Origin of the sequence: Blautia sp. MCC270, assembly GCF_018785605.1 — a bacterium.
Classification (GTDB): Bacteria; Bacillota; Clostridia; order Lachnospirales; family Lachnospiraceae; genus Blautia_A; species Blautia_A fusiformis.
Genome location: NZ_WQQD01000038.1, coordinates 1 through 88,426 on the forward strand (window position 1 = coordinate 1; position 88,426 = coordinate 88,426).

The following is an 88,426-nucleotide window of genomic DNA, read 5'->3' on the forward strand; positions in this document are numbered from 1 at the left end:
GAGCCGGATATCTCAGTGATTTGCGATCCACATAAACTTGATGACAGAGGATGTAATGGTGCACCTGACTGGATTATAGAAATTGTGTCACCATCCAGTAAAAAAATGGATTATCTGTTAAAACTTCTGAAATACCGTTCCTGTGGTGTAAAAGAATACTGGATTGTTGATCCTGAGAAAGATCGTGTTATTGTATACAATTTTACAGGTGACGAAAGTATTAATGAGTATACTTTGGAGGATTCTGTTAAAGCAGGGATCTATGAAGAACTTGTGATTGATTTCGGAAGTATGGAATTGTAGGGGCCAATGAGCTGCCATTACTTAAAGAAGATTATATAAAACAAAGACTGCCGCAGGTTTCACACCTGCGGCATTTTGCAGTTTGTACAAAAAACACAGAAAATATATTGGAAAAAGAGCGGGAAAAGGGTATAATGTCAGAGAAAGTGTGATTGATAAAATACAGACGTTTTTTTCTGCTTTGTCAGGTCATAAATAAGTGAGGCGGAGGATGTAACAATGGAACAGCAGCATATGTTTACCAACCGGATGATCCGTAATCTTCTGGTGCCGGTAGTGCTGGAACAGATTTTGAATTCGATAATGGGAACCGCAGATACCATGATGGTCAGCAATGTAGGATCTGCGGCTCTTTCTGCGGTATCGCTGGTGGATTCCATCAATGTGCTTCTAATCCAGGCTTTTTCGGCGCTGGCAGCGGGAGGCGCCATTGTCTGCGCACAGTATATCGGACAGAGGAATTATGAGAAGGCGAATATGTCTGCCAGGCAGGTGCTTTTTATCATCACAGCGATCTCTGTAGTGGTGTCTGCAGTCTGTCTGATCTTTCAGAAGCCGCTTTTGAGGCTGATCTTCGGTGCGGTGGATGCGGATGTTATGCGTGCATCGGAAACCTATTTCTTTTTCACGGCACTGTCATTCCCCTTTATTGCGGCTTATGATTCTGCGGCTTCGATCTTTCGTGCCCAGGAGAATACCAAGGGGCCTATGACCATCTCCATGATCTCCAATATCATGAACATTGGCGGAAATGCGGTTCTGATCTGGGTTTTCCACCTTGGTGTTGCAGGAGCGGCGATCTCCACACTGGTTTCCCGTATTTTCTGTGCAGTGGTTGTTCTCTGGCAGCTGCGTAAGGATCGTCAGCCTGTCGTTGTGAAGGATTATCTGAAGATCCGACCGGACTGGAGCATGATCGGACGTATCCTGGGACTTGGGATCCCTTCGGGAATTGAGAACAGTATGTTTCAGCTTGGAAAGCTTGCCATCCAGTCTACGGTTTCCACACTGGGCACAGCAGCCATCGCAGCGCAGGCAATGACCAATATCCTTGAGAACCTGAATGGTATCGCGGCCATCGGAGTAGGTGTGGGCCTGATGACCATCGTAGGCCAGTGTCTTGGTGCCGGCCGCAAGGATGAGGCGGTCTATTACATAAAAAAACTCTGCGTCATTGCAGAGGCAATTATTATCGTAAGCTGTCTGATCGTGTATATTTTGGTCAGACCGGTGACGATCCTTGGCGGAATGGAGAGTACCAGTGCGGAAATGTGCATCCACATGATCACATGGATCACCATCATAAAGCCTGTGGTATGGACAATGGCGTTCGTGCCGGGGTATGGTCTTCGTGCAGCCGGTGATGTGAAGTTTTCCATGATCACCTCCTGCTGTACCATGTGGGCATGCAGGTTCTGTCTCTGTGTTTTCCTGATCCGTGTCCTGGGCTTCGGGCCTATGGGTGTCTGGATCGGAATGTTTGCAGACTGGACTGTCCGTGGGATCATTTTTACTTGGCGTTTCCACAGCCGCAAATGGCTGGAGCACAAGGTAATCTGAAAAGGAGGGCATCGTATATATGAAGAATGGACTGGAAGACCAGTATGTCATAAAAAACAACAAGCGCCTCCGTTATGGCTACACAACAGGCTCCTGTGCAGCCGGGGCAGCCAGGGGTGCAGTCCGGATGCTGCTCTCGGGAGAGACTCTTTCTGAGGTAGAGCTTGATACCCCAAAGGGGATCACCCTTACATTACAGCTTCACGATATTACCCGGGGCGAAACCTATGTCTCCTGTGCGGTACAGAAGGATGCAGGGGATGATCCGGATACCACCAACGGGATCCTGGTCTATGTAAAAGCGGAGAAGTTTTCTATCTCAGCGTCAGAACAGGCCGGGCAGAAGCAGAAAACAGAGAGATCCCGGCCTCAGATTATCCTGGACGGAGGGATCGGTGTGGGGCGTGTCACCAAGCCGGGACTTTCCCAGAACGTGGGCGAGGCGGCGATCAATCCGGTTCCCAGAGCCATGATCCTGCGGGAAGCCGAAGAGGCGGCCCAGGAATATGACTACGAGGGCGGCCTGAAGCTTACCGTATCCGTCCCTCAGGGAGAGGAGATCGCGAAGAAAACCTTTAATCCCCGTCTTGGCATTCTTGGCGGGATCTCCATACTTGGAACCAGCGGGATCGTAGAGCCCATGAGTGAGAAGGCTCTGATCGAAAGCATCCATGTGGAGATGAAGCAGCATTTCTGCCAGGGAGAAAACTATATCCTGGTGACACCGGGGAATTACGGTGCGGATTATCTCAGGGAGCATATGTCCATTCCCTTTGAGAACAATATCAAGTGCAGCAATTATGTAGGGGAGACCATTGACATGGCTATTGATATGGGCGTAAAGGGCATTCTTTTTGTGGCTCATATCGGTAAGTTTGTAAAGGTTGCCGCCGGGATCATGAATACGCATTCCCACTGTGCTGACGGAAGGATGGAGGTTCTCTGTGCAAGTGTCATCCGTGCAGGGGGCTCTCTGGAATGTGCCAGAGAGATCCTGGAGGCGGGGACTACCGATGAGGCGCTGGCTGTTCTTGACAGCTATGGTATCCTGAAAGAGACTATGGCTGTGGTCATGGAGAAGATCCAGTTTTATCTGGACCACAGATCCTATGAGCAGATCCTTCTGGGTGCTGTGGTGTTTTCCAATGTATACGGACTGCTGGGGCAGACCCGGGATGCAGAGGAGCTGATCCATAAGATACAGGAGCAGGCAGTCGGGGTGGATGATATTTCATGCGTGAAACCCTGATCCGGATGGAGATTTTTGATCCGGGGACAAAATTTGATATAAATAACAGACAGGTTTTATCCTGTCTGGAAAATATAGTTAGGAGGAAAGAAATATGGCAGGTAAATTATATGGTGTAGGTGTAGGACCGGGAGATCCGGAGCTTCTTACCTTAAAAGCACTTCGTCTTGTAAAGGAGGCAGAGGTGATCGCACTTCCGGGACAGGTTCCGGAGGATACGGTAGCGTTTAAGATCGTAGAGGGGGCTTATCCGGAGCTTGGAAAGAAGGAGCTTCTTGCAGTTCCTTTTCCAATGTCCAAGGATCCTGAGGTGCTGAAAAGCTATCACGATGCAGGAGCAGAAAAAGTCAAGGCTGTCCTGGACCAGGGGAAAGATGTGGTATTTCTCACACTGGGAGATCCTACCGTGTATTCCACATATCTCTATATCCATCACAGACTTGTGGCTCAGGGCTATGAGACGGAGATCGTCTGTGGCATCACATCCTTCTGTGCAGTTTCCGCCCGTCTGAACACCGGACTTGTGGAGAAGGCAGAGCCTCTTCACGTGATCCCGGCTTCCTATCAGATCGAGGATGCGCTGAAGCTTTCCGGTACCAAGGTCCTTATGAAGGCCGGAAAGAAGATGAAGGATGTGAAGGCGGAGCTTCTTTCCCAGGGGGCAGAGGCCATGATGATCGAAAACTGCGGAATGCCGGATGAAAAGATCTACCGGACCGTGGAGGAGATCCCTGAGGATGCAGGATATTATTCCCTGATCATTATCAAAGAAAACAAAGACAGAAGAGAGGAATAGATTATGGTACATTTTGTAGGAGCAGGTCCGGGAGCACCGGATCTTATCACAGTAAGAGGTAAACAGTATCTGGAAGAGGCAGATGTGATCATCTATGCGGGATCTCTTGTAAATCCCCAGCTTCTGGAGTATTCCAAGGATGTGTGCACCATCCATAACAGTGCAAAGATGACCCTTGAGGAAGTGATCTCTGTTATGGAGAGAGCAGAGGCTGAAGGTAAGATGACCGTTCGTCTCCACACCGGCGATCCATGTATCTATGGTGCGATCCGTGAGCAGATGGATATCCTGGATGAAAAGGGAATCCCCTATGATTCCTGCCCGGGTGTCAGTGCCTTCTGCGGAGCTGCATCTGCACTGAACCTGGAGTATACACTTCCGGATATTTCCCAGAGTGTGATCATCACAAGAATGGAAGGAAGGACACCGGTGCCGGCAAAAGAGAGCATTCAGTCCTTTGCCGCTCATAATGCCACTATGGTTATTTTCCTCAGTACAGGTATGCTGGAGGAGCTGAGCCGCAGACTGGTGGAGGGCGGATACCGTGAGGATACACCGGCTGCCATCGTCTACAAGGCAACCTGGCCCGATGAGAAGAAGTTTATCTGTACAGTGGGTACTCTGGCCCAGACAGCAAAAGAGAACAAGATCACAAAAACAGCGCTTATGCTGGTAGGTGATGCGGTCAATGCTGCAAGCTATGACAGATCCAAGCTGTATGATCCGGGCTTTACCACAGAGTTCCGTGAGGCTACGAAATAAAATATGAACATTTCCATCATTTGCTTCAGTATGACAGGGCTGGAGACAGGGGAAAGGCTTCAGAGGGCTCTGGAAAAAGAGGGTGAGAGTGTCACCCTTGCAAAAAAGAGCCGGTACCTTCCGGATCCGATCTCTGTTTCCACCTCCCAGTGGGCAGGGGAACAGTTCCGGACAGGAAAAGAGGGCGTGATCTTTGTTGGTGCCTGCGGGATCGCAGTGCGCAGTATCGCACCTTACATTGTCGGAAAAAAGACGGATCCGGCTGTGCTGGTGATCGATGAATGCGGAAAATTTGTCATTGCTCTTCTTTCCGGACATCTGGGCGGAGCCAATGAGCTGGCTCTTCGCTGTGCCGGATATCTTAAGGCTGTGCCGGTTGTGACAACAGCCACAGATCTTCACAGCCGTTTTGCAGTGGATGTTTTTGCAAAAAAGAATGGCTGTGCTATTTTTCATATGAAGGCTGCAAAGGAGGCTTCTGCAGCCCTTCTTGCAGGAGAGAGCGTTGGCTTTTACAGTGAGTTTCCATGGGACGGAGAGCTGCCGGAGGGTCTGGTGCTTTGCGGAAAAGACGGAAGGCCCTCAGCTGCAGTGGATCCGGATAAGGGTGAGAAAGCCGGTGAGGCACCGGAAACAGGTATTGCGGTGACGATCCACAGAGGCTGCCTGCCCTTTAAAAATACAGTCCATGTGGTGCCGCCCGCTGCAGTTCTGGGAATGGGCTGCCGCAGGGGAAAGGATGCAGCCTCCATCCGGAAGGCGGCAGAGGAATGTCTGAAGGAATCGGATGTTTACAGAGAAGCGCTGAGCGCTATTGCCAGTATCGATCTGAAGAAGGAAGAGGTGGGACTTCTTTCTCTGGCAGAAGCCTGGCAGCTTCCGTTTCTGACCTTTACAGAGGAAGAGCTGAAGGCAGTGCAGGGTGAATTTACCCCGTCACAATTTGTAAAAAAGATAACAGGTGTAGAGAATGTCTGTGAGAGAAGTGCGGTTCTGGGTTGCGGACAGGGTACACTGATCAGAAAAAAAACAGGCCGGGACGGTGTGACTACCGCCCTTGCAGCCGGAAATCGGAGGATACGTTTTGAGTAAGATTTATGTTGTAGGAATTGGCCCGGGTGCGTATGACCAGATGACTGGAAGAGCGATCCGTGCATTAAATGAAAGTGATGTGATCATCGGTTACACGGTGTATGTGGATCTTGTAAAGGAGTATTTTGCAGGCAAAGAGTTCATGACCACACCGATGAAAAAAGAGGTAGACCGCTGTGTACTTGCTTTTGACGAGGCAAAAAAAGGAAAAACCGTTTCCATGATCTGCAGTGGTGACGCCGGTGTCTATGGTATGGCAGGTCTGATGTATGAGGTGGGAGAAAACTATCCGGATGTGGAGCTGACCATTATCCCGGGTGTGACAGCAGCCACAGGCGGCGCCGCAGTGCTGGGTGCACCGCTGATCCATGATTTCTGCCTGATCAGCTTAAGTGATCTTCTGACTCCGTGGGAGAAGATCGAGGCAAGGCTTCTGGCAGCAGCACAGGCGGATTTTGTGGTATGCCTTTACAATCCGTCCAGCAGAAAACGTAAGGATTATCTTCAGAAGGCCTGTGATCTGATGATGAAATACAAGTCCCCGGATACTGTCTGCGGCACGGTTGCCCAGATTGCACGTGACGGCGAGACTGCACAGGTTATGACACTGAAGGAGCTCCGTGATACAGAAGTGGATATGTTTACTACCGTATTTGTGGGAAATTCACAGACTAAGAATGTAAACGGCAAGATGGTAACACCAAGGGGATATAAGAATGTATAAAGCCATTGTTTTTGCAGGAACCACCGAGGGCTATGCACTCTGTGAGTTCCTTGCGGAAAATCATGTTTCGGTCTATGCCTGTGCAGCCACGGAATATGGCGGCTCTCTTCTGAAGGAAAATGAATTTCTCCATGTCAGCGCCGGAAGGCTGAAAACCGAAGATATGGAGGAGCTTTTCCGGAGGGAAGCGCCGGAGATCGTTCTGGACGCCACTCATCCCTATGCAGCAGAGGTGACAAAAAATATCCGGACTGCCTGTGAGAACGGAAGCATTCGCTATCAGCGTGTCCTTCGCCCGGAGGGGGAGAAGAACAGGGAAGCCATCTATGTGGAAAGCACGGAGAAGGCGGCAGAGCTTCTTTCCGGTACAGAGGGGAACATTTTTCTTACCACAGGAAGCAAGGAGCTGTCTAAATTTACAGTGATCCCGGATTACCAGGAGAGGCTTTTTGCCCGGGTGCTGTCCATCCCTTCCGTGATCAGCTCCTGCGCGGAGCTGGGGATCGAAGGAAAGCATCTCATCGGTATGCAGGGGCCATTTTCTACAGAGATCAACGAAGCCATGCTTCGACAGTTTCAGTGCAGCTATCTGGTCACCAAGGATACCGGTCTGGCAGGTGGATTCCCGGAAAAGATGGAGGCCTGTCAGCGTTGCGGCGTCACACCTGTGATCATCGGAAGACCATTGCAGGAGGAGGGGCTGTCCCTGCCGGAAGCAAGGGTATTTCTGGCAAAGCTGTTCGGCCTTACCCTGTCACAGAGGGTTTCTCTTGTAGGCATCGGCATGGGTGCGGAAAAAACCCTGACTCTGGAAGGAAAGAAGGCCTTTGATGAGGCGGAGCTTCTGATCGGTGCAAAGCGTATGACAGATGCCGTGCAGAGGCCGGGGCAGATGGTTCTCCATGAGTACCGCAGTGATAAGATCGTGGAGTATATCAAGACACATCCACAGTACCGTACCGTTGCCATTGCCCTTTCCGGCGATGTGGGCTTCTACAGCGGCGCAAGGAAGCTGATCGATCTTCTGGATGGCGATGTCCAAGTGATCTGCGGGATTTCTTCCGTTGTTTATTTTATGGCGAAGATCGGTCTTTCCTGGGATGATGCCAGGATCGTCAGCGCTCATGGAAGAGACTGCAATCTGATTGCCCTGATCCGGCATAACCCCAAGGTTTTTTCCATTCTGGGAACAGAGGATGGGGTAGCTCGTCTGGCTTCTCGTCTGGTTGCGTATGGAATGGGTGATGTGACCCTTTATGTGGGTGAAAATCTTTCCTACGAAAATGAAAAGATCTTTCATGCCAGTGCGGCAGAGCTTACAGAATACCGGGGAGATGCGTTAAGCGTGGTAACTGCGTGCAATGAAAAGGCAGTACCTTTGCCCGCAGTTCACGGGATCTGTGATGAGGAATTTCTTCGTGGGAAGGCGCCTATGACAAAGGAAGAGGTGCGTACGGTTTCTCTGTCCAAGCTTCGTCTTCAGGAGGATTCTGTCTGCTATGATGTGGGAGCGGGCACAGGCTCGGTTTCTGTTGAGATGGCGCTTCGTGCCTGGAAGGGGCAGGTCTATGCCATCGAGAAAAAGGAGGATGCCCTTGCTCTTCTGAAGGAGAACAGGCGGAAATTTGCCACAGACAATCTGGAGATCGTGCCGGGTACTGCACCGGAAGCGATGGTGGAACTGCCTGTTCCGACACATGCCTTTATCGGCGGGTCTTCCGGAAATATGAATGAGATCATCCGGCTTCTTCTGGACAAAAATCCGGGAGTACGGATCGTGATCAACTGCATCACCCTGGAGACTGTGACGGAAGCCATGAATGCCATACGAGATTTCAGCCTGACGGATGTGGATATCGTACAGCTGTCTGCGGCAAGATCCAAATCTATCGGAAGGTATCATATGATGATGGGTGAGAATCCGATCTATATCATTTCCTGCAGCGGAAGAGGGGAGGAGATTTAGGTGAAGATCCCGAGAATACTTCTTGCGGCAGGTGCCAGCGGAAGCGGAAAAACCCTGATCACCTGCGGGCTGCTTCAGGCGCTGGTGAACCGTGGCCTTAAGGTGGCTTCTTTTAAATGCGGCCCGGATTACATAGATCCTATGTTCCACAGCCGTGTGATCGGTACAAGATCCCGAAACCTGGATACGTTTTTTACAGATGGAGACAGAACTCGGTATCTTCTGGCAAAGAACGCATCGGACTGTGAGATCGCAGTGATGGAGGGAGTCATGGGGTATTATGATGGTGTAGGAGGGATCACCTCCAGAGCCAGCGCCTATGATCTGGCCTCCACCACAGATACACCGGCGATCCTGATCGTAAACAGCCGTGGCATGAGTGTTTCCCTGGCTGCCTATGTAAAGGGCTTTCTGGAATACAAAAAGGACAGTCATATCTGCGGCGTGATCTTTAACCAGATGTCTCCCATGCTGTATCCCAGGATGAAGAAGCTTCTGGAAGAGGAGCTTTCCGTAAAGGTGCTGGGATATGTTCCGAAGGTGGAGGACTGTGTGATCGAAAGCCGTCATCTGGGGCTGGTGCTTCCGGAGGAGATCCCGGAGCTGAAAAGCCGTCTACAGAAGCTTTCCGAGGTACTGGAGAAAACCCTGGATATCGATGGGATCCTGGAGCTTGCAGGGGAAGCACCGGAGCTTGCGGCACCGGAGACGGAAATGCTGATACAGAAGGATACTGCCTTCGGATACCGTACAGAGGAAAAGGTGCGGATCGGTGTGGCGGATGATGAAGCCTTCTGCTTTTTCTATGCGGATAATTTAAATCTTCTGGAGCAGATGGGAGCGGAGCTGGTACGTTTTTCACCCATTCATGACAGAGAGCTTCCGGAGGATCTGGACGGGCTTCTTTTAAGCGGCGGTTACCCGGAATTAAACGGGGAGGCGCTGGAAGAAAATCAGGAAATGTGCACCCGGATCCGGGAAGTTATCCTGGACGGAATGCCCTGTCTGGCAGAATGTGGCGGATTCATGTATCTTCATCAGGAGATGGAGGATATGGAAGGAAAGCAGCGCAGAGTCTGCGGGGTGATCCCTGGAAGGGCTTACCGCACACCGAAGCTGAACCGGTTCGGCTATATCACCCTTACGGAAAAACAGGATACCGGACTTGGTGAGATCCCGGCTCATGAATTCCATTATTTTGATTCCACAGATTGCGGAGAGGATTTTCATGCGGCAAAGCCGGCATCCAAAAGAGGATGGGATTGTATCCATGACCGGGGCAGGCTGATGGCAGGATTTCCGCATCTTTATTATTACGGAAATCCCAGGGTTCCGGCACGCTTTCTGAAGAACGCACTGGAATATAAGAAAGAACGGAGGCAGAAAAAAGATGCTGAAATATAGTCTTCCTGCACTGGTCATAGGATTTGTGCTGGATCTTCTGATCGGAGATCCCAGATGGCTTTATCATCCGATCTGTGTCATCGGCAATCTGATCTCAGTGCTGGAAAAGGTGATCCGGAAGATTTTTCCGAAAAATCACGGCGGTGAGCTGACAGGAGGCTTTCTGATCGTAGTGCTTGTCTGTCTGTTCAGCGGCGGGGTGCCGCTTCTGGTGCTTTATTATCTTTACCGGTATCTGCCGGTGGCCGGATTTGTGCTGGAGGTTTTCTGGTGCTATCAGCTTCTTGCCACCCGTTCCCTGAAGGATGAGAGTATGAAGGTTTATGACCGGCTGAAAAACGGAACTCTGGACGAGGCACGCTATGCGGTGTCCATGATCGTAGGCCGTGATACCAGAGAGCTTACGGAAACTGGCGTGACAAAGGCTGCTGTGGAAACCGTTGCGGAAAATGCATCCGACGGCGTGATCGCCCCCATGCTTTATATGGCTATCGGCGGGGTGCCGCTGATGTTTTTGTACAAGGGTATCAATACCATGGATTCCATGCTTGGATATAAAAATGACAAATATCTTTATTTCGGCCGTATTGCGGCAAAGCTGGATGATGTGGCCAATTATATCCCTGCCAGGATTTCTGGATGGCTGATGGTGGCAGGAACTGTTTTTACAGGAATGGATACAAAAAATGCGTCAAAGATCTACAAACGTGACCGGAGAAATCATGCAAGCCCCAACTCTGCTCAGACAGAGGCTGCCATGGCCGGAGCGCTGGATGTACAGCTTGCGGGAAATGCATATTATTTCGGGAAATTATATGAAAAACCCACGATTGGGGATCCGATCCGCCCGGTGGAGCCGGAGGATATCAAAAGAGCTAACCGGCTGATGTATGCGGCATCCATACTGGGAGTGGTTGTATTTGGACTGCTCAGTGCGGGGATCCGGTTCGGGTTATTAAGGTAACAATAAATACAGACAGGAGAATGACCAATGACAAAACACATACATGGAGGAGACGTATATAAACATAAAGACTGCCTGGATTTTTCGGCAAATCTGAATCCTTTGGGAACACCGGAAAGTGTGAAGCAGGCCATTATCCACAGTCTGGATCATATTGCACAGTATCCCCAGGTGGGATGCGGCGTTCTCAGGGAAAGGATCGCAGAATCGGAAGGGGTAAAAGCGGAAGAGGTAATATGTGGTAACGGAGCAGCAGAAGTGATCTTTACGCTCTGTCATGCAGTAAAGCCAAAGCGGGCTCTGATCCCGGCGCCTACTTTTGCGGAATACGGACAGGCTCTGGCCAGCACTGGCTGTGAGCTGGAATATTACATGCTGACGGAAAATGACGGTTTTGTGCTCAGTGAAGCATATCTGGATATCCTCCATAAGGGACTGGATATGGCTTTCTTATGTAACCCCAACAATCCTACCGGCATGCTGATTCCCCACAGGCTTCTGAAAAGGATCCTGGAAAAATGCAGAAAGCTGGATATCCTGCTGGTGGTAGATGAGTGTTTCCTTGATTTTGTAAAGGAACCGGAAGAGTATTCTCTGAAGCGTTCTCTTTCCGGGTTCAATAATCTTTTTATCCTGAAGGCATTTACAAAAAGATATGCCATGGCCGGTGTGCGGCTGGGCTATGGCCTCTGTTCTGACAGAAAGCTGCTGGAAAGGATGGAGCTCTGCGTTCAGCCATGGAATGTTTCCACCATGGCCCAGGCAGCCGGGCTCCAGGCACTTACAGAGACGGAATATGTAGAGGAGGGAAGACAGCTTGTTTTTCGGGAGGCACAGTGGCTGAAGGATGAGCTGGCCCGCATTGGGTATAAAGTATTTCCGTCGGAAGCAAATTATATTTTCTTTAAAGGACCGGAGGAGCTCTTTGACTTCTGTCTGCGCAAGCGGATCCTGATCCGTGACTGCAGCAATTATCCGGGTCTTACAAAGGGGTATTACCGGATCGCGGTAAAGCGCCATGAAGAAAATGTAAAACTGATCGAAGTACTTGAGGGAGGTATATTATGGCAAAAGCAATAATGGTACAGGGAACCATGTCCAATGCCGGAAAAAGCCTGCTGGCTGCGGGACTTTGCAGAATCTTTAAGCAGGATGGATATCGTGTGGCTCCTTTTAAATCACAAAATATGGCACTGAATTCCTTTATCACAGAGGATGGTCTTGAGATGGGACGGGCCCAGGTCATGCAGGCAGAGGCAGCCGGGATCCGGCCGTCTGTCCTGATGAATCCCATCCTTCTGAAGCCTACCAATGATGTAGGCTCCCAGGTGATCGTAAACGGAGAGGTTCTTGGAACCATGAGTGCCAGGGATTATTTCAAATATAAGAAGACCCTGGTTCCGGATGTGATGAAGGCGTACAACGCTCTTGCAGCGGAAAACGATATCATTGTCATCGAAGGTGCGGGAAGTCCTGCCGAGATCAATCTCAAGGATGAGGATATTGTAAATATGGGTATGGCAAAGATGGCCAAGGCACCGGTCCTTCTTGTGGGAGATATTGACCGTGGAGGTGTTTTTGCCCAGCTGATCGGTACGGTAGAGCTTCTGGAGGACGATGAGAAGGCTATGGTAAAGGGGCTGATCATCAACAAATTCCGCGGAGATAAGACTATTTTGGACCCTGGTGTTGTCATGCTTGAGGAAAGAAGCGGGATCCCGGTGGTGGGTGTGGCGCCTTATCTGGATATCCAGGTGGAGGATGAGGACAGCCTGACGGAGCGTTTTGACCGGAAGCAGGAAGCCGGTGTCATTGATATCGCAGTGGTCCGTACACCAAGGATCTCCAACTTTACGGATTTTAATCCTTTTGAGAGCATTCCCGGAGTTTCTCTCCGCTATGTAAAACACCCGAGAGATCTTCACTCTCCGGACATGATCATCCTTCCTGGAACCAAGAACACTATGGGTGATCTGATCTGGATGCGGGAAAGCGGAATGGAGGCAGCAGTTCTTAAGGAAGCCTCCAGAGGCAAGCTGCTCTTTGGTGTCTGCGGCGGCTATCAGATGCTGGGTGAAACCTTAAGCGATCCTCATGGCGTTGAAAATGGCGGTTCCATGAAAGGAATGGGACTTCTTCCCATGGAAACGGTATTTGCCGAAAAGAAAACCAGGACCAGGGTGCAGGGGCATTTCGGTCAGCTGTCCGGTGTGTTTGCTCCTCTTTCCGGTGCGGAGATCGAGGGCTATGAGATCCATATGGGCGAAAGCATCCTGAAGGACAATGCAGGAACAGCCACGAAGATCACAGACAGCGTCAGCGGTAAGAAAAAAGAAGAGGGTGCTTTTGCGGGAAATGTGTGCGGAACCTATATCCACGGCGTTTTCGATAAGGAAGCATCTGCAGAGGCGATCATCCGCGTGATCGGCGAGAAAAAAGGTATTGATGTGGAAAATATGACAGGCGTGGATTTTGCAGCATTTAAGGAACAGCAGTATGATATCCTGGCTGCAGAGCTGCGGAAGCATCTGGATATGAAAAAAATCTATGAGATACTGGAAAACGGGATTACGGAGGAAGAATAGAAATGAAAGTTGAGCTTGAAAATGTAAAACCCATGGAGATCGAAAAAAGAAGCTTTGAGATCATCACAGAAGAGCTGGGGGATACTCCCCTGATCCCGGGAACAGAGCTGATCGTAAAACGCTGCATCCACACAAGTGCAGATTTTGATTATGCAAAAAATCTCTGCTTCTCGGAGGGGGCAGTGGAGATGGCCATGGACGCCATCCGCAACGGTGCCTGTATCGTCACAGATACTCAAATGGCAAAGGCCGGGATCAACAAGCGTGCACTTGCCCGCTACGGCGGTGAGGCTTACTGCTTCATGTCCGATGAGGATGTGGCTGCCCTTGCAAAAAAGAACGGGACTACCAGAGCCACAGCCAGCATGGACAAGGCAGCAGAGATGGATAAAAAGCTGATCTTTGCCATTGGAAACGCACCTACCGCACTGGTACGTCTTTATGAGCTTATTGAGAACGGAAAGCTTTCTCCTGAGCTGATCATCGGTGTGCCGGTAGGCTTTGTGAATGTTGTGCAGTCCAAGGAGCTGATCATGCACGCAGATGTGCCTTATATTGTGGCAAAAGGACGCAAGGGTGGAAGTAACATTGCTGCGTGCATTGTAAATGCCCTGCTCTACATGATCGATAACCGGAGAGATTAGGAGCCGGTAACCTCCTTCAGAAGCTGACAGGCAGGCAGAAAATCCTTGGATGGAATGGAGGAGCAGGAGAGGACCAGGGTGACCTCGGCTCCGTTTTCTCTGAGAACCTCCAGTCCCAGACCACGGTTCCGGGCTCTGTCTGTCAGTTCACTGCCTGTGAGAGAACAGGGAAGAGTAAGGGCAAGGCTGGTTCCTGCGGCTCCTGTTTGGATCTGGCAGTCCTGGCCGAAGGTTTCCCGGACAGCCTGGGAAAGAGCCTTCAGCTTCTGGGAATAAAGGCGGCGGAGCTTTCTAGTCTGAGAAGCCAGATGCCCGTCGCGGATAAACTGGCAGAGCGCGATCTGTTCTGCCTTGGAAGCAGTCTGATTATAAAAGGCTGCTTTTTTTGTATATTTTTCCCGGAGAGAGCGTGGCAGTACCATGAAGCTGACACGGATGGAGGGCAGCAGCAGCCTGGAAAAGGAACCGATATAGACAACGTTTTCACCACCTGCAAGACCGAAAAGTGAAGGCGTCGGCTTCTGGAAATAAACAAATTCGTTTTCGAAATCATCCTCAATGATCAGATGGTCATTGATCTCCGCATGACGGATCAGCTCCAGGCGTCGTTTTACCGGCATGATCTCGCCCCATTTCGTCATGTGAGCAGGAGAAACATAGATCACATCGCAGCTTTTGTCCCGGTAATGGACATCAAAGCCGTAATCCTGAAAGATGGTGCTGCATGTGGTGAAGGACGGTGTGGGGAACGAAACGGTTTTCCGTTCATGGATCAGAGGACAGAGGATCTGGAGAAGGGGCTGGAGACCGGCCCCTACTACAATGTCATCCGGGGAGCAGATCACATTTCTGCGTTCCCGGATATAGTCTGCGAGAACCTCCCGGAAATCGCTTTCGCCCTGTGGTTCGCCATAAGAAAGCATACGGTCGCCCTGGCGGAGGGCGCTTTTGATGTAACGCTGCCACAGATCAAAACGGAAGCTTTCCCGGTCAACACCGGAAGAGGCAAAATCATAAAGGCAGGGCGTGATATCCTTATCCTGTTTTTCGGGGGTAAGCAGATGCTGCTTGGAAGCAATGCCGGTGACATAATAGCCGCTCTGTGCCCTGGCGATGATGTAGCCGTCTGCTGCAAGCAGAAGATAGGCATTTTCGATGGTGGTACGGCTCAGCTTCAGCTCCTGGGCGCATTTGCGGAGGGAGGGCATTTTGCTTCCGGGAAGGAGACGGCCTTCCAGGATCAGCTTCCGGTAATAGTGATAAACCTCCAGATAAAGGTGTTCTTTTTTGTGTTCAGCGGATATATTTAACATAAGTATGATGATTTCCTTCCAAAAATGATTGCGTAAACCTGACAGTTCATTCTATAATATTACAGAAAAAAACTCAAGACTGGAGAATTACCATGAAAAAAATAGCAGTGATCAATGATCTTTCCGGGCTGGGGAAATGTTCACTGACAGCAGCGATCCCGGTGATCTCGGTGATGGGAGTCCAGGCGTGTCCACTTCCTACCGCTGTTTTAAGCAACCAGACCGGTTATGAAAGTTATTTCTGTGAGGATTTCACAGAGCATATGGAACCATATATGGAGCAGTGGAAAAAAAGAGGGTTTTTCCCGGATGGGATCTATACAGGATTTCTTTCTGACGATAAGCAGGCAGACAGGATCCTGAAATTTATGGATGCGTTTGCAGGGAAGGATACTCTGATCCTTACAGATCCGGTGATGGGGGATGACGGCGTGGTTTATCCGATCTATACAGAAGAGCTCCGCAGCCGGTTCTGCGAACTGACACGTCGTTCCTATGTGATTACACCGAACCTTACGGAAGCCCTCCTTCTTCTCTACGGAAAAGAAAAAATGGAGGAGATCTGGAATAAACTGCAAAAGGCATCAGAGGCCCGGCGGATGGAAGAGATCCGGGAGATCGGGTGCGGACTTGCCCGGAAATTTTCCCTTCCTGCCGTTGTGATCACCGGAGTGGATCACAGGGAGGAGGGGCAGCCTCTGAAAATGGGGAATCTTGTCCTGGAAAACGGAAACAGCTCCTGGGTATTTGCAGAGAAATCCGGCGGAAGCTATTCCGGGACAGGAGATCTTTTTGCATCCGTGCTCAGTGCAGGGCTGGTAAAAAGATATTCCATGAAAACCTGTGCAGAGCTGGCCGTGGATTTTATCTCGGCATCGATCCGGGATGCGGTGGAGGAAGGAACAGACCGTAACGATGGTGTATGCTTTGAACAGCATCTCGGCATGCTGCTTCCGTAAAAACATAAGGGGATAAAAAAGAGCTGACCGTCAGGCCAGCTCTTCCCATTTTTCATAAAGCTCTTCCAGTTCTTCAGCGATGGCTGCTTTTTCGCGGCTCAGCTTTGTACATTCCGCTACATTGGTGCAGACATCCGGAAGGACCATGGTTTCGTCGATCTCGCTGTCTCTTGTTTCCAGCTCTTCGATACGGGCTTCGACTTTTTTCAGCTCGGCTTCCCGTTTTCGTTTCTTTGCCTGTTCTTCCTTCATCTGCTGCCAGGAAAGCTTGTTCTCGGAAACCGATTTTTCTTCGGCAGGTGCCTCCGGAGAAGTGCTTCCCGGTGCATAAGTACTGGTCAGCTCCTCCTTCTTTTCCAGATAGTAATCATAATCACCGATGTAATTTACCACTGCCTGGTTTGTCAGCTCCATGATCCTGGTCGCAGTCTGATTGATAAAGTAACGGTCATGGGATACATAAAGGACTGTACCGGTGTAGCTGACCAGTGCTTCCTCCAGGATCTCCTTGGAGGCAATATCCAGATGGTTGGTAGGCTCGTCAAGGATCAGGAAGTTGGCTTCGGAAAGCATCAGCTTTGCAAGGGAAACACGGCCTCTTTCTCCACCGGAAAGTGCGGAGATCTCCTTGAAAACATCATCTCCGGTAAAGAGAAATGCGGCAAGCATATTTCGGATCTCAGTCTCTGTGAGAGTCGGATAAGTATCGGAGATTTCCTGGAAAATCGTTTTGTCCATATGCAGAACATGATGTTCCTGATCGTAATAACCGATCTGCACCTTGGAACCAAGGGAAAACTTGCCGGCATCTGCCTCAATAAGACCGTTGATGATCTTCAGCATGGTGGTCTTTCCGGTTCCGTTGTTTCCGATCAGTGCCACACGCTCGCCGCGTTTGATATCAAAGGAGATATCGGAGAACAGGGTCTGTCCCGGAAAGGCCTTGGAAAGCGCTTCCACGTGGAGCACATCGTTTCCGCTTAACACCCGTGGTTCCAGCGAGATACGCATCCGGTCCTGGAGCTCAAGAGGCTTTTCGATTCTCTGTACACGGTCCAGCATTTTTTCACGGCTTTCCGCACGCTTGATGGATTTTTCACGGTTAAAGGATTTCAGCTTGGCGATAACGGCTTCCTGATGCTTGATATCCCGCTGCTGATTTAAGTATGCCTTGTACTGTGCGTCACGAAGCTGAGCCTTCTTGAGAGCATAGGCAGAATAGTTGCCGCTGTATACGCGGGTCTGTCCGGCTTCAATCTCAATGACCTTGGTGACCACCTTATCCAGAAAATAACGGTCATGGGAGACGATAAAAACAGCTCCCGGATAATTCAGAAGATAAGTTTCCAGCCAGGAGATGCTTTCCATATCCAGGTGATTGGTTGGCTCATCCAGAAGCAGGATATCCGGCTTGGAAAGAAGCATCTTGCCCAGCGCCACACGGGTTTTCTGACCGCCGGAAAGAGTTTCGATCTGCTTGTCATAATCTTCCTCCGTGAAGCCGAGACCCTTTAAGACACCGGTCAGCTCACTTTTGTAAGCGTATCCGTTCTCCAGCTCAAACTGATGGGTCAGGCGGGTATAGGTTTCCATCAGACGGTTCAGCTCATCACCGGTCACGGTGTTCATTTCCTGTTCCATATTGCGGATACGGCGTTCCATATCGATGATGTGCTGCTTGGTGGTAAGAAGCTCCTCGTAGATGGTATGATGTCCGTGGATATCCTGGTACTGGGCAAGATAGCCGATATTTTTATCCCGGGCAAGCACCACGGTACCGGAATCAGCAGAAAGCTCCTGCATGATGATCCGCAGCAGTGTGGTCTTTCCTGCACCGTTGCAGCCGATCAGAGCAGCCTTTTCACGGTCTTCAATGTGAAAGGATGCATCATTTAAAATTACTTTTTCGCCAAAGGCCTTGCATATATTCTGACATGATAAAATCATAAAAACTGTCCTCCTGTATAAAGAATCACCCCTGTTTATGTCTGAACAGGGAAAAATCCTCCACCTATTATAACGGAAACTGCCGGGATTTCAAAGAAAAAATCAATTATTAGAAAAAATATAAAGAAATTTGTACAGAATAGACAACTTTAATTGACAGGAAAATGTCAATTCGTTATAATTAACCTAGTGTAAGGTAAGGAGGAAAACTATCGTGGAGACAAAACAAATCTCGAAAGCGGTGATTAAGCGTCTGCCACGCTATTACCGCTACTTAGGAGAGCTGATGGAAGATAATGTAGAACGTATTTCTTCCAATGAATTAAGTAAAAAGATGCATACCACAGCTTCTCAGATCCGTCAGGATCTTAATAATTTTGGCGGTTTTGGGCAGCAGGGGTATGGCTATAATGTACACTATCTTTATACAGAGATCGGTAAGATCCTGGGACTGGATACCGTTCATCCGATGATCATCCTGGGTGCCGGTAATCTGGGACAGGCACTTGCCAATTATGTGGATTTTGAGAAGCGCGGGTTCAGGCTGGTTGGTATCTTTGACGTAAATCCTGTGCTTGAGGGCATCGCAGTCCGTGGACTTGAGATCCAAATGCTCAGTGAGCTTCCGTTTTTCCTGAGAGAGAATAACGTGGAGATCGCGATTCTGACACTTCCCAAGAATAAAGCCAAGGAAATGGCGGATATTCTGGTGGAGAACGGGATCAAGGCAATCTGGAATTTTGCACATCTCGATCTTGAGACACCGGATGATGTGATCGTAGAGAACGTTCATCTTTCCGAGAGTCTGATGACACTGTCTTATAATCTCAGTAAATACAGGCAGGAACATGTGGATAAGTAAGAATTGTTAAGCTGCCGGAAACGGCAGCTTTCTCTATGACAGAGGGGAGGCAGAAGACAGAATGAAGAAGCTTGTTACCTGCAAAGAAATGAAGGATCTGGACTCCACAACGATCCGTGAGATCGGAGTTCTCTCCGAGGTTCTGATGGAGCGGGCGGCACTGAAGGTGGTAGAGGAAACAGAAAAGTATCTCCAGAAGGACGAAAGGATCCTGGTAGTCTGCGGAAGCGGAAATAATGGCGGTGACGGTATCGCTGTTGCCAGATTGTTCCATCTGAAGGGGATCCGGGTAGAGTTTTATATGGTCGGAAACAAAGATAAAATGACCAGAGAGACCGCTCTTCAGTATAAGATCGCTTCCGGTTATCGTGTCCCGGAGGTGAATAACCCGCAGTGGAGTGAATATACTACTATAGTAGATGCCGTGTTTGGGGTAGGCCTGACGCGTCCGATCGAGGGGCATTATGCTGATATCATCCATGAGATGAACAGTGCGAGGGCCAAAAAGATCGCAGTTGACATCCCGTCAGGAGTGAACGGAGATACTGGCCTGGAAATGGGAATTGCCTTCAGCGCCGATCTGACTGTCACATTTGCCTACCGGAAAAGAGGTCTTTGCTTTTATCCGGGAAGACTGTATGCAGGAAGGATCGTTACCGCCGATATCGGGATCTATGAGCAGGAAGCTGTGACTGCATCTGCCGCCTGTCTGGAAAATAAAGATCTGAAGCTGTTTCCGGAACGTGATCCCGGCGGAAACAAGGGTACCTTCGGAAAAGTGCTCTTTGTGACCGGAAGTGAGGGAATGTGCGGAGCCGCTTATTTAAGCGCCTGTGCAGCACTTCGTGCCGGTGCGGGAATGGTAAAGATCCAGACTGTGGAAGCCAACAGGATCCCACTGCAGATACTCCTTCCGGAGGCTATGGTCTGCAGCCGCTTTGATCAGGAATCCAATGAACAGCTTCTATCCTGGTGTGATGTGATCGTGATCGGACCGGGACTTGGAACATCAGTGGCCAGCCGTGAGAGAGAACAGTGGTTTCTCACGGCGGCTGCCCGGGAGAAAAAGCCGCTGATCCTGGATGCGGACGGCCTGAACCTTCTGGCTGCACATCCACAGTGGTATCAGTATCTGGGAGAGCATGTAGTCCTGACACCGCATATCGGAGAAATGAGCCGGCTCAGTGGCAGAACGATCCAGGAGATCCAGCATGAGATCGCAGATACTGCACTGAAATGTGCTGCGGAAACAGGCTCTGTGTGCGTATTGAAGGATGCATGTACGGTGATCGCAGATGAAAAAGGCCAGATGTATCTGAATCTTTCCGGTAATTCCGGAATGGCAACTGCAGGAAGCGGAGATGTGCTTTCCGGGATCCTGGCAGCAGTGTTATGTATGTATCTGAAAACGGAGGAACAGCCTCCCATGGTTTTAAAGGCCGCGTTAGGTGTTTATCTTCACGGACTTTGCGGTGATCTTGCAGCCGCTGAAAAAGGAAAGCGCAGTATGCTGGCAGGAGATATCATAGAATATCTGCCCAAGGCATTAGCTATAGGTGAAGAGGAGTCGGGATTATGAAAAAATACGAGAGAGTAAAAGCACTGGTATCACTGGATGCCATTGCCCACAATTTTGAGGAAATGCATAAAAATGTCAAAGAAGGGACAAAGATCATCGCTGTGATCAAGGCAGACGGTTATGGCCATGGTGCCAGAGCTATTGCCCGTCTGATCCAGGACTATGACTATATCTGGGGATTTGCAACAGCTACTGCAGAGGAGGCACTGGAGCTTCGGCATGCAGGGATCACCAAGCCTGTCCTGATCCTTGGCCTTGTATTTGAGGAATATTATGAGGAGCTTGCAGCCAATGATATTCGGATCACCATATCGGATCTTAATACAGCGGCAGAATATGCAAAAGCAGGTGCACGCATTGGAAAAAATGTACATATTCATCTGGCTCTGGATACGGGAATGACAAGGATCGGATATGCGGATATTCCGGAAAATGCAGTAAAGATCGAAAAAATCTCAAAAATCCCGAATCTGGTGATCGAGGGAATGTTTACCCATTTTGCCAGGGCGGATGAGACCGACCGTTCTCCTGCACTGGTGCAGCTGGACCGTTATCTCCGTTTTGCAGAGCTTCTGGAAAAAAGAGGCGTTCATATTCCGGTACGTCACTGCTCCAACAGTGCAGGTATCATCCGTGTTCCGGAAGCAAATCTCAATGTCGTTCGTGCCGGCATCACCATTTACGGTATTTATCCGTCAGAGGAGGTAGAACGTGATATTGTGAAGCTGACACCTGCAATGGAGCTGAAAAGTCATGTATCCTATGTGAAAAATGTGGAACGTGGAACAGCGGTAAGCTATGGAGGAACGTTTGTTACAGAACGCTTTACCAGAATGGCAACGATCCCCGTAGGTTATGCAGATGGCTATCCGAGACAGCTTTCCAATAAGGGCTGGGTCCTGATCCGGGGCAAAAAAGCTCCGATCCTCGGACGTGTCTGCATGGATCAGTTTATGGTTGATGTCACAGATATCCCGGAGGTGAAGGCCGGGGACGAGGTCACCCTGATGGGAAGAGATGGAGAGGAATTTATCAGTGTGGAGACACTGGGAGATCTTTCCGGAAGATTTTCCTATGAATTTGTCTGCGGGATCAGTAAACGTGTTCCGCGGGTTTATATCAAAGACGGTAAGGAATGCGGAGAAGAGGAGAGCTTTTTCCAGTAGATCCGTAAATACCCGGATCCGGAAAACGACGGGTCAGACATAAGGCCGGTAAAAAAGTACCACGCATGGTATACACAAAGAAATTGTGGAAATACTTATCTGTAAAAAGGAATACGGCTTGCAAATAAGCCGGACCAGAATCGGAGTGTGAATTGTGTGGTTATAAAAAGAGGGGATATTTTTTACGCGGACTTAAGACCTGTAGTGGGCAGTGAACAGGGCGGCATCCGTCCGGTGCTGATCATTCAGAACGATGTGGGTAACCGTCACAGTCCCACAGTGATCTGTGCGGCAATTACATCAAAAATGAATAAGGCAAAGCTGCCGACACATATTGAGATCGATGCATCCGCCTACGGAATTGAAAAGGATTCCGTGATTCTTCTGGAACAGCTCCGCACCATCGACAAGCGGCGTCTGAAGGATAAGGTGTGTCATCTGGACAGTGCTATGCTTGATAAGGTGAATCATGCGCTTGAGATCAGTCTGGAATTGACTTTTTAGGGAAACATGAGGAATTTTGACCGGTTTGTTTTCTGATTCTTGACGAAATCTTTCATAAGTGCTATATTAAACCGAGTTGCAATTATGTAAAACGGTACCCAAAATGAGCAGGGCACGAAAGAAAATATACGGTAACAAGGAGAGGAAGATACCATGTCAGGACATTCAAAATTTGCCAACATCAAACATAAGAAAGAGAAAAATGATGCCAAGAAGGGTAAGATCTTCACAGTCATCGGCCGTGAGATCGTTATGGCAGTAAAGGCCGGCGGCCCGGATCCTGCAAACAACAGCAAGCTTCGTGATGTCATCGCAAAAGCAAAAGCGAATAACATGCCGAACGATACGATCGATCGTGGAATCAAGAAGGCAGCAGGTGCGGATTCTGCAGACAGCTACGAGAAGGCTGTATATGAGGGATATGGTCCGAACGGTGTTGCTATTATCGTAGAGACTCTTACAGATAACAAGAACCGTACTGCAGGTAATGTACGTAACGCGTTTACCAAGGGTAACGGAAGCATCGGAACACAGGGATGCGTATCCTTTATGTTCGACCAGAAGGGCCAGATCATCATCGACAAGGAAGAGCTTGAGGATGAGTGCGGCGAGATGGATGCGGACGAGCTGATGATGACAGCTCTGGATGCAGGTGCTGAGGACTTCAACGAGGAAGAGGACAGCTTTGAGATCATCACAGCACCGGACGATTTCAGTGCTGTACGTGAGGCTCTTGAGAAAGCCGGAATCCCGCTTGTAGAAGCACAGATCGCCATGATCCCGCAGACCTATGTGGAGCTGACGGATGATCAGGCTATCAAAGATCTTCACAGAACACTGGATCTTCTTGATGATGACGACGACGTTACTGACGTATGGACAAACTGGGATGAATGATCTCTGAATAGAAAGTAATATTTTGCATATAATACCTCCAGAATTTCAGATTCCGGAGGTATTTTTTTATGGAAAAACAGAGCGAAGAGGGAAAACAGAAGGAACTGGACCGGGAAGCGAGCCAGAACGAACAGATCCGGGAAACCGGGCAGGCAGTGCTCGATGGAAATTCCCGGAAGCATAAAGTGGAGCTTCTGACGGTGATCGGGGAAATCGAAGGTCATGAATCCGCGCCGTCTCACAGCAAAACAACCAAGTATGAGCATGTACTGCCAAAGCTGGCTCTCATTGAGGACGATGAGGAGATCAAGGGACTTCTGATCCTTTTAAATACGGTAGGAGGAGATGTGGAGGCAGGGCTTGCTATTGCGGAGATGATCGCGTCTCTGAGTATCCCTACGGTTTCCCTGGTGCTGGGCGGGGGACATTCCATAGGTGTACCCATGGCGGTATCAGCAGATTATTCCTTTATCGTGCCAAGTGCTACCATGGTGGTCCATCCGGTACGCCAGAACGGAATGTTCATCGGCGTGGCGCAGTCCTACCGCAATATGGAAAAGATCCAGGACCGGATCATTGCCTTTGTATCCGGACATTCACATATCACGGCAGAACGGATGGAGGAGCTGATGCTGGATACCTCCCAGCTTGTAAAAGATGTGGGGACTATGCTGGAGGGTGAGGAAGCGGTAAAGGAAGGACTCATCGATGAAGTAGGAGGGATCCGGGAGGCACTGGACCGATTGTATACCCTTATCGAAAGGAAAAAAACACAGAAATAACCAGTTTTGTATGTGGCTTTTGATGATGTTAGTTGTATAAGACTAACATGGTTGCGCTGTGCTGTGGTAAAGAATTTTGACAGAAATTGTAAATCTACTCTTGTCATATGCTGATTTTTAGCGTATTATTAATAAAGGTTTATAATTTGCGCGAGGAGGAAGACCATGTATAAGGTTTTAAAAGCTGAAACGCTGGCAGCTAAGATCCATCTTATGGTTGTGCATGCACCACGTGTGGCAAGCCACTGTCTGCCAGGACAATTTATCATTGTGAAACTTGACGAAAAGGGAGAGAGGATCCCGCTTACCATCTGCGATTACGATCGCGAGGCCGGTACAGTTACCATCGTATTCCAGGAGATCGGAGCATCTACCATTAAGATGTCCGCACTGAAGGCGGGAGATTCATTCCGTGATTTCGTAGGACCTCTGGGATGTCCGTCTGAGTTCGTCCATGAGGATATCGAAGAACTTAAGAAGAAAAAAATGGTATTCGTAGCCGGTGGTGTCGGTACCGCACCTGTTTATCCGCAGGTTAAATGGCTCCATGAGCACGGCATCACAGCGGATGTTATCCTTGGTTCCAAGACTAAGGATATGGTTATCCTTGAGAAAGAGCTTGGCGCTGTTTCCAATCTTTATGTTACAACAGATGACGGTTCCTATGGCCGTTCCGGTATGGTAACAAAGACTCTTGAGGATCTTGTAACAAACGAGGGCAAGCATTATGACGTCTGTGTAGCGATCGGACCGATGATCATGATGAAATTTGTCTGTCTTCTTACCAAGAAGCTTGGTATCCACACAATTGTCAGCATGAACCCGATCATGGTTGACGGAACCGGTATGTGCGGCGCTTGTCGTCTCCAGGTCGGTGATGAGATCAAATTTGCCTGCGTAGACGGACCGGAGTTCGACGGACATCTCGTTGATTTCGATCAGGCTATGAAGAGAAGCCAGATGTATAAGACCCAGGAGGGCCGTGCATTACTGAAGCTTCAGGAAGGCGATACCCACCACGGTGGATGCGGACATTGCGGAGGTGACAACTAATGGCAGATGCAAAAATGTTAAAAAAAGTTCCTGTAAGAGAGCAGGATCCGAAGGTACGTGCGACAAACTTCGAGGAAGTATGTCTTGGATATAATCAGGAAGAAGCAATGGAAGAGGCACAGAGATGCCTTGGCTGTAAAAAACCGAAATGTGTAGAGGGATGTCCGGTATCCATCAATATTCCGGGATTTATCGAGCACATCAAAGAAGGCAACATGGAAGAGGCTTACAAGGTGATCGGTTTATCTTCCGCACTTCCGGCTATCTGTGGTCGTGTATGTCCGCAGGAATCCCAGTGTGAGGGACAGTGTATCCGCGGTAAGAAGGGCGAGGCTGTTTCTATCGGTAAGCTGGAGAGATTCGTTGCAGACTATGCTCTGGAGCATGATATCAAACCTGCAGGAGCAGAGGTTAAGAACGGACATAAGGTTGCAGTGATCGGTTCCGGTCCATCCGGACTTACCTGTGCAGGTGACCTTGCAAAGGCAGGATACGATGTAACTGTATTCGAGGCTCTTCATGAGCTTGGCGGTGTTCTTGTTTACGGTATTCCGGAGTTCCGTCTTCCGAAGCAGAAGGTTGTTAAGAAAGAGATTGAGAAGGTCAAAGAGCTTGGCGTTAAATTCGAGACAAACGTTGTCATCGGTAAATCCACTACCATCGATCAGCTGATCGAGGATGAGGGATTTGAGGCTGTATTCATCGGTTCCGGTGCAGGACTTCCGATGTTCATGGGTATCCCGGGTGAGAATGCAAGCGGTGTATTCTCTGCAAACGAGTACCTGACAAGAAGCAACCTCATGAAAGCATTCGATGATTCCTATGATACACCGATCGCAGCAGGCAAAAAGGTTGCAGTTGTCGGCGGTGGTAACGTTGCCATGGATGCTGCAAGAACAGCGCTGAGACTTGGTGCTGAGGTACATATCGTATACAGAAGAAGTGAGGCAGAGCTTCCTGCACGAGCAGAGGAAGTTCATCACGCTAAGGAAGAGGGCATCATCTTTGATCTTCTTACAAATCCGAAGGAGATCCTCGTTGATGAGAACGGCCACGTAAACGGTATGAAGGTTGTCAAGATGGAGCTTGGTGAGCCGGATGCATCCGGAAGAAGACGTCCGGTAGAGATTCCTGGTTCCGAGTATGATATGGATGTAGATACTGTCATCATGTCTCTTGGTACTTCACCGAACCCGCTGATCTCTTCCACAACTAAGGGCCTTGACATCAACAAGAGAAGATGTATCGTTGCCGAGGAAGAAACCGGTAAGACATCCAAGGACGGCGTATATGCCGGTGGTGATGCCGTTACAGGTGCAGCTACCGTAATCCTTGCCATGGGTGCAGGTAAAGCTGGTGCAAAAGGTATCGACGAATATCTGAAAAATAAATAAGCAGAAAGTCTGTTTATAAACAGATCCTCCGACTGTGTTTTCTGATGCAGCCGGAGGATTTTTTTTCTTGCAGATCAAAAAAGAACATTTGTTTGAAACTTTCGCCAAGTGAAGATTGTAAGTTTTACTCAGTTATGCTATAATGTGTTGGAAAAAATTTAAGAAAAGGAAATATCATTATGTCAGTGATACATGCGATTATATGGGGAATCATTCAGGGAATCACCGAATTTCTGCCGGTGAGCAGCTTCGGACATCTCTGTGGAGTGCAGGATCTTTTGGGCGGTACCAGAGGCTCCGGTGTGCTTTTTGAAGTGATGCTCCATCTGGGAACTATGATAGCTCTGATCCTTGTTTTTCTGAAGGACATCAAGAAGATCGGGATCGAGCTGATCGGAATGATACTGGATCTGATCGGAAATGCCAATATTTTTCTCTATAACCGTAGGACTGGGAAAGAGCTTACCTACGCAAAGATCATAAGCGGAACTTACCGGAAGCTTACTGCCCTGATCATGGTATCCACCATTCCTACAGTCCTGATCGGATATCAGTGCAAACGACTTGTTGTGCGAAGCGCATCCTCACACATGTTTTCCGGGATCGGAATCCTTCTTACAGGTGTGATCCTCCTTGTTGTGGACTACAGTAATGTCAATGGCAGCAAGGGAACAAAAGAAACCAGCTTCGGAGATGCTATGTGGATGGGTATCTGCCAGGGTCTTTCTGTGTTTCCGGGACTTTCCAGGCTTGGACTTACCATGAGCGCAGGACTTTTCTGCGGCCTCGGACGGAAGTTTGCAGTGAAATATTCGCTGCTGATGAGCATTCCGGCCGTGGTGGGAGCTTTTTTTGTGGAGATGGGAGAGTTCACTTCTGTTCATATGACTGTTGGCCAGGGATTTACTTATGTTCTTGGAATGATCGTGGCCGGGATCACAGGCTATCTGGTGATCCGTTTTATGCTTAAGCTTTCGAATCAGGTCAGACTGCGTTATTTTGCATTTTATTCTTTTGCAGCCGGAATCCTTATTCTGGCAGCGAATTATATTTGATATCAACTGGGAGGAGTCTGACAATGGCAGCTTCAAAAACGACAAAAAAAAGAAAAAGAAAACCTGCGGCGAAGCAGCAGCCTGTCGGTAACCGCTTTCAGACAGAGATCCTGATCCTTGTGATGTTTGCGGCCTGCCTGATCTTGATGATCAGTGCATTTGGTATGGGAGGGATCGTAGGAAATGCCATCAGTGCCGTATGCTTTGGCATCATGGGACTTTGTGCATATATTTTCCCGATCCTGCTTTTTGCCGGAGTTACGTTCCTGATCGTGAACAATACCAACCGCCTTGCCTACAAAAAGGTACTGGCGGGCGTGGTATTTTTTGTGTTCCTCTGCGGCTTTCTTCAGCTGATCACAGAGGGCTATACGCCAAGTACCACGTTTTCGGATTATTATTCACTGAGTTCGGAATACCGTACCGGCGGTGGAGTATTCGGTGGTGCAGTATGTATTTCCACAGCATCCGCTTTTGGCGTTGTGGGCGGAACTGTGATCATCGTTCTGGTGCTTCTTGTGTCTCTCATCATCATAACACAGAGATCCTTCTTCGGATTTATGAATAAGATCCTGGACTTTTTTACAGATGCAGCAAGAGAGGGCAGAGAAGCTTATCTTGAGGGACAGCCGGACAGAGAAAAGCAGAAGGAGCTTCGCAGAAAGATCCGTGCGGAAAAAAGAGCGGAGAAGATCCGCCGGCTGGAAGAAGAGCTGGAGGAAGAAGAACTTGCCCTTACAGAGAAAGATCCGGAAAATATCTCAAAAAAACAAAAGAAAAAAACAAGAAGATCGCAGAAAGAAAGACAGGCTGCGGTGAAGGCGAACCGGGAGGGAGAATTTAATCTTCCTTCTTTCCTCGATGAACAAAAGGCTGTACTTCCGGCAGATACAGATCTGACAGAAGAGGATCCAGGGCCTGATGAGAAGCCGGAGGAGCATGCTCAGCCGCTGGAATTCCAGATCCATCGTTCACAGCCGCAGCCGGCCCGGGAAGAGTCGGAGGAGCCGGATTTCGAAAGAGAAATGCAGGAAGCCGAAGAGGAGGATGCTTATGCCGGCTACGAGGATGTAGATATTCCCGAGATGCAGCAGATCCTGCCGGCAAAGACAGCTGCAGCAGCAAAAGCTTCCCGGGAAACAGGAAATGTAGCCGTTCCCGCTGAGATAAAGGAGGATCCTCAGCCGGAAGCTGAACAGAAGGCATCCCATCAGCCCTCCAGAAACCCGAAGTCATCTCAGACAGAGATCGAGCATGGAATCAGAAATATCCAGCATGAGATCAGCCAGGGGGAAGCTCCGGAGAAGAAACCATATCAGTATCCGCCGCTGAAGCTTCTGAAGCGCGGAGATGGCAGATCTCAGGGAGATTCCGATGCACATCTGCGTAAAACGGCACAGAAGCTTCAGGAAACCCTGCATAATTTCGGTGTTAATGTAACCATTACCAATGTGAGTTGCGGACCTACCGTTACCCGCTATGAGCTGCAGCCGGAAATGGGTGTGAAGGTCAGCAAGATCGTTGGTCTTTCCGATGATATCAAGCTGAATCTTGCTACACCGGATATCCGCATCGAAGCACCGATACCGGGAAAGGCAGCCGTGGGGATCGAGGTTCCGAACAAGGAGAACAGCCCGGTCATGCTGCGGGATCTTCTTCAGTCAGAGGAGTTTAAAAATGCAAAATCCAAGCTGTCCTTTGCAGCAGGTAAGGATATTGCCGGAAAACCGGTAGTGGCAGATATTGCCAAGATGCCGCATCTTCTTATCGCCGGAGCAACCGGCTCCGGAAAATCCGTCTGCATCAATACGCTAATCATCAGCATCCTTTATAAGGCTACACCGGATGAGGTGCGTCTGATCATGATCGATCCGAAGGTGGTGGAGCTCAGTGTATATAACGGGATCCCGCACCTGTTCATTCCGGTGGTCACAGATCCGAAGAAAGCGGCCGGTGCGCTGAACTGGGCTGTTTCCGAGATGACCAGCCGTTACAATGCCTTTGCGGAATATGGGGTACGTAATCTTGGAGAATATAACAAAAAGGTTGCCAATATGCGGGTCCCGGAGGGAGAAAAGGCACCTGAGAAGATGCCGCAGATCGTGATCATCGTGGACGAGCTTGCGGATCTTATGATGGTTGCACCGGGAGAAGTTGAGGATGCGATCTGCCGTCTGGCCCAGTTGGCACGTGCAGCAGGTATCCATCTGATCATTGCTACCCAGAGGCCATCGGTCAATGTCATCACAGGTCTGATCAAGGCCAATATGCCGTCCAGGATCGCATTTTCCGTATCCTCCGGTGTGGATTCCAGGACGATCCTGGATATGAACGGTGCTGAGAAGCTTCTTGGCAAGGGCGATATGCTGTTTTATCCTCAGGGGTATCAGAAGCCGGCCAGACTGCAGGGCGCTTTTGTTTCAGATGAGGAGGTCAGTGCAGTCGTAGAATATGTTTCTGACAAAAATCAGGGTGCTGTTTATGATACCTCCATTGAGAAGCAGGTCAATACAGCCGGTGTCCCGGGAGGAGCCGGCGGCGGTGACAGAGATGTCTATTTTACAGAAGCCGGTAAATTTATCATTGAGAAGGAAAAGGCCTCCATCGGTATGCTTCAGCGTATGTTCAAGATCGGATTTAACCGTGCGGCAAGGATCATGGATCAGCTTTGTGACGCAGGAGTGGTAGGTCCGGAGGAAGGAACCAAGCCAAGGAAGGTTTTGATGTCAGCAGAAGAATTTGAGAATTATCTGGAGGAGAACGGCGGATGAAAATAAGTATCCTGACAGTAGGGAAGATCAAGGAAAAATATCTGCGGGATGCCATTGCGGAGTATTCCAAGCGCCTTGGGCGTTACTGCAAGCTGGAGATCATAGAAGTGTCCGACGAAAAAACACCGGATAATGCCAGCGAAACAGTAGAAGATGCCATTCGGAACAAGGAAGGGGAGCGTCTTCTTAAATATATCCGGGATGATGCGTTTGTGATCACTCTGGAGATCGGAGGCGAACAGCTGACCTCTGAGAACTTCGCACGGAAGATCAACGAGCTGGGAATACGTGGGACCAGCCATATCCAGTTTGTGATCGGCGGCTCTATTGGTCTTGGAAAAGAAGTACTGAAGAGATCAGACTATGCTTTAAGCTTTTCGAAGATGACATTTCCTCATCAGCTGATGCGTGTGATCCTTCTGGAACAGATCTACCGCAGCTATCGTATCATCAGCGGAGAGCCCTATCATAAATAATATCATACTACATATCTGCAAATATCTTGACAATTTTCGGATATGTAGTATGATAAAAAAAGAGTAGCACTCGAAGCTCAAGAGTGCTAATAATCACAGAAAGAAGGAAATGAATATGGCATTAAAACCAGTTGCAGACAGAGTTATCGTAAAATATTTTGAGACAGAAGACAAAACCGCATCCGGCATCGTACTTCCGGACAGCTCCAAGGAGAAAACCCAGCAGGCAGAGGTTATCGCAGTAGGTGGCGGTAAGGTCGTAGACGGTAAAGAAGTACCGGTACAGGTAAAGCCGGGCGACCGTGTGATCTACGGAAAATACACAGGAACCGAGATCAAATATGAGGGTGAGAAATATCTGGTGATCAACGCAGATGATATCATTGCCATCGTAAAAGACTGATGAAGAATTTTTATCGTAATTTTCTGAAATTATGCTCCATGCTGGTGCTGCAGAATGTAGTGACCTTAAGTGTCAATCTTGCTGATAACATTATGCTTGGAGCCTTCAGCGAAACTGCATTATCCGGTGTGACCACCGTAAACCAGGTACAGTTCGTCTTTCAGCAGCTGCTTATGGCGCTGGGAGACGGACTTGTCATATTCGGAAGTCAGTACTGGGGAAAGAAAGAGACAGAGCCGGTAAGGAAGATCGGTGCCTGGGCCATGCGCACAGGCTTTTTTATTGCCCTTATGCTGTTTATCCTGGCCAGCCTTTTTCCAACACAGCTGCTGGGGCTTTTTACAACAGACCAGACGATTATCGAAGCCGGTCTTTCCTATCTGGCGATCATCCGGTTTACTTACTTTTTCTTTGCAGTGACGCAGATCCTGCTTGCTACACTGCGCTGTGTGGAAATTGCAGGGGTTGCCTTCGGGCTTTCGGTAATGACTTAAGTGTAGTAATGGTAGGAATGTCCTATCAGATGCCAACAAATGGTGGTATCATCCGGGGAAGCGGAAGCATCGCTTATTCCATGAAGGTGGACCTGATCAGTATCTGGGGGATCGTGATCCCTCTGTCCATGTTTATGGCATTTGTGGGCAAGGCATCTCCGGCAGTGGTGGTATGCTGCCTAAATGCAGATCAGATCTTTAAATGCGTGCCTGCATTTTTGAAGTGCAATTACGGACACTGGATCAAAAATATGACGAATTAAGGAAATATATATATAGCAGAGGCAAGATACAGAAAATTTATCTTGACGCCTGTGTGATCTGTATGTAGAATAAATACAAGCTTTAACGAAATGCAGTAAAAAAATCTCTGAAGAGCCAGGGACAGCTTGACAAAGGTAATATGGTATAGTATTATCTTGCCTATATCATATTAAACTGGTGGGAAAAGAGGTATACTCACTGAAACACAGGAGGAACAGGAAATGAGAAAAAAAGTACTGGCAGCGCTTCTGGCAGCTGCAGTGGCAGGAACAACTGTTATGTCAGGAATGACTGTTTTTGCAGCAGAAACAGAAGGAACCAAGGCGGAAGGCGGAAATATTACCATTGCAGAAACAGCAGATCCGCAGAACATCAATCCGCTTTATGTTGTGGATCAGACAAGCTTCGATATGATGCAGGCACTGTACAGCCCGTTTTTTGAGATCGTGAACGGAGAGATGTATTATGAAAACGGACTTTGCGAAAGTGTAACAGCCAATGATGATGCTAGCGAATTCACACTGAAGCTCAAAGACGGACTGAAATGGCATGACGGTCAGCCGATCACAGCCGATGATGTGGTATTCACCATGCAGGTGCTGGTAGATGAGAAGCAGAATGTTCCGTATTCTTCTTACGGATACGTTAATGACAAGGCAGTAGAGGCAGAGAAGGTTGATGACCTTACAGTCAAGATTTCCCTTGGATCATCTTCCGCAGGATTTCTTGGCGGACTGAGCCAGGTTTACTGTATTCCGAAGCATATTTATGACGGCGTGGAGAATATCGGAGAAAGTGATCTCAACAATGAACCGGTGGGAAGTGGTCCTTTTAAGTTCGAGGAATACAAATCCGGAGAGTATTATAAAGTAACAAAATTCGATGACTATTTTGATGATGTAAATCTGGATTCCATCACCTTCAAGATCGTAAAGGATTCCAGCTCCGCCAATGCGGCACTTGCAAGCGGAGATCTGGATGCACGTCTGATCAGCGCAGATGATTACGATATCGTCAGTGCTTACGATAACGTAAACATCAATACCTATAATTCCGGACGTGTCAACGCCATGTTCATGAATGAGCTGAACGAAGATCTTCAGGATGTAAAGGTACGTCAGGCGATCGCATACGCACTGAATAAAGAGGAGTTCTGTCAGTTTGCTTTCCATTCCGAGGATTATGCAGAGCCTGCAGATTCTATTTTTACACCGGATACACTCTACTATACAAAACCGGACAATACCTACGACAATGATCCGGCTAAAGCACAGGAGCTCCTTTCCGAAGCAGGAAAGACAAGTCTTTCTCTGAACCTGATGTATATCTCCACAGATAAGACAATGGAGAGTGAAGCTCTGTATGTACAGTCTGCCCTTGCCAATGTAGGAATCACCATCAATCTTCTTCCTACAGATGAGTCTACCTTCAAGAATAAGACAAAGGATACGGAGTGCACAGATTATGATCTGGTACTGAGCTTCTACACTCTGGGAGAAGAGCCGAGCCTTTATGCAGACATGAGTTCTTCCGTCAGCCGTTCCAACTATTCCAGGATCAAGGATACAGATCTGGATGCATTGTGGGAAGAGGGCAACAGCACTGCAGATGAGACAAAACGTGGCGAGATTTATAAGGAGATCCAGAATACGATCAATGATAACATGTATATCTATCCGATCGCTTATTCCAATGGTTTCTATGCGGTAAGTAAAGATTTCGGAGGCTTTGATGAATGTCTGTTAAAAACTATTTATTATGATTATTCCAAGATCTACACATTGGAGAAATAAATAATTTTATAGCGGATGAATACCGGAAACAGAAAGAGGCTGACGCGTTTTTGCGCCAGCCGATTTCCTGTTTCGGGGAAAATAAAGGAGGTACATTTTGAAGAAGATCGTAAACCGTCTGATACAGTGTATTCTGACACTGTTTATTGTTTCTGTTCTCTGCTTTGCACTGACAAAAGCAGCGCCCGGAGATCCTGTCCTGACTTATGTGGAACCAAATATGAGTGAAGAATATATCCAGAACCTGAGAGAAAGCCTGGGACTTACAAAGCCTGTCTATGAGCAATACTTTCTGTGGCTGGGAAGGATCCTTCACGGGAATTTCGGAAATTCCCTGATGAATAACCGACCGGTCCTGACACAGATGCTGGAGAGGCTTCCCGCAACCGTGATCCTCATGGGAATCAGTATGCTGCTTGGTTTTCTCATTGCCATTGTACTGGGCCTGTATTCCGGAAAGAATAAAAATGGTATTCTGGATAAGATCACCAGCATGTTCTGTTATGTAGGTATCTCCATTCCTACGTTCTGGTTCGGTATTATGCTGATCTATCTCTTCAGTGTGCATCTCCATATCCTGCCAAGTATCGGTATGCATTCAGACGGCAACCGTTCCTTAGGAGATCTGATCCTTCATATGGTCATGCCCTGCGCAGTTCTGACCTTTGCAAATGCGTCACAGTACATACGGTATTTAAGAAGCAGTACCATTACGGAAATGTCCTCTGATTATGTTATGGTGCAGAAGGCTTATGGAATGAAAGAGTCTGGAATCCTTTTCCGGCATGTACTGAAAAATGCCATGCTTCCTATGATCACGGTTCTTGGAATGAGCCTGCAGTCTCTGGTTTCCGGTGCCATTATCACCGAGCAGGTTTTTGCATGGCCGGGAATCGGTCAGCTGGCAGTGACCGCTGTTATGCAGTATGATTATCCCCTGATCATGGGAATCACCATGTTTACCGCGCTTCTCGTGGTGCTCGGAAATCTTCTGGCAGATATCCTGTATGCTGTCTTTGATCCGAGGATCCGCAAAGCAGGATGTTAGGAGGTAAAGGGACATGAGAGAAAATATCTGGAAAAATATCAAACTTGGTTTTAAGACAAATAAACTTGCAGTGGCAGGTGCAGCAGCGATCATCCTGCTGGCACTGATCTCCATTTTTGCCTTTTTGTATCCGGTAGATCCCAATGCCATCAGCGCCACAGAGAGACTGAATGCTCCTTCAATGGCGCATCTTTTCGGTACGGATGATATGGGACGGGATTATCTGGCCCGCTGTATTTACGGAGGAAGAGCATCCCTTCTGGTGGGCTTCCTTTCCATGGTGCTTTCGACAGCCCTTGGTGTGATCATCGGTTCCATCAGCGGTTTTGTGGGAGGAACGGTGGATGCAGTGCTGATGCGTCTGGTGGATGCGCTGATGAGCCTTCCGACATTCCTGATCATGATCGTTATGAATGCCTTCCTGAAACCGGGACTTCAGAACATTGTCCTGATCATCGGCTTTCTGACCTGGATGAACATTGCCAGGATCGTCCGTGGCGAGACCATTTCCCTGAACGAGAGAGAGTATGTCATCTATGCAAGGATCTCCGGACAGAAGAAATTCTCCACCATTGTACATCATATCCTGCCTAACATCATGCCTACCATTATCGTGGCTGCAACCATGAACATTGCCAATGCCATCCTGATGGAATCTGCACTGAGCTTTTTCGGCCTGGGTATCCAGCCGCCTACGGCTTCCTGGGGAAGTATGCTGAGCAATGCACAGCGCTATATCCAGCAGGCACCGTATCTGGCTATTTTCCCCGGAATCCTGATCCTGATCACGGTCGTCAGCTTCAATTATCTGGGAGAAGTATTAAGAAAAGTATTCGAGCCCAAGTAAGGAGGACATTTACATATGGAAAAATTACTGGAAGTAAAAGATCTGAAGGTGTCTTTCTTTACAGACCTTGGAGAGACACAGGCAGTAAAAGGTGCAGGCTTTGCCATCGGTGAGGGGGATTTTTTCGGGATCGTAGGAGAGTCCGGAAGCGGAAAAAGTGTGACCACCAAATCCATTCTCCGTCTCGGACCATCCAACTGTAAGATCCTGGGTGGTGAGATCCTGTTCCGGGGAGAAGATATCCTGAAGAAAAATGAAGCAGAGCTCCGTGAGATCCGCGGTGGTGAGATCGCCATGATCTTTCAGGATTCTCTTTCCGCACTGAATCCGGTTTACACTGTTGGCAATAAGATGGTAGAGCTGATCCGGCGCCATACCAATATGAACAAAAAAGAAGCAAAGGCCCGGGTGCTGGAGCTTCTCACAGCCGTTGGCATCACAGACCCGGAAAAGGCTATGAACAGCTATCCCCACGAGCTTTCCGGCGGTATGCGCCAGCGTGTGATGATCGCCATGGCCATGAGCAGTGATCCGAAGATCCTGATCGCAGATGAGCCCACCACAGCCCTGGATGTTACGATCCAGGCGCAGATCCTTCATCTGCTTCTGGAACTTCAGAAAAAAAACAATATGAGCATCATCCTGATCACCCATGATCTGGGCGTTGTAGCGCAGACCTGTAAACGGGTAGCTGTCATGTGTGGTGGCTACGTGGTGGAAGAGGGAACGGTAGAAGAGATCTTTCTTCATCCGGGACATCCCTATACACAGGCACTGATCGCAAGCATGCCGCGGGTGGGAGGTACCTTTGAACAGTTTCTGGAGAGAGATCTTTCGGACGGAAACGGTGATCTGTGTCCCTTCCTGAATCGCTGTAAATATGCGGACAAAACCTGTGAAGCCTGTCTTCCGAAATATTATGAGGCTTCAGAGGGACACAGGATATTCTGTCACAGAAGGGAGGAGAAGAGATGAGCAAGCCCTTAATTGAAGTAAAAGATCTGAAAGTATATTTTAAACAGAAATCTCCGAAGCTTCTGTCCTTTAAGCCGGGCATACTGAAGGCTGTGGATCAGGTAAGCTTTTCGATTGAAAAGGGGAAAACTTTCGGTCTGGTAGGAGAATCCGGAAGCGGAAAATCTACCATCGGAAAGGCAATCCTACGTTATCATAAACCCACAGGCGGTGAGATTTTTTATGAAGGAACAGAGATCGGAGCCATGGGGGAAAAAGAACTGCTTCCATACCGCAAAAAAATGCAGTCCGTTTTTCAGGATCCCTATTCCTCTCTGGACCCAAGCCATACAGTGCAGGATATCATCTGTGAGCCTATGGCGATCCATAAAATGTACACTCCAAAGGAACGTAAGGAGCGTGCAAAAGAACTGATCCGCGTGGTTGGCCTCAAAGAACAGGATCTTCTGAAGTATCCTCATGAGTTCTCCGGCGGACAGCGTCAGAGGATTTCCATTGCAAGAGCACTTTCCGTACAGCCGGAATTTGTAGTCTGCGATGAGCCCATTTCTGCGCTGGATGTTTCCCTGCAGGCCCAGATCGTCCAGATGCTTCAGGATCTTCAGGAAAAATACGGGCTGACCTATCTGTTCATCAGCCATCAGCTGCAGGTGGTCCAGAAGATCTGTGATGAGATCGGGGTGCTTTATCTTGGAAATCTCATGGAGATCGCAGATGCAGATAAGCTCTATTCCAATCCGCTGCATCCTTATACAAAAATGCTGATCTCCTCGATTCCGATTCCGGACCCGAGAGTCAAAACTCTGGATCAGATCGTTACGGATACCGGAGTACAGTCCAGATCTATCGGGGGCTGTCGCTTCCATAACCGCTGTCCGTGGTGTGAGGAACGCTGCAGACAGGAAACCCCGGCACTTCGTCAGGTGGAGCCGGGACATATGGTAGCATGTCATAAATATCAGGAAAAGAAATAATCATAAAATACGGGAAGGTAAATAAAAAAGTGGACAAAAATATATATAAAAACTATCTGGCGATCCTCCGTGAGGAGATGATCCCGGCTATGGGATGTACAGAACCGATCGCTCTGGCCTATGGTGCGGCAAGAGCAAGAGAGATCCTTGGGAAAGAGCCGGAGCGTATCGTAGCAAAATGTTCCGGAAATATCATCAAAAATGTGCGTTGTGTGATCATTCCCAATTCAGGAGGCTTAAAGGGGATTCCTGCAGGTGTGATCCTTGGGGCGGTGGCAGGAGATGCCTCACTGAATATGGAAGTTCTTTCCAAAGTCGATGAAAAGGGCAGGGCACGCTGCCGGGAACTTCTGGAGGCAGATATCTGTAAGGTGGAGCTTCTGGACACGCCGGTAGTCCTTCACATTATCATCGAAATGTATGCCGGTGAAGATGCCGTCAGCCTGGAGATCAAATACGACCATATCAACGTGACCAGGATCAGCAAAAACGGAGAGATCCTCCTTGATGCAGATAAAGCAGTGGAAGAAAAGGAAGAGACGGACCGCGGCCTGTTAAATCTGGAGGATATTCGGGAATTTGCAGATACCGTAGAGCTTTCCGATGTAAAGGAGCTTCTGGATGCGCAGATCAGAAGCAACATGGCCATTGCTCATGAGGGAATGACCGGAAAATACGGCCTGGGTATCGGGCGCGTGATCCGTGAAAATTATTCACATGATATGCTCACCAGAATGAGAAGTCTTACTGCAGCGGCTTCTGAGGCACGTATGGGTGGCTGTGATATGCCGGTTGTCATCAATTCCGGAAGCGGAAATCAGGGAATTGCATGCTCTGTTCCGCTGATCGTTTATGCAAGAGAGATGGAGCTGCCGGATTACAGCCTCTACAGGGCTCTGGTGTTTTCCAATCTCCTCACAGTTTATCAGAAGCAATATATAGGGAAGCTGTCTGCCTTCTGCGGTGCGGTATCGGCCTCCTGTGCAGCCGGAGCTGCCATTACCTATATGGTAGGCGGAGATATTTCCCTGATCAAAAAAACGATCGAGAATACCCTCGCCAATATTCCGGGAATCATCTGTGATGGGGCCAAGATCTCCTGTGCTGCCAAGATCGCAGCCTGTCTTGACGCAGCCTTTCTGGCGCATCATCTTGCCATGAACGGGCAGTCTTATGCACCTTATACAGGAATTCTCCAGGAAGAAACCGCAGAGACCATCAGCTGTGTGGGACAGATCGGAAAAGACGGTATGAAGGAAACAGACAGAGAGATCCTCAAGATCATGCTGGAGCATTGATCCGCATCGGAGACGGCACAGATTAAACAGAAAAGGTTGGATTTATGGACAACGAATTAAGAATTGCAATACTGATCGATGCAGATAATGTATCAGACAAATACATCAAGATCATCGTGGATGAAGTGGCAAACATCGGCATAGCCACCTACAAACGGATCTATGGAGACTGGACCAGTGCACGGCTTTCCTCCTGGAAAAAGGTTCTTCTGGAGGATTCCATCATTCCTATCCAGCAGTACAGCTATACCACCGGAAAAAACGCCACCGATTCGGCGATGATCATTGATGCCATGGATATTCTGTATTCCGGAAATGTGGATGGATATTGTATTGTTTCTTCGGACAGTGATTTCACCCGTCTGGCAGCAAGGCTCCGGGAATCCGGAATGCTGGTCCTGGGTATGGGAGAGGAGAAGACGCCGAAGCCGTTTATTTCCGCATGCAACCAGTTTAAATATCTGGATCTTCTCTACCGCAACCAACAGGAGGAAGAGAAGAAGGAAGATCTGGCTACTGCAGCAGAAGCTAAAAAATCCGGAAACAATAGTAAACAGAGCAGCTCCGGCTCCAGGAAGAACAAAGATCTCAAGCGGGTGCGCAAGGCCATTAATGCCATCATCGAGAAATTTTCTGACGAAGAGGGATGGCTTTCCTCCGGACAGCTGGGCGACCAGCTTGGGAAACGACTTCCGGATTTTGATGTGCGTAATTACGGATATTCCAAGCTGACCCCCTTTATCAAATCTCTGGGAAATTATGAGACAGGCAGGATCCCCACAGGAAGCGGAGGGAGAAAGCAGATCTATTTCCGGATGAAGGAGGATAAACAATGAAGAATTATCTGGCACCTATGGAGGGCGTAACCAACTGGGTTTACCGGAATGCATATCATGACTGTTTTTATCCCATGGATAAATACTTTACACCCTTCATCACTGCCAAGCCCAATAAACGTCTCAGCAGCAAGGAGATCAAAGAGGTATCACCGGAAACCAACGGAGATCTTCCGGTGATCCCCCAGATCCTGACCAACAATGCGGAGGATTTTGTGAAAACAGCCCATATCTTCCGGGATGAATACGGACACAGGGAAGTAAATCTCAATCTGGGATGCCCCTCGGGAACTGTCACAGCCAAGGGAAAGGGTGCCGGTTTCCTGGGCGAGCCGGATAAGCTGGAACGTTTTCTGGATGAGATCTTCGAAAAAACCGGGATGGAGATCTCCATAAAAACGAGAGTGGGAACGGATTATGAGGAAGACTGGGAACGGCTTCTTGAGATCTACGGCAGATATCCGCTGAAGGAGCTGATCATCCATCCACGCCTTCTGAAGGATCATTATAAGGGGATTCCCAGATATGAACTGTATGAGGAGGCAAGGGAAAAGCTGAAGGTTCCCCTGGGATATAACGGGGATATTTTTTCAGTGGAGGCTTATCAGGAAATCCGGGAGAAATTTCCGGATGCAGACAGCGTCATGTACGGAAGAGGCCTGATCGCAAGGCCCTATCTTCTGGATGCCATTATGCAAAAAGAAGACGGAGAGGATCACCGGGAAGAATACCGGAAAAAGCTGCGGCAGTTCCATGACCGTCTTTACCGGGATTATCAGGAATATCTTTCAGGAGAACGAAATGTACTTTTCCGCATGAAGGAATTGTGGAGTTATATGGCACCGGGCTTTACCAATTATGCCAGATATCTGAAAAAGATCAAAAAATCCCAGCATTTTGGTGACTATGAGGCAGCAGTTATGAGCCTTTTTGGAGAACAGGAGATCTTAAAGGTATGAACAGTATAAAAGAAAAATTTGATGAGTTTATTTCCCAGTATCCCATTTTTGAGTATCGTGTGCTGGATACCGGGGATATTAAAGTACAGTCACGTGTGCGTACGATCTGTAAACAGGAATGTGAACGTTATGGGAGCACATGGGCCTGTCCTCCGGCAGTGGGAGAGCTGTCAGAATGCGAAAAGAAGATCCGGAGCTATCCGAAAGCAGTTTTCTTTTCCAGCGTTGCGGAGGTATCGGATATCATGAACATGAAGGAGATGCTTTCCACAAGAATGGAACACGAAGCGCTTACAGAGAAGGTACGTGATTTTCTGGAGGGAGAGGGCTATGAGACCTTTACGCTTTCCACGGAATCCTGTGACTTCTGTGAACGCTGTGCCTATCTGGACGGAAAACCATGCCGTTTTCCGGAGCATATGCATCCATGTCTGGAAAGCTATGGCGTGGTAGTCAGTGAGATCGTAGAAAAGGAAGCTATGGAATACAATCTGGGTGGAAATACCATCCTCTGGTTTTCCATGGTGCTGATCCGCAGATAAAAGACAAAAAGCAGATACAGCGAAAGATACATAAGAAGAAATCCTCCGGCATAAATTAATGATAAAAGCCGGAGGATTTTTTTAATGAGAAAAATGTCAGCTTTTCTGGAGCTTCCCGGGGAACCGGCATTTCGGGAGGTGCAGGTGATACTTACGGGAAAACGCCGGGCAGTGATCGAAAATTACCGGAATATCCAGAGCTATACAAGGGAGGAGATCCTGATACTGACACCTTCCGGCAGACTTGTGATCCGTGGGAAAAACCTTGTGATTCCCTGCTACACAACCCTTGAACTATGTATCCGCGGGCAGATCGAAAGCATTACGCTGGAGGAGGGAAATAAGTAATGATCCCAGGTTTTGTGCGGGTTTCTGTTAAGGGGCAGCAGTGCCAGCGGTTTGTGAATCTGTGCAGAGGCAGGGAAATGGATCTGAAAAGGATCATCCGCACCGGTGCGACGGAACTTCAGCTGACCATGAAGGTAGCGGATTTTCTGCAGATCTCGCCACTGCGGAGAAAAACAGGGGTACATATCCACATCCTGAAAAAAAGAGGACCTTTGTTTTTTCTGCTTTTCTGTAAAAGAAGAAAAATGATCCCCGTGGGGTTTCTGGCAGTTTGCTGCCTCCTTTTTTTTCTGTCAGGCAGAGTGTGGAACGTTGAAATTCGGGGAAATATTTTAAATCCCACACCCCAGCTGATGAGCTTTCTGAAAGAGCAGGGGGTCTGTTTCGGAGTATCCAGAAAAAAGATCAGTTGCAGTGCACTTGCAGCTTCCCTGCGAAGAGAATTTCCGGAGATCACCTGGGTGTCTGCCGGATTTTCGGGAACGGGCCTGCGTTTTGAAATCCGGGAGGGAACTGCCGGAGAAAAAGCAGAGCCGGAAGAAAGCTCATGCAGTCTGTTTTCAACCCTGGACGGTGTGATCGATTCCATGGTCACACGGCAGGGAACTCCTCTTGTCAGGGCCGGGGATGAAATAAAAAAAGGCCAGGAACTGGTTTCCGGGATCGTGGACATCACCGATGACAGTCAGGAGGTTATCCGCTATGCATATGTTCAGGCAGATGCGGATATTTACATCCGACATACCATTGCCTATTACGATACCTTTCCGTTGGACATAGAGAAAAAGGTATGGTCCGGTAAAAAGAAAACAAGGCTTTTTTTTCAGCTGGGAAACTGGTTTCTGGACTTTTCCTCTCCTCTGAAACAAAATGAGGAACGCCTCGTCAGCCGGGAACCTCTTTTCAGTATCGGGATTTTTCGTTCTCCTGTTATCCTGGGGATTGCTGCGATCAGGAAGTACGAAGTACAGAAAGAGCAGCTGACAGAGGATGCCGCAAAAAAACAGGCTATACAAAGGCTTTATGCCTATGAAGAAAAATTAATAGAAAAAGGGGTTCAAATATCTGAAAATAATGTTAAAATAGAAATAAATCACCAGGACTGCGTCAGCAGAGGCACTCTTACCGTCATTGAACGGACCGGAAGAGAAGCCCCCACAGAAAAAAAGACGCAGCCAAAAGAAAGGACACCAGAGGATGGCTAGCAGCATTATCGAATTATATGTGGATGTGCCGGCAGACCGCCAGGCGAATATTTTCGGACAGTTTGACGAGCATCTGAAGCTGATCGAACGTACTCTGAACGTAACCATGATCTTCCGTGACGGTTCTCTTAAGATCCTGGGAAGCCAGGAGGGAGCCACACAGGCCAGGGCGATCGTGGAGGAACTGAACACACTTGCGGGCAGAGGCAATACCATCACACAGCAGAATGTGAATTACGCACTTTCCCTTGCCATGGAGAAGATCGGCTCCGTGATGGAGGAGATCGACAAGGATTTTATCTGTAATACCATACAGGGCAGACCCATCAAGCCCAAGACTCTCGGACAGAAGGACTATGTGGAACAGATCCGTAAGAAGATGATCGTGTTCGGCGTGGGACCTGCCGGAACCGGCAAAACCTATCTTGCCATGGCTATGGCAGTAACTGCTTTTCGCAATGAGGAGGTTTCCAGGATCATTCTTACCAGACCGGCCATTGAGGCAGGCGAGAAGCTGGGATTCCTTCCTGGCGATCTCCAGAGCAAGGTCGATCCCTATCTGCGTCCTCTTTATGACGCATTGTATCAGATCATGGGCGCAGACAGCTTTGCCAAAAACATGGAGAAGGGGCTCATCGAGGTTGCCCCTCTTGCCTATATGAGGGGACGTACACTGGATAATGCCTTCATCATCCTGGATGAGGCACAGAATACCACACCTGCCCAGATGAAGATGTTCCTGACCAGGATCGGCTTCGGTTCCAAGGTGATCATCACAGGAGATGCATCCCAGAAGGACCTTCCCAGGGATGCCACATCTGGTCTGGATGTGGCGATGAAGGTGCTGAAGAAGATCGATGACATCGGATTCTGTCAGCTGACCAGCAAGGATGTTGTACGTCATCCACTTGTACAGCAGATCGTACAGGCCTATGACGATTATGAAAAAAAACAGAAGCCTGTCAAATCCAGGAAGGATGACAGGTATGCTGTAAAAAATAAGGAGTACAGAAGATGACCATAAATATCGAATATGAGACAGATCAGGATCTGGGCATTGACTATGCTGCCCTTGCATCCCAGGTTGCGGACAAGGTTCTTGAAATGGAAAAATGTCCCTATGACGGACAGGTCAATCTTGTCCTGACAGACAACGAGGAGATCAAGAGGGTAAATACGGAATTCCGGAATATCCAGGCTCCTACGGATGTGCTGTCATTTCCTATGATCCCCTTTGAGACACCGGCGGATTATTCCGTTGTGGAAGAAGATGAGTCCTATTTTGATCTGGACAGTGATGAACTCCTTCTTGGAGATATCATGATCTCTGTACCTAAGGTTTTTGCCCAGGCAGAGGAATACGGACATAGTGTGACAAGGGAATTCTGTTTCCTGGTGGCACACAGTATGCTGCATCTTCTGGGCTATGATCATATGACAGAGGATGAGGCAAAGGTCATGGAAGCCAAGCAGGCAGCGGCACTGAAGGAGCTGGGGATCAACCGCTAGACGGGCTGTCCCACGGAAAAGCTAAGCGGAAAACTCTTCCGCTTTAAGAAAAGGAGGTAATATATGAGAATGAAAAAGACAGGTATCCTGGCAGGTATCACAGCTGCATGCATCTGCATTGCCCAGACTGTTCCCGCTTTTGGAGCAGGGCAAGATCTGGTAGGCTTTGTCCCCAATGAGGAAAAGCAGGAAGAAACCCAGGTAAAGAGCTATCTTACCGGCGAAAATGTTCCGGAGAGCATTGGACGGAGAAGACCGGTTGCCGTGATGATGGGTAACAACAGTGTCGGAGCTCCGCAGAGTGGGATCGGACATGCCGGTGTTGTCTACGAAGCGCCGGTGGAAGGTAATATTACCCGTCTTATGGGCATTCTCGAAGATTACGATGAGCTGGAACGGATCGGTTCCGTTCGCAGCTGCCGTGACTATTATCTCTTTTATGCCAACGAATTTAATGCGATCTATGCCCACTACGGACAGGCTGCCTATGCACTGCCTTATCTGGAGCAGCATGTGATCGATAACCTTAACGGGATCCAGATCGGCAAGCTGGCTTTTTTCCGCACAACAGACAGGAAGGCACCTCACAATGCCTATACAGATGCCAGCCACCTTCAGGCAGGCATAGATGCTATGGGATACAGCCAGGAATATAAAGAAGAATATACCGGACATTATCTTTTTGCAGAAGATGGTACAGAGACTGTACCGGATGGGATCACAGCCAGCCTTGTGAAGCTGGATAATTTTACTGACAATCATCCTTGGTATGAATACGATGAGGAGACAAAGGAATATAAGAGATTCCAGTTTGGCAAGGAACATGTGGATCAGCTGGATAATGAACCGCTTACCTGCGACAATATCATCCTTCAGTATTCATCCTGCCCGGCCTACGATGGAAACGGCTATCTGAATATTGATGCCATTTCCGGCGGAGAGGGCAAGTTTATTACCAGAGGCAGAGCCATTGATATCCGCTGGGAGAAGGATTCTCCATGGGGGATCACGCATTATTACGATGGAAATGAACAGGAGATCCGCCTGAATCCGGGTACTACCTGGGTGGAGATCGTACAGAATGACCGGATTGATTCCGTTACTTATCAGTAAGACTAATATACAGGTATCAGGAGAAACAAAAAACATGAACGCAAATTACAGGGAACGACTGAAAGACAAGAAACGCATTGTTATCAAGATCGGATCATCATCACTGATCCACGCAGAAACAGGAAGACTGGATTTCCGTAAGCTGGAGATCCTGGCCAGAGAGCTCAGTGACCTTCACAATCAGGGGAAAGACGTAGTGTTGGTATCCTCCGGAGCCATTGCGGTAGGTGCAGCTGCACTGGGTATGAAGGGAAAGCCGGCAGAGCTTGAGAAAAAGCAGGCCTGTGCAGCTGTGGGACAGGCCAGGCTGATGACCATTTATCAGAAGCTTTTCGGGGAATACAATCAGATGGTGGCACAGATCCTGATGACCAAGAATACCATGGTCAACAATACCAACCGCAGGAATGCCCAGAATACCTTCCAGCAGCTTCTGGCAGAAAAGGTGATCCCCATTGTAAATGAGAACGACTCGGTATCCTCCTACGAATTCCAGAACCTGGTAAAATTCGGAGACAATGATACCCTTTCCTCTGTGGTTGCTGCACTGATCGATGCGGATCTTCTGATCCTCATGTCCGATATTGACGGTCTTTTTACAGACGATCCCAATTCCAATCCGGATGCACAGTTTATCGACATTGTAGAAAATATGGATGACAATATGCGTAAGCTTGGCAAATCCTCTACAGGAAGCAATGTCGGTACCGGGGGAATGGCAACCAAGCTTACCGCTGCGATCATCGCAACTGCGGCAGGGGCGGACATGGTCATTGCCAACGGAAACGACTTCCACAACATCCACAGGATCGTGGAAGGCAGGAGCTGCGGAACATTATTTGTAGGAAACAAGAAGGAAGAATTCTTCCTCATTGATTATATCGAAAAACTGCTTTAAGGAGAGGATCATTATGATGGACAATATCAAGATCGACAGGATCAACGCACTGGCACATAAACAGAAAAGTGTAGGTCTTACCGAGGAAGAAAAGGTGGAACAGGCGAAGCTTCGGAGAGAATATCTGGATGCAGTGAAGGGGAACCTCCGTGCGCATCTGAATAATATCGATATCAAAGAAAAGGATGGCAGCGTTACCAATCTTGGAGAAAAATATGGAAGAAAAAAAGGAAATTAGAAAAAAGATCTTCAAAGCCAGAAAAGAACATACCGATGCCTGGATCCGGGAAAACAGTCTCCGGATCACAGAGGCCCTGACACAGCTTCCGGAATACCGGAATGCAGAACGGATCATGGCATACGCAGATTATAACCATGAAGTGATCACACGCTATATCATCGAGCAGGCCTGGAAAGACGGCAAGGAAGTGGCAGTGCCAAAGGTTTTCGGAAAGGATATGGTATTTTACAGACTGACCGATTTCAGTCAGCTAGAATCCGGCTACTTCGGGATCCCTGAGCCAAAGGAAGACGGAGAAACGGTTTCCTGGGAAAAAGCCATGATGGTCATGCCCGGGGTGGCTTTTGACGTGAATTGCAACCGGGTAGGCTATGGCGGCGGTTTTTATGACCGCTTTCTGGAAAAACATCCGGAGGTCTGCCGCGTTGCAGTAGGATTTTCCTTCCAGATTCTTCCGGAAGTTCCCACAGAGCCTACGGATATCCGTCCGCAGGTCATTGTGACGGAAGAGAATATATACCGCGATACACAATAAGATATTGCTGTAAAGACAGAAAGAAAGGCAGGAATATTTGGAAATGAATGAAATGCTTGAAAAATTGGGACAGAATGCGAAAGATGCGGAGACAGTCCTTCGAAATCTTTCCACAAATGACAAAAATAAAACCCTAGAAGCTGTGGCAAAGGCTCTTGTCGCTCATACCGATGAGATCCTGAAGGCCAATGCCCTGGATGTGGAAAACGGCAAAAAGAATCAGATGCCGGAAGGACTGATCGACCGTCTGATGCTGACACCGGAGAGGATCGAAGGAATGGCAGACGGACTTCGTCAGCTTACCGGTCTTGAAGATCCCATCGGGGAAGTTACCGGTATGAAAAAACGTCCCAACGGACTTCTGATCGGACAGAAACGTGTTCCATTAGGTGTGATCGGCATCATTTACGAAGCGCGTCCCAATGTTACCTCAGATGCATTCGGTCTTTGTTTCAAAACCGGAAATGTCGTGATCCTGAAGGGGGGAAGCGACGCAATTCATTCCAATACTGCCATTGTCAACTGTATCCGTGAGGCATTGAAGGCCTGCGGCATTATCGAGGATGCTATCCAGCTGATCCAGGATACCTCCAGAGAAACGGCTGCGGAATTTATGAAGCTGAACCGGTATGTGGATGTACTGATCCCACGTGGCGGAAGAGGACTGATCAAAGCAGTGGTAAACCAGAGTACGATCCCTGTCATCGAGACCGGAACCGGAAACTGCCATATCTATGTGGACGAAACTGCAGATCTTCAGATGGCAGCGGATATTGTGATCAATGCAAAGACCCAGCGTGTGGGCGTATGCAATGCATGCGAGTCCCTTCTTGTAAACCGTAAGGTGAAGGACGATTTCCTGCCGGTGCTGGCCGGACGCCTTAAGGAGAAGCATGTGGAGGTCCGTGCAGATGAAGCGGCAAAGGCTCTGATGCCGGGAGCAGTTCCTGCAACAGAAGAAGACTGGGGAACCGAATATCTTGACTATATTCTTTCTGTAAAGGTAGTGGATTCCGTGGAGGAAGCCATTGCACATATCAATAAATATAATACAAAGCATTCGGAGGCCATCATTACCAATGATTATACCCATGCCCAGAAATTCCTGGATGAGGTAGATGCAGCGGCAGTTTATGTGAACGCTTCTACCAGATTCACCGATGGAAACGAATTTGGATTCGGTGCGGAGATCGGGATCAGCACCCAGAAGCTCCATGCCAGAGGCCCAATGGGACTCCTTGCACTGACCACCACCAAGTATATCATTTATGGTAATGGACAGGTACGTCCGTAAAACAGATAAAGTAAAGCGGATTCTTTGGTCCGCTTTACTTTTTTGAAGCGTTGTGCTATACTTTTTTGTAATTGGATTTAAACAGACTAACTCATAACAGGAGGACTTATAAATGAAAAAAAAGCAGCTTTTTGCAGTCCTGCTTGCAGGTTCCATGACTGTTGGAATGGCACCTGCCACAGCGTTTGCCGCTGAAGATACCGGAGCGGTAACAGAGGCAGAAGCACCGACTGCAGACGAGAATACAGAAACACCAGATGACGGAGCGGCTGTGGATGACCAGTCACAGAGTGAAGCCGACGCCCAGGCAGAGGCAGAAGCCCAGGCAGCGGCTCAGGCAGAGGCAGAAGCCCAGGCCCAGGCGGAGGCCGAAGCACAGGCAGCAGCCCAGGCCCAGGCGGAAGCAGAGGCCCAGGTAGCAGCCCAGGCACAGGCGGAAGAGGCGCAGCAGGAGCAGACGGAAACAACTGCAGAAGCAGCAAATGCCGTTGTAAAGACAGCAGAAGATCTTAAGAATGCGATTAAAGGGGCTCCGGATTTTACAGGTTCTATTGATGATACGGAAGAGAATCTTTATGCTTCGTCTTATAAGATCCTGATCAGTGAATCCTTTGCTCTTACAGAGCCGATTACGGTTCCTGAGAATAAGAATATTGCAATTTTCAGTGTGCAGGGAAGTGAAACCACAGTCAGTCGTGGAGCAGTAACCGGTGATATGTTTAAAGTAAGCCCTGGTAGTATTTTGTCCATGACCAAGAATGACGGAGATGGCACCACAACAATTGGTAAACTTCTTATCGATGGAGCTAAAGCTGATGGAACACAGGCAGAGGGTTCTATTATTTCTGTAGATGCAAATGCAAAATTTGTAATGACTACAGGTGTTACTCTTGCTAATAATTCATCCACATCTGCAGGTGCGGCAATAAAGAACAGTGGTAAACTTATCATTACCGGTGGAGAGATCAAAGACAACGTATCTGCAGGTGGAGCTGTTTACAGCACAGGTACAGTTTCACTTAAAAAAGGTGAGGGTGCGTCTGATGACGAACCAAAGATCATCGAGAACTATACAAGCGCAGAAAAGAGCGTAAAATCCAATATCGTATTAGGACGGCAGGATCAGAGTGCTGGAAGTATCATCATTGCTGGTGCATTTGAGAACCAGAATGTTGGATATTCCGTAGAGAATCCGGCAGTTGACTATACAGTTTTCCAGAAACCTGAATCTTTAGATGCAACTGCATTTGAAAAAGCAGTTAATGCAATGAGCTATGAGGGCGACCAGAGTTATGCAGTAGATACCACCTCAGGCAAGCTTGTTTCCAAGATACCGGTTGTTAGGGTTACAGATCAGAAGAGCGAGAAAGAGAATACAGTTTCTGTAAAAATCGAATCTGATAAGGCCGGTACATATTTTTATGAATATGTTAAGAAAGATGCAGATGCTCCTAAATTTGATAAATCCGCTGTTAAACGTGGTGTTGAAATTGAAGCAAATCAGGAAACTTCTTTTGATATTTCAGGCATTACAGATAAGTCCATTGATCTCTATGTCTGGGTAGAGACAAAAGACGGATTTGTAGGTGCAGCTGAGAAACAGACTTTTAATGTAAAACAGGCAGAAGATCCGAAACCGGTAGCAGCTGCACCAACGATTACAAAAGCTTCCTTCAAAAAATGGAACAGCATTTCAGAGGCAGTTGTAACGATCACTTCTGACAAAGAAGGTCAGTACTATTATAAACTGGTGAAACACGGAACAAAGGTTTCCAAATCTGATATTGATACAAGCAAAGCGGGCAAAAAGATTGCTGCTAAAACAGAAACACAGATCAAGCTTTCCAAACTTAATGCAAAGACAAGCTACGATGTATATGTAGTTGTAAAAAACAGTGCAGGAGTCAGCAATATGAAACAGATTGCACTGGATCAGTCCAAGCGTCCGACCCCGACCCCAACTCCGTCAAACCAGACTAAAGCCTCTCTTCGTTGGACTGGCTTCAGCTGGCGCGATCATTTTTCTGCAACCGTTACCTGTGTCATTGGTGCAGATGGTATCTGTAATTATACCTGGAAGGTCAAGGGATCCAGCGAAAACGGTGGAAGTGGTAAAGTTAATATCAAAGCAGATAAAGCATTTAATATCGAATTAAATAACCTTCCGGACAAAGAGATAGAAGTATATATTACAGCAAAAGATTCCAAAGGAAAAGCTATGCTGCTGCAACCAACAATCAATGGTCATGTAAAAACAAAAGATACATTTAAGATTTCTTTACCGGAGAAAAGCCGTCCGAAAGTTGCAGATCCAACTCCGACTGACACACCGAATGCATACATCCCGGATGTAAAAGAGAGTATAGTACAGGGACTGGATGAGGCAATTCAGTTCTATCCGAATCAGTTCTATCCATTTACTGTAATCGGTGCAGGAACAACCAATCAGGATCCAAATGAGGGTGATGTGAAGTGGGTTCCGGTTTACTGGAGTACCGTTGCCAATCCAAATACAGACCCGAATAAAGGTAAGGTTCAGATTCGTACAGCATGGAAGATTGGTTCCACCACGGGAATCAACAAAGACGCTACATACAACCTGTATGTATTCTTTCAGAAATACATTTACACCGGTGGTCAGTGGCAGGTGACAGACGCCATTGAATCCGCAGTATATCAGTTCAAATCTGCAAAACTGACCGGAACTCCAGGAGCAGACGGTACATACGGTACCGGCGGCCAGACAGGTTCTGATCCGGATGCAACCATAACAGGAGAGGCATCTGCAACATCCTCCAACGGAGGCAACGGAACCAGATCTAAGAATGCAGTATCAACAGCCGATAACTCACCGATCGGAACTATGTCCGCACTGGCAGTGGCATCCCTTCTTGCAGGTGGATATGTGATCGTGAGAAGAAGAAAAAAGAACATCTAAACGCACAATAGCCAAAATAGCATAACAAATAAAAAAATCACCGGTTTTCCGAAAGAACAGGAAAGCCGGTGATTTTTTTGTAAAGATAAATTTACAGATTTTTTTTCTTATAGATAAACCAGGAAGCTGCAATGCTGAATGCAATTAGATAGACTGTCAGGATCAGGACACTGAGGTAATTGACTCCACCGCCGGAAGCAATGGTACGGATCAGATGACTGGTCTGTGACAGTGGAAGAGCAGCTACAAAATTCCCAAGAAAGCCCGGGATCTTCTCTGTAGAGAAGAAGGTGTTGCACAAAAAAGCCATTGGCATAATGATATAATTGGAAAAACGAGGTACATCCGCATGGTTTTTGGCAAGGAAAGAAACCACAACACCGATGGCTGAAAATACAGCACCGTTGAGGAACATCACCAGCAATGACCATCCGTTGAACACAAGACCGGTTCCGATCGGCATGGTCAGAAGAAGGATGATCCCTCCTGCATAAAGCCCGCGGAGACTGCCTCCGATGATCTGTCCGGCAATAAACTGCCACAGAGGTGTCGGAGATATCATAACCTGGTCAAAGGCTTTCTCGTAAAGACGCTGTACATTCAGATTCTGTGCGATAGCATTAAAGCTTCCGTTCATTGTAGTCAGTGAAACTACACCAGGGATCAGGAAATTCAGATAAGGCTCTCCGTGTGAGGAGGTCTGAATCCCCATTCCAAAAACAATCAGATACATCAGCGGCGCGATCATGGCCGCCAGCGTGATCTTATAGAAATCCCTTCGGAACTCCACCCATTTTTCCCATAAAATAGTAAGTATTCCCATGATAATTCATCGTCCATTCTATTAAATTATAAGATAACTGTGGCTGACGCCGGCTTATCGCTGCATCAGATGCCTGCCTGCGCGCTCCACAAAAACATCCTCCAGAGTTGTCTCGCGAAGGGTGCACTGTCCGTCCAGAGAGGACAGAAAAGAGATGGCTTCTTCCCGACTGTGGAAGTAGTGGCTTTTTGCCCCTTCCGGTGTTTCCTGATCTACGGTGTATTTGCCCAGTCCGTCGATCAGGCCCGATGGAGTATTGATCTCCTCTAGTTTTCCGTGATCCATAAGTGCTACCCGGTTGCAGAGAGACTGTGCCTCTTCCATATAGTGGGTTGTCAGAAGAATGGTCAGATTTTTTCCGTTCAGCTGACGGAGAAGATTCCACATTTGTCGTCTGGATAGCGCGTCCATGCCTGCAGTGGGCTCGTCCAGAAGAAGGATCTCCGGACTTGTGAGAAGTGCCCGGCATACCATAAGCTTTCGTTTCATACCACCGGAAAGCTTCCTTACAGTCCGCTTGCGGAAGGGAAGAAGTCCACAGAAATCCAGAAGCTCTTCAGTTTTCCGTTTGATCTCTTTTCGTGGCATGAAATAAAGACGGCCCTGATATTCCATGATCTCGTCCATGTTCATATCCTGGCGCATGGAATATTCCTGCGTGATCACGCTAATCTTGCGCTTCAGATCCGGTCGGTTGCGTCCAAGTGTCTGCCCGTCAATGAGGATTTCGCCCTCTGTGGGCAGGAGCAGAGTGGAAAGCAGACTGATCGTGGTGGTCTTTCCGGCACCGTTGGGTCCCAGCAGACCGAAAAATTCGCCGGTTTCTATGCGAAGATCCAGAGAATCCACAGCAGTAAAACTGTCAAATTTTTTTGTGAGATTTTTTGTTTCGATCATCTCTGTTCATTTCCTTTCGTTTGTATGCAAATTTCACTCTATTATACTGGAAAAGAAGAGACATTTCAACAATTCTGAGATGTTCTTTACAGAAAAGGGGCATTGTGCTATAGTGATACGAAGGAAAAACAGAAAACGGAGAGAAAACCATGAAACACAGGATGAGAACAATAATGCTGCTTCTTCTGACTATGCTGTTGCTATGCCCGATACAGGTTCTGGCTGCAGGTGGAGAGAACGCAGTGAAGACAGATCTGGAGGACGGAGAATATTCCATACAGGTGGAGCTGGAAGGCGGAAGTGGAAAGGCCAGTGTTTCTTCCCCCACATTGATGCTGGTAAAAGAGGGGAAGATGTATGCACGGCTCCAGTGGAGCAGCTCCAACTATGATTATATGATCGTAGATGGGGAAAAATATCTCAATGAGAGCGAGGAAGGCAGAAATTCTGTTTTTACTGTCCCGGTAACTGCCCTGGATGATAAGATGGAAGTGATCGCAGATACACTGGCCATGGGCGCCCCGCATGAGATCGATTATACGCTGACCTTTTATGAGGCTTCTATTGGCTCCAAGGGCCAGCTTCCTCAGGAGGCAGCGAAAAGAGTGGTTACAGTTGCGCTGGTGATCATCATCGGCGGCGGTATCCTGAATTATTTTGTAAACAAAAGGAATCGGTGTTAAACCGGTTCTTTTTTTATGCTCTTTCGCATAATATATATAATAATGAACATGTATAAAGACGGAAGGAAGGGAACATCATGGATACAGTACAGGATAAAACCTACGAAGCAATTTATTATTCACTGTGGGAGGCAGCCAGGCGTTACAGCAGCTTTACGCAGTTTCGGGTGATCGGAAAAAGCCACGATGACCGGATGATCCCTATGCTGGAGATCGGACAGGGAGATGCCTGTATTTTCTGTGTGGCCGGTTTTTCCGGAACGGATGGACAGATGACGGACAGGCTTACCAGGGTGGCACTGGAGCTTTGCAGAATATATGAATGCAACTGGACCGTGGACGAGCTTTATGAGGTAAAAAAGCTCCTGGATCAGACCAGGCTTTGTATCATACCGGTGGTCAATCCGGATGGATATGAGATCTGCCGGAAGGGCTACAATACTGTGCGAAATCCCATTTTCCGTCAAATGCTGAAAATGCAGGATGTTCCCTGCGATGAATTCGAGGGGAATGCAAGAGGAATGGATACTGCACGGAATTTTCCTACTACCTTCTGCAGCAGAAAAAAGATTCATCAGCAGCCTGCCAGTGAAAATGAGACACGTGCACTGATCCGGATCTTTCAGGAATACGGAGGACGTGGCCTGCTGGTTTTCTGCGGATATGGAAAAAAGGTGGTTTATTATCGGCGGGATCAGAATTTTTCCACTGGTCAGAGATGCTACCGTCTTGCACGCCACCTGAAAAAATGTACCAGGGGAAAGCTGGAGCAGCTGGCAATAGAACGAGAAGCGCAGAACGGGCGAAGGAGCACAGGTAGGGCGGAACAGTATTACGGAGAAATGATCCGCCAGCCGGCTTTCCGGATCGAATTGCCGGTAAATTCCGGAAATAAAGAAGAGGAAGAACGGGAAATCCGTGATCTGATGCTGCTTCCATTGGAATATATTTACTCTCTGGTACAGCTGTAAAAAAATCTGGCGTTGCACGGATGCAGGGTCTGTCAGCTTATGAAAAATAGGGTGACAGACATACCCGCTGAGAAACCAGTGTCGAATCCTGTCGGACGAATTTGATTGACTTCCGGATCTGCGGACCCTATAATAACATCATCTGAAACAAATCTTTTTTAACAAATGTCGCAGGAATCCTTCACCTCTGTAAGTAATGAGAGGAACTGCACATCTGAGCATATCTGCTCGAATAATTTCCATTCAGTATTTTTGCTGTATTATTATTTTGATCATGCTTGTCCTCGCTTCAAAATCTGTGAGTTTAAGTGATGGGAGCATGTTGCGAATTGCCATATTGACTGCTATACAGGGAGGACTTTTTTATGGCTCAATTTATGTGGGGCAGGTCTCCGCCGGAATTTTCCTGGTATCCGAACACTGTTTCTTTCCCTGCAGAGGGAAGTGATCATCAAATATCGTATGTAGAACAGAATACAGGAATGAAAATATTTTTTCGATGTATCGGCAACACAGTTCTGGGACTGATGCTGGTGATGGCATTGGTGCTTCTTATTCCTGGACTTTTCGGGATCCGGCCCTATGTGGTCTATTCCGGATCCATGGAACCTGAGATCCCAACCGGAGCTGTGGTTTTTACAAAGGAAGGAGAGTTTTCTCCGAAAAAGGGAGATATCATTACTTTTCATAACGGAGATACCGTTGTTACCCACAGAGTGGTTAAAAAAGAAAAGGATATCTTTATTACAAAAGGTGACGCCAACAAGACAGAAGATCCTGTTCCTGCAGAGGCGTCACAGATCATCGGGCGGGTAGTCTTTCACCTGCCTTATCTGGGCTACGTGATCCATTTTCTGAAAGCCCGGATCCCTTTTGCCGCAGTTTGCATAGCGGCATGTCTGTCAGTACTCTTTGATCTGGCATATACCCCAAAAAAGAAAAAAATACAGGGAGGAATTTAATCATGATGAAAAACAGAAAACTGGTAAAAGGAATTGCACTTGCTGCTGTGATCACTGCACTGGCAGCCGGAGGAACAGCTGCATATCTCACGGATTTTGAAACGGCAACCAATAGCTTTACCGTAGGAAAAGTGGATATCGACCTGGATGAGCCTAACTGGAAACCGGAGGACAATACAGATCTGGTTCCTACTCAGGTGATCCGGAAGGACCCCTATGTAGCAAATAAAGGAGTAAATGAAGCATTTGTCTATCTGGAAGTTTCTGTTCCGGTCCGAAATGTGATCACGGTAGCCAAGGATGGTACCAGGAATGCGCTTGCAAAAACAGAGCTGTTCAGCTTCACCAAAAACAAGGACTGGACACAGCTGGAGCGGACCGAAGTGGGGCAGAATATGGTCTACACCTATGCATATAACCACATCCTGAAGCCGGGAACAAAGACTACAACTCTTTTTGATACAGTAACCTTTGCCAATATCATCGAAGGTCAGCTGGATACACAGCAGATTGATATGCCGGTACGGGCTTATGCGATCCAGGCTACCAATACCGGGGATGACAAGACTACGGTTCTGGAGCAGGCAACTGCTGCTTACCAGAAATATGTAAATCAGAATAAAGGACAGGCCGGTGGTGTCACGAAATGAATAAATTAAAAAGACCCGTTTTCCTTCTCCTGACAACAGGGCTCCTGTGCGCAACAGGGACTGCGGCGTATTTTTCAGACTTCGAAAAAAAGATAAATTCTGCTGCAGTGGGGTATGTGACAACGGAGATCGAGGAAGATTTTCCGGATCCTACACCTACGCCTATGGAGAATGGTCCGTCCTACAGAAAAGAGATCCGGATCGGAAATTTTTCCGGCAGTGTGAAAGGGTTCCAGGCAGACTGCTATGTGAGGATGTCCCTTTCCTACTCCAATGACGATATAGGCAGAGGCGTGAAATTAACAGGTCTGGATACGGCAAACTGGGTGTATAACAGTCAGGACGGCTATTATTACTACCGGAAAAAAATATCCGAGGGTGAAAAAACAACTCCTCTGTGTACCGGATTTCAGATCGATCCCCAAAAGATCGATGATACTTATAGGGACAGCATTAAGGATTTTGAGATCAATGTTTATGAGGAAGCTGTACAGGCAGAAGGATTTTCAGATTATGAAAGTGCGTGGAGGTATTTTTCAGATCCGGTTTCTGCTCAGGCAGAAAGGAGGGGGAATGCTTGAAAAAACATCTTAAAGCCCTGCTGGCAGGTGCTGTTGTAGCAGGCAGTATCCTGGCGTGCACGGCTGCTTATGCCAGATTTTCAGATTCCGTGACAGTGACCAATCACATATCAGTGGGAGATATCAATATTTCTCTTCGGGAACTGGAAAAAAAGGACGGCCGAGAAATGAAATATCAAGATCGCCGGATCGTTCTTCCGGGAGATGAGATATCCAAGATCCCCAGGATCACCAATCACTCAGAGCCATGCTGGGTAAGGGTGAAGATCTCTTATACAGATGATCTGGAAGGGTTGGATGGTCTGGATGACAGGAATCTTACAGGAATGTCACCGAGATGGATCCGGAAGGGAGAGTATTTTTATTATACCAGGAAGCTGGAACAGGGAGACAGCGTGGATATTTTTACCGGTGTGACTGTACCATCCCAATGGGATGAATCCTACCAGGATAAGAAGCTGGGGATCACCATCGTGGCGGATGCTGTCCAGGCGGCAAATTTTGCACCGGATTTCCGTGCCATGTCACCCTGGGGAAATCAGAAGATCTTAAGATGTATCCACGATACCGATGGTCTTGTGGTTCAGAAAAAAAGTCCGGTGGATCTGAAGGTGGAGTTTGAAGGAAATGCGCACAAACTGATCGCGGCTCCGGAAGACTTTTTTTCCGGATTTTCCACGGCAATGCCGGGAGATGTTTTTTATGATTCTGTAGAGATTCGTAATACAACGGAGCATGCAGCAGAGATCTTCTTCCGCACATCACCGGAATGTAAATCGGTAAAAGATCAGGAATTTCTGAAAAAGCTGAAGCTGGTGATCACCATGAATGATAAAAAGCTGTATTCCGGGGATCTTCTGGCTGTGTCTCTCAATAAGGCCGTGTCCCTGGGGGAATTTTCCAGCGGAGAAAAAGGAAACATGAGATTTGAGGTTACGGTTCCGGCAGAGCTGGATAATTTATATGCTCTTCGGGCAGCAGATGTGAAATGGATCTTTTCCGTGGAAGAGGATCAGGAGACGGCGGAAACCAGTTCCGTCCCACGCCGGAATGACAGGAAAGAAGCCACAGAAAGAGCTTCCGGAAATAACAGTTCTTCGGTAAGGACAACACCAGTGAAGACCGGAGATGAATCTCCTGTGATCCTGTTTGCACTGATGGCTGGTATGGCGCTGCTTACCTGCAGTCTGACGCTATGGAAAGGAGGACGAAAAAATTGAAAAGAAGAATGATCGGTGCATGGATGGCATTGATGATCACAGCTTCTTCTCTTGTGGTTTCGGCCAGTCCTGCAGCAGATATGAGTTCGGTATCAGCAGATCCGCAGCAGGAACAGACAGAACCGGAGGAAGAAGAGGAGGCCCCGGATATTCCGGTAACAGATCAGCCCGGGGAGGCTGAGATGCCGGTTCCGACAGCCTTGCCTGAACCGGAAACGGTGGAGGAAGCTTTTGAAGAAGGTAAAGATAATACTGAAAATACGGACAGTGATGAGCTAATCGAACCGGAAGCTGTTTCAAAAGAAGGAGAAAATATAGCTCTGACAGAGATACCGGAGCAGACAGAGGATCCGGGATTTACTGTATTCACGGAAGAAAACGCGGAAATCCTTACAGGAGAAAGTGAAGAGGATCAGGAACTGATCCAGGATATCGAAAACGGAGAGATCATTGCTCTTTCTGCAGCACTTCCCGGGGAGTTCCGGGAAGCTGGCAGTGCGGAAGTAATCTCAGAAGGAGAGGATGCTATCGTAGCTACAGCACTTTCCCCGTCCCAGTATTATCTGGACAGCTGGACCAGGGTTTACTGCGATGAGATCTGGACAGCTGCCAATGATTTTCTTGGTTCCGGAAATAAAACCCGTATGGGATGTACGTATCGTTCTGTACATTATATCGATGATACAGGAGAGGAAAAGGTTTCACCTCTGTATTGCCTGAAAGCAACTCAGGATGGACTAGACAGTATGACGCTGAAGAATGAGGCAGTAAAAGCACTGACTAATTCTGTGATCCAGAAGCTTTTGTACTTTGGTTACGGAGGACCGGGGGATCTGGGGACCGGATATGACCCCTCCTGCAGTCACATAGACTGGTCAAAATGGCAGAACCGTTATGTATTTACTCATATTGCGCTGTCAAAGGTATATTTTAATGACTGTGGATATGCCACAGCAGCAGAAGTAGAACATACAGGAATAAACCGTCTGATCGATAAGATCCAGACATTGACGATCCCTGCAAGAAACAAAGCTGCCGTTTATGTTTCCGAAGACGGTTCCTGGGCAGCAGCATCCGGAAAGACGATCCCGTTAAGTGTATTCCGAAGCAGACCTGCAGGTTTTCCCTTTGTTCCTGACAGTATGAAGGACGGATTTCAGATGAGTACTCTTATGAAAGTAACAGATGGAGCAAAAGCAGGGAACGGGATCACCATAACAAGAGGAGCCACAGAAAAATGGCAGCTGGCCTACTGGACGAGCGCAGCGGATTATAATTCACAGAAAACTAATCCCAAAATGATGTCGGGGACAAGCCTGAGCCTTAAGGATGGGGCATATTTTTTTCTGATCTTTCCGTTAAATGCATCTGCAACAAAGAAGTTTTCCTGCAAAATGCTACTTCAGCCGGTTTCCTATATCCTGGTTGACGGAAGTGCCCAGGCAGGAAAAGATGGAGTACAGGATTTTGGCGCTTACGTATACCAGGGAACAAGAGGAAGCTTTTCCTTTTCAGTAAAGCCATCGGTTTACGGCAATGCAAAGCTGGTCAAGAAGGAACCCAACACGGGGAAACTGATCCAGGGAGCGCAGTACGGACTGTTTGCAGCAGAAGCTCTGACCTCCGGATACCGGACTATGTACAGTAAGGATCAGAAGGTTTCAACCGGAACAACAAATGCCAGTGGAGAGATCCTTTTTTCAAAACTGGTTCCGGGAAAATACTATGTGAAAGAAACGAAAGCCGCTGCAGGCTATAAACTGAACACCGCTATCAAAAATGTTACAGTAACCGGCGGAAAGACGACAACCGTCAGCGTAACGGATATCATGGATATCAGCGGAACAGTATCCATCAGAAAGAAAGACGGAAATACCGGCGATCCACTGGCAGGAGCTGAATTCACCCTGTATCAGTGGAGTAAAAAAAGCAAAGCCTACGTAACCTTAAAAAAACTGACTTATGATGGACAGAAGCGTACCTATAACTCCGGGAAATTTAATTATACCGAAGACAATCAGGGAAAATTCCGTGTGCGTGAGACAAAATCTCCTCCCAATTACACCGGAAACTGGCAGAAGAATTTTACGCTGGATAAGCCGGGAGAAAAGCAGGAATTTCTGTTTGAAGCAGTGAACTACCAGACTGAAAAACGAAGGATTGAAGTTCGTAAGATCGATGCGAAAACCGGTGAGATCCTGAAAGGTGCGGAATTTACACTTTATGAATACAGTGCAGCAAAAAAAGCCTATAAAGAAAAAGGAACACTTCTGGATTATGACAGCTCCAGCGAACTTTATGTAAGCGGAGAACTTTTAAAGACCTCGGATAATGAGGGAAAATATAAGATCGTGGAAACAAAGACTCCGCCCGGATATACAGGAAGCTGGGAAGAAATGGTAGATATCACAGACAAGGATGCACGCCTTTCCTTTGAAGTTGTCAATGAAAAGGAAAAGGAATATACAGGGGTGATCCGTCTGAGAAAAACAGATATCTATACCGGGGAAGTTCTGGAAGATGCGGAATTTACCGTGCTTCAGTGGAATAGAGGGAAGCAGACTTACCAAAATGACCTGGGCGGGCAGAGCATCCTGAAATTTGACGTAGAAACCGGATGGTACTCTACGGAAGAGCTGCTGCTTACAGATGCTAATCAGGGAAGGTTCAAAGTAGTGGAAACAAAAAATCCGGAAAACTATACAGGCAAATACGAAAAGGAGGTAATCTTCCAGAAAAAAGAAAATACAGATACGGATACTGTGGATCTGAAAGCAGAGAATACTCCGGTAACACTTCCGCTGGGAAATATCACCATCATAAAAAAGATCAAAGAGGAGGATATTACCTGGGCTCATGGAAATCCAACCTTTTCCTTTGTGGCAGAAGGTACGGATCTATCCGGAAATCCTCACAGATATGAGGATTATGTGACCTTTACTAGAGGAAGCTATGAAACCGATAAAAATGGCTATGCAACATTATCGGTCACTCTCAGGAATATCCCGCTGGGGCAGTATACGGTCTGGGAAAAACCGGTACTACGCTACTATCTGAAAGATGTACGGGCAAATACAGAGAATGTCCGCATCATAAAAGGCGCTGCACCTGCATATGGTACAGATCCCCGGAAGATTGCTTCCGGTACGGCTGCTCTGACAACGGAAAACAAAACTGCATCGCTGACCTTTGTAAATGAAAAATCCAGATATGACCGATATTCCCATAATGACAGCATAAAAAATACCATACCCGTATCATTTTCATGAAAAAAGGCAGGAGGGCAGGAGTAATCCTGCCCTTAGCTGCGTATTTTATATAGTAAAAAACAAACTGTAAAAAGAAATAAAAGAACTACATATATACAGTAAGATATGGTATACTTTCACTAATACTGTGAGATCAGGAACCCTTTGGGAGGTCGTGAATGAAAACAGATGAAAAAAATCCTATTTTTGATATTCGGGATACATTGGAAAAATACGCTTGCATTTATCGAAATACTACACTGAAGCTTTTTCAGTACTGTCAGGAGACGGACATATATGAACGTCTGGATGAATACCTGAGACCTGTAAAAAATATTACGGATTTTAAGACTAGTGGACAGAAATACAGCAATGTTTATAAAGACGACTGGAAGTTTTTGACGGATTTTCTGACATCCCGGGAAGGCGGGACGATAGAAGTGCGGTGTATCAATAAAGACGGTAATGCGAGTCTTCTGACAGTACGGGGATTTATAGCACAGGATAAAAATACCGGATATCATTATTTCATAGGAAGCTCCAGAGATATCACCAGGGAGAAGCTGCAGGAAGAATTTCTTGAGGAACGTGCCCAGAAAGATCCTCTGACCGGAGTGTATAACCGCTTTTTCGGAAAAGAACTGATCGATGAATACCTTGCATCCAGAAATCCCTATGCAGGATGCGGGATGATGGTGCTTGATGTAGATTATTTTAAAAATGTAAATGATACTTACGGACATATGTTCGGTGATGAAGTCCTGAAACGTTTTGCGGAGCTGTTTGTGGCTTTGTTCGATATTAATGATGTGATCATGCGTCTGGGTGGCGATGAATTTGTGATCCTTTTGAAGGATATCAGCCATGCAGCAATCATGAAAAAGGCAGGAAAACTGATACGGGAAGTGCAGAAACTTAAATTTCCGGGAACCACGTATCTGGCAACCTGCAGTGTGGGGATCTGCTTTCTTCCGGAAAATGTTTCCGGATATACATATCAGCAGCTCTTTGAAAATGCAGACTGGGCACTTTACCAGGCAAAGAAAAATGGAAAAAACCGCTATGCTTTCTGTGATAATCTGAGACGTTTTGAGGATAAGACAGAGGAAAAGCAGGAATTATACGAGGGTGTTGAGATAGATGCCAGATATCTTCATAATGATATTGTTTCTACTGCATTTGAAATATTTGAAAAAATGAGCAGCTTTCAGGCAGCGATTGAACTTCTGATGAAAGTGATCGGTCTGAAATTCCGGCTTAACCGGATCACAGTCCTGCATACCAAGGTGGCAGAGCAGAAAATAAACAGGGTTTTTCAATGGGTTTCGGAAGAAGAATACAGGCTTTTGATAGATGAGATACATTTTTCAAAAAGTGATTTTATCACATTGTTTCGCCACAATGATGAATATGGTACTGTGGTGATTCAGGAGAATGATCTGGCTGAATATTCGGAACAGGGAAGAAAGAATGTGTTACAGTGCGGAGCAAAAACTGTAGTCTGTGCTGCTATGTATTGCGAGGGAAGCTATACAGGGGCCATTGCATACGTGACCTGCCAGGAAAAAAGGCTCTGGTCCAGAGAAGATCGTAAGCTGCTGGGAGAAGTGACTAAGATCATTTCTGCGCATTATGCCAAGAACCAGGCATTTAACAGTGCTTATCGTAGCATTGCTGCAGAATCCGGACGGGATCAGCTTACCGGATTGTCTTCTTTTTCAAGATTTCGCGAAAATGTGGAGAAAATGCTGATCGGAGGTTACGGGCCGGGACATGCAGTGATATATACCGATTTTGAAAAATTTAAACGTATTAATGCAAAATACGGATATCGTGTGGGAGATCAGATCCTGCGGCAGTTTTCCGAGTATGTGATAAGCGTTCTAAAAACAGATATGGATGTATATTTTACCAGGGCGATCTCTGATCATTTTATCCTTTTCACTCCATGTGATATGGATGTTGATCCGGAAACATCTGTTTTAAAGACCAATCAGGAGTTCTTACGGCAGATGAAAGAGAAATATCCGGATATGGAGCTCTGTCTCCGCACTGGGATCTATCTGATCACCAAAGAATGTGACAATGCATCTGAGGCGATCGATGCAGCGAATTATGCAAGAAAATATGCTGCTGGAAATTGTGAAACAGGTGTTAAGCTGTATGACGAAGAACTGAAAAAGCAAAGCGATGCAGAGTGAAAGATACAGGAATACGGCCCGGAATCTATGCTTTTTCAGAATTTCAGGAATAATCTTTCAGGAAAGCTTTTACAATAGAACAGAGATGTTTGCGGCAGGAGTGAGCTTATGAACAGAAGTGTTCCGGAAAGTCTTTTGATCTGTATTTTAGTCTTATGCCTGGCTCTGACACCCATTGGTGTCAGGGGAGAAACGGAAGATAGTGGAAAAGCACAGCAGCTGATCGAAGCGCCGGGTGCAGTCCTTATGGAAAAAGAAACCGGTACCGTGATCTATTCCAGGGATCCTGACACCCGAAGAAGCCCGGCCAGTATTACAAAGATCATGACATTGATTCTGATCTTTGATGCTATCCGTGAGGGAACCCTGCATCTGGAGGATAGCATTACCACCAGTGCTTATGCCAGATCCATGGGAGGGTCGCAGGTATTTCTGGAAGAAGGAGAAAAGCAGACTGCAGAAACCATGATCAAATGTATTGTGATCGCTTCCGGAAATGATGCCAGCGTAGCTATGGCGGAGTATGTTGCGGGAACAGAACAAGCCTTTGTGGAGAGGATGAACGAGAGGGCGAAGGATCTTGGAATGAAAAATACCCATTTTGTGGATTGCTGCGGGCTGACGGAATCACAGGAGCATTATACAACTCCCTATGACATTGCACTTATGAGCAGGGAGCTCATCAGCAGATATCCGGAAGTTCTTACATATTCATCTGTCTGGATGGAGGATATCACACACGTTACCAGAAAAGGATCCTCGAAATTTACACTGACCAACACAAATAAACTGCTGCGCAGCTATGAGGGGTGTATGGGACTTAAAACGGGCAGCACCAGTATTGCAAAATACTGTCTCAGTGCTGTGGCAGAACGAAACGGGATCACACTGATCGCCTCAGTGATGGCCGCACCGGACCCGAAAACAAGATTCCGGGATGCAGCAGCTCTTTTAAATTACGGCTTTTCTAAATGCACATTGTATCTGGATGATGCTCTGGAGCCACTGAAACCTATGAAGCTCCGCAAAGGAGTCAAAGAGCAGGTTCCGCTTGTATATAGAGGGAAATTCCGATATATCAGCACAGATGGAACGAAACCTGACAATGTTAAGAAAAAGTTGATCCTTCCCAAAGAACAAAGTGCGCCGGTGAAAAAAGGGCAGAAAGTAGGGGCACAGGAATACTATCAGGATGGGAAAAAGATCGGTAGTCTGGATATCCTGTACGGGGAAACAATAAAAAAGGCCGGATACCATGACTGGCTGGAAAGAACCTGTCAGGCATTTCTTTTGTGATGCCTGCAACATATTTTGACAAAAAGGGCAGACTGGATGTATAATACAACGGATTGAAGAAATAACAGAACAGGGAAGGGATTTTGGATGAAAGAGATCAGAACAGAAGATGCAGTGGGACACATTCTGTGCCATGATATCACGCAGATCATAAAAGATGAGAAAAAAGGCGTTCTTTTCAAAAAAGGGCATGTAGTGAAAGAAGAAGATATACCACTGCTGCTTTCTGTAGGAAAAGAACACCTTTTTGTGTGGGAGAAAAAACCGGGGATTCTTCACGAAAATGAAGCTGCAGAGATCCTTTACAAAATCTGTGCCGGAAACTCTTCCAAAGTACATGGAACTGAGATCAAAGAAGGTAAGATCGAGGTGGTATCAAAGATCAATGGTATTCTGAAAATACGTCGTGATGCACTTGTGGCTGTGAATTCTCTGGGAGAAATGATGATTGCTTCCAGACATGGCGATTTTCCGATAAAAAAAGGTGATAAGGTTGCAGGAACCAGGATCATTCCGCTTGTGATCGAGAAAGAGAAAATGGATGCAGCAGAGAAGGCAGCAGGAAATCTTCCGATCTTTGACATTCTCCCTTACCAGCAGAAAAAAGTAGGGATCGTCACAACCGGAAGTGAGATCAAAAAAGGACTGATCCAGGATACCTTCACACCGGTACTCCGGGAAAAGCTTTCCGGGTTTCCGACAGAAGTGACAGGCCAGGTGATGCCGGGAGATGATAAGGAAGAGATCACAAAGGCAATTCTTTCTTTCGCAGATGCAGGAGCAGATCTGATCATCTGTACCGGCGGAATGAGTGTGGATCCCGATGATCGTACTCCGGGCGGGATCCGGGATACCGGAGCAAAGATCATAACCTATGGAGCACCTGTACTTCCGGGAGCTATGCTGCTTGTGGCATATCTTGAGCGGAACGGAAGATCCATACCGGTACTTGGACTTCCGGGATGCGTCATGTACGCAAAAAGAACGGTATTTGATCTGATCCTGCCCAGAGTGATGGCAGATGATGAGATCAAGGCAGAGGAGATCGCCAGGCTGGGAGAAGGCGGACTATGTCTGAACTGTCCGGTTTGTACTTTCCCGAACTGCGGATTTGGAAAATAATATGAAAAAATTCAGAATCAAACAATATGAGATCCATACGGACAAGATCCATGCTCCACAGGGCGTGAGGATGATCCTTCTTGCAGATCTTCACGGAATATCCTACGGAAAAGACAATATACGGCTGACAGAGACGATCCGAAAACTTGCCCCGGACGTGATACTTTCTGCCGGCGACATGGCTGTACGCACAGAAACGAATACTCTGGTAACTGCATGTAAGCTGCTGACAGAGCTTGCCGGAGATTTTCCCGTGTATTATGCACTTGGCAATCATGAATATAAAATGTTCCTTTCCGAAGAATACCGGCCATATTATGCAAAATACGAAAGAGCACTGAAAAAAGTCGGTGTGCATATTTTAAGGAACGGACGTGAAGATATGGTCCTGCAGGGAGAACACTTCTGTTTCTGGGGATTGGAGCTTCCCATCGAATATTATCACAAACCAAGATCACCGAAGCTGAAAAAGGAAGTGATGGAAGAAATGATCGGAAAACCTGAAGATAAAGGGATGCAGATCCTGCTGGCACATAATCCAAAATACGGAAAAACCTATTTTGAATGGGGCGCGGATCTGATCCTGTCCGGACACTATCACGGAGGCGTTGTCCGCCTCAGTGAACATTACGGTCTTTCATCTCCTCAATATCTGTTTCTTCCGCCGTTTTGCTGTGGAGACTTTCACAAAGGGGATCAGCATATGATCGTCAGTGCTGGACTTGGAGAACATACCATCCCCCTTCGGATCCATAATCCAAGGGAACTACTGGTGATCGATATAAAACCTTCCGAAAAAATGAAATGAGGAAACCCTATGGCATTATCTGTTAAGCTGAATGTATTTGAAGGCCCTCTGGATCTTCTGCTTCACCTGATCGACAAAAACAAGATCGATATCTATGATATTCCTATTGTGGAGATCACAGATCAGTATATGGAATATCTGCATTCCATGGAAAAAGAAGATCTGGGGATCATGAGTGAATTTCTTGTCATGGCAGCTACTCTTCTGGATATCAAATGTAAAATGCTTCTTCCGAAAGAAGTGAATGAGGAAGGAGAAGAGGAGGACCCCAGAGCAGAGCTTGTGCAGAAGCTGCTGGAATATAAGATGTACAAATATATGTCCTATGAATTACGGGACAGGCTTGGAGATGCGGCGGGGGTTTATTACCGAAAACAGGATCTTCCGGAAGAAGTGCTGCAGTATACTCCACCGTCTGATCCCCAGGAACTTCTTCGGGGTCTGACACTGGAGCGGATGAGTGCGATCTATCAGGCTTTGATCCGCAGACAGGAAAATAAGATTGACCCGATCCGAAGTAAATTCGGAAGGATCGAAAAAGAGGAAATATCACTTTCTGATAAATTGCTGGAAATGAAGGAATATGCAAAAACTCACCGGAAATTCAGCTTTCGCAGGTTGATGGAAAACCAACATTCCAAAATACAGCTGATCGTGACATTTCTGGCAATTCTGGAATTGATGAAAATGGGACATGTTCATGCAGAACAGGAAGATCTTTTTGATGATATTCATGTGGAAGTTATCACGGATCCGGACACATGGAAGAATCTGACAGAGTTCGCAGATGAATAATATAGTAGGAATGAGGACAATAAGTGGAAATCAAACGAATTGAAGGAGAAATCGAAGCCATCCTGTTTGCAATGGGAGAAGCAGTGGAATTACCCCGTATTGCCAGAGCGATCCGTCAGGATCCGACAACAACGGAAAATATCATCCGAAATATGATGATCCGTTATCAGGAAGAAGAGCGCGGGATCCAGATCATAGAGCTCGAAAACTCCTTTCAGCTTTGTACAAAAAAAGAATACTATGATTCTCTTATCCGGATCGCAGCGCAGCCAAAGAAACCCACGCTGACAGACGTTATGCTTGAAACCCTTTCGATCATTGCCTACAAACAGCCCGTTACAAAAGCAGAGATCGAAAAGATCCGAGGGGTAAAATGTGATCATGCCATCAATAAGCTGATGGATTATGATCTGGTGAGAGAACTTGGACGTCTGGATGCTCCGGGTCGCCCGATCCTCCTGGGAACCACCGAAGAATTTCTGCGCTGCTTTGGTGTCCAGGGGTTGGAAGACCTTCCGGAAATGGATCCGGTCCAGCTGGAGGATTTCAAGGCGGAAGCAGAGGAAGAGATCCAGCTGAAGCTGGACGTATAACAAATAACACGGACAGATGCCGGTTTACGGGACCTGTCGGACAGATCAGAAAACAGAAGAGGAGTGACGAAAATGCCCACAACATACGCACATGATCTTTTTGGAAAAAGGGTTTACCGGAAACTTTCCGCAAAATTACAGCATCTGATTCGAAGCAACGGAAATCTGTACCGGATCGGACAGCATGGTCCGGATATCCTGTTTTATTATTTTATATCCAAAAATCCGGTGACACAGTACGGAGTGCAGATGCATGGACGGAAAGCAAGAGAATTCTTTGAAAAGGGCATGGCGAAGGTCCGAGAGGAAAAAAATCCTGCACTGATGGCTTACCTGCTGGGGTTCGGATGTCATTATATCCTGGATTCTACCTGTCATCCTTACGTCAATCAGGTAGCTGCCGAGGGTAAAGTCTCACATACGCTCTTTGAGAAGGAATTTGATCGTATGCTGATGTATGAAACCGGCAAAGATCCATTGCGTTTTTATCCGTCTCATGGGATCCGTGCCAGTTTTCTCAGTGCATGGACGATCCACCAGGTATTGCCGGCGATCCGTACCTGGAACATTTATCTGTCATTGAAAATGATGAAGATATTCACCTGTATTTTGGTATGTGATGATGGAGGAAGGAAGAGACGCCTTTCGGAACATGCCCTTTCCCCCGCAGGAAAAAAGATATCTGCGTTTATTACCGAATTTTTTATGAGCCCGGAGCCGGAGATCGACTGTAAGGAGGAGCTTCTTAAGCTGGACAGTCTGATGGAAGAGGCGCTTGCCAAGGCGCCAGATATGCTGGAAGAGCTTGCTGCACTTGCAGTCAGGCCAGGACATCTTTCTGACAGATGGGATCTGACCTTTAACGGATGATCGATCCCGGCAGACAATAGATACAAGTGATATCTGAATGCTATCCCCGCATAAAATTAAATATAACAGTTACTGTAAACAGTTATATGAACCGTGTACGGGGTGATGCATTATGAGCAAACGGCGTATGGCCGCTGTCGTGCTGGTGACAGCGGTCCTTATTATTTGTCAGATCTTTCCGGTAAAGGCGGCAGATGGCGAAAATCTATATGCACTTTCTGCAGTTCTTATGGATGGGGAGAACGGCCGTGTGCTGTACGGAAAAGAAGCATACAAAGGACGGCCGAATGCCAGCACAACAAAGGTAATGACCTGTATTCTTGCTCTGGAGCTAGCAAAGGGAGATGATTACGTACAGGTTTCCGGGAATGCGGCATCTCAGCCACAGACACGTCTTGGCATGCGGGAAGGCCAGCAGTTTTATCTGGAGGATCTTCTCTATTCCCTGATGCTGAAAAGCCATAATGATTCCGCAGTGGCCATCGCGGAACATATCGGCGGCTCCGTAGAAGGTTTTGCAGAGAAGATGAATGAAAAAGCAAAAGAGCTGGGATGTAAGGACACACATTTTGTTACACCCAATGGTCTGGATGGAGAAGATGAAGGCGGTATCCATCATACAACAGCCCGGGATCTTGCCTTGATCATGGCGTATGCAATAAAAAATGCAACATTTGTCCATATTACCCAGACCAGAGATTATACTTTCACGGATATCTCAGGAAAAAAGCATTATTCGGTACATAATACCAATGCTTTCCTGGATATGGAAACAGGAGTGATCTCCGGAAAAACAGGATTTACAGGAAATGCCGGATATTGTTATGTCTGCGCAGTCCGACAGGACGAGCGATTATTTATCGTGGCTCTTCTGGGATGCGGATGGCCCGGAAATAAAAATTATAAATGGAGCGATACTAAGAAGCTTCTTTCCTATGGCAGGGAAAATTATCAGTATGTGATGCTGCCGGAGCTTCCGCAGCTGCCTGAGATCCCGGTAACAGAAGCAGCACCGGGAAAAGAAGATCCATATCCGCAAAAGTCCGATCATTCCGGATATCCTCCCAAACAGGTTATGCTGAAAATACACGCAGTACTTTCTGAAAAAGATCGTGAGAAAAGATATCTTCTGAAAAAAACAGAAACGATCACATGGGAAACGGAACTTCCGGATAAGCTACCGGCACCAATACAGAAAAACCAGAAGATCGGTACACTCCATGCAAAGCTCAACGGAAAAGAACTCCTTTCCTGCCTTGCAACCGCCGATGACAAAATCGACAGAATTACCTATAAATGGTATGTGGATAAAGTATTTAAGGATTATTTCCATTAATTTAGCGACCCCTGGCATATGTCAGGGGTTAATTTTTTAACGTTCGTGACGAAAAGTATTGAATTTTCTGCAAAAAAAAGGTACAATTATACTCGGCTGAATTTTTGGTTATATTAATAAAAAAATGGAGGGCATAGTATAATGAGTAATGCGACACAAAGCGTAGCGGCTGCAAGGATCGATTCCCTGCTTGACGCCAACAGTTTTGTTGAGATCGGACAGGCTGTCACAGCCAGAGCTACGGATTTCAACATGACTGAAAAAAAAGCACCTTCAGACGGTGTGATCACCGGATATGGTGTGATTGACGGCAGTCTGGTGTATGTATACAGCCAGGATGCATCTGTACTGAACGGAACAGTTGGTGAGATGCATGCCAAAAAGATCGCCAAAATTTATGATCTCGCTCTGAAAGTTGGAGCACCTGTTATCGGTCTTGTAGACTGTGCGGGACTTCGTCTTCAGGAGGCTACCGATGCACTTGAGGCATTTGGTGAGATCTATCTGAAACAGACACTGGCATCCGGTGTTATTCCACAGATCACTGCTGTTTTCGGAACATGCGGCGGTGGAATGGCAGTTGTACCGGCTCTTACAGACTTTACATTTGTAGAGGAGAAGAAGGGCAGACTGTTTGTAAACACTCCAAATGCACTGGAAGGAAACAGAGTGGAAAAATGCGATTCAGCTTCCGCACAGTTCCAGAGCGAGGAGACAGGACTTGTTGACGGCATCGGAACAGAAGAGGAGATCCTTGGACAGATCCGTACACTGGTCAGCATGCTTCCGGAGAACAATGAAGACAATGACAGCTTCAAGGAATGCACAGATGACCTGAACAGAGTATGTGATGATATTGCAGGCTGCACAGGCGACACAGCTATTGCGCTTTCAAGAATCGCTGATAATGGTGAGTTTTTTGAAACAAAGGCAGCTTACGGCCAGGATGTCGTAACAGGCTTCCTTCGTCTGAACGGAGCTACCGTTGGCGCTGTTGCAAACAGAAGCGAATCTTACGATGCTGATGGCAATAAGACAGAGATTTCCGACGGAACTCTTTCTGCAAGAGGTGCAAGAAAAGCAGCAGACTTCGTAAAATTCTGTGATGCTTTTGAGATTCCGGTACTTACTCTTACTAATGTAACAGGATTTAAAGCTACACTCTGCAATGAGAAGATGATGGCTAAATCTGTAGGTGAGATGGTACATGCTTATGCATCTGCAACTGTACCGAAGGTAAATGTTGTAATTGGTAAAGCATACGGAACTGCATACGTTGCCATGAACAGCAAATCTGTCGGAGCAGATATGGTTTATGCATGGGATACAGCTGAGATCGGTATGATGGATGCTTCCCTTGCAGCAAAGATCATGTATGAGGGAGCTGACGCTTCTACACTGAATGAGAAGGCAGCTGAGTACAAAGAACTCCAGAACGGTATCGCATCTGCAGCAGCAAGAGGATATGTGGATACTGTGATCAAAGCAGAAGATACAAGAAAATATGTAATCGGTGCTTTTGAGATGCTGTTCACAAAAAGGGAAGACCGTCCATCCAAAAAGCATGGAACAGTCTAAGTGAGGTGAGCGTATGAGACAGTTTTATAAAAAGATCTCTTCTGTCTGCATGGCACTTCTTTGCGTGGCCGCACTTCTGATCGGATGCACAGCTACTGCATGGGCTGCTGATGAGATTGATGATTCTGTAAAGAGTCAGCTTGTCACAACAACCAAGGGCCTGACGGATGCGATCATCGCAATGTCCGAGGATGATATCCAGGGATATCTGGAATCAGAGGATGCTTTCACACAGAGTGCTGCAAGTGCATGGGATGGCTCCAGAGAAGAGCTTGGTGAGAAAAAAGGTGATATCGAGGAGAAAGATATCACAGTGGAGTATTCCGATGATCAGTATACCGTTGTTGTTCCGGTATCCTTCGAGAAAAACAAAGCGAATTTCACTTATGTATTTGATAAATCAGGAACCCCGACATCTCTTACAGTTGATGTGAATTATACACTGGCACAGAACATGGAGAAGGCAGCGCTGAATACAGTGATGGGTCTCGGAACTGTATTTGTGATCTTGGCATTCCTGATCTTCGTGATCTCTCTTTTCAAATATATTCCCGGACTTGTGGAAGGAAAGAAAAAAGAGAGCAAACCGGCTCCGGCAGCCGCAGCACCGGCTCCGGTTGCAGCACCAGTTGCTGAGCCTGCTGTTGAGGATGTGACAGATGATGGTGAGCTTATTGCCGTGATCGCCGCAGCGATCGCTGCTTCTGAAGGCAAAACAAGCACAGACGGATTCGTAGTACGTTCCATCCGCAAAGTCAACCGCAGAAAAAGATAATCATTATTTAGGAGGATTTTAAAATGAAGAGTTATACAATTACTGTTAACGGAACAGCATATGAAGTTACTGTAGAAGAGAACGGAAACGCAGCAGCTCCAGTTGCAGCAGCACCAAAAGCAGCAGCTCCGGCTCCTAAGGCAGCTCCGGCAGCAGCTCCTAAGGCAGCAGCTCCGGCAGCAGGCGCAGGTTCTGTTAAAGTTTCCGCAGCCGTTCCTGGAAAAGTTGTAAAAATCGTTGCATCTGTTGGACAGAGCGTAAAAGCCGGTGACAGCGTAGTGATCGTTGAGTCCATGAAGATGGAGATCCCGGTTGTTGCTCCTCAGGACGGAACAATCGCCAGCATCGATGTTGCAGAGGGTGCTGCCGTTGAAAATGGAGATACTCTTGCAACAATGAACTAAACAGGAGGTAGACAAATGTCTTATGTAACAAATACCCTGTCAAACCTGATCCATCAGACAGCATTTTTCAACCTTACCTGGGGAAACTACCTGATGATCGCAGTGGCATGTGTGTTCTTATATCTTGCCATTAAACATGGTTTTGAGCCGCTGCTGTTGGTTCCGATCGCTTTTGGTATGCTTCTGGTAAATATTTATCCGGACATTATGCTGAGCATTGAGGATTCATCCAATGGCGTTGGCGGACTTCTTCATTATTTTTACTTAATGGATGAGTGGAGTATTCTTCCTTCACTGATCTTCCTGGGTGTCGGTGCGATGACAGACTTCGGTCCGCTGATCGCAAACCCGATCAGCTTCCTGATGGGAGCAGCTGCACAGCTTGGTATTTACCTTGCATACTTCCTTGCAATTTTCCTTGGATTTAATGGTAAAGCAGCAGCAGCGATCTCTATCATCGGTGGTGCTGACGGCCCGACTTCCATTTTCCTTGCAGGTAAGCTTGGACAGTCTTCTCTTATGGGACCGATCGCAGTAGCAGCATATTCCTATATGTCTCTGGTACCGATCATCCAGCCTCCGATCATGAAGGCATTCACAACAGAGAAAGAGCGTAAGATCAAAATGGCGCAGCTCCGCCCTGTTACAAAACTTGAGAAGATCCTTTTCCCGATCGTTATCACAATCGTTGTTTGCCTGATCCTTCCGACAACAGCTCCCCTTGTTGGTATGCTGATGCTCGGAAACCTGTTCCGTGAGTCCGGAGTTGTTAAACAGCTTTCTGAAACAGCTTCCAACGCTCTTATGTACATCGTAGTAATCCTTCTCGGAACATCTGTAGGTGCTTCCACAAGTGCTGAGGCGTTCCTGAACGTAGATACACTGAAGATCGTAGTTCTTGGTCTTGTTGCCTTTGCCTGCGGTACTTTTGGTGGTGTTATGCTTGGTAAGCTTCTCTGCAAGGTTACTCACGGAAAGATCAATCCTCTGATCGGATCAGCCGGTGTTTCTGCCGTTCCTATGGCAGCCCGTGTATCCCAGAAGGTTGGTGCTGAGGCAGATCCTACAAACTTCCTGCTGATGCATGCGATGGGACCGAACGTTGCTGGTGTTATCGGTACAGCGGTTGCTGCCGGTACATTCATGGCGATCTTTGGTGTCTAACCCATTGTCTTATAAAAATTTGTAAGGAGAATAATTATGGCAGAAATAGAGAAAAAACCTGTGAAAGTTGTGGAAACGATCCTGCGTGACGCTCATCAGTCCCTGATCGCTACACGTATGAGCACAGAGCAGATGCTTCCGATCATTGAGAAGCTTGACAAAGTCGGCTACTATGCAGTAGAGTGCTGGGGCGGTGCTACTTTCGATGCTTCCTTACGTTTCCTGAAAGAGGATCCGTGGGAAAGACTTCGTAAACTTCGTGACGGTTTCAAAAACACAAAGCTTCAGATGCTGTTCCGTGGACAGAACATCCTTGGATATCGTCCATATGCAGATGATGTAGTAGAGTATTTTGTACAGAAATCCGCAGCTAACGGTATCGATATCATCCGTATCTTTGACTGTATGAATGACCTTCGTAACCTTCAGACAGCTGTAAAAGCAGCAAACAAGGAGAAAGCACATGCACAGGTTGCAATGGCTTACACACTTGGTGATGCTTACACACTTGATTACTGGACAGATCTTGCAAAACGTATCGAAGATATGGGTGCAGATTCCATCTGTATCAAAGATATGGCAGGACTTCTTGTTCCATACAAAGCTACAGAGCTTGTTCAGGCTCTCAAAGAGACTGTTAAGATCCCGATCGATCTTCATTCTCACTATACATCCGGTGTTGCTTCCATGACATATATGAAGGCAGTAGAGGCAGGTGTTGACATCATCGACACAGCAATGTCTCCGTTTGCTCTTGGAACATCCCAGCCTGCAACAGAGGTTATGGTTGAGACCTTCAAGGGAACACCATATGATACAGGATTTGATCAGCAGCTTCTCGCTGAGATCGCTGACTACTTCCGTCCGATGCGTGATGAGGCTCTTGATACAGGTCTTCTCAATCCGAAAAACCTTGGTGTAAACATCAAGACTCTTCTGTATCAGGTACCAGGCGGAATGCTTTCCAACCTGACATCACAGCTGAAAGAGCAGCATGCCGAGGATAAATTCTACGAAGTACTTGAGGAAGTTCCGCGTGTACGTAAAGACCTTGGTGAGCCACCGCTTGTTACACCGTCCTCCCAGATCGTTGGTACACAGGCTGTATTTAACGTGATCATGGGCGAGCGTTACAAGGTTGTCACAAAAGAGACAAAAGACGTGTTAAGTGGTAAGTATGGCGCAACAGCCAGACCGTTCAATCCGGAAGTACAGAAAAAATGTATCGGAGATATTGAACCGATCACATGCCGTCCGGCAGATCTTCTGGAGGATGAGCTTGATAAGCTTGAGAGCGAGATGGCACAGTACAAGGAGCAGGATGAGGATGTTCTCACATATGCACTGTTCCCGCAGGTTGCCATGGACTTCTTTAAATATCGCCAGGCTCAGAAGACAAAAGTTGATGAGACTGTAGCAGATACCAAGAACGGCGCATACCCGGTATAAAGCACACATAGAAATGCAGATGCATTTCAAAACAGGAAAAGGAGCTTGCTGTATGCAGGCTCCTTTGTGCATAAAAAAGATAAAAAAGGCAGGATAACAGGTAATGTCCAAAGTTGCGATCATAGGCGGCGGTGCCGCCGGAATGCTCTGCGGTGTATATGCTGCGCGCAGAGGACACCAGGTTCACATACTGGAAAAAAATGAGAAACTCGGAAAAAAGCTTTTCATCACCGGAAAGGGACGATGCAACGTCACCAATGATTCCGATACCGAAGAACTTTTTCCGGCAGTGATGTCAAACCGCAAATTTCTTTACAGTGCTTTCTACACCTATGGAAGCAGAGATGTGATGGAATTTTTTGAGGAGGCAGGAGTGCCGCTGAAAACAGAGCGTGGAAACCGGGTTTTTCCGGTATCGGATCATTCATCAGATATTATCCGTGCGCTTGAGCGGGAACTGAAAAAAGCCGGAGCGCAGATCCATCTTCATACAGAGGTAAAGGAAGTTTGTACACAGGATGAAAAAGTTACCGGTGTATTACTTTCGGACGGTACCTTTTTTGAAGCGGATACTGTGGTAGTTGCCACAGGAGGGCTTTCCTACCCGTCCACAGGTTCCACAGGAGACGGATATCGTTTTGCAGCTGAGACGGGACATAAAGTTGTTTCCCAGTCACCATCACTGGTACCACTGGTGGCAAAAGAAGATTATGTCTCCAAACTTCAGGGCCTTTCCCTTCGGAATGTGGAGCTTACAGTAAAATCCGGCAAAAAAGTTCTCTATAAAGATTTCGGCGAGATGATGTTTACTCATTTCGGAGTGACAGGACCGCTGATCCTTTCCGCCAGTGCCCAGATCGGCAAAAAGCTGGAAAAGGAGCCTTTGGAGGCTTTCCTGGATCTAAAGCCGGCGCTTGATGCAGAACAGCTTGACGCCCGGATCCTGCGTGAATTTGATGCAAATCATAACAAGCAGTTTAAAAATGTGATCGGTGTTCTTTTTCCGTCTTCTCTGACTCCGATCATGATCGAAATTGGCGGTATCCCCGGGGAAAAACCGGTACATGAGATCTCCAGGGAAGAGCGTCAGGCTTTTGGCCGTCTGATCAAGGCTTTTCCGTTTACGATCACGGGAATGGGAGAGTTTAAGGAAGCGATCATCACAAGAGGCGGTGTGTCAGTAAAAGAGATACAGCCATCCACAATGGAATCCAAAAAAATAAAAAATCTGTATTTTACAGGTGAAGTACTGGATCTGGATGCAGTGACCGGTGGCTATAATCTTCAGATCGCATGGTCTACAGCGTATGCGGCAGCTCAGGCGATAGAATAACAGAAAAGAGGAAGGAGCAACGATTATGGGTATTAATATTGCAATTGACGGACCGGCAGGTGCAGGAAAAAGCACAATTGCAAAAAAAGTGGCAAAGGAGCTGTCCTTTATTTATGTAGATACAGGGGCAATGTATCGTGCCATGGCACTTTATCTTCTGGAAAAAGGGATCAGCGGTGACGAAAAAATCTCTGAAGCCTGTCACGATGCGGATATCTCTATCCGTTATGAGAACGGTGAGCAGCAGGTGATCCTTAACGGAAAGAATGTAACTGCGTTCCTCCGTAAGGAAGAGGTAGGAAATATGGCATCTGTAAGCTCTGCAAATCCGGAGGTGCGTGCACATCTTCTGAAGCTGCAGCGCAATCTTGCAGCCGAGAATAATGTAGTTATGGACGGAAGAGATATCGGAACCACTATTCTTCCCAATGCGGAAGTGAAGATCTTTCTGACTGCAAGTGCAAAGACCCGTGCCAGCAGACGATACCTGGAGCTTACAGAGAAGGGTGAAGCCTGCGATATGGATGAAATCCTGAAAGATATTGTTGACAGAGATGAGAGAGATATGAACCGCGCGGTTTCTCCGCTTAAAAAAGCAGAGGATGCTGTTCTTGTTGATTCATCTGAGATGGGAATTGACGAAGTGGTTGAGAGTATCCTTTCCGTATACAGAAAAAGGGTGAATGGATGAACGTAAAAGTTGCAGAAACTGCCGGCTTCTGTTTCGGCGTACAAAGAGCAGTTGACCGTGTTTATGAGCTGATCGGTTCCGATGCAGCACCGATTTATACACTGGGCCCGATCATCCATAATGAGGAGGTTGTCTCAGATCTCGAAAAAAAAGGTGTGGCTGTGATCTGTGAGAAGGATCTTGGCAGCCTGAAGGGCGGCACTGTTGTGATCCGTTCCCATGGAGTAGGCCGCAGGGTTTATAACACGATCAAAAAATATGGTCTCGGATATGTAGATGTTACCTGTCCTTTTGTGCTGAAGATCCACAAGATCGTCGAGAGAGAAAGCTCCAGAGGTGCCCATATTGTGATCATCGGTGATCCGGGCCATCCGGAAGTACAGGGGATCTGCGGATGGTGTCAGGGACCATATACAGTGATCAGAAATGCAGAGGATGCTGAAAAATTCAATATTTCTCCGGAAAAAGAAGTATGTGTAGTGTCCCAGACGACATTTAATTACAACAAATTTCAAGAATTAGTTGAAATTCTCCGCAAAAAGAGTTATGATAATAATGTTTTAAATATTTTAAATATTTTAAACACTATTTGTAATGCTACCGAAGAACGGCAGAAAGAAGCTAAAGCGATAGCCGGAGAGGTAGACACTATGCTGGTCGTAGGTGGCCGACATAGCTCCAATACTCAAAAGCTGTTTGAAATATGTAAAAAGGAATGTGGAAATACTTACTATATACAAACACCTGTAGACTTGGATTCTGAAATGTTCCAATGCAGTAGTTGTGTAGGTATTACAGCAGGGGCTTCCACCCCAAAGAAAATTATTGAGGAGGTTCAAGAACATGTCAGAGTTAAGTTTTGAACAGATGCTGGAAGATTCCGTAAAAACAATCAGAAATGGAGAGATCGTACAGGGTACCGTCATCGATGTTAAAGATGATGAGATCATCCTGAATATCGGCTATAAAGCAGACGGTATCATCACAAAGAACGAGTACACAAACGATTCAAGCGTTGTGCTTACAGACGTTGTTAAACCTGGCGATACCATGGAAGCAAAGGTTCTCAAAGTAAACGACGGAGAGGGACAGGTTACACTTACCTACAAACGTCTTGCTGCAGAGAAAGGCAACAAACGTCTTGAGGAGGCATTCGAGAACCAGGAGGTTCTGAAGGCTCCTGTAACACAGGTACTTGACGGTGGTCTTTGTGTCAATGTTGAGGAAGCAAGAGTATTCATTCCTGCAAGCCTTGTATCTGACACATATGAGAAAGATCTTTCCAAATATGCAGATCAGGAGATCGAGTTCGTTATCACAGAGTTCAACCCAAGAAGACGCCGTATCATCGGTAACCGCAAACAGCTTCTTCTTGCTGAGAAAGCTGAGAAACAGAAAGAGCTTCTTGCTAAGATCAACGTAGGCGATAAAGTTGAGGGTGTTGTTAAAAATGTTACAGATTTCGGTGCATTCATCGACCTCGGCGGAGCAGACGGACTTCTTCACATCTCTGAGATGTCCTGGGGCAGAGTAGAGAACCCGAAGAAAGTATTCAACGTAGGTGATAAAGTTACAGTTCTTATCAAAGATATCAACGGAGACAAGATCGCACTTTCCCTTAAATTCCCGGAGGAGAACCCATGGCTTACAGCTGCTGAGGACTTCGCAGTAGGAAACGTAGTAAAGGGCAAAGTTGCACGTATGACAGATTTCGGTGCATTTGTTGAGCTTGCACCTGGAGTAGATGCTCTTCTTCATGTATCTCAGATCTCCAGAGAGCACGTTGCGAAACCATCTGATGTACTTTCCATCGGTCAGGAGATCGAGGCTAAGGTTGTTGATTTCAATGGCGAAGACAGAAAGATCAGCCTCAGCATGAAAGCACTCGAGGATAATTCTGCAGAGCAGACAGAGGAGTAATTTCTCAGAAGCTGTACAGCAGTTGAATATTTTGAATTTCAGAGGCCGTCACATTTATTGTGACGGCCTTTTTTTGATTGGAATTGCGTAACAGAGATATTATTTAAGAACAGAAAGATAATATGACAGGCAGTGCTTCAGATAGGTTTTCTGTTTTAAAGGATCATGCAGAAAAGCTTCTGTTACAGGGAACCAGGTGTAACAGGTTTCCCTTTTGGCAGGTCTTCGGAGCTTTTTATCCATGCAGGCACTTAAGGTTTTGGGTATTGCAGTGTCTTCGGAAGGGATGTAATCGTAATCCTTATAATTGGAGTAGTATTGCTTTAAACGTCCATTTTGAGACTTTACAAGAAGACGGACACGGTTATTCTGTCCGATTATGTAGAATTCTTCACTATGATTTGAAAATTCAACAGGCAGATCGTAATTAGTTTTAATGGTAAAGGCCAATTGATCGTCTTGAATTTCACAATTTAGTGCTTCGTAATCTTCATTGAAAAGAGCAAGATAGGACAGCATTGAGAAAATTTTTCCAAGTCCCAGAAGATCTTCCCGGTTATGCCCCATAACGATCTCTGCCGCTTCCGGTTTCTTTCCGGAAGCGAATTGTTTGTAGAGACGGATGCAGGCACCCCCATCACAGTAGTTCCGTTCAGTGATACCGAGAAATGATTCCATAGAAGGCTGATTCATCCGTGAAAGCTTCAGAAGTCCCTTGAGCGGCTTTAGTTCCCGGTAAAGGTCCAAAGAAGGCAGCTTTGCAAAAGGGGAAGAGAGTCCGTGGACCTGATATCGTGCATCCAGATAAGGCTGGTCAAAGCTGTCACCGTTATATTGGATCGTACATGAAAAATTCTGAAGGAATTCAGAAAATGTTTTCAGAAGTTCAGGTTCTTCCTCTTCGTTTTCAATCATCCACTGGTACATCTGCCAGTTGTTTTCTTCGTAGGCTACAGCACCGATCAGATACAGAAAAGTGGAATTTCGTGATAGTCCTGTAGTTTCAATATCATAGAAAAGCGGTACAAAACGCTCTGAAAATCCATGATTTTTAGTCAATTTTTTAACAGTCTTAAAGTCTGGAAACCCTTGTAAAATCGGCATTTTTTTAACGATCATGTTAATTTTCTCCTTTATGGATTGTATCTGATTATACACAAAAAAATTGCTTTTCAATAGTGCAATTTAATGTGAAATGAGTTATAGTTATTAGTAGAGTTGATGATAAAAAACAGGAAATGGTACTGGATTTATGTAGGGATTGACAGTGAAAAAATGACTATTATCGCTTCATAAATTGGTTATTCATTTACAGCTTTTTATGAGCTGGTGAATATCTTCTACCGAAGTATATCACAGGATCGTGTCTGGATTCAATCTTTCATACATATCCTGCTCAAAGCAGAAGCTATTTTGTTACTGTTCGCTGGTAATGTTTCGCGAAATGATTTATGGGAGCGAAATAGATCTTGTTTGTCTTGGATGAAATAAGAAAAGGAAAATCAGAAATACAGAATCAACTTTAAAAAAGAGTATATGCGCAACGCAGAAATACCATGTACATGTACTTGCAAAAATAAAGGAGGAGATGAGATCTATGGCATTTTTAACCTTCAGGGGTGGTATCCATCCTTATGACGGCAAAGATTTGTCAAAAAACTGTCCTGTCGAGAAGTATCTGCCGAAGGGAGATCTGGCAATTCTTGTTTCTCAGCACATCGGAGCTCCGGCCAAGCCGATCGTAAAAAAAGGTGATCATGTGCTTGCAGGACAGAAAATCGCAGAAGCAGGAGGATTTGTTTCCGCACCGATACACTCGTCTGTATCAGGAACCGTAAAGGGAATCGAGAAACGTCTGACCGCAGTAGGCGCCATGGGTGATGCAATCATCATTGAGAATGACGGTCTGTACGAATCTGTGGAATATGCACCTGCAAAGCTTTCGGATCTTTCCAAGGAGGATATCTTGAAAAGGATTCAGGAAGGCGGAGTTGTTGGTCAGGGTGGTGCAGGTTTCCCGACACATGTAAAGCTTTCACCAAAGGAACCTGACAAGATCGATCATATCCTGGTCAACGGTGCGGAATGTGAGCCTTATATTACCAGTGACTACCGAAGGATGATGGAAGAACCGGAAAGCATTGTTGGTGGTCTGGAAGTAATCCTGAAAGCTTTCCCGAAGGCAGTGGGATGTATCTGTATCGAGGACAACAAACCGGATTGTATTGCCAGGATGAAAGAAGCCATCAAAGGCAAAGAGCGTATGGAAGTAAAAGAGCTTAAGACCAAATACCCTCAGGGTGGTGAGCGTACACTGATCTATGCGGTAACAGGCAGAGAGATCAATTCCACCATGCTTCCGGCAGATGTAGGATGCGTGGTTGATAACGTAGAGACCGTCACTTCTGTTTATAAGGCAGTGATCCTTGGACAGCCGGTTATCAGCCGTAATGTAACGGTTACCGGAGATGGTATCCGTACACCGAAGAACTTTTCCGTTCTTACAGGAACAGATCTGTCTGAACTGGTAGATGCTGCAGGCGGACTGAAGGAAAAGATCGCAAAAGCAATCTCCGGCGGACCGATGATGGGATTTGCGCTGTATGATCTTCATATTCCATGTACGAAGACAACTTCTTCCCTGCTTTTCCTGGAGCGTGACGCAGTTTCCGAGGCGAAGCAGATCCAGACTGCATGTATCAATTGCGGACGTTGTGTAAGCGTCTGTCCGGGCCATGTGGTTCCGGCCCGCCTTGCAACTCTTGCAGAACACGGCGATATGGCAGGCTTCGAAAAAATGGATGGTATGGAATGCTGCGAGTGCGGCTGCTGCAGTTACATCTGTCCGGCCAAACGACCTCTGACTCAGAGTATTAAATCTATGAGAAAAATGGTTCTTGCAGAGCGCAAGAAAAAGAAATAGGGGGAGGAATAACAATGGAACAAATGTATAACGTATCATCTAATCCCCATATCAGGGATAAAATGACCACCAGCCGTATTATGCAGCTGGTAGTGATCGCACTTCTGCCGACAACACTTTTCGGTATCTGGAACTTTGGAGTGCATGCACTCCTTGTAGTGCTGGCGACGGTTGCATCCAGTGTGTTTTTTGAATGGCTGTATGACCGACTGATGCATAAAAAGAATACAACTACTGATTTCAGTGCAGTTGTAACAGGACTTCTGCTTGCACTGAACATGCCGCCCCAGATCCCGATCTGGATGCCGATCCTTGGTAGTGCTTTTGCGATCATTGTTGTAAAACAGCTGTTCGGTGGACTTGGACAGAACTTTATGAACCCGGCTCTTGCAGGAAGATGTTTCCTTATGATCTCTTTTGCCGGAAAAATGACTAACTTTGCAGTTTCCAAAAGCTCCCATGCTGTTGTAGATGCGGTTACACAGGCAACACCTCTGGCAGCGCTTAAAAGCCAGGGATTCATTGAGGGGACTTCTATTCCTGTAAAGAATCTCTTCCTTGGTAATATCCAGGGTACCATCGGTGAGACTTCTGCCCTGGCGATCCTCATCGGTGCAGTGATCCTTCTTGCATTTAAGATCATCGATCTGAAGGTACCTCTTACATATATTGGAAGTTTTGCAATATTTGTCATTTTCTATATGCTGGGAACAGGCAAAGGCTTTGATGTAAACTATCTTTTCAGCCATATCTTTGGAGGAGGTCTGATGCTTGGAGCCTGGTTTATGGCAACCGATTATGTGACGACTCCGATCACTCCGAAAGGTCAGCTGGTATATGGCTGCTGCCTCGGTATCGTGACAGCGGTATTCCGTCTCTTTGGTGGTTCCGCAGAGGGCGTTTCCTATGCGATCATTTTCTGCAATCTTCTGGTTCCGCTTATTGAAAAAGTAACAAAACCGGTTGCTTTTGGAAAAGGAGGCAAGAAATAATGGGTAAGATTATCAGAAATACATTGATCCTTACAATCATTACAGTAGTTGCCGGCCTTGGCCTTGGACTGGTTTACGAAGTTACCAAAGAACCCATTGCAAGAACCGAGGAACAGGCAAAAAAAGAAGCATGGCAAACTGTATTCAGTGATGTAAGCCTGGAAGATTTTAAAGCTGTAGATGTAGACAAGGAAGCAGCAGATAAAACAGCTGCAGATCTTGGAATCAAAGCAACCGTAGATGAAGTCTGTGAAGCAGCAGATGAAGGCTATGTGGTAACTGTAACCGATAAAGAGGGTTACGGTGGTGATATCCAGATCACAGTTGGTGTAACAAAAGACGGTACCGTCAGCGGCGTTTCCATTCTTTCCATCAGTGAGACTGCCGGACTTGGAATGCGTGCTACAGAAGCGAAGTTCCAGGAACAGTATGTTGGAAAGAATACCGATAAATTCTATGTATCCAAGGACGGCGGCGAAGGTGAGCCTATTGATGCTATCAGTGGTGCGACCATCACATCCAGAGCTTTTACCGGTGCAGTCAATACAGCTATCGGCTATTGCAAAAACGCATTTTAGGAGGGTAGTTGAATATGAATAATTGTGGTGAAAGATTAAAAAACGGCATTATAACCGAAAATCCGATTTTCGTCCTGATGCTTGGTATGTGTCCTACCCTTGCGGTAACGACTTCTGCGATCAATGGTATTGGTATGGGACTTTCCACAACCGTAGTTCTGGTTATGTCAAACATGCTCATCTCCATGTTGCGTAAGGTTATCCCGGATTCTGTCAGAATGCCGGCCTTTATCGTAGTTGTAGCATCGTTTGTAACTATCGTACAGTTTCTGATGGAGGGCTTTACTCCTTCTCTTTATGAGTCACTTGGAATTTACATTCCACTGATTGTTGTTAACTGTATCATTCTGGGACGAGCAGAGAGTTATGCTTCCAAGAACCCTGTCCTTCCGTCTATCTTTGACGGACTTGGAATGGGTCTTGGCTTTACAGTGGGCCTGGTTGCCATTGGTCTTGTAAGAGAGATCCTTGGTTCTGGAAAGGCTTTCGGAGCACAGATCATTCCGGTTGCTGATGCAGCTACCGGTGCTGTCGGCTATACCCCGATCACTATCTTTATCCTTGCACCTGGAGCATTTCTGGTTCTTGCCGGACTTGCAGCGATCCAGAACAAAGTAAAGATCAACATGGCAAAGAAGGGCAAAGATGTTTCCAAGATCCAGTCCGGCTGTGGCTCCAATTGTGCGACCTGCGGCGGATGTCCTTCCGACAAAGAATAAAAAGGGGGAATAGAAAATGGCAAGCTTGATGTTGATCGCAATTGGTTCTGCGCTTTGCAGTAACGTTGTATTGAGTCAGTTCCTGGGAATCTGTTCTTTCCTTGGAGTTTCCAAGAAAACAGAAACCGCAGCCGGCATGGGTGGTGCAGTTGTGTTTGTTATTACTATTGCATCTTTTGTTGCAGGACTGCTTTATAAATTCATCCTGGTACCGACCCATTTTGAGTATCTGAAAACGATTGTATTTATCCTGGTTATCGCGGCACTGGTACAGATCGTAGAAATGTTTCTCAAGAAATTTGTACCATCCCTTTACAAGGCACTTGGTGTATACCTTCCTCTGATCACAACAAACTGTGCAGTTCTTGGTGTAGCACTGAACAACGTTAAATATGAATACAGCATTCTTGAAAGTGTTGTCAACGGATTTGCCACAGGTGTAGGTTACCTGATCGCAATTGTATTACTTGCGGGAATCCGTGAAAAAATGGAATACAACGATATTCCGGAATCCTTCCAGGGTATGCCGATCGTTCTGCTTACGGCAGCACTGATGGCTATTGCATTCTTTGGATTCTCCGGAATCGTATAGGAGGAAGAAGAGCATGAGTATAACAGGAATTATTATGGCTGCAGTCATTGTCGGCGGTACTGGTTTATTCATCGGTATTTTCCTCGGACTTGCAGACAAGAAATTAACCGTTAAGGTAGATGAAAAGGAAGAAGCCATTCTCGGCGTTCTTCCAGGAAATAACTGTGGTGGTTGTGGATATCCGGGATGTTCCGGACTCGCTGCCGCAATTGCAAAGGGAGAAGCTCCTGTAGATCAGTGTCCGGTTGGTGGTGCTCCTGTTGCAGCCAAGATTGGCGCGATCATGGGACAGGAAGTAAAAGAAACCGCACGTCAGGTTGCTTTTGTAAAATGTGCGGGAACCTGTGATAAGACGACTGTGAAATATGAGTACACAGGTGTGGAAGACTGTGAGATGATGGCTTTCATCCCAGGTAGCGGTGCAAAAGACTGTACATTCGGATGTATGGGCTTCGGAAGCTGTGTAAAGGCATGTCCGTTTGATGCGATCCATATAGTGAATGGTATTGCGGTCGTAGATCAGGAAGCATGTAAAGCCTGTGGCAAATGTGTTGCCAAATGTCCACGTCACCTGATCGAGCTGGTACCATATGACAAACAGACACGTGTAGCCTGCAGCTCCCACGCAAAAGGTAAGGCAGTTACAGCTGCCTGCGAGCTTGGCTGTATCGGCTGTAAAAAATGTGAAAAGAATTGTCCGTCCGAGGCGATCACAGTTACCGATTTCTGTGCACACATCGATTACGATAAGTGTACAGGCTGCGGTAAATGTAAGGAAGTTTGCCCAAGACATGTGATTCTGTAAAACAAAAAAGAACTGCCTGTCACGGAAGTTTTCCGAGTGACGTGGCAGTTCTTTTTTGGAATAAAGCATGTTGTGCCCGATAATGCATAAATAAAATAAATACATACAAATTTTTGGTTATATTTCAATGAAAAATTGCAGTTTCCGGTTAAAAATATTTGACCGGTGAATTTCAAGGGGCTATAATAGGATATAAATATTCAGTATACTTCAAGGAGAACGAAATTCATGAGTAAGATTATTTTAACTGGCGACCGCCCGACGGGGCGCCTTCATGTAGGTCATTATGTTGGATCTCTGGCAGAGCGTGTGAAGCTGCAGAATTCCGGCTTATATGATGAGATTTATATTATGATCGCAGATGCCCAGGCACTTACAGATAATGCAGAGCATCCGGAGAAAGTACGCCATAACATTCTTCAGGTTGCTCTGGACTATCTGGCATGCGGGCTTGATCCGGAGAAATCCAATATTTTTATCCAGTCCATGGTTCCGGAGCTGACAGAACTTACCTTTTATTATATGAATCTGGTTACGGTAGCACGAGTACAGCGTAATCCTACCGTTAAATCCGAGATTAAGATGCGTAATTTTGAAGCCAGCATCCCGGTAGGCTTTTTCTGCTATCCGATCAGTCAGGCTGCTGATATTACTGCCTTTCGTGCAACACATGTACCGGTAGGTGAAGATCAGCTTCCGATGCTTGAGCAGTGCAAGGAGATCGTCCATAAATTTAATACCGTTTACGGTGACACACTGACAGATCCGGAAATTGTTCTTTCTTCCAATAAAGCATGCTTACGTCTTCCGGGAATTGACGGAAAGGCTAAGATGAGTAAATCTCTCGGAAACTGCATCTATCTGTCTGATGAAGAAGATGTTGTGAAGAAAAAGATCATGTCCATGTTTACAGATCCGAACCATCTTCGTGTTCAGGATCCTGGTCGTGTAGAGGGAAATCCGGTATTTATCTATCTGGATGCCTTCAGCCGCCCGGAACATTTTGCTGAATTTTTGCCAGAGTATCAGAATCTGGATGAACTTAAGGCTCACTATCAGAGAGGTGGCCTTGGTGATGTGAAAGTCAAGAAGTTCCTGAATAATGTTATGCAGGCAGAGCTTGGACCGATCCGTGAAAGAAGGAAAATGTGGGAGCAGCGAACCGAAGATGTGTTCGATATCCTGAAAGCCGGTACAGAGGTTGCCAGAGAAAAAGCTGCCGCAACGCTTCATGATGTCCGTTCTTCTATGCGGATCAATTATTTTGAGGATCAGGATTTCCTTAATCAGTGATAGAAAACAGCGAGAGGAATCACAGGCTCGTATACAGGATCAACCCGGAGATTGTATTCCGGGTTGATTTTTTTTGAAAATTATGTTACTATTGCGTTCATATGGGAAACAGATGTTCAGCTGTTTCAGGGAAGGAGCCTTGAGATTTGATTTCTTTTGTAAAAGGTACTGTAGCAGATATCGGTGAAAATTGTCTGGTTGTGGAAAATGGCGGAATTGGTTATGAGATTTATATGACAGGACAGGATCTTGGGAAAGCACGGATAGGCGATGAAAAGAAGATCCATACCTTTCTCTATGTGCGGGAGGATATTCTACAACTATATGGTTTTTTTTCGAAGGATGATCTTGGCATGTTCAAGCTTCTGATCGGTGTCAACGGAGTCGGACCTAAAGGCGCTCTGGGTATCCTTTCCGGGATCAGTGCAGACGAGCTTCGTTTTGCAGTGCTTTCCGATGATGTAAAAACAATCTCCAAGGCCCCTGGAATCGGGAAAAAGACAGCCCAGAAAATGATCCTGGAGCTGAAAGACAAGCTGAAGTTGGAAGATGCTTTTGAGATGAAACTGGCGCATCAGCAGGAAGAAGCAGCTGAGGGAGCATCTGATCTGAGGGATAGTCGTCAGGAAGCGGTGGAGGCGCTTGTCGCATTAGGATACAGTTCTGCAGATGCCCTTCGTGCAGTACGAAAGGTACCGGAAGATGTGCCGGCAGATGATGTAGAAGCAATTCTTCGGGCTGCACTGAAAAATTTTTAACAAATGTAGCAAGAATTCTCCCACCTCTTCAGATGGTGAGATGAATTGCACATCTGAGCATATCTGCTTAAAAAA

The 88,426-nt window shown here is 47.0% G+C and carries 84 protein-coding genes; 79 read left to right on the forward strand and 5 right to left on the reverse strand.

Translation table 11 applies throughout. From position 1 onward, the window contains the following. The 13 genes from GPK58_RS10225 to GPK58_RS10285 form a co-directional block, all read left to right on the forward strand. Window positions 1–303, forward strand: a 303-nt coding sequence (locus GPK58_RS10225; RefSeq protein ID WP_215638607.1) for a Uma2 family endonuclease, incomplete at its 5' end; no start/stop codon positions are given. Window positions 304–522: 219 nt separating this feature from the next. Beyond that, on the forward strand, window positions 523–1,863 hold the full coding sequence (locus tag GPK58_RS10230) for an MATE family efflux transporter (RefSeq protein WP_215638608.1): 1,341 nt from the start codon (window positions 523–525) through the stop codon (window positions 1,861–1,863). 19 nt (window positions 1,864–1,882) lie between these two features. Beyond that, window positions 1,883–3,112, forward strand: coding sequence for a cobalt-precorrin-5B (C(1))-methyltransferase CbiD (cbiD, locus tag GPK58_RS10235; RefSeq protein WP_215638609.1), 1,230 nt, complete (start codon window positions 1,883–1,885; stop codon window positions 3,110–3,112). A 94-nt stretch (window positions 3,113–3,206) separates the two neighbouring features. After that, a complete protein-coding gene (cobI, locus tag GPK58_RS10240) occupies window positions 3,207–3,908 on the forward strand; it encodes a precorrin-2 C(20)-methyltransferase (protein WP_092069119.1) in 702 nt (233 codons plus the stop codon). Between the two features lie 3 nt (window positions 3,909–3,911). Then, complete coding sequence (gene cobM, locus GPK58_RS10245; RefSeq protein WP_015524810.1) at window positions 3,912–4,670, forward strand: precorrin-4 C(11)-methyltransferase; 759 nt, start codon at window positions 3,912–3,914, stop codon at window positions 4,668–4,670. Window positions 4,671–4,673: 3 nt separating this feature from the next. Then, entirely contained in the window at window positions 4,674–5,762 is a 1,089-nt protein-coding gene (locus GPK58_RS10250; protein ID WP_215638610.1) for a cobalt-precorrin 5A hydrolase, read from the forward strand. Next, window positions 5,755–6,486 carry a precorrin-3B C(17)-methyltransferase gene (gene cobJ / locus GPK58_RS10255; RefSeq protein WP_021650567.1) on the forward strand — a complete coding sequence of 244 codons (732 nt, stop codon included), beginning with the start codon at window positions 5,755–5,757 and terminating at the stop codon, window positions 6,484–6,486. Before GPK58_RS10250 ends, cobJ begins: the two co-directional genes overlap by 8 nt. Further along, the gene (cobK, locus tag GPK58_RS10260) at window positions 6,479–8,452 is read left to right on the forward strand and encodes a precorrin-6A reductase (protein ID WP_173775371.1); all 1,974 of its coding nucleotides are present in this window, start codon (window positions 6,479–6,481) and stop codon (window positions 8,450–8,452) included. The genes cobJ and cobK overlap by 8 nt, the downstream gene beginning before the upstream one ends. Then, complete coding sequence (locus tag GPK58_RS10265; protein WP_110102257.1) at window positions 8,453–9,856, forward strand: cobyrinate a,c-diamide synthase; 1,404 nt, start codon at window positions 8,453–8,455, stop codon at window positions 9,854–9,856. After that, complete coding sequence (gene cbiB / locus GPK58_RS10270) at window positions 9,843–10,820, forward strand: adenosylcobinamide-phosphate synthase CbiB (protein WP_215638611.1); 978 nt, start codon at window positions 9,843–9,845, stop codon at window positions 10,818–10,820. The genes GPK58_RS10265 and cbiB overlap by 14 nt, the downstream gene beginning before the upstream one ends. A 27-nt stretch (window positions 10,821–10,847) precedes the next feature. Continuing rightward, a complete protein-coding gene (gene cobD / locus GPK58_RS10275) occupies window positions 10,848–11,900 on the forward strand; it encodes a threonine-phosphate decarboxylase CobD (RefSeq protein ID WP_022426795.1) in 1,053 nt (350 codons plus the stop codon). Further along, window positions 11,885–13,405: a cobyric acid synthase gene (locus GPK58_RS10280; RefSeq protein WP_215638612.1), complete on the forward strand. Its 1,521-nt coding sequence runs from the start codon at window positions 11,885–11,887 to the stop codon at window positions 13,403–13,405. The genes cobD and GPK58_RS10280 overlap by 16 nt, the downstream gene beginning before the upstream one ends. Before the next feature lie 2 nt (window positions 13,406–13,407). Continuing rightward, the gene (locus tag GPK58_RS10285) at window positions 13,408–14,049 is read left to right on the forward strand and encodes a precorrin-8X methylmutase (RefSeq protein ID WP_015524817.1); all 642 of its coding nucleotides are present in this window, start codon (window positions 13,408–13,410) and stop codon (window positions 14,047–14,049) included. Here the strand turns inward: GPK58_RS10285 and pdxR are convergent. Beyond that, the gene (gene pdxR / locus GPK58_RS10290; protein ID WP_114002416.1) at window positions 14,046–15,362 is read right to left on the reverse strand and encodes a MocR-like pyridoxine biosynthesis transcription factor PdxR; all 1,317 of its coding nucleotides are present in this window, start codon (window positions 15,360–15,362) and stop codon (window positions 14,046–14,048) included. The two genes, GPK58_RS10285 and pdxR, sit on opposite strands and share 4 nt — an antisense overlap. 92 nt (window positions 15,363–15,454) lie before the next feature. Between pdxR and GPK58_RS10295 the strand changes: the two genes are divergently transcribed. After that, a complete protein-coding gene (locus tag GPK58_RS10295) occupies window positions 15,455–16,321 on the forward strand; it encodes a pyridoxamine kinase (protein WP_215638613.1) in 867 nt (288 codons plus the stop codon). A gap of 30 nt (window positions 16,322–16,351) precedes the next feature. Here the strand turns inward: GPK58_RS10295 and abc-f are convergent, their stop codons facing one another. Further along, on the reverse strand, window positions 16,352–18,268 hold the full coding sequence (gene abc-f / locus GPK58_RS10300; protein WP_022426792.1) for a ribosomal protection-like ABC-F family protein: 1,917 nt from the start codon (window positions 18,266–18,268) through the stop codon (window positions 16,352–16,354). Window positions 18,269–18,482: 214 nt separating this feature from the next. Here abc-f and GPK58_RS10305 point away from each other — a divergent pair, with 214 nt between their 5' ends. The 33 genes from GPK58_RS10305 (at window position 18,483) to GPK58_RS10460 (ending at window position 51,321) form a co-directional block, all read left to right on the forward strand. Beyond that, entirely contained in the window at window positions 18,483–19,130 is a 648-nt protein-coding gene (locus GPK58_RS10305) for a redox-sensing transcriptional repressor Rex (RefSeq protein WP_021650558.1), read from the forward strand. A gap of 61 nt (window positions 19,131–19,191) precedes the next feature. Continuing rightward, the gene (locus GPK58_RS10310; protein ID WP_215638614.1) at window positions 19,192–20,709 is read left to right on the forward strand and encodes an NAD(P)H-hydrate dehydratase; all 1,518 of its coding nucleotides are present in this window, start codon (window positions 19,192–19,194) and stop codon (window positions 20,707–20,709) included. Then, on the forward strand, window positions 20,706–21,875 hold the full coding sequence (alr, locus tag GPK58_RS10315) for an alanine racemase (RefSeq protein ID WP_015524822.1): 1,170 nt from the start codon (window positions 20,706–20,708) through the stop codon (window positions 21,873–21,875). Before GPK58_RS10310 ends, alr begins: the two co-directional genes overlap by 4 nt. A 156-nt stretch (window positions 21,876–22,031) precedes the next feature. Then, window positions 22,032–22,379, forward strand: a complete 348-nt coding sequence (locus tag GPK58_RS10320) for a type II toxin-antitoxin system PemK/MazF family toxin (RefSeq protein ID WP_021650556.1) — start codon at window positions 22,032–22,034, stop codon at window positions 22,377–22,379. 153 nt (window positions 22,380–22,532) lie between these two features. Further along, window positions 22,533–23,276 carry a YebC/PmpR family DNA-binding transcriptional regulator gene (locus tag GPK58_RS10325; protein ID WP_015524823.1) on the forward strand — a complete coding sequence of 248 codons (744 nt, stop codon included), beginning with the start codon at window positions 22,533–22,535 and terminating at the stop codon, window positions 23,274–23,276. 68 nt (window positions 23,277–23,344) lie between these two features. Then, complete coding sequence (locus tag GPK58_RS10330; protein WP_215638615.1) at window positions 23,345–24,058, forward strand: ClpP family protease; 714 nt, start codon at window positions 23,345–23,347, stop codon at window positions 24,056–24,058. 165 nt (window positions 24,059–24,223) lie between these two features. Next, window positions 24,224–25,111 carry a sulfide/dihydroorotate dehydrogenase-like FAD/NAD-binding protein gene (locus GPK58_RS10335; RefSeq protein WP_015524825.1) on the forward strand — a complete coding sequence of 296 codons (888 nt, stop codon included), beginning with the start codon at window positions 24,224–24,226 and terminating at the stop codon, window positions 25,109–25,111. Continuing rightward, the gene (gltA, locus tag GPK58_RS10340; RefSeq protein ID WP_021650554.1) at window positions 25,111–26,505 is read left to right on the forward strand and encodes an NADPH-dependent glutamate synthase; all 1,395 of its coding nucleotides are present in this window, start codon (window positions 25,111–25,113) and stop codon (window positions 26,503–26,505) included. The genes GPK58_RS10335 and gltA overlap by 1 nt, the downstream gene beginning before the upstream one ends. Window positions 26,506–26,684: 179 nt before the next feature. Beyond that, window positions 26,685–27,560, forward strand: a complete 876-nt coding sequence (locus tag GPK58_RS10345; RefSeq protein WP_215638616.1) for an undecaprenyl-diphosphate phosphatase — start codon at window positions 26,685–26,687, stop codon at window positions 27,558–27,560. Between the two features lie 23 nt (window positions 27,561–27,583). Beyond that, complete coding sequence (locus tag GPK58_RS10350) at window positions 27,584–30,331, forward strand: FtsK/SpoIIIE family DNA translocase (protein ID WP_215638617.1); 2,748 nt, start codon at window positions 27,584–27,586, stop codon at window positions 30,329–30,331. After that, window positions 30,328–30,807 (forward strand): 23S rRNA (pseudouridine(1915)-N(3))-methyltransferase RlmH, encoded by a 480-nt coding sequence (gene rlmH, locus GPK58_RS10355; RefSeq protein ID WP_021650552.1) that lies wholly within the window; start codon window positions 30,328–30,330, stop codon window positions 30,805–30,807. Before GPK58_RS10350 ends, rlmH begins: the two co-directional genes overlap by 4 nt. A 115-nt stretch (window positions 30,808–30,922) precedes the next feature. Then, window positions 30,923–31,210 (forward strand): co-chaperone GroES, encoded by a 288-nt coding sequence (gene groES, locus GPK58_RS10360; RefSeq protein ID WP_044960825.1) that lies wholly within the window; start codon window positions 30,923–30,925, stop codon window positions 31,208–31,210. Further along, window positions 31,210–31,704 (forward strand): MATE family efflux transporter, encoded by a 495-nt coding sequence (locus GPK58_RS10365; RefSeq protein WP_330627247.1) that lies wholly within the window; start codon window positions 31,210–31,212, stop codon window positions 31,702–31,704. Before groES ends, GPK58_RS10365 begins: the two co-directional genes overlap by 1 nt. Before the next feature lie 29 nt (window positions 31,705–31,733). Further along, window positions 31,734–31,967, forward strand: coding sequence for a hypothetical protein (locus tag GPK58_RS13255; RefSeq protein ID WP_330627248.1), 234 nt, complete (start codon window positions 31,734–31,736; stop codon window positions 31,965–31,967). Window positions 31,968–32,189: 222 nt separating this feature from the next. Next, on the forward strand, window positions 32,190–33,761 hold the full coding sequence (locus GPK58_RS10370; protein WP_215638618.1) for an ABC transporter substrate-binding protein: 1,572 nt from the start codon (window positions 32,190–32,192) through the stop codon (window positions 33,759–33,761). A gap of 97 nt (window positions 33,762–33,858) precedes the next feature. After that, window positions 33,859–34,809, forward strand: a complete 951-nt coding sequence (locus tag GPK58_RS10375; protein ID WP_252195796.1) for an ABC transporter permease — start codon at window positions 33,859–33,861, stop codon at window positions 34,807–34,809. A 13-nt stretch (window positions 34,810–34,822) separates the two neighbouring features. Beyond that, window positions 34,823–35,656, forward strand: a complete 834-nt coding sequence (locus GPK58_RS10380) for an ABC transporter permease (protein WP_215638619.1) — start codon at window positions 34,823–34,825, stop codon at window positions 35,654–35,656. Window positions 35,657–35,671: 15 nt separating this feature from the next. Then, entirely contained in the window at window positions 35,672–36,631 is a 960-nt protein-coding gene (locus GPK58_RS10385; RefSeq protein ID WP_215638620.1) for an ABC transporter ATP-binding protein, read from the forward strand. Next, window positions 36,628–37,605: an ABC transporter ATP-binding protein gene (locus GPK58_RS10390; RefSeq protein ID WP_118753087.1), complete on the forward strand. Its 978-nt coding sequence runs from the start codon at window positions 36,628–36,630 to the stop codon at window positions 37,603–37,605. The genes GPK58_RS10385 and GPK58_RS10390 overlap by 4 nt, the downstream gene beginning before the upstream one ends. Window positions 37,606–37,682: 77 nt before the next feature. Further along, window positions 37,683–38,903 (forward strand): L-cysteine desulfidase family protein, encoded by a 1,221-nt coding sequence (locus tag GPK58_RS10395; RefSeq protein ID WP_044960854.1) that lies wholly within the window; start codon window positions 37,683–37,685, stop codon window positions 38,901–38,903. Between the two features lie 44 nt (window positions 38,904–38,947). Next, the gene (locus GPK58_RS10400; protein ID WP_215638621.1) at window positions 38,948–39,739 is read left to right on the forward strand and encodes an NYN domain-containing protein; all 792 of its coding nucleotides are present in this window, start codon (window positions 38,948–38,950) and stop codon (window positions 39,737–39,739) included. Continuing rightward, window positions 39,736–40,698 carry a tRNA dihydrouridine synthase gene (locus GPK58_RS10405; protein ID WP_147603002.1) on the forward strand — a complete coding sequence of 321 codons (963 nt, stop codon included), beginning with the start codon at window positions 39,736–39,738 and terminating at the stop codon, window positions 40,696–40,698. The genes GPK58_RS10400 and GPK58_RS10405 overlap by 4 nt, the downstream gene beginning before the upstream one ends. Next, window positions 40,695–41,240, forward strand: coding sequence for a DUF2284 domain-containing protein (locus GPK58_RS10410; protein ID WP_015524841.1), 546 nt, complete (start codon window positions 40,695–40,697; stop codon window positions 41,238–41,240). Before GPK58_RS10405 ends, GPK58_RS10410 begins: the two co-directional genes overlap by 4 nt. A gap of 84 nt (window positions 41,241–41,324) precedes the next feature. Next, a complete protein-coding gene (locus GPK58_RS10415; RefSeq protein ID WP_021650540.1) occupies window positions 41,325–41,588 on the forward strand; it encodes a YabP/YqfC family sporulation protein in 264 nt (87 codons plus the stop codon). Beyond that, window positions 41,588–42,793, forward strand: coding sequence for a sporulation protein YqfD (locus GPK58_RS10420; protein ID WP_215638622.1), 1,206 nt, complete (start codon window positions 41,588–41,590; stop codon window positions 42,791–42,793). The genes GPK58_RS10415 and GPK58_RS10420 overlap by 1 nt, the downstream gene beginning before the upstream one ends. Then, entirely contained in the window at window positions 42,786–43,811 is a 1,026-nt protein-coding gene (locus GPK58_RS10425; protein ID WP_021650538.1) for a PhoH family protein, read from the forward strand. The genes GPK58_RS10420 and GPK58_RS10425 overlap by 8 nt, the downstream gene beginning before the upstream one ends. Next, window positions 43,808–44,302 carry an rRNA maturation RNase YbeY gene (gene ybeY, locus GPK58_RS10430; RefSeq protein WP_215638623.1) on the forward strand — a complete coding sequence of 165 codons (495 nt, stop codon included), beginning with the start codon at window positions 43,808–43,810 and terminating at the stop codon, window positions 44,300–44,302. The genes GPK58_RS10425 and ybeY overlap by 4 nt, the downstream gene beginning before the upstream one ends. A gap of 63 nt (window positions 44,303–44,365) precedes the next feature. After that, window positions 44,366–45,415, forward strand: coding sequence for a DUF3048 domain-containing protein (locus GPK58_RS10435; RefSeq protein ID WP_022426777.1), 1,050 nt, complete (start codon window positions 44,366–44,368; stop codon window positions 45,413–45,415). Window positions 45,416–45,449: 34 nt separating this feature from the next. Beyond that, window positions 45,450–46,313 (forward strand): glutamate 5-kinase, encoded by an 864-nt coding sequence (gene proB / locus GPK58_RS10440; RefSeq protein WP_044960851.1) that lies wholly within the window; start codon window positions 45,450–45,452, stop codon window positions 46,311–46,313. A 16-nt stretch (window positions 46,314–46,329) separates the two neighbouring features. Next, window positions 46,330–46,551 (forward strand): DUF896 domain-containing protein, encoded by a 222-nt coding sequence (locus GPK58_RS10445; RefSeq protein ID WP_195635303.1) that lies wholly within the window; start codon window positions 46,330–46,332, stop codon window positions 46,549–46,551. Continuing rightward, a complete protein-coding gene (locus GPK58_RS10450) occupies window positions 46,529–47,089 on the forward strand; it encodes a 5-formyltetrahydrofolate cyclo-ligase (protein WP_215638624.1) in 561 nt (186 codons plus the stop codon). The genes GPK58_RS10445 and GPK58_RS10450 overlap by 23 nt, the downstream gene beginning before the upstream one ends. Window positions 47,090–47,132: 43 nt before the next feature. Next, window positions 47,133–48,383 carry a glutamate-5-semialdehyde dehydrogenase gene (locus GPK58_RS10455; RefSeq protein ID WP_092072715.1) on the forward strand — a complete coding sequence of 417 codons (1,251 nt, stop codon included), beginning with the start codon at window positions 47,133–47,135 and terminating at the stop codon, window positions 48,381–48,383. Window positions 48,384–48,495: 112 nt separating this feature from the next. Next, window positions 48,496–51,321, forward strand: a complete 2,826-nt coding sequence (locus GPK58_RS10460; protein ID WP_215638625.1) for a hypothetical protein — start codon at window positions 48,496–48,498, stop codon at window positions 51,319–51,321. 91 nt (window positions 51,322–51,412) lie between these two features. Here the strand turns inward: GPK58_RS10460 and GPK58_RS10465 are convergent, their stop codons facing one another. Both GPK58_RS10465 and GPK58_RS10470 read right to left on the reverse strand, forming a co-directional pair. Further along, a complete protein-coding gene (locus GPK58_RS10465; protein ID WP_021650531.1) occupies window positions 51,413–52,144 on the reverse strand; it encodes an ABC transporter permease in 732 nt (243 codons plus the stop codon). A 54-nt stretch (window positions 52,145–52,198) separates the two neighbouring features. Beyond that, window positions 52,199–53,041: an ABC transporter ATP-binding protein gene (locus GPK58_RS10470; RefSeq protein ID WP_021650530.1), complete on the reverse strand. Its 843-nt coding sequence runs from the start codon at window positions 53,039–53,041 to the stop codon at window positions 52,199–52,201. Between the two features lie 149 nt (window positions 53,042–53,190). Between GPK58_RS10470 and GPK58_RS10475 the strand changes: the two genes are divergently transcribed. The 24 genes from GPK58_RS10475 (at window position 53,191) to rpsA (ending at window position 79,691) form a co-directional block, all read left to right on the forward strand. Next, window positions 53,191–53,724 (forward strand): hypothetical protein, encoded by a 534-nt coding sequence (locus GPK58_RS10475; protein ID WP_252195797.1) that lies wholly within the window; start codon window positions 53,191–53,193, stop codon window positions 53,722–53,724. A gap of 77 nt (window positions 53,725–53,801) precedes the next feature. Beyond that, the gene (locus GPK58_RS10480) at window positions 53,802–54,695 is read left to right on the forward strand and encodes a M14 family zinc carboxypeptidase (RefSeq protein WP_092072706.1); all 894 of its coding nucleotides are present in this window, start codon (window positions 53,802–53,804) and stop codon (window positions 54,693–54,695) included. 365 nt (window positions 54,696–55,060) lie between these two features. Beyond that, window positions 55,061–55,657: a signal peptidase I gene (locus GPK58_RS10485; protein WP_092072703.1), complete on the forward strand. Its 597-nt coding sequence runs from the start codon at window positions 55,061–55,063 to the stop codon at window positions 55,655–55,657. Window positions 55,658–55,659: 2 nt separating this feature from the next. After that, window positions 55,660–56,307, forward strand: a complete 648-nt coding sequence (locus GPK58_RS10490) for a TasA family protein (RefSeq protein ID WP_015524856.1) — start codon at window positions 55,660–55,662, stop codon at window positions 56,305–56,307. Continuing rightward, entirely contained in the window at window positions 56,304–56,888 is a 585-nt protein-coding gene (locus GPK58_RS10495; RefSeq protein WP_021650527.1) for a hypothetical protein, read from the forward strand. The genes GPK58_RS10490 and GPK58_RS10495 overlap by 4 nt, the downstream gene beginning before the upstream one ends. Further along, window positions 56,885–58,108 carry a hypothetical protein gene (locus tag GPK58_RS10500; protein ID WP_092072700.1) on the forward strand — a complete coding sequence of 408 codons (1,224 nt, stop codon included), beginning with the start codon at window positions 56,885–56,887 and terminating at the stop codon, window positions 58,106–58,108. The genes GPK58_RS10495 and GPK58_RS10500 overlap by 4 nt, the downstream gene beginning before the upstream one ends. Then, window positions 58,105–61,377 carry a SpaA isopeptide-forming pilin-related protein gene (locus GPK58_RS10505; RefSeq protein WP_092072697.1) on the forward strand — a complete coding sequence of 1,091 codons (3,273 nt, stop codon included), beginning with the start codon at window positions 58,105–58,107 and terminating at the stop codon, window positions 61,375–61,377. The genes GPK58_RS10500 and GPK58_RS10505 overlap by 4 nt, the downstream gene beginning before the upstream one ends. Window positions 61,378–61,535: 158 nt before the next feature. After that, a complete protein-coding gene (locus tag GPK58_RS10510; protein ID WP_092070665.1) occupies window positions 61,536–63,557 on the forward strand; it encodes a GGDEF domain-containing protein in 2,022 nt (673 codons plus the stop codon). Window positions 63,558–63,665: 108 nt separating this feature from the next. Further along, the gene (locus GPK58_RS10515; protein ID WP_092070663.1) at window positions 63,666–64,853 is read left to right on the forward strand and encodes a D-alanyl-D-alanine carboxypeptidase family protein; all 1,188 of its coding nucleotides are present in this window, start codon (window positions 63,666–63,668) and stop codon (window positions 64,851–64,853) included. An 87-nt stretch (window positions 64,854–64,940) separates the two neighbouring features. Next, a complete protein-coding gene (locus GPK58_RS10520) occupies window positions 64,941–65,975 on the forward strand; it encodes a molybdopterin-binding protein (protein ID WP_092070660.1) in 1,035 nt (344 codons plus the stop codon). A gap of 1 nt (window position 65,976) precedes the next feature. Continuing rightward, window positions 65,977–66,783, forward strand: coding sequence for a metallophosphoesterase (locus GPK58_RS10525; RefSeq protein ID WP_215638626.1), 807 nt, complete (start codon window positions 65,977–65,979; stop codon window positions 66,781–66,783). A gap of 9 nt (window positions 66,784–66,792) precedes the next feature. Continuing rightward, window positions 66,793–67,578 (forward strand): segregation and condensation protein A, encoded by a 786-nt coding sequence (locus GPK58_RS10530; protein WP_059085667.1) that lies wholly within the window; start codon window positions 66,793–66,795, stop codon window positions 67,576–67,578. Between the two features lie 23 nt (window positions 67,579–67,601). Then, on the forward strand, window positions 67,602–68,171 hold the full coding sequence (gene scpB, locus GPK58_RS10535; protein ID WP_022426764.1) for an SMC-Scp complex subunit ScpB: 570 nt from the start codon (window positions 67,602–67,604) through the stop codon (window positions 68,169–68,171). 72 nt (window positions 68,172–68,243) lie between these two features. Further along, window positions 68,244–69,041 (forward strand): zinc dependent phospholipase C family protein, encoded by a 798-nt coding sequence (locus GPK58_RS10540; RefSeq protein ID WP_059085668.1) that lies wholly within the window; start codon window positions 68,244–68,246, stop codon window positions 69,039–69,041. A gap of 112 nt (window positions 69,042–69,153) precedes the next feature. Further along, window positions 69,154–70,377: a D-alanyl-D-alanine carboxypeptidase family protein gene (locus GPK58_RS10545; protein WP_252195798.1), complete on the forward strand. Its 1,224-nt coding sequence runs from the start codon at window positions 69,154–69,156 to the stop codon at window positions 70,375–70,377. Window positions 70,378–70,518: 141 nt separating this feature from the next. Next, entirely contained in the window at window positions 70,519–71,955 is a 1,437-nt protein-coding gene (locus GPK58_RS10550) for an acyl-CoA carboxylase subunit beta (RefSeq protein WP_173722265.1), read from the forward strand. A 13-nt stretch (window positions 71,956–71,968) separates the two neighbouring features. Beyond that, window positions 71,969–72,730: an OadG family transporter subunit gene (locus tag GPK58_RS10555; protein WP_015524869.1), complete on the forward strand. Its 762-nt coding sequence runs from the start codon at window positions 71,969–71,971 to the stop codon at window positions 72,728–72,730. Between the two features lie 23 nt (window positions 72,731–72,753). Continuing rightward, window positions 72,754–73,134 (forward strand): biotin/lipoyl-containing protein, encoded by a 381-nt coding sequence (locus tag GPK58_RS10560; protein ID WP_015524870.1) that lies wholly within the window; start codon window positions 72,754–72,756, stop codon window positions 73,132–73,134. 15 nt (window positions 73,135–73,149) lie between these two features. Then, window positions 73,150–74,298, forward strand: coding sequence for a sodium ion-translocating decarboxylase subunit beta (locus GPK58_RS10565; RefSeq protein WP_015524871.1), 1,149 nt, complete (start codon window positions 73,150–73,152; stop codon window positions 74,296–74,298). A 36-nt stretch (window positions 74,299–74,334) separates the two neighbouring features. Continuing rightward, a complete protein-coding gene (locus GPK58_RS10570) occupies window positions 74,335–75,747 on the forward strand; it encodes an oxaloacetate decarboxylase subunit alpha (RefSeq protein WP_015524872.1) in 1,413 nt (470 codons plus the stop codon). 103 nt (window positions 75,748–75,850) lie between these two features. Continuing rightward, complete coding sequence (locus GPK58_RS10575; RefSeq protein ID WP_110102314.1) at window positions 75,851–77,080, forward strand: NAD(P)/FAD-dependent oxidoreductase; 1,230 nt, start codon at window positions 75,851–75,853, stop codon at window positions 77,078–77,080. A gap of 25 nt (window positions 77,081–77,105) precedes the next feature. Further along, window positions 77,106–77,771: a (d)CMP kinase gene (cmk, locus tag GPK58_RS10580; RefSeq protein WP_015524874.1), complete on the forward strand. Its 666-nt coding sequence runs from the start codon at window positions 77,106–77,108 to the stop codon at window positions 77,769–77,771. Further along, window positions 77,768–78,634 (forward strand): 4-hydroxy-3-methylbut-2-enyl diphosphate reductase, encoded by an 867-nt coding sequence (gene ispH / locus GPK58_RS10585; RefSeq protein ID WP_138277486.1) that lies wholly within the window; start codon window positions 77,768–77,770, stop codon window positions 78,632–78,634. Before cmk ends, ispH begins: the two co-directional genes overlap by 4 nt. Then, on the forward strand, window positions 78,615–79,691 hold the full coding sequence (rpsA, locus tag GPK58_RS10590) for a 30S ribosomal protein S1 (protein WP_015524876.1): 1,077 nt from the start codon (window positions 78,615–78,617) through the stop codon (window positions 79,689–79,691). Before ispH ends, rpsA begins: the two co-directional genes overlap by 20 nt. Window positions 79,692–79,790: 99 nt before the next feature. On the opposite strand, the gene GPK58_RS10595 is transcribed toward rpsA, so the two are convergent. Continuing rightward, a complete protein-coding gene (locus GPK58_RS10595; protein ID WP_173741281.1) occupies window positions 79,791–80,810 on the reverse strand; it encodes a ribonuclease H-like domain-containing protein in 1,020 nt (339 codons plus the stop codon). A 478-nt stretch (window positions 80,811–81,288) separates the two neighbouring features. Between GPK58_RS10595 and rsxC the strand changes: the two genes are divergently transcribed. From rsxC to ruvA, 8 genes are all read left to right on the forward strand, one after another. After that, complete coding sequence (rsxC, locus tag GPK58_RS10600; RefSeq protein ID WP_021650509.1) at window positions 81,289–82,614, forward strand: electron transport complex subunit RsxC; 1,326 nt, start codon at window positions 81,289–81,291, stop codon at window positions 82,612–82,614. A gap of 14 nt (window positions 82,615–82,628) precedes the next feature. Beyond that, the gene (locus tag GPK58_RS10605) at window positions 82,629–83,606 is read left to right on the forward strand and encodes an RnfABCDGE type electron transport complex subunit D (RefSeq protein ID WP_059085673.1); all 978 of its coding nucleotides are present in this window, start codon (window positions 82,629–82,631) and stop codon (window positions 83,604–83,606) included. Further along, complete coding sequence (locus GPK58_RS10610) at window positions 83,606–84,184, forward strand: RnfABCDGE type electron transport complex subunit G (RefSeq protein WP_118513492.1); 579 nt, start codon at window positions 83,606–83,608, stop codon at window positions 84,182–84,184. The genes GPK58_RS10605 and GPK58_RS10610 overlap by 1 nt, the downstream gene beginning before the upstream one ends. Before the next feature lie 14 nt (window positions 84,185–84,198). After that, entirely contained in the window at window positions 84,199–84,903 is a 705-nt protein-coding gene (gene rsxE, locus GPK58_RS10615; protein WP_215638627.1) for an electron transport complex subunit RsxE, read from the forward strand. 16 nt (window positions 84,904–84,919) lie between these two features. Then, on the forward strand, window positions 84,920–85,495 hold the full coding sequence (locus tag GPK58_RS10620) for an electron transport complex protein RnfA (RefSeq protein WP_015524884.1): 576 nt from the start codon (window positions 84,920–84,922) through the stop codon (window positions 85,493–85,495). A gap of 13 nt (window positions 85,496–85,508) precedes the next feature. Next, window positions 85,509–86,300, forward strand: a complete 792-nt coding sequence (locus GPK58_RS10625) for an RnfABCDGE type electron transport complex subunit B (protein ID WP_173753502.1) — start codon at window positions 85,509–85,511, stop codon at window positions 86,298–86,300. 228 nt (window positions 86,301–86,528) lie between these two features. Further along, window positions 86,529–87,593 carry a tryptophan--tRNA ligase gene (trpS, locus tag GPK58_RS10630; RefSeq protein WP_015524886.1) on the forward strand — a complete coding sequence of 355 codons (1,065 nt, stop codon included), beginning with the start codon at window positions 86,529–86,531 and terminating at the stop codon, window positions 87,591–87,593. A 146-nt stretch (window positions 87,594–87,739) separates the two neighbouring features. Next, window positions 87,740–88,351, forward strand: coding sequence for a Holliday junction branch migration protein RuvA (gene ruvA / locus GPK58_RS10635; RefSeq protein ID WP_022426699.1), 612 nt, complete (start codon window positions 87,740–87,742; stop codon window positions 88,349–88,351). The last annotated feature ends 75 nt before the right edge of the window (window positions 88,352–88,426 follow it).

Bases quoted from the DNA above. Each gene is read 5' to 3' on its own strand.
- GPK58_RS10230 (WP_215638608.1), top strand. From the start codon at position 523: ATGGAACAGCAGCATATGTTTACCAACCGGATGATCCGTAATCTTCTG.
- cbiD (WP_215638609.1), top strand. From the start codon at position 1,883: ATGAAGAATGGACTGGAAGACCAGTATGTCATAAAAAACAACAAGCGC.
- cobI (WP_092069119.1), top strand. From the start codon at position 3,207: ATGGCAGGTAAATTATATGGTGTAGGTGTAGGACCGGGAGATCCGGAG.
- cobM (WP_015524810.1), top strand. From the start codon at position 3,912: ATGGTACATTTTGTAGGAGCAGGTCCGGGAGCACCGGATCTTATCACA.
- GPK58_RS10250 (WP_215638610.1), top strand. From the start codon at position 4,674: ATGAACATTTCCATCATTTGCTTCAGTATGACAGGGCTGGAGACAGGG.
- cobK (WP_173775371.1), top strand. From the start codon at position 6,479: ATGTATAAAGCCATTGTTTTTGCAGGAACCACCGAGGGCTATGCACTC.
- cbiB (WP_215638611.1), top strand. From the start codon at position 9,843: ATGCTGAAATATAGTCTTCCTGCACTGGTCATAGGATTTGTGCTGGAT.
- cobD (WP_022426795.1), top strand. From the start codon at position 10,848: ATGACAAAACACATACATGGAGGAGACGTATATAAACATAAAGACTGC.
- GPK58_RS10280 (WP_215638612.1), top strand. From the start codon at position 11,885: ATGGCAAAAGCAATAATGGTACAGGGAACCATGTCCAATGCCGGAAAA.
- GPK58_RS10285 (WP_015524817.1), top strand. From the start codon at position 13,408: ATGAAAGTTGAGCTTGAAAATGTAAAACCCATGGAGATCGAAAAAAGA.
- pdxR (WP_114002416.1), bottom strand. From the start codon at position 15,362: ATGTTAAATATATCCGCTGAACACAAAAAAGAACACCTTTATCTGGAG.
- GPK58_RS10295 (WP_215638613.1), top strand. From the start codon at position 15,455: ATGAAAAAAATAGCAGTGATCAATGATCTTTCCGGGCTGGGGAAATGT.
- abc-f (WP_022426792.1), bottom strand. From the start codon at position 18,268: ATGATTTTATCATGTCAGAATATATGCAAGGCCTTTGGCGAAAAAGTA.
- GPK58_RS10310 (WP_215638614.1), top strand. From the start codon at position 19,192: ATGAAGAAGCTTGTTACCTGCAAAGAAATGAAGGATCTGGACTCCACA.
- alr (WP_015524822.1), top strand. From the start codon at position 20,706: ATGAAAAAATACGAGAGAGTAAAAGCACTGGTATCACTGGATGCCATT.
- GPK58_RS10325 (WP_015524823.1), top strand. From the start codon at position 22,533: ATGTCAGGACATTCAAAATTTGCCAACATCAAACATAAGAAAGAGAAA.
- GPK58_RS10330 (WP_215638615.1), top strand. From the start codon at position 23,345: ATGGAAAAACAGAGCGAAGAGGGAAAACAGAAGGAACTGGACCGGGAA.
- GPK58_RS10335 (WP_015524825.1), top strand. From the start codon at position 24,224: ATGTATAAGGTTTTAAAAGCTGAAACGCTGGCAGCTAAGATCCATCTT.
- gltA (WP_021650554.1), top strand. From the start codon at position 25,111: ATGGCAGATGCAAAAATGTTAAAAAAAGTTCCTGTAAGAGAGCAGGAT.
- GPK58_RS10345 (WP_215638616.1), top strand. From the start codon at position 26,685: ATGTCAGTGATACATGCGATTATATGGGGAATCATTCAGGGAATCACC.
- GPK58_RS10350 (WP_215638617.1), top strand. From the start codon at position 27,584: ATGGCAGCTTCAAAAACGACAAAAAAAAGAAAAAGAAAACCTGCGGCG.
- rlmH (WP_021650552.1), top strand. From the start codon at position 30,328: ATGAAAATAAGTATCCTGACAGTAGGGAAGATCAAGGAAAAATATCTG.
- groES (WP_044960825.1), top strand. From the start codon at position 30,923: ATGGCATTAAAACCAGTTGCAGACAGAGTTATCGTAAAATATTTTGAG.
- GPK58_RS10365 (WP_330627247.1), top strand. From the start codon at position 31,210: ATGAAGAATTTTTATCGTAATTTTCTGAAATTATGCTCCATGCTGGTG.
- GPK58_RS13255 (WP_330627248.1), top strand. From the start codon at position 31,734: ATGCCAACAAATGGTGGTATCATCCGGGGAAGCGGAAGCATCGCTTAT.
- GPK58_RS10370 (WP_215638618.1), top strand. From the start codon at position 32,190: ATGAGAAAAAAAGTACTGGCAGCGCTTCTGGCAGCTGCAGTGGCAGGA.
- GPK58_RS10380 (WP_215638619.1), top strand. From the start codon at position 34,823: ATGAGAGAAAATATCTGGAAAAATATCAAACTTGGTTTTAAGACAAAT.
- GPK58_RS10385 (WP_215638620.1), top strand. From the start codon at position 35,672: ATGGAAAAATTACTGGAAGTAAAAGATCTGAAGGTGTCTTTCTTTACA.
- GPK58_RS10390 (WP_118753087.1), top strand. From the start codon at position 36,628: ATGAGCAAGCCCTTAATTGAAGTAAAAGATCTGAAAGTATATTTTAAA.
- GPK58_RS10395 (WP_044960854.1), top strand. From the start codon at position 37,683: ATGATCCCGGCTATGGGATGTACAGAACCGATCGCTCTGGCCTATGGT.
- GPK58_RS10400 (WP_215638621.1), top strand. From the start codon at position 38,948: ATGGACAACGAATTAAGAATTGCAATACTGATCGATGCAGATAATGTA.
- GPK58_RS10405 (WP_147603002.1), top strand. From the start codon at position 39,736: ATGAAGAATTATCTGGCACCTATGGAGGGCGTAACCAACTGGGTTTAC.
- GPK58_RS10410 (WP_015524841.1), top strand. From the start codon at position 40,695: ATGAACAGTATAAAAGAAAAATTTGATGAGTTTATTTCCCAGTATCCC.
- GPK58_RS10415 (WP_021650540.1), top strand. From the start codon at position 41,325: ATGAGAAAAATGTCAGCTTTTCTGGAGCTTCCCGGGGAACCGGCATTT.
- GPK58_RS10420 (WP_215638622.1), top strand. From the start codon at position 41,588: ATGATCCCAGGTTTTGTGCGGGTTTCTGTTAAGGGGCAGCAGTGCCAG.
- GPK58_RS10425 (WP_021650538.1), top strand. From the start codon at position 42,786: ATGGCTAGCAGCATTATCGAATTATATGTGGATGTGCCGGCAGACCGC.
- ybeY (WP_215638623.1), top strand. From the start codon at position 43,808: ATGACCATAAATATCGAATATGAGACAGATCAGGATCTGGGCATTGAC.
- GPK58_RS10435 (WP_022426777.1), top strand. From the start codon at position 44,366: ATGAGAATGAAAAAGACAGGTATCCTGGCAGGTATCACAGCTGCATGC.
- proB (WP_044960851.1), top strand. From the start codon at position 45,450: ATGAACGCAAATTACAGGGAACGACTGAAAGACAAGAAACGCATTGTT.
- GPK58_RS10445 (WP_195635303.1), top strand. From the start codon at position 46,330: ATGGACAATATCAAGATCGACAGGATCAACGCACTGGCACATAAACAG.
- GPK58_RS10450 (WP_215638624.1), top strand. From the start codon at position 46,529: ATGGAAGAAAAAAAGGAAATTAGAAAAAAGATCTTCAAAGCCAGAAAA.
- GPK58_RS10455 (WP_092072715.1), top strand. From the start codon at position 47,133: ATGAATGAAATGCTTGAAAAATTGGGACAGAATGCGAAAGATGCGGAG.
- GPK58_RS10460 (WP_215638625.1), top strand. From the start codon at position 48,496: ATGAAAAAAAAGCAGCTTTTTGCAGTCCTGCTTGCAGGTTCCATGACT.
- GPK58_RS10465 (WP_021650531.1), bottom strand. From the start codon at position 52,144: ATGGGAATACTTACTATTTTATGGGAAAAATGGGTGGAGTTCCGAAGG.
- GPK58_RS10470 (WP_021650530.1), bottom strand. From the start codon at position 53,041: ATGATCGAAACAAAAAATCTCACAAAAAAATTTGACAGTTTTACTGCT.
- GPK58_RS10475 (WP_252195797.1), top strand. From the start codon at position 53,191: ATGAAACACAGGATGAGAACAATAATGCTGCTTCTTCTGACTATGCTG.
- GPK58_RS10480 (WP_092072706.1), top strand. From the start codon at position 53,802: ATGGATACAGTACAGGATAAAACCTACGAAGCAATTTATTATTCACTG.
- GPK58_RS10485 (WP_092072703.1), top strand. From the start codon at position 55,061: ATGGCTCAATTTATGTGGGGCAGGTCTCCGCCGGAATTTTCCTGGTAT.
- GPK58_RS10490 (WP_015524856.1), top strand. From the start codon at position 55,660: ATGATGAAAAACAGAAAACTGGTAAAAGGAATTGCACTTGCTGCTGTG.
- GPK58_RS10495 (WP_021650527.1), top strand. From the start codon at position 56,304: ATGAATAAATTAAAAAGACCCGTTTTCCTTCTCCTGACAACAGGGCTC.
- GPK58_RS10510 (WP_092070665.1), top strand. From the start codon at position 61,536: ATGAAAACAGATGAAAAAAATCCTATTTTTGATATTCGGGATACATTG.
- GPK58_RS10515 (WP_092070663.1), top strand. From the start codon at position 63,666: ATGAACAGAAGTGTTCCGGAAAGTCTTTTGATCTGTATTTTAGTCTTA.
- GPK58_RS10520 (WP_092070660.1), top strand. From the start codon at position 64,941: ATGAAAGAGATCAGAACAGAAGATGCAGTGGGACACATTCTGTGCCAT.
- GPK58_RS10525 (WP_215638626.1), top strand. From the start codon at position 65,977: ATGAAAAAATTCAGAATCAAACAATATGAGATCCATACGGACAAGATC.
- GPK58_RS10530 (WP_059085667.1), top strand. From the start codon at position 66,793: ATGGCATTATCTGTTAAGCTGAATGTATTTGAAGGCCCTCTGGATCTT.
- GPK58_RS10540 (WP_059085668.1), top strand. From the start codon at position 68,244: ATGCCCACAACATACGCACATGATCTTTTTGGAAAAAGGGTTTACCGG.
- GPK58_RS10545 (WP_252195798.1), top strand. From the start codon at position 69,154: ATGAGCAAACGGCGTATGGCCGCTGTCGTGCTGGTGACAGCGGTCCTT.
- GPK58_RS10550 (WP_173722265.1), top strand. From the start codon at position 70,519: ATGAGTAATGCGACACAAAGCGTAGCGGCTGCAAGGATCGATTCCCTG.
- GPK58_RS10555 (WP_015524869.1), top strand. From the start codon at position 71,969: ATGAGACAGTTTTATAAAAAGATCTCTTCTGTCTGCATGGCACTTCTT.
- GPK58_RS10560 (WP_015524870.1), top strand. From the start codon at position 72,754: ATGAAGAGTTATACAATTACTGTTAACGGAACAGCATATGAAGTTACT.
- GPK58_RS10565 (WP_015524871.1), top strand. From the start codon at position 73,150: ATGTCTTATGTAACAAATACCCTGTCAAACCTGATCCATCAGACAGCA.
- GPK58_RS10570 (WP_015524872.1), top strand. From the start codon at position 74,335: ATGGCAGAAATAGAGAAAAAACCTGTGAAAGTTGTGGAAACGATCCTG.
- GPK58_RS10575 (WP_110102314.1), top strand. From the start codon at position 75,851: ATGTCCAAAGTTGCGATCATAGGCGGCGGTGCCGCCGGAATGCTCTGC.
- cmk (WP_015524874.1), top strand. From the start codon at position 77,106: ATGGGTATTAATATTGCAATTGACGGACCGGCAGGTGCAGGAAAAAGC.
- ispH (WP_138277486.1), top strand. From the start codon at position 77,768: ATGAACGTAAAAGTTGCAGAAACTGCCGGCTTCTGTTTCGGCGTACAA.
- rpsA (WP_015524876.1), top strand. From the start codon at position 78,615: ATGTCAGAGTTAAGTTTTGAACAGATGCTGGAAGATTCCGTAAAAACA.
- GPK58_RS10595 (WP_173741281.1), bottom strand. From the start codon at position 80,810: ATGATCGTTAAAAAAATGCCGATTTTACAAGGGTTTCCAGACTTTAAG.
- rsxC (WP_021650509.1), top strand. From the start codon at position 81,289: ATGGCATTTTTAACCTTCAGGGGTGGTATCCATCCTTATGACGGCAAA.
- GPK58_RS10605 (WP_059085673.1), top strand. From the start codon at position 82,629: ATGGAACAAATGTATAACGTATCATCTAATCCCCATATCAGGGATAAA.
- GPK58_RS10610 (WP_118513492.1), top strand. From the start codon at position 83,606: ATGGGTAAGATTATCAGAAATACATTGATCCTTACAATCATTACAGTA.
- rsxE (WP_215638627.1), top strand. From the start codon at position 84,199: ATGAATAATTGTGGTGAAAGATTAAAAAACGGCATTATAACCGAAAAT.
- GPK58_RS10620 (WP_015524884.1), top strand. From the start codon at position 84,920: ATGGCAAGCTTGATGTTGATCGCAATTGGTTCTGCGCTTTGCAGTAAC.
- GPK58_RS10625 (WP_173753502.1), top strand. From the start codon at position 85,509: ATGAGTATAACAGGAATTATTATGGCTGCAGTCATTGTCGGCGGTACT.
- trpS (WP_015524886.1), top strand. From the start codon at position 86,529: ATGAGTAAGATTATTTTAACTGGCGACCGCCCGACGGGGCGCCTTCAT.